Raw genomic sequence first — 115,343 nt, forward strand, 5'->3', positions numbered from 1 at the left:
CGACTGGCTCGGCTCCGCGCGAGGCGCCTCCGACGAGGACGGTACCCGCGGGGTCGGCACCCTCGAGAAGCCGGCCGCCGCGGGCGAGGCCTTCTCCTTCGACTCCTCGTACAACGGCGAGGACGCGACCGTCTGGGAGGTGACCGTGGCGGGCTACGTGGACATCCCCGGCCTGGACACGCTCGAGGACGGACGATGCGTCGCGGTCGTGGGCAGCATCGTCCCGACGCACGTGGTCGAGGGCGAGGACACCTCCTGGTGGATGGACACCCCCGACGTGACCGTGATGATCGACGGCGAGGCCCAGTACGGCTACGGCGACTGCGACGTCTCCGGCGTCGAGGATGCCGGTTACCGGCACCTGTGGGAGGCCGAGGTCCCCGAGGGCGAGACGTTCGACTTCTACTACGAGCTGTGGATCCCCGAGGAGACGGACGGGGACATCCAGGCGATCGTCGTGGGCGACCCGGAGTCCGAGGGAGCCGCGTTCATCCGAGCGGTACAGGTAGGGGAGTGATATGAGCGAGGTCGAGGACGTCGAGGAGTCTCGGACCCACGTCGCGTGGAGGATCGCGGCGTCGGTCGTGGGTCTCGCGACCCTCGGCGCGACGGCGTGGCTCGTGCTGCGAGCCCTGTCGTTCGAGGACACCACCGCGACCGGCACCGACGCGTACATGAGCGGCGACCTCATCGGGCTGTCCGCCGGGGCCCTGCTGCTGCTCGGCACCGGGGCCGGGATCGCTACGGGGCTGTGGCGTGGACGCCTGTGGGCCAAGGTGGTGCTCATCGGCTCGCTCGTGCTCGCGGGCGTAGCCGCCTACTACCTCCACGGGCGCGGCTGACGCCTCGCCCCACTCGGCAGGGGAATCCGCGCCGCGGTCGAGGCGTTGGCCGTGCCCGAGCGAACGCGCGTCGCTGATGCGCAAATGGGGCCGAATCGGGTTACTGTGAAGGTCCGCTGCTCAAAGTTGAGAGCGTCGGCGACGCGGGAGGAGGTCCCTATGTGGTGGAGATTCGCGCAGGCCGTGCGGCGTGGGGAGCATCGGCTCTCGGTCACGACGTGGCTCACCGCCGTCACCGCGGTCCTGTACACGATCCTGCCCGTCGACCTGATCCCTGAGCTGTTCCTCGGGCCGTTCGGGTTCGTCGACGACCTCGGGCTGTGGGGCGTCCTGCTCATGCTCGCGACGCGTGAGAAGAACGAGTGGGAGCTGCGCTGGAAGGCCGACGAGCGCGTCGTCGACGCGGAGGCCGTCTGAGCGGACGATGCCGGATGGCGTCAGACGGCGCCAGATGGCGTCGGACGGCCCCGGACGGCTCAGCCGCGCGGCGGCAGCGTGAGGATCTCCGGACCTGAGGCGGTGATCGCCACGGTGTGCTCGGAGTGCGCCGTGCGGCAGCCCGTCGCGCTTCGCAGGGTCCACCCGTCGGGATCGATCGCGAGCTCGTCGGTGTCGACCATGACCCACGGCTCGATCGCGAGCAGCAGGCCGGGCTTCAGCCGATAGCCCTTCCCTCGGGGTCCGATGTTCGGCACGTGAGGGTCCTGATGCATCGTTGAGCCGATCCCGTGCCCGCCGAACTCGCCGTTGACCGAGTAGCCCGCGCGCGTGAGCACGCCGCCCACCGCGTGCGCGATGTCGCCGATCCGCGCGCGAGACGTCGCAGCGGCGATCCCTGCCGCGAGCGCGCGCTCGGTCGCCTCGATCAGCGCGACGGACTCGGCGGGGCGGGACTCGCCGACGATGAAGCTGACGGCCGCGTCGGCCGCGATGCCGTCGAGCGAGACCGCGAGGTCCAGGGTGACCAGGTCGCCGTCGGCGAGCTCGTAGTCGTGGGGGAGCCCGTGCAGCACGGCGTCGTTGACGGACGTGCAGATGTAGTGCCCGAACGGCCCGCTGCCGAACGACGGCGCGTAGTCGACGTAGCAGGACTCGGCGCCCGCTTCCTCGATCATGGCCTTGGTCCAGGCGTCGATCTCGAGCAGGTTGGTGCCGACCCGTGCGCGCCGCTTGGCGGTGTCCAGGATGGTTCCGACCAGGGCTCCCGTCCTTCTGGCGCGGGCGAGCTGGTCGGGCTTGAGGATCTCGATCACTCGGTGACCCTACAGGTCGGCGTCGTCCGCGTCCGAGGTGTCCGAGGCGTCGTCCGAGGTCACGATTTGGAGCGACTGTGTGGTCGTGGCGGCCTCGCGGCCCTGCGACGGCTCTGCCGCGGCGGCGACGGAGGCTCCTCCGACGGAGAGGCCTGCGGCCGCGCCGAGGGCGACGGCTCGCATGGTGGTGCGCTGAACGACGGACATGCGGCGGGGTACCGGCACGGAGACTCCTTCTTCGGCGCCGCGCTGGTCGCGACTCTCAGGGCGTCAACGGTTCGGGGTGCGCGGACCGTTCCCACGGGTCACGCCCGGGCGAGTCGCGCCGCGGTGCCTCATGGAGGACCCTCACGCCTGCTCGACCGCGCCGACCTCCCGTGTGAAGTAGCGCGAGTGAGGGTCCTCGGTGTAGTCCGCGAACGGGCCCGTGGGTGCGAAGCCGGCCCGCTCGTACAGACGATGCGCCGCGGCGAAGAACTCGTGCGTGCCGGTCTCGAGGCTCACGCGTGCGAGCCCTCTCTCGCGGGCCGCGTCGAGCAGCGCGGACAGGACGGCTCCGGCGACTCCGCGACCCCGCGCCGCCCCCGCAGTGCGCATCGACTTGATCTCGCCATGGGAGGGGTCGAGCTCGGCGAGCGCGCCGACTCCCAGGAGCACGCCCGCATCGTCCCTCGCGGCGAGGAAGGTGATGCCTGGCCTGCGCAGCCGTTCGACGTCGAGCGCGTGGACGGACTCGGCGGGCGACGTGTCGTGCATGTCGGATAGATGCTCCTCGAGCAGGGCGACGATGTCGGGTGTGGCCGGGTCCTCGGGGGCGATGCGCATGCCGAGCATCGTCCCATGCTGTTCAGTCCGCCTTCCCGCTTGCCAGCCCGTCCTTGATCGCGTCCATGACGCTCGAGTCGGCGAGCGTCGTCACGTCCCCGACCTCGCGGTTCTCCGCGACGTCTCGCAGCAGCCGGCGCATGATCTTGCCCGACCTTGTCTTCGGCACCTCGGAGACCACCAGGATGTCGCGCGGCTTCGCGAGCGGCCCGATCTCCTTGCGCACATGCGTGCGCAAGGCGTCGGCGATGGCCGCCCCGTCGTCCGGGACCCCCTCCGCGTCGCCCCGGACGATGACGAAGGCGACCACCGCCTGGCCCGTGATCTGATCGGTCGCTCCCACGACGGCCGCCTCGGCGACCCAGGGATGACCGACGAGCACATGCTCGATCTCCGTGGTCGTGAGCCGGTGGCCGGAGACGTTCATCACGTCGTCCACGCGGCCCAGGAGCCACAGGTCGCCATCGATGTCGCGCTTGGCGCCGTCGCCCGCGAAGTACATCCCGTCGAAGCGGTTCCAGTAGGTCCGCGCGAACCGGGCCCTGTCGCCCCAGATCCCGCGGAGCATCGACGGCCACGGCGACCGCACCACGAGGTAGCCGCCGTCCCCCGCGCGCACGGGCCGGCCCTCGTCGTCCACGACCTCCGCGTCGATCCCGGGCAGCGCCGCCATCGCGGAGCCGGGCTTCGTGGCGGTGACGCCGGGCAGCGGGGAGATGAGGATCGAGCCGGTCTCGGTCTGCCACCACGTGTCGACGATGGGGCAGCGCTCGCCGCCGATCACGCGGCGGTACCACATCCACGCCTCGGGGTTGATGGGCTCTCCCACGCTTCCGAGCAGCCTCAGCGAGCTGAGGTCGTAGCCGTCGGGGATCGCCTCGCCCCACTTCATGAACGTGCGGATCGCGGTGGGTGCCGTGTAGAAGATCGTGACGCCGTACTGCTGGATGATCTCCCACCATCGTCCCTGGTGAGGGGTGTCCGGGGTGCCCTCGTAGAGCACCTGGGTGGCGCCGTTGATCATGGGCCCGTAGACGATGTAGGTGTGCCCGGTGATCCAGCCGACGTCGGCCGAGCACCAGTACACGTCGGTCTCGGGCTTGAGGTCGAAGACGATCCGGTGGGTGTGGGCGGCCCCCGTGAGGTAGCCGCCGGTCGAGTGCCACAGGCCCTTGGGTGCGCCCGTGGTGCCCGACGTGTAGAGGATGAACAGCGGATGCTCGGCGTCGACCCACTCGGGCTCGTGCGCCGCGGGCTGCGGGTCGACGACGTCGTGCCACCAGACGTCGCGCTCGTCGGTCCACTCGGTCGACTGGCCGGTGCGCTTCACGACCAGGACGTGCTCGACGGACGATGCGAAACCCGGGTGCGCGATCGACGGTGCGAGGGCCTCGTCGACCAGGGGCTTCAGGGCCAGGTGGGACCCACGCCGGTTGCCGCCGTCGGCGGTGATGACCAGCTTGGCCTCCGCATCGTCGATGCGCTGGCGCAGGCTTGCGGCGCTGAACCCTCCGAAGACCACGGAGTGGATCGCGCCGATCCGCGCGCAGGCCAGCATCGCGACCACGGCCTCGGGGATCTGGGGCAGGTAGATCGCGACGCGGTCGCCCTTGCCGACGCCGAGGCTCAGCAGCCCGTTCGCCGCCTTCTGCACGCGCTCGTGCATGTCGGAGTAGGTCAGGGTCTGCGTATCGCCGGGTTCTCCGAGGAAGTGGAAGGCGACGCGTGACCCGCGGCCCTCGCGCACATGCCGGTCCACCGCGTTGTCGCATGCGTTGAGGACGCCGTCGTGGAACCAGCGGGCGACGGGCGCATCCGACCAGTCGAGGATCTCGGTGAACGGCTCCTTCCACGCGAGCCGGCGCGCGGCCTCCTTCCAGTACTCGAGCCGATCGACCTCGGCCTTCTTGTACTCATAGGCGGTCGCGTTGCTGTGCGCGGCGAAGGTGGCGAGCGGGGCGAAGCTGCGCCGCTCGGTGTGCAGGTTCTCGAGCGTCACGTGGTGGCGCGGGTCATGGGGCCGTTCGGGCGACTGCGGTGCGCGATCGGCGGAGCCGGTAGCGCCGGCGTTCGAGCTCGGGGACTCGGGGAGGAGGGACAGCGGGGACTTATGGACGTCGTTGGCCATGCCCGCCAGGCTAGGTGATGCGTCAAGGCTTCGCCAGGGTTTGTTAAGGCACCTGCTAGATCAGGTCAGGATGCGTGTCGGCCCGCCTCTGCGCGGGAGAAGGTGCGCAGAGGCGGGCCGAGGTTCGCTGCGGTCGTTCGGCTAGGCCTTGGCGACCTGCGCGGGCGTGGCGTGAGCCTTGATGTAGTCCCCGTACCAGTGCGCGCTGGGCTTCACCGTGCGCTCGAAGGTCACCGGGTCCGAGCTGATGAGGCCGAAGGTCGGCGCGTAGCCGAGCGCCCACTCGAAGTTGTCGATCGCGGACCAGTGCAGGTATCCGCGCACATCGACTCCGTCCGCCATGGCATCGGCAAGCGAGGGGAGGGCGCGCTCGAGGTACTCGACGCGCTCCTCGTCGTTCGCCGTGGGGATGCCGTTCTCCGTGACGAAGACAGGCACCTCGCCGACGATGCTCTTCGCGTGACGGACCGCCTCGCCCAGAGCCTCCGGGTAGAACTCCCACAGCTGCGTCATCCGGATGTCGTCGGTGGGCTTGAGCGCCCCGCCTTCGCCGAAGCGCGACCGGGTGTACGTCTGCACTCCCACGAAGTCGTCCTCGCGCGATGCGCGCAGGTAGACGTCCTCGTGGATCTCCGAGTAGCGGGCCGCTGCCTCGGCGCCGGCCTCGTTCGTGTGGACGGGATTGATCGCCACGGACCAGCCCGCCTTCGCGGAGGTCGTCGAGCGGATGGTGCTCACCGCCGCCCGGTGGGCGGCGATGAGCTCAGCCACCTCGGCGTCCGTCGCCTCCGGCATCGCGCCTCCGTTCCACGCATTGAGCACCTGGGGGTCCTCGGCGTGCAGGCGCGTCATCAGGGGCTGGAGGTTCGGCTCATTGATGGTGACGACCCAGTCCACGCCCTCGTTGAGCGCGGGTGCGAGGAACGACGTGTACTCGGCGAACAGCGCCGCCGCGTCGGGGTGGCTCCAGCCGCCCATCTCGCGCAGCCACTGGGGGAGCGTGACGTGCTGGAGGGTGATGACCGGGGACAGGCCGCGCGAGAGGCAGCCGACGATCATCCGGCGGTAGTGGTCGAGATAGGCGTGCGACTTGAAGCCCTTCTCGGGCTCGATGCGGCTCCACTCGATGGAGAATCGATAGGCCGTGAGGCCGAGGCCCGACAGGATGTCGAGGTCCTCCGGCCAGCGGTGCAGGTGGTCCGCAGCGTCGAGGCTCGGCTCCTTGATGACCGAGTTGCCGTTGTGCTCGGAGGCCCACCAGTCGCTGGTGGTGTTGTTGCCCTCGACCTGGTGCGCCGCAGTCGCGGCACCCCACAGGAAGGGCGAGGTGGGAGTGGTCATGATGTCGATCGCTCTCGTTCAATGAGTGAGGATCGATCCGCCCTGAGCCCGCACCGAAGCGGGCCACGCGCCACACGTGTGAGACGACACTATATAGTCACGACGTCATGAGCGAAAGCACCTCAGTCGCGAAGAGCGCCGCACGCAAGCCCGGCAAGGCCGGAGCCCCGGTGCGCCGACGCTCGCCTCGAGGCGAGGAGGCGAGGGCAAGGATCCTGCAGATCGCGATCGAGGCCTTCGCCGAGCGGGGCTACCACGGCACCTCGATCAACGAGATCGCGAAGCTGGCCGGCATCACCATGCCGGGTCTGCTCCACCACTTCCCGAGCAAGATCGAGCTGTTCGCCGCCATGCTGCGAGAGCAGGAGAGGCGCGACAACGCGCTCTTCTCGACCTTCTTCCCCGTCGATGCAGGGGTCTTCGAGGTGCTCGACGCCTACGTCGCGATGGCAAAGGTGAATGTCGGGCGCCCGGGCGTGCTCCAGCTCTTCCACCTCATGACGGCCGAGTCCGCGGCCGGAGAGCATCCATACAGGGCGACGGCCGTGGATCACTTCCGTGCGGCCCGCTCGTACGTCGCCGAGGGTGTGCGTCATAGCATCGAGCGAGGCGAGATCGTCGCCGAAGCCGATCCCGAGCGCATCGCCGCGCAGGTGGTGGGCATGATCCAGGGTCTCGAGAACCAGTGGTTGCATGAACACGACGGGGTGCAGCTGGTCGAGGTGTTCCGTGACTTCGTCGATGCGCTCGCTGCGAGGATCCGCGCCTGACGTCGAGTGTTCGCTCGCGCGTCGGCCCCTTTGGTTCCCGGCGCTCCACTGAGATGCCTGCTACGGAACGAATTCGTGGCGGCATCACAGATCTTCCCTTTGTTTCCGCCTTGTAAATCCGATGTAAATAGTGCCGCCATGGGTACCTCGCCGACCTACTAGTAAGTAGGTTTAAGGAGCCACACGACATCTGGTGTCGCCCGACACCCGATCCGCCCCTCCACCACAGTCCCTACCTCGAGGGAGAGAACCATGAACATCCGACACCTCCGCACCGCGGCCATGGTGGCCGGAATCGGCATCGCGATCGCCGGCTGCTCGGCCGCCGACCCAAGCACCGATTCGTCGAGCAGCGGCGACACCGGATCCGGCGAGAGCCTGACCCTGACGCTCGGCTCGCAGGTCGACGTCACCACCTGGAGCCCCGCCGACATCGGCAGCGGCCACTACCTCCAGTACCTCGACCCGACCTACGACGGTCTCCTCGCGATGGACGCCGAGGGCAACATCGTCGCCAACCTCGCGACCGAGTGGAGCTGGGACGACACCAACACCGTGCTGACGATGTCGCTGCGCGACGACGTCACGTTCACCGACGGCGAGCCCTTCGACGCAGACGCGGTCGTCGCCAACATCGAGGCGGACCTCGCTGGAACCGGAACCTCGGCGAGCGACTTGGCGAAGGTCGAGTCCGTCACCGCGATCGACTCCACGACCGTCGAGTTCACCCTCAGCGAGGTCGACCCGGCCTTCGAGTACAACCTCACGCTGAGCGGCGGCAAGATGGCCAGCCCCGCGTCGATCGAGGCTGGCACGCTCGACACCGACCCCGTCGGCTCGGGTCCTTACGTCTACGACGCGGCGAGCAGCACCGTCGGCAGCGAGTACCACTTCACGCGCAACGAGGACTACTGGAACTCCGACGCCTACCCCTACGACGAGCTCGTCATCATGCCGCTCACGGATGACACCGCGCGCGAGACCGCGGTCCTCGCCGGCACCGTCGACGCCGTGGTCGGAAGCTCGTCCTGGGTCGAGAAGACCGAGGCCGCGGGCCTCGAGACCCTCACCTACCCGCTCGACTGGATGGGTCTGTTCCTCGACGACCGCGCGGGCGACATCGTCCCGGCCCTCGGCGACGTCCGCGTCCGCCAGGCGATCAACTACGCCTTCGACAAGGAGGCGATCCTCGAGAGCCTCAACCTCGGTTACGGCACCGTGACATCGCAGATCTTCAGCCCGGACTCGGCCGCCTACGACGAGTCGCTCGACGACTACTACACGTACGACCCGGAGAAGGCGAAGGAGCTGCTGGCCGAGGCCGGCTACGCCGACGGCTTCACCCTGCCGATGCCGTCCTCCGACTGGTCGGCCACCTATGACGCCGTCGTGCAGCAGCAGCTCGCCGCGGTCGGCATCACCGTCGAGTACGAGTCCATCCCCACGACCAACGTGCTGTCGCGCCTGCCTGACTTCGCGGCTCACTGGTTCACCTGGAGCGAGCCCGCCAACGCGTGGGGCTCGGTCAGCAACCTCATCTCGTCCACCGGCGTCGGCAACTACCAGGCCTACGAGGACGACGATGTGACCGCGACCCTCGAGACGATCCTCGCCACGACCGGCGACGAGCAGGATGCCGCCTACCAGGAGCTCAACAACGAGATCGTCGAGCAGGCCTGGTTCGCCCCGTGGTTCCGCGTCGACACTGTGCTCATCCACTCCGCCGACGTCGATGTGGAGCCGCTGGCCGGCAACATCGTCCCGTCGCTGGCGTTCTACACGCCGGCTTCCTAATCCCCGCCACCCGGTGCGCCCCGTGCCCCCACGGGGCGCACCGGGTACAGGAACTCTCGGAGGTTCCCGTGCTCCGCTACACCCTCGTCAAGCTCGTCACGGCCGCGATCCTCGTCGCCGTCGTCTCGACCCTCACGTTCTTCATGCTCTACGGAGCGAACAGCGACCCCGTCACGACCATGCTCGGGGAGACCGCGACCGCCGAGCAGATCGCCGCGCGCGAGGCCGAGCTCGGCCTCGATCGCCCGGTCGGCGAGCAGTTCGCCAGCTGGGTCACCGCAGCGCTCCACGGTGACCTCGGCACCTCGTGGTCGAACCGCCAGCCCGTCGCCGAGACCCTCGCAGCCCGCGTCCCCGTGACCCTGGGCCTCGCGATCCTCGCGATCATCGTCTCCGCAGTGATCGGGATCGCGCTCGGCGTCGCCGCCGCCCGCTTCCGTGGCTGGGTGGACGTGCTCCTCCAGGTCGTCGTGATCGTGGGCTTCGCGCTCCCCGCCTTCTGGTTCGCGACTCTGCTGTCGACGACATTCGGGCTCCAGCTCGGATGGTTCCCCGCGCTCGGCTACATCAAGCCGTCCGAGTCGATCGGCGGCTGGCTCTCGACCGTGACCCTCCCGGTCCTCGCTCTCGCCGCGGGCGTCGCGGCGGCGATCGCCCAGCAGGTCCGCAACTCCGTCATCGACGTCGAGCGCCGCGATTTCGTCCGCGCGCTCACGAGCCGCGGGATCGGCTCGCGCCGCATCCTGCTCGCGCACACCCTGCGCAACGCCGCCCCCGCCGCGCTCACCGTCATCTCCGTGCAGTTCATCGGGCTGCTCGGTGGCGCGATCATCGTCGAGAACATCTTCGCGCTGCCGGGTCTCGGCGCGCTCGCGATCGACGCCACGACCCTCGGCGACGTGCCCGTCGTCATGGGAGTCATGCTCGTGACCGTCCTGATCGTCGTCGTCGTCAACCTCGCGCTGGACCTGATCCAGGGCGTCATCAACCCGAAGGCGCGTGTCCGATGAGCGCATCCCCCTCCTCCTCGTCCGGTGGCCTCGCCAAGGCCATCCTCCGCAAGCCGCTCGTCATCGGCTCCGGCCTCGTGCTGATCGCGATCATCGTGCTCGCGATCCTCGCGCCGCTCCTGAGCCCGTATGACCCCAACGTCTCCGATCTCGCCTCGGTGCTGGCGCCTCGCAGCCCGGAGCACCTGCTCGGCGGTGATGGCTCGGGTCGCGACGTCCTCTCGCGCCTGCTCTGGGGCGCCAGGCTCAGCCTTCTTGCCGGCCTCATCGCCACGGTGACCGCGATCGTTCTCGGGGTGCCGACCGGCCTGGTCGCCGGCTACCGTCAGGGCGCTGTCGACGCGGTCGGGTCATGGATCTCCGACGTGCTGATGTCGATCCCCGGCATCGTCGCGCTCCTCGTGGTCGTCGCCGCCTTCGGCACGTCGATGCCCCCGACCATGATCGCCCTCGGCGTGCTCATGGCTCCCGGATTCTTCCGCCTCACCCGCGCCACCGTGGTGTCGGTGCGGGGCGAGCTTTACATCGACGCCGCGAAGGTCGCGGGCCTCAGCGGATTCCGCATCACGTTCAAGCACATCCTCGCGGTGGTCATCACGCCGATCCTGATCCAGGCCTCCCTGACCGCGGGCGTCGCGATCATCGTCCAGTCGGGCCTGGGCTTCCTCGGCATCGGCGATCCGCTGGTCCCTTCCTGGGGCTCGATGGTCAACGACGCCTACCGGAACAACTCGATGGCGCCCCAGCTGGTCCTGTGGCCGGGCCTCGCGATCGGCATCACCGTCGCGGCGCTCGCGCTGCTCGGCTCGGGCATCTCCGACGTGCTCAACCGCACCGGTTCGGGCGCGTCCTCGAAGGCGGCGAAGGGCGCCCGCAAGGCAGTGCTCGTCAAGGACGCCCAGCGCCCCGCGAGCGAGGCGGTCGAGTCGAGGCTCGTCGTCGAGAACCTTCGAGTGGCGTACCCGGTCGCCGATGGCCTCAAGGAGGTCGTCCACGGGGTCTCGCTCGAGGTCAAGCGCGGCGAGTGCCTGGGGATCGTCGGCGAGTCCGGCTCGGGCAAGTCGCAGTCCGCGTTCGCGGTGCTGGGCCTGCTCCCGTCGGACGCCGTGCGCACCGCTGACCGCGTGCAGCTCGAGGAGGTCGACCTGCTCAAGGTCGGCCGCCGCGCGTTCGACAAGGTCCGGGCGACCCGCATCGCCTACATCCCTCAGGACCCCATGAGCAACCTGGACCCGGCCTACACCGTCGGCGCCCAGATCGTCGAGACGATCCGCGCGCACGAGAAGGTGAGCAGGGCCGACGCGAAGGCTCGCGCCCGCGACCTGCTGGAGCAGGTCGGCATCAACGACCCCGACCGCACGCTCGCGGCGTACCCGCACGAGATCTCGGGAGGCATGGCTCAGCGCGTCCTCATCGCGATCGCGGTGTCGTGCAACCCCGAGTACATCGTCGCCGACGAGCCCACCACGGCGCTCGACGTCACGGTCCAGGCCGAGGTGCTCGCCTTGCTCAGAAGGCTCCAGGAGGCCCGCGACCTCGGCGTGATCCTCGTGACCCACAACCTGGGCGTCGTCGCCGACATCTGCGATCGCGTCGCTGTGATGAAGGACGGGGAGATCATCGAGACGGCGGACGTCTTCGAGCTGTTCGCCGACCCGCAGCACCCGTACACGAAGGAGCTGCTCGGCTCGACGCTGTCGGGCAGCGAGCCGAGGTCGCGAGTCGGTGACCGCGCGCCCGCAGGGAGCGCAAGCGAGACTCCCGCCACGGAAGGAGAAGAGCGATGACCCGTCCCGAGATCCTCCTGCAGGTGACCGACCTGCGCGTCGAGTTCGGCTCGAGGCGTTGGGGCAAGAAGCCCTTCGTCGCGGTCGACGGCATGTCGATCGAGGTGCCTCAGGGCCGCACTCTCGGCGTGGTCGGAGAGTCGGGCTCGGGCAAGTCGACGCTGGGCCGCGCGATCCTCGGCCTCGCGCCGATCGCGGGGGGCACGATCACTTTCGACGGTCGCGACATCACCCGTCCGATGCCGCGCCAGCGCAGGGCGCTGAGCTCCGAGCTGCAGGTCGTCTTCCAGGACCCGTACTCGTCACTCAATCCGGCGCTGACGATCGAGTCGATCCTCGCGGAGCCGCTCGTGGCCGGCGGGATGTCCATGTCCGACGCCCGCACGCGCATCGCCGGTCTGCTCGACCTGGTCGCGCTGCCCAAGGACTCGCTGTCACGCCTGCCGCGCGAGTTCTCGGGCGGTCAGCGTCAGCGCATCGCGATCGCCCGCGCCATGGCGCGCGATCCGCGGCTCGTGGTGTGCGATGAGGCGACGAGCGCGCTCGACCTGTCCACGCAGGCGCGCGTGATCGATCTGCTGCTCGACATCCAGGAGCAGACGGGCGTCTCCTACCTCTTCATCACGCACGACCTCGATGTGGTGCGGCACATGAGCGACGAGATCGTCGTCGTCAACCGTGGCCGCATCGTCGAGCGAGGCGCTGCCGAGCGGGTCGTGACCGATCCGCAGGAGGAGTACACGAAGCGCCTCCTCGCAGCGTCACCCATCCCCGATCCGGTGGCCCAGCGCGCGCGCCGCGCCGCGGCCTGACCTGTAGCCGAAAGGACACGTATGTACACCCTCATGTTCCTCACCAAGCGCCTGCCTGAGCTTTCCGTCGAGGAGTTCCGGGAGCACTACCGCGACACGCACTACGCGCTCGCGTCCAAGATGCCCGGGCTGGTGTCGTACCAGCAGGCCGTCGTGCACGACGACAAGGACGGCTGGGGTGAGCCCGGAAGCTCGCTCGACTACGACGCGCTGTCGCTCTACACGTTCGAGACCGCAGCGGACGCCAAAGCCGGCTACGCCTCGGCCGAAGGCCTCGCGACCGACGCCGACACCCCCACGTTCATGTCGTGGGACGACGTGCTGTGGATGCCCGTCGAGTTCACGCAGCGCTTCGACCGCGCCGACGACTGACGAGACGATCAGGACCCGGGAGGTTCGCATGACTGACAGCTCCACCACGCTCCGACTCGTCTGGCCCCAGTGGCAGGGCGCCGCGGAGGCCAGCGTCCGCCCGCTCGCCGACGAGTTCCCCTACGAGGTCGCGCGTCGCGGCTACTCCGTCGGCTCGGCGATCCTCGAGGCCGTGCTGCCCGCACACGCCGGCCCGACCGCGAAGGCGCCGGTCTCGCTCGGCGACGAGGGTCTCGAGATGCGCGACGGCGTCGACGCCAAGACCGCCGTCGTCGGCCAGCTCGGCCAAGCGCTCGACGTCATCGCCGAGCACGACCCCGCGCGCGTGCTGACCCTCGGCGGCGAGTGCTCCGTCTCGGTCGCCCCGTTCGCGCACCTCGCGGCGAAGTACGGCGACGACGTCGCCCTTGTCTGGATCGACTCGCATCCCGACGTCGGAACCCCTGACAGCGAGTACCCCGGCTACCACGCCATGGCGGTCACCTCGCTGCTGGGCAAGGGCGACTCCGAGGTGACGGGCCAGCTTCCCGGCACCTTCGCATCGTCCAGGGTCGCGCTCGCGGGACTCCACGTGTGGGAGGAGGACGACATCCCTCACGTCTCCCAGTGGGGCTTGGCGTCGTTCTCCCCGGAGGACCTGCGCACCTCCTCGGAGGGGCTGCTCTCATGGCTCAAGGCCACGGGCTGCTCGAAGGTCGCGATCCACCTCGACGTCGACACCGTCGACGCGAACGAGGTCATCCTCGGCTTGGGCAAGGAGCCCGACGGTCTCACGGTCGCGCAGGTGCAGCGGGTGGTCGCGGACCTCGAAGGGGCGGCAGAGGTCGTCGGTCTGACGATCGCCGAGTTCTTCCCGCGCCAGGTGATGCATCTGCTCGGTCTGCTCGACGGCTTCCCGATGATCGGAGCGACCCGATGACGCTGGTCGACCTGAGCCACGCGCTCGAGGAGGGCGTGGAGACCTACCCGGGCTTCCCGACCCCCACGATGAACCACTTCATCTCCTTCGAGGATTCGAAGGAGATGGCCGCCGACGGCATCGTCTTCGCCATCGACGACATCCGCCTGATCGGCGGCTCGTCGACGTACATGGACGCCCCTCGTCACTTCCTGCCCGAGGGCGGCGACGTCGCGAGCATCCCGCTCGAGAAGACCTTCGATCTGCCGCTCGTCGTGGTCTCCGCGCCCGCCGACGGACGGCGCGAGCTGCTCCCCGAGGACTTCGCGGGGCTCGAGCTCGCGGGTGCCGCGGTCCTCATCAGGACCGGTTGGGACGCGCGCTGGGCGACGCCGGAGTATGTGGTCGGCTCGCCCTTCCTCGGGGGTGCCGCGGCAGCGATGCTGGTCGAGGCCGGGGTCACGCTCGTCGGCATCGATGCGGTGCTTATCGACGATGTCGAGGACGGCCCTCTGCCCACCCGTCCCGCGCACTCGACGCTCCTGGCAGCGGGTCTCCCGATCGTGGAGAACCTCCGCGGCCTCGCCGCGCTTCCGGAGACCGGCGCGCGCTTCTTCGCGGTGCCGGCGGCGGTCAAGGGTGTGGGCTCGTTCCCGGTGCGGGCCTTCGCAGCGGTTCAGAGCGGTCCTGGGGAGTGAGCGCGGGGACGATGCGCGCCTTCGTGATCACGGCGCCGGGCCGAGGCGAGGTGCAGGAGGTCGCCACGCCCGTCGCGGAGCCGGGGACGGTCGTCGTCCGGGTGGCCCGCGTAGGCGTGTGCGGCACCGACAGCGAGTTCTTCTCGGGGCACATGGCATACCTGGACTCCGGTCACGCAAGGTACCCGATCCGGATCGGCCACGAGTGGTGCGGCGAGGTGACTCAGATCGGTGCCGGGGTCGAGGAGACGTGGCTGGGTCGGCGCGTCACAGGTGACACCATGCTTGGCTGCCGCGAGTGCGCGCGGTGCCGCTCGGGGCGGCAGCACCTGTGCGAGCGACGCAGTGAGATCGGTATCCGCAACGGCTGGCCCGGCGCGCTCGCGGAGTACCTCATGGTTCCCGAGACGAGCCTGGTCCCGCTGTCGGATGCGGTCGACGACACTCTCGGCGCACTGGTGGAGCCGGGCGGCAACGCGCTCCGCTCCGTCCGGGGCGCGAACCTGAGCCCGGGCTCGAGACTGCTCGTCATCGGCGCGGGCGCGATCGGGCTTCTCGTCGGCCAGATGGCGCGCGCCGAGCTCGCCGAGGTGCACTTCCTCGCACGCTCCGAGCGATCGGCCGCCTTCGCACGAAGCCTGGGCTTCGCGCACGTGTTCCATGCGGACGCCCTCGCGGAGCAGCCTCTCTTCGACGCCGTGGTCGACGCGTCCAACGACGCAGGTGCGCCCGCATTGGCCGCAAGCCTCGTCGAGCCAGGAGGCAGGCTGGTGTTCGTGGGCCTGGCAGGCACACCGAGCGTGTTGGACACGCGCACCATCGCGCTCAACGACGTGACGGCTGTGGGGGTGCTGTCGGCTTCGGGAGGGCTCGAGGGCACTGCGGATCTCTACGCCTCCGGCGCGGTCGACCCGCGTCCGCTCGTGGCGGCCACGGTGGGACTTGACGACGTCGCGGCCGTGCTCCACGGGGAGCGGCCCGACGGCGCGGGCGCTGGACCGAAGATCCACGTCGACCCGCAACGGCTGTAGAAGCAGGGGCTCCGACGCGACCGGTGGCACGATGAACGTGTCCCCGCCTTCGCGTAGAAGCACGCAAGGAATTGGATGACGTATGACCACGCTACGAAGCGATGCCTGGTACTCGGGTGATGACAGGAACGCCTACATCCATCGTGCCTGGATGCGGCGTGGAGTGCCCTCCAGCGCGTTCGAGGGCCGCCCGCAGATCGCGATCGCGAACACCGCGTCCGACCTGACGCCGTGCAACATGCATCTCACCGAGGTCGCGAAGTCGGTGCGCGATGGCGTCTACGAGGCGGGCGGCATTCCGTTGGAGCTCCCCGTGGTCTCCCTGGGCGAGACGCAGGTCCGTCCTACCGCGATGCTGTGGCGCAACATGGCTGCGATGGCGACCGAGGAGATGCTGCGCGCCAATCCGATCGACGGTGTCGTGCTGCTCGGGGGCTGCGACAAGACGATCCCGTCGCTGCTCATGGCGGCCGCCTCCGTCGACATTCCTGCGGTCGTGATCCCCGGCGGCCCGATGCTCACAGGCACGTTCCGTGGGCGGCCGCTCGGCTGTGGCACTGATGTGTGGAGGCTCTCCGAAGAGGTCCGTGCTGGCACGCTGAGCCAGGAGGACTTCGTGACGAGCGAGTCCGCCACCATCCGCAGCAAGGGCCATTGCAACACGATGGGCACCGCCTCGACCATGGGCCTGCTCGCGGAGGCGCTCGGCATGGTGATCCCTGGCACGGCTGGGACCCCCGCGCCTGACGCTCGCCTCCTCGAGGCCTCCCATGCGGCGGGTGGGTTGGCTGTCGATCTCGTCGCGTCCGCGCGTCGGCCAAGCGAGGTCCTCACGAAGGCCTCGTTCCACAACGCGATCGTCGCGCTCGGCGCGATCGGCGGCTCGACGAACGCGGTCGTGCACCTGCTTGCGATCGCTGGGCGGCTCGGCATCGACCTCACGCTCGAAGACTTCGACCGCATCGGCTCGCGCGTCCCGCTGCTGGTGGACCTGGCGCCGGCGGGGCGGTTCCTGATGGACGACCTGTACCGCGCGGGCGGGCTGCTTGCGGTGCTCCGCGAGGTGCGCGACCTGCTCGATCCGTCGGCGATGACCGTGACGGGCCGACCGCTCGTCGACTACCTCGACGACGCGGCGATCTGGGACGAGGAGGTCATCCGCAGGCGTGAGGCGCCTCTCCTCGACGAGGGCGGCGTCGCGGTGCTGCGAGGCAATCTCGCACCCGCCGGCGCGGTGATCAAGCCCGCCGCAGCGTCTCCCCATCTACTCAAGCACCGTGGAAGAGCGGTCGTGTTCGAGTCCATCGAGGACTTTCACGCCAGGGTCGACGATCCCGATCTGGACATCGACGCCGAGTCTGTGATGGTGCTGAGGGGCTGCGGTCCGAAGGGCTACCCGGGTATGCCCGAGGTCTCCAACATGCCCCTGCCGAAGAAGCTTCTCGCCGCCGGAGTGCGCGATGTCGTGAGGGTCTGCGATGGGCGCATGAGCGGCACCGCGTACGGCACCGTGATCCTGCACGTCGCCCCCGAGGCGGCTGCCGGCGGGCCGCTGGCGCTCGTGCGCGATGGCGATTGGATCGAACTGGATGTCGAGGCGCGCACGCTGACACTCGACGTTCCGGAGGCTGAGCTCGAGGCGCGCCCGTCGAGCCCGGAGGCGGCGGCCGCGTATGCGGCGCCTCGGCGAGGCTGGGAACGTCTGTACGTGGACCACGTCCTGCAGGCCGACACCGGAGCGGATCTCGACTTCCTGGTCGGCTCGAGCGGATCGGAGGTCTCCCGTGAGTCCCACTGAGGGCGCGGTCGACGTGCAGATCCTCGCCGATGTCAGCTGCGCGCTCGGCGAGGGGCCGGTCTGGGACGCGCCGAACGGGCGGGTGCTGTGGGTGGACATCGACCGCGGTCATCTCTGGACGGCCGCATTCGAGGGGGGAGTCGCCGGGGCCCCGGTGCGTGCGGTCGAGGTCGCGGGGACTCTGGGCGCCGCCGCGCCTGCTGCTGACGGCGGGCTGCTGCTCGCCCGGGCGAAGCATCTCGAGCACCGCACCTCGGATGGCACGGTGAGGGGTGCTGTCGAGGTGATCCCCGCGCGTACACCGAGCCGCCTGAACGATGGCTGCTGCGATCCGGCGGGTCGGTTCGTGGTGGGAAGCCTCGCCCTCGACGGGGAGCCAGGGCAGGAGTGCTTCTGGCGGCTCGAGCCCGACGGCAGCCTCACGGTGCTCGACGACGACGTGTCCCTCGCCAACGGGATCGCCTGGAGCCCGGACGGCGGCACGATGTACACGGTCGACACCTTCAGGAACTGCGTCTACGCGCGAGACTACGACGCGGCGACGGGGCGAACCGGGGCCCGACACGTGGTCGTGTCCACGCCGGACGCGCTTCCTGACGGCCTCGCGGTCGACGTTGAGGGCCACTTCTGGGTGGCGTTCTGGGGGGCAGGCGAGCTGAGACGGTTCGATCCGACGGGCCGCCAGGTCGACACGCTCCGCACCGGGGCGCCCCTGACCACCAGCTGCGCCTTCGCCGGCGATGCGATGCAGACGCTTGTGGTGACGACAGCCGGCAAGCGGGTGTCGGGACACGAGCACTCGGAGCATGCGGGAGCAGTGCTCAGCGCCGCCGTCGACGTGCCCGGCGCGAGCGTCGCGCAGTGGGAGCCCGTCGCTCTCGACGGATGAGCGCGGCGCCGCGGACGGCCGTCGCGCGGCAGAGAAGGACGACGAGAGGAGACATCGATGGGACCGAATCACGGGATCGTCGCGCGCAACGCTGAGGCGCTGCGCGCAGCCTGGGATCTCGAGGCGGCGTACGGGATCTGGAGTTCCATTCCGGACCTGTCGGTCGCGGAGCTGGTCGCGGGACTGCCGTATGACTATGTGTGCATCGACCTGCAGCACGGGGTGGCTACCTTCTCGGAGCTGCCGGGCATGCTGCAGGCGATGCGGGCTGCGGGCCGTGCCCCCGTCGTCCGCGTGCCGTGGAACGAGCCGGCGTCGATCATGCGCGCGCTCGACACTGGTGCCGTCGGGGTGGTCGTGCCCATGGTCAACAGCGCGGAGGAGGCGGCCGCGGCCGTCTCTGCGTGCCGCTTCCCGTCGACAGGCAAGCGCAGCTGGGGCCCCATGTGGGGCTACGTGCGCTCGGATGGCGCGCTGCCCCCTGCGGAGCAGGACGCCCAGGCACTGTGCCTCGTGATGATCGAGACCGCGAACGGTGTCGACGCGCTCGAGGAGATCGTCGCGACGCCCGGACTCGACGGCGTCTACATCGGGCCCAACGACCTCGCGCTTGCGTGCGGCTACGGCCGCAGCACGTACCGCGAGGACCCCGATCTAGAGGCATTGATCCAGCGCATCGTGACCGCCTGCCGCGAAGCGGGAATCGCCGCTGGTCTTCACTGCTCAGATCCCGAGATGGCCCAGCATTGGGCCGAGCGTGGCGCGACGATGCTCACGATCGCGCAGGACACGGGCCTTCTCATGGACGCGGGCATCGAGGCGCTCCTGCAGGTGCGCGGCGGAGGCACCGACGCGGCGGAGCCGGCGCGACCCTACTGAGGTTGGTGAGGGAGCTCAGTCCTCGTCGGGCTCGACGGCGCGCCTGGCCGCGCGATACATCCACGCGCCGACGCACACGCTCGCCGCGACGACGACCAGGGTGAGGAGCACGGACTTCTGCGCCGCATCGTCCCTGAGGGCGACGGGCTTGTGGAAGCGCAGCATGCCCCAGCCGTTGTCGATCGCGGCGCGGCGCAGCGCGCGGTCGGGGTTGACCGCGAAGCCATGGCCGACCGCGGAGAGCATCGGAACGTCGGTGATCGAGTCCGAGTACGCGTAACTGCCGGGCAGGTGGTATCCGCGCCGATCCGCGAGCTCCTTGATCGCGTCCGCCTTCGCCTGCCCGTACATGTAGCTCGTGATGCCGCCCGTGTACTTGCCGTCGGCCACCTCGAGCGTCGAGGCGAGGATCCCGTCGGCGCCGAGCAGGTCGGCGATGGGCTGCACCACGTCCTCGACGGACGCGCTCACGATGATGACGTCGCGGCCGTTGAGCTGATGGCGGCGGATGAGGTCGAGCGCCTCGGCGTAGACCACCGGGTCGATGTGCGCGTGGACGGTCTCCTCGACGATGCTGCGGACCTTTGCGACCTCCCACCCGGCGATGAGCTCGCTCAGCGCGTCGCGCAGACGGCTGGTCTGACGCTCGTCGGCGCCGCCGATCTGGAACAGCAGCTGCGCGTAGGCGGCTCTCACGGCATCGGTCCTGGTGAGGAGGCCCTCGGACAGGAATGACCGGCCGAACGCTGACGACGAGCTTGTCGCGATGATCGTCTTGTCCAGGTCGAAGAACGCGGCCGTGCGCACGGGCGTCCGCGGTGCGTGCTTGGAGCGGTATCTACCGGCCATGGGAAGCCTCCTTCGATGCACACAGCGTATCCGGGACGGAGGCGAACGGGCCCGACCGGCGGGGTGTCCACATCCCTCCGGGCGGGCCCGCCCACGAATAAGCGTACGGGCAGGGTCCGATGGGTGGCGAGAGCCTTGGTCCCGGTGGCCTCGCAGGGGGCGCAGTCCCCGGGCGTCGTCCACCGGACGATGCCGAGGCCGGGTTCTCCACCGATCATTCCTGGACGATGCATTGCCCGGGCGTGGTCGGGAAGCCTTGCCTCGTGCCCGCCGTTCCCGATCCCTCGTTGCCGGACGACTCGCCCGGCTGGGCGGGCGCTCTTGGGCCGCTGCTCGCGCTTCCCGGGGTGACGGACGTGCTCGTCAACGGGCCCGCCGATGTGTGGGTGGATCGCGGCGAGGGCCTCGAGCGCGCGGACCTCGGGATACGGGCCGGCCTCGCGACGCCCCGGGCGGTCCGGGATCTCGCGGTGCGGCTCGCGTCGCTCGCGGGACGGCGCCTGGACGATGCGGCGCCGTGCGTGGACGGGCGGCTGCCGGACGGGTCGCGCCTCCACGCAGTGCTTCCTCCCGTCGCGGACGGCTGCGCGGCGCTGTCGATCCGGCGCCTGCGAGCGGGAGCGCTCGACCCCCGCGAGCTGATCGCGACCGGCATGGTCTCCGACTCCGGCATGGCAGAGTTGAGAGCCCTCGTGCGAGCGCGGGCGTCGCTGCTCATCTCAGGGGCCACGGGTTCGGGCAAGACGACCCTGCTGACCGCGCTGCTGTCGCTCGCGGCCCCGACCGAGCGCATCGTCGTGATCGAGGAGGCGGGCGAGGTCGCTCCGGACCATCCCCACGTGGTGCGGCTCGTCGAGAGGCGGGCCAACGTCGATGGTGCGGGAGCCGTGCCGCTGTCCGCCCTCGTGCGCGAGGCGCTCAGGATGCGACCCGATCGCGTGGTCCTCGGCGAGTGCCGCGGGGCCGAGCTGCGCGAGGTCCTGCTCGCCTTCAACACCGGGCATCGCGGCGGGCTCGTGACCATGCACGCCAACTCCGCCGCGGACGTGCCCGCGCGCCTCACCGCGCTGGGCGCGCTCGCGGGCATGGGGGCCGACGCCGTCGCCCTTCACGCCGCCGCGGCCTTCGATGCGGTGATCCACCTGGAGAGAGGCAAGGACGGGGTGCGGCGGGTGGTCGAGGTGACGCGGCTCGTGCTCGACGACGGGCGGCTCGTCGTGGGGACCGCCTCCGTGCGCGAGCCGGCGCGCGAGCGTGGTCCCGCCGCGACCCCCGGGGGCGGGGCGTGAGGCGGCGCGGCGCGCCTCCGCCGTGGAGCGTGGCGGCACCGGTCCAGGCGAGCGCGCCCGCGCTCGCGACCGCGGCCGGCCTGCTGCGGGCGGGTGCGCCCCCGGCGACCGCCTGGGCCGCGGCCGGGCTCGGCGCACCTGGACCCGACGGGGTGCCGGGAGGCGCAAGCCGCGAGCTCGCGGCCGCGGCGCTCCTGGCCCACACCGCCGGCTGCCCGCTCGCTCCCACGGTCGAGGCGCTCGCCGAGCGGCTCGCCGACTCCGAGGATGCGGTCGCCCGAGCGGAGGCCGGGGCCGCCGGGGCTCGGCTCTCGGCGCGGATCCTCGGGTTCCTGCCGGTCGTGGGTGTGGTGTTCGCAGCGATCATCGACCCCGGGGCCGTGGGGTGGCTCGTTGGCGGCCCCTTCGGGCTGTCATGCCTGGCCGGGGGGCTCTTGCTGACGCTCACCGGGCGGCGGTGGCTGACCGTGATGGTGCGGCGAGCGACCTCACCGCCCACGCCCGAGGACGCGGCGGTGCCGTTCGCCCTCATGCTCACGGAGGTCGCCGTCGGCGCTGGGGTGGACGTCCGCGGGGCGCTCGCGGGCGTGGGTGGCGCGCTCGAGTCCATGGCTCCCGAGGCGTCCGCGGCGTTGCTCGATGCCGCCGACCGGCTCGCCGACGGCGAGCGGTGGGATGACGCGTGGGAGGGCGCGCCCGAGCGGCTCGAACCGCTGCGCGAGGCCCTGCGCTGGTGCTGGGTCGCGGGCGGATCGCCCGGGCCCGCGCTGCGGTCGGCCCGGGTCGCGCTCGAGCGATCCGAGGCGTCGGCACGCGAGGGACGCGTGGCGGAGCTCGGCGTGAAGGTCGCGCTGCCGTTGTCGCTGTGCCTCCTGCCCGCCTTCGTGCTCGTCGGTGTCGTGCCGATGCTCGCGGCGGTCGCGTCCGGGGCGGGGCTCGGCTGATGAGAAGCGCGAGCCCGCGTGGTCCGCTCGCCAGTGCGTCGTGCGGTCTCCACAGGCCTCGCGCGACGCGTGCGCATCCACCGATTCTCATCTCGCCAGGGTTGGCCCCCGCGCGTCGGGCGAGTCTGGAGGCGCCAACAGAGAGGAGCCGACATGGCTGGCGACGAAGTGCAGGCGGGAGCCCCGGAACAGGCGTCCGAGGAGTCGACGGGAGGGCGGTGGAGAGACGACGGCATGGCCACCGTCGAGTACGCGATGGTGACGGTCGCCGCGGCGGCCTTCGCGGGCGTGCTCGCGGTGCTCGTGAGGTCCGACGAGGTGCGCGAACTGCTCGCCGGTGTCATCAGGGGAGCGTTCGGGGGGTGAGGGGTTCCCGTCGCGACGACGGGTCGGCGGCCGTCGAGCTGGCGGCCGCCATGCCCGCCGTCGTCATGCTGCTCGGCGCGGTCGCGTCCGCCGGGGTCTGGGGAGCCAGCCAGGTGGCGGCGCAGCAGGCCGCGGGAGCGGCCGCCCGCGCGGTGCTCGTGGGCGACGCGGGTCAGGCGGCGACCGAGGCGGCCGGTGCGGTCGGTGGTGGCGCATCGGTCTCGGTCTCCGACAGCGGCGGTCGCGTGGTCATCACGGTGACCGTCCCTGCGGGAGGCTGGCTGCCCGACGCTGTCGCGAGCGTGACCCTTACGGACGCGCCGTGAGCGGGAGGACGCCGCGCGATGAGGGCTCCGCGGTGCCGCTCGTCGTCGGGCTGGTCGCGGTGGGTGTCGCGCTCGCGCTCGCCGTCGCGGGCCTCGCGGGGGAGGCGGCGCGCGACGCTCGCGCGCAGTCCATCGCCGATGTCATCGCGCTCAAGGGTGCCTTCGCTGAACGCCGAGAGGGGAGCGGATGCGCGGTCGCTGGCGAGGCGGCGGCGGCGAACGGCGCGCACCTGATCGGGTGCAGCGCCGACGCGGACGGGGACGTGACCGTCACGGTTGAGCTCGACGCGGGGCTGCTCGGGGTGCGCGCGGTCTCGCGCGCGGGTCCCGCCTTCGCCCCCTGAAGCGCCTCGTGCCTCCCTCAGCGCGAGGCGAGCCGCGCCCGCCTGGGCGCATGAGCCCGAGCATCGTCCATCTCGCAGGCGACCAGGGCCGACGGCCCGGCACCCGGCGACGCGTTGCTCTAGGCTCGCGAGGGTGACCACCTCAGAGCATCCGAGCCCGCGTCAGCTCGCGGCCCTGTCCGGGCCCGCCCTCCTGGTGGGCGTGCTGTCCGGCCTGCTCCTCGCGGGTATCGACATCGTCGCCGAGGAGTTCGAGCATGTGTTCTGGGACCTCATCCCGTCCGCGCTCGGCGTCGCCGAGGACGCCCGTTGGTGGGCCCTCGTCGTGCTCACGGTCATCGGCGCGGCCGTCGGGCTCCTCATCTGGAAGATTCCCGGCAACGGAGGTCACGACTCCGCGACCGTCGAGCTGTTCGCCCCCGTCCTGCGGCTGAGCGCCCTGCCCGGCGTCGCGATCGTGCTGATCCTCGGGCTCGCCGGCGGCGTGAGCCTCGGCCCCGAGAGTCCGATCATCGCGATCGACGTCGCCCTGACGGTATGGCTGCTCGGCAAGATCGCGCCGAGGATCGGACCGCAGGGCGCGTTCATGCTCGCCGCCGCGGGCATGCTCGGCGCGATGTTCGGCACGCCCGTGGCCGCCGCATTGCTCATGACCGAGCTCGTCGCGGCAGCCAAGCGCGGGGGACTGCTGTGGGACCGCCTCTTCGGGCCGCTGATCGCGGCGGGCGCGGCGACGATCACAATGCAGCTGCTGCACGCGCAGTCCTTCCACCTCGGTCTGCCGCATTACACCGACCCGACGCTGATCGATCTCGTCACGGCCTCGGCGGTCGCGCTGATCGCCGCGTTCTTCGGGCTCGCGGCCTCGATCGCGATGCCCCCGCTTCACGCCCTGTTCCGCAGGCTCAAGCACCCCGTCGCGTACGCGACCGTCGGCGGCGTGGTCCTCGGGCTCCTCGGCTGGCTCGGCGGGCCGCTCACCCTGTTCAAGGGGGCGGCGGAGACCGGCGAGCTGATCACGCGGATCGACGAGTTCAGCGCCTGGCAGCTGCTCGGCCTCGCCCTGATCAAGACGGTCGCGCTCGTCGTCGCGGCCGCGGCCGGCTTCCGCGGCGGCCGCATCTTCCCGGCAGTGTTCATCGGCTCGGCGGCGGGACTCTTCGGCTACGCGCTCATGCCCGACATGCCCATCTCGCTCGCGGTCGCCGCGGGCGTGCTCGGCGCCGTGCTCGCGATCGGACGCAACGGCTGGCTCGCGCTGTTCATGGCCGCGATCTTCGCGGGCTCGATGGCGGTGGTCTCGGTCCTCACGATCGCCCTGCTGCCCGTATGGCTGCTCGTCGCGCGCGCGCCCGAGATGCTCGTCGGTCACGGCGAGCCCGAGTCGATGGACGAACGCGACGCGTCGTACATGAACCCCGAGGAGCAGGCCTCCGCTGAGGCGGATCCCGCACGCGGCTAGCCGCGCGAGCCTCAGACCTTCAGCGCGTCGTGACCTGGACCTCACCGAGCGAGGTCCACACCGTCAGCTCGAGCCAGTCGTAGTCGTACTCGCTGGCGTCGGGCCCGACCGCATCGGCGGAGCCGACGCTCACCCCCGCGTCGGAGTCCGAGCCGCCTCCCGAGCCGCTATCCGTGGAATCCTCGGACCACGTCTCCTCGACCATGTCTTCGACGGCGGGCTCGTCGTAGCCGTACGAAGTCCCGGAGTCCAGGTAGATCGAGCGCTGGTCGAGCACCGTGTAGGTGCCCGCGCGCAGCGCCGACGTGTAGTCGCAGGTGTCGACGTCGCGCCACAGGTAGTCGCCATCCACGGAAGCGCCCGCCTCCAGGTACTCGCTGGAGTACACGGGCATGATCTCGATGGACGATGCGGTGTCGCCCGACTCGGTCGCCACTGCCGCCTCCTCGGCGTCCGTCGCGGCCATCCACGTCTCGTCGTACCGGTTGACGTCCGCGGGGTAGGCCTGCGCGACGACGCGGCCGTCCTGCACGAGCAGCAGGTTCGGCTGCGCGTCCGACCAGTACGGCAGCGTCCAGTCGGAGACGTTCGTCACCTGAGCCGAGACCTCGGGGTTGCCCTCGACGACCCACCCGTAACTGACCTCGACGGGCGATGGCATCGAGACGCTCACGTCGAGCAGGTCGATCTCGGCCGACTTCGCGGGGAAGGTCGACTCCTCGCCGTCGTACGAGCAGCCGTACCAGGAGCGTTCCCACAAGGTGCTGTCGGAGTCCTCGCTGTCGCTGGTCAGGACGACGCGCTGGGTCCCGGCCGCCATGTCCCACGCCCCGGCGAGACCGTCCTCGTAGAGCGACCGCGCGGTGTCGGGGGTGAGCAGGTCGTCGTAGGCCACGCTCGGCTCGACGGTCGGGTCGCCGGTGCCGAGGTAGTCGGCGAAGGGCTCGGCGACCGCGTCGCCCGCGATCGTGAACGCCATCGCGTCGGACACGACGCGGAAGCCCTGGTCGGCGGCGATCCCGCTCGAGGCCGTGGCGTCGTCGGAGGTCGCCGCGTCGTCGGGCTCGAGCGTGGGCTCGACCGGGTCGGTCGAGGCGCCCTCCTCGGAGTCCTTCTCGTTAGGATCCGTCTCCCCAGGGACGATGCTCGTGTCGGGCGAGGTCGTCGCCGTCGCCTCGGGCGTCGCTGACCCGCTCGCCGAGAGGTCCGGCTCGGGAACGGGCCCGGTGGCCCAGTACTCCTGGGCGAGCACCACCTCGTAGTCGCCGGCCGGCAGCGGCTCGCCGTCCCAGCAGTTCACGAGCGCGACCGACGCCGAGTCGGTCGTCGACTCGCCCGCGGCGAGCTCGATGACCACCAGGTCGGAGGTGAACGCATCGTCGGGGCCGGGGTAGGTGCCGACGACGATCCCGTCCCACAGCACGTAGGCGTAGGTGAGCGGCCGCCCCGTCTGGAGCGACACGTCCTCGAGCGCGGTGGTGGTGGCCTCGAACCCGAGCGAGCCTCCCGACTCGCCCGCGTCGGATGCCAGGGAGCCGGACAGCGACACCGTCGGCGTCCCGTACTCGAGCCCGTCAAGCGTCGATCCGCACCCGCCCACGGCGAGCATCGTCCCGGAGGCGTCCGACTCCGCGAGCGACTCGTCGCCGGCGATCGCGGAATCTGCCGACGCGGCCGTGTCGGCCGCGCCCGAGGACGCCATCCCTCCCAGGTGAGGCGCGATCTGCACAGCACCCAACCCCAGCAGCCCGACGCCGAGGACGGCCGCGGCCGTGAAACCCGAGGTCCGCATCGTCCTGCGTCGCTGCACCCGTCGCGCGGCCTCGACCGCCGAGACGTGCAAGCCATCCACGGGGGCGTCGTCAGCCGCGCCGTGCAAGGAATCCGAAAGCCTCATGATCAGCTCCTTCCCGACCGGCCGGAGACCACGACGGTCTCGCTCGGCCGTTCCGCATCGTCGAGAGCCCCCAACGTTCCTTCCAGATGGTCCAGGCCATCGCTGAGGTACCGCTTCACGGTCCCCTCCGCGATCCCGAGCTCGGCCGCGATGGCCGGCACGGTGAGGTCGTCGAAGTACCTCAGGACCACGCACGCCCGCACCCGTGGTGGAAGGGAGCGGATCGCCACGTCCACCTCCGCCCCGACATCGATGGGGGCGAACTCGTCCTCCCCGACCTCGTCCGACTGGAAGAGGTGGCGGACCTTCTGCCACCGCTGGCCCCGTCGGTACTGGTCGATGAAGACCGTGGTGATGGCGCGTCGTACGTATCCCTCGGCCTTCTCGATCTCCAGGCCCGGCCGAGGCTTGGAGAACGTCTTGACCAAGGCGTCCTGCACGAGGTCCTGCGACTGCACGGGATCGCCGCAGACCAGGTAGGCGTAGCCCAACAGGGCGCGCTCGCGCTCGCGCACGAGCTGCTCCATCGTGCTCCGCCAGTCGGTCATCGTCGATCCCCTCGCATGGCTGTCGGAAGGTGCTCTCGCAATGGTGACGCGTCCCGGGCCGAAAACGTTGGGGGCGCGCGTCAACGCATGCGCCTAGGGGCATCCTCCCCTACAGTCGGGATACCGGCCCCGCGGTGACAACGGAGTTCCTGCGGGAAGTCCCCAGGAGAGCGTCATGCACCTCGCCGCCGCCGAAGCCGTCGAGCTCGGAACGTCAAGCCTTGTCATCGTGGTCGTGATCGGGGCGATCGCCGCCGCCGCCCTGCTGCTGTCGTGGACGCTGCGACAACAGGTGCTGAAGGCGCGCGAGGGCACGCCGAAGATGCAGGAGATCGCGGGCGCGGTCCAAGAGGGCGCGTCCGCGTACCTCAACCGGCAGCTGCGCACGCTCGCCGTGTTCGCCGCGGTCGTGTTCGCCCTGCTGTTCCTGCTGCCGGGGGACGCGGGCGTGCGCGTGGGACGCTCGCTGTTCTTCCTGCTCGGCGCGGGCTGCTCGGCGACGATCGGCTACATGGGCATGTGGCTCGCGGTGCGAGCGAACGTGCGCGTCGCGTCCGCGGCGACCGAGCCCGACGGGCGTTCGAAGGGTGCGAAGATCGCGTTCCGCACCGGCGGGGCCGTCGGCATGGGCGTCGTGGGTCAGGGGCTTGCTGGCGCCGCGGCCGTCGTGTTCCTGTTCCGCGAGGACGCGCCCGCGGTGCTCGAGGGCTTCGGCTTCGGCGCCGCGCTGCTCGCGATGTTCATGCGCGTGGGCGGCGGCATCTTCACCAAGGCGGCCGACGTCGGCGCCGACCTGGTGGGCAAGGTCGAGCAGCACATCCCCGAGGACGACCCCCGCAACGCCGCGACCATCGCCGACAACGTGGGCGACAACGTCGGCGACTGCGCCGGCATGGCGGCCGACCTCTTCGAGTCCTACGCCGTCACGCTCGTCGCCGCGCTCATCCTGGGCAAGGCGGCCTTCGGCGAGGACGGGCTCGTGTTCCCGCTGATCATCACGGCGGTCGGCGCGCTCGTCGCGACGGTCGGGATCTTCCTGACCCGGGTGCGCCAGGGTGAGTCGGGGCTCAAGGCGATCAACCGAGGCTTCTACCTCTCCGCCGTGGTCGGCGCGGTGCTGTCCGCGATCGCGGCGTACGTCTACCTGCCCGGTTCGTTCGGTGAGCTGACGGGGTCTCGGCTGAGCGACCTCGAGGGCGACCCCCGGCTCATGGCCACGACCGCGGTGTTCGTCGGCATCGGGCTCGCGGGCCTCATCCTGTGGCTCACCGGCTACTTCACCGACACCGCCGCGACCCCGACCAGGCGCGTGGCCCGCACGTCCCTGACCGGTGCCGCGACCGTGGTCCTGTCGGGCATCGGGCTGGGGCTCACATCGGCGGTCTACACCGCGACGGTGATCGCCGGCGCCGTCGTCATCCTGTTCTTCGTCGCGGGATCCTCGATCCCGCTCGCGCTGTTCCTCGTGTCCTTGGCCGGCTGTGGGCTGCTCACGACGGTCGGCGTGATCGTTGCCATGGACACCTTCGGCCCGGTCAGCGACAACGCGCAGGGCATCGCCGAGATGTCCGGCGAGGTCGACGAGGAGGCCGCGCAGACCCTGACCGACCTCGACGCCGTCGGCAACACCACCAAGGCCATCACCAAGGGCATCGCGATCGCGACCGCGGTGCTCGCCGCGACCGCGCTCTTCGGCTCGTACTCGGATGCGGTCGAGACGGCGCTGGCCTCGGCGGCGGCCGCGGCCGACTCCGTGGACTTCGCGATCATCAGCCCCATGACGCTCGTGGGCGTGATCATCGGCGGCGCGACGGTGTTCCTGTTCTCCGGCCTCGCGATCGACGCGGTGACCCGGGCGGCCTCCGCGATCGTCTTCGAGGTCCGCCGCCAGTTCCGCGAGATGCCGGGCATCATGACCGGCCAGCAGCGCCCCGAGTACGGGCGCGTCGTGGACATCTGCACGCGCGACTCGCTGCGCGAGCTCGCGACGCCGGGGTTGCTGGCAGCGATGGCGCCGATCTTCGTGGGCTTCGGGCTCGGCGTCGGCGCGCTCGCGGGCTTCCTGGCCGGCGCGATCGGCACGGGCGTGCTCATGGCCGTGTTCCTCGCGAACTCGGGCGGCGCGTGGGACAACGCGAAGAAGATCGTCGAGGACGGCCACCACGGCGGCAAGTACTCGCCCGCTCACGAGGCGACGGTCATCGGCGACACGATCGGCGACCCCTTCAAGGACACCGCGGGTCCCGCGATCAACCCGCTCATCAAGGTCATGAACCTCGTCGCGCTGCTCATCGCTCCCGCCGTCGTGATGCTCAGCTACGGTTCCGGCGAGAACCCCTGGATGCGGTGGGGGATCGCGCTCGTCGCGGCCGCGCTCGCGGTGGTCGCCGTGATGGCAGCCGGACGCCGCGCCCACGCGGGCGACGTGGAGCACGAGGCCGACAAGGCGGCCGTCGCGGCCGACTGAACCGCCGCATCGTCCTGACCCACGCATCGTCCTGACCCACGCATCGTCCCGCTCCGCACGGGTTCGCATCGACACTCTCTGACACAACGCGAGGCGGTACGCCGGCGTGTTGCGCGCGACACGCCTGAGGCACTCGCGGTCCTGTGTCAGAAAGTGTCGGAGCCCGGCGCTGCGGGAGCAGGGGAGTGCCTGGGTGGGGAACGACGATGCTGGGCCGGGACGATGCGGGAGACCGGTTCGCGCGTCCCGATCCTCCGACATTCCCAAAGTTTGGACACACGTCCGAAATGGTGCGGTGAGAGGATGCGCGCATGTCCCGCTCACGCGCACCCCTCGCAGGAGTCGTCGGCGCCCTCGTGGTGGTCGAGGCGACGTCCGGAGTCCTCCAGGGCTTCTACACGCCCCTGCTTCCCGACGTCGCCCGCAACCTCGGCATCCACGACGCCGACATCAACTGGTTCGAGGCGGCGCAGCTGCTGCTGAGCGCGATCGTCGTGCCCCTGCTCGCCCGCCTGGGCGACATGATCGGCCACCGCAAGATCCTCATCGGCTCGCTCATCGTCACCGCGCTCGCATCGTGGGGCATCGCGTTCTCCGGCAACTTCGTGCTGTTCACGATCATGTGGGCCTTCCAGGGCTTCTACGTGGTGTGGCTGCCCATGAACGTGTCGATCATCCATGCGCGCGCCCGCAAGCACCCCAACACCGCAGAGCTCACGGGCAAGGGCGCGGGTCTCATCGTGATGGCGCTCGAGGGCGGCGCGATCGCCGGTGCGCTCGTCGCGGGTCAGCTGGGCGGCGTGCTGCCGCTGCACGTGACCCTCGCCGTGCCCGCGGCGCTCGTCACCATCGCCCTGCTCGTGGTGATCTTCAAGGTCGAGGACCCGGGCGACCGCGCGGGCGGACGGATCGACTCGACCGGAACCGTCCTGCTGTCCCTGTCGCTGCTGTCGATCACGGGTGGGCTGTCGCTCGTGCGCGTCAACGGCTTCACGCTCTGGGTGTGGGCGATGATCGCGATCGGCCTCGCCCTCATGTGGTGGTTCGTGCGCGTCGAGAAGCGCAAGGACGATCCGGTCATCGACATGCACCTCATCTCGCGCCCGACCGTGTGGCCCGTGGTGCTCACCTCGGCGCTGTTCGGCGTCTCGATCCTCGGCGCGCAGGGACCCCTGTCGACGTTCGCGGGCACCGACCCCGCCGAGGTCGGCTACGGGCTCGGCCTGGACTCCGCGAGCCGCTCCTACCTGATCGGCGCCTACGTGTTCTCGCTGCTGATCGGCGCGGGCCTGTACTCGCGGATCTCGCGGGCGTTCGCTCCGCGCTTCGTGCTCATCGGCGCGTCGGTCATGGTCGCCACCGGGTATCTGGCGCTCGTCCCGTTCCATTCGGGCGCGGCGGTCGTGACGGCGCTCATGGTCTTCGCGGGCCTCGGCTCAGGAGGCCTCATGGCGGCGCTGCCGGCAACCGCGGCGGCTGCGGCGCCCCCGCACCAGACGGGCGTCGCGACCGGTCTCACGAACACCACGAAGACGCTCGGCGGAGCCTTCGCGTCGGCGATCTTCGCGATCGCGCTCGCCGCCGGGGCCGACGACTCGACCACCGCCGCACCGCTGTCCGGGTATCAGACCGTGTGGGCCATCTGCGGTGTCACCGCGCTCGTGGCGGTCGGCGCGCTGCTGACGGTGCCGAAGGTCGCGTTCACCGCCGCCGACCCCGAGGCGCAGGGGCTCGAGGGAACGTCGGACGCGCTCGCGCTCGAGGCCGTCGGCTCCGACGTCGTCGTCTCCCAGACGCGCGGCGGCGCCGGGACGTCCCCCGCCCCCGCATCGTCCCCGTCCCGTGCATCGTCTCCGGCCCCCGCATCGTCCCCGGCCACGCCCGCGTCCCCCTCGGATTCCCCGGAGGACCAGGCATGACGCCCGACGCCGAGGCCATCGCTCAGCGCCTGTCCGCGCTCGTGCAGATCCCGACCGTCACCCCGCAGGACGCCGGGCCGCACAGCCCCGAGCTCGCCGACATCTTCCTGAGGTTCCACGACACTCTCGAGGACTTCTACCCGCACGTGTGCGGGCACGAGGTCGAGGAGATCGGTCGCGCAGGCCTGCTCATCACCATCCCGGGCGCCGCCTCGGACCGCCCCGTCGTCCTCATGGCCCACCAGGACGTCGTCCCGATCCCTGAGGACTGGGAGGCCGAGGGCTGGGAGCACCCGCCGTTCGCGGGCGTCATCCATGACGGCTGGGTCTACGGCCGCGGCACGCTCGACGACAAGGGCGCGCTCGTGGTGCTGCTCGAGGCCGTCGAGTCGCTGCTCGCCGAGGGCTGGACGCCCGCGCAGGACCTCTACCTCATGATGGGCGCCGACGAGGAGTCGTACGGCAGCTGCGTGATCGAGGGGACCAAGGTGCTCGAGTCGCGCGGCATCGCGCCGTGGCTCGTGCTCGACGAGGGCGGCGCCGTGACGCTCGGCGCGTTCCCCGGGCTCGAGAGCGAGGCCGCGGTGATCGGCGTGTCCGAGAAGGGCATCACGTCGCTCAGACTCGTCGTCGAGTCCGGTGGCGGCCACGCCTCGACGCCGCCGAAGGAGTCCGCGCCCGGGCTCCTCGCGCGGGCGCTGCACCGCATCGAGACGCACCCGCATCCGTCGTCCATGAACGACGTGTCGGTCGAGATGTTCGAGACCGTCGGGCCCCTGGTGACCGGGCCGCTCGGTCGCGTGCTCGCCCGCGCGGGCGCGCTACGTCCGCTGCTCACCCGCCTGCTGCCGCGCGTGAGCCCCGAGATGGCCGCGATGGTCCGCACGACCGCCGCGATCACGATGCTTCAGGGCAGCCCCGGCCACAACGTCCTCGCGACGAGCGCCTCGGCGATGATCAACATGCGCGTCGCCGTCGGCTCCTCCGTGGACGAGGCGGTCGCGCATATCCGGCGCGTCATCAAGGACGAACGCGTGCGGCTCGAGATCGTCGAGGCGTACGAGCCCTCGCCCGTGTCCCCGTCGGGCACCGACGAGCGCTGGACGCTGCTGCGCGAGTCGGTCGCCGCGTCGTATCCGGACGCCGTGACGCTGCCCTACGTGATGCTCGCCGCGTCGGATGCCAGGCATGTCGCGCGGATCGCCCCGGCGACGTACCGCTTCGCGCCGCTCAGGATGGATGCGGCGCAGCGCAAGGCGGTGCACGGGCCCAACGAGAAGGTCGAGGTCGAGTCGCTCGGCCGCGGCGTCGCCTTCTACCGGGCGCTGCTCGGCGGGATCTGAGCGGTCTGGCTTCCGCTCGCGCCGACAGTTCGAACCAATCTGAGCGGCGACACCCCGTGGGGGCCGTGATCGGGGCCATTAGGGCGGCGTGTCGACCTGAGATTGGTTCACACTGTCAGGGAGCGGGAAGGAAAGACCCGCGGGTAGGCTCGCGCGGGTGAGCTCCAGCGACCGCAGCACCCCCGTCACCCTCGCCGCGGAGGATGTCGACGCCCTCCGCGCAGCGCTCGAGCCCTGGACGGTCGACGCGGTGAACGACGCCCTCGGCGATCGCGCCATCCGCGCCTTCGCGCGCGAGCAGATCGTGCCGGGCCTGCTCGCCTCGCGCGCCCTGGGGTCCGCGCCGATCGCCACGCTGACCAGGCTGTTCATGCTCGGCGACGCGGTGTCCCGCGCCGACGTGGACGATGCGTTGGGCGCCTTCGGCGTGGACCGCGCGGTCGCGTCGGGCCTGGTCGTCGCGGCCGGAGCGGGACGGGACGATGCGGTGCGCGCCTTGGTCGACCTGCGCCCCACGGCGGCGGCCGGCGCCGACGGCGAGACGACCGCGAACTGGTGGGTCGCGTCGGATCAGGGCGAGGTCGTGACCGGTGCTCGCCTCGCCGACGACCACGTGCTCGGCATCGGGGGCGCCTCGAACACGCTCGCGGGCGCGACGATGCGGACCCAGGTCGGCCGCGTGCTCGACCTCGGCACGGGCTGCGGCATCCAGGCGCTGCACGCGTCGACCCACGCGCGCGAGATCGTCGCGACCGACATCAGCCGCCGCGCGCTCGCGTTCGCCGCCTTCAACCGCGCGCTGAACGCGCCGCCCGCCGCGTGGGACCTGCGCCTGGGCTCGATGCTCGAGCCGGTCGAGGGCGAGGCGTTCGACCTGGTCGTGTCCAACCCGCCGTTCGTCATCACCCCGCCCGGCACCCCGAGCTTCGAGTACCGCGACGGCCATGTCGGCGGCGACGGGCTCGTCGGCGCGCTCATGCGCGAGGTCGGCTCGGTGCTCGCGCCCGGAGGTGTCGCGCAGCACCTGGGCAACTGGGAGATCCCGCGCGGCGCGTCGTGGGAGGACCGGGTCGGCGGCTGGCTCGACGCCTCCGAGATCCCTCTCGACGCGTGGATCATCCAGCGCGACATGCTCGACGCCGCCGAGTACGCGGAGACGTGGCTGCGCGACGCCGGGGTCACCCCCGAGCGCGATCCCGAGGGCTTCCGCGCCGCCTACGAGGCCTACCTCGCCGATTTCGACGCGCGCGGCGTCGAGGCGATCGGCTTCGGCGTCGTGACGCTGCGGCGGCCCGCGTCCGGGGTGCCGACCCTGCGCCGCCTCGAGGAGCACGAGGGCGCGGTGACCGGGCCGCTCGGCGCGACCCTCGCGTCGTCCCTGGCCGTCCACGACTGGGTCTCCGCGCGCACGGACGATGCGCTGCTCGCCGAGCGCTACCTCGTCGCCCCGGACGTCACGAAGGAGACGTACGGGCGGGCGACCGAGCATGAGCCCGAGCACATCCTCATCCGACAGGGAGGCGGGCTCGGACGGGCCGTGCGCGCGGACACCGCGCTCGCGGGCTTCGTGTCGACGTGCGACGGAGAGCTCGCGGCCGGTCAGATCTCCGCGGCCCTCGCGGCGCTGCTCGACGTGCCCACGGCGACCATGGCCTCGGGACTGACGGAGGCGGTCCGAGGGCTCGTCATCGACGGCTTCCTGACGCCCCTGGGGGATGGCTGAAGATAGGTCCGACTGCCCAGGTGGATGGCGCATCACCGACTGAGAATGGGGAGGCCGGGCGCCCTCGCGCCGGGTGTCCGACCGATCTCGCGGCGAGGTGTCGCGAGGCTGCCCGCTCCGCGTCCCCCGACGCCGTCGCCCAGGAGTCCCCCATGACGCTCGACGCTCAGCCCTCAGCCCCGTCCCGCTCCGACGTCCCGGAGGACACCGTCCGCGAGCGTCCGCTCCACCGCCCCGTGTTCACGTCGGGCTGGAGCGGTCCTGTCGCCACGGGCGATCTCACGATCGACGAGGTGTGCGCGAAGGCCCGCGAGGAGGCCGAGCCGGTGGCGGAGCCGGCTGGCGAAATGGCGGCCGAGCCCGTGACCGGGGGCGCCGAGCCCGCGGCCCCGACGCCCGTGGAGGCCACGCCCGCGCCGCTGCCCCCGACCCCTCAGGCCCGCGCGCGGGCCGGCAGGCTTCAGCTCAACTCGACCGATGCGGCGTTCCTCGGCGTCGAGGGCACCTTCGACCCGAAGTACCTGTCGATCGCCGCGCTCACCGCGCCGGGCACCGAGGACTGGCCCGGGCATGTGGCCGCGACCGTGCTGCTGCAGGGCTGCCCGTGGCGCTGCACCTACTGCTTCAGCCCCGAGCTTCAGGACGCGCGCGCGGGCGGGGTCATCCCGTGGTCCCGTGTCGAGGACGAGCTGCGCGCGCGGCGACCCGAGATGGACGCCGTCCTGTTCTCGGGCGGAGAGCCGACCCGCCAGGGCGCGCTGCCCGAGGCGATGAGGATCGTGCGCGACATGGGATACAAGGTCGGGCTTCAGACTGCGGGAGGGTTCCCCGGTCGCCTGGAGAAGGCGGTCGCGCAGGCCGACTGGGTGGCCTTCGACATCAAGGCGACGCCCGAGGGCTACGACGCGATCACCCGGACCGGCGGGGGAGGCCGGCGCGCCTACGCGTCGCTCGACATGCTCGTCGAGTCGGGCGTCGACTACGAGGTGCGGCTCACCGTCGACCCCGTCACCCACTCGCAGGAGGACGTGCTCGCGACCGTGGCGGAGATCGAGCGCCGCACGGGTCGGTCGCCCGTGCTCCAGCAGGTCCGAGCTGAGGGCGTGAAGCCGCTGTATGCCGAGGCGCTCGGATCGCTGTGCCTCGCGGACGTGCTGCCCGACGACGTCCGCCCGGACCTCGTCCGCCACTGAGGTTCGGTCTCCACTCCCGCGCCACCTCGCCACCTGGCCGCGCGCCTGCCCGCGCCTGCGTCGCCGCACGCCCGCGCGCACCGTGACCACATCGTGACCTGCGTCGGGACCTCTGTCCTGTGACGCATCGTCCCTGGTACCAAGGTCCTGTTGGACGCTCGTAAAGTTGGGCACTTGGTCCTTAGTAGACGTATCAACCAAGTGGAACTGTGGGGATCACAAGGCACTACACACCCCCCCGGAAGGAACCACTGATCATCATGGTCAAGAAGCTCAACATCCTCGGCGCGTTCCTCGCGCTGGTCGGCGCGGGATTCCTCGCAGCCGGCGTCTTCGCCTACTCGCAGGTCGCGGCCGGCCAGAACTCGCTCGACGCGTTCGCCACCGCCGAGAACGTCCAGCTCTCGTACGACGACGACGGCAACCTGCTCAACCACGGCGACACCACCGAGGGCCAGGACGTCCTCGACCTGCTCGAGAACGACTGGGGCTACGCGGTCGTCGCCTCCGACCTCGACCCCAACGACCCGATCGTCAACACCCCCACCGAGTACATGGTCCAGATGGCCGCGATCGCCTACGACGTGCTCAACATGACCATCACCGTCACGCCCAGCGCCGACACCGAGTACGACGGCCAGACCCTCACCGCCGGTGAGAGCTACGACATCCCGGTCGACGGCCGCTACTGGGCCGACTTCGACTACACCAACGAGATCGACCAGCAGGTCCGCGCCGGTGCCTGGAGCGGCACCGCTCACGCGTTGATCGCCGAGCTCGGCGTCGGCTCCGTGACCGCCTCGACCCTGCAGCTCGGCACGGGCGTCGCGGCCTTCATCGGCGGCCTCGGCCTGGTGTTCATCGTCCTCGGCGCCGCGGCCCTGTGGATCGCCTCGGGCCTCAAGAAGGAGTCGGTGGCGGAGGCTGTCGCCGCCGACGACAAGGAGCTGGTGGCCGCGTAAGCGCCAGCGCTCTCTCCCGGAGGGGTCCCGCTTCGGCGGGGCCCCTCCTTCTTCGTGTCAGAGGGACGGCGCAGGCCTCAATGGCCTAGAGGTGACAGTTGAGGGCGTGGAGCAGGCATGAGCGGCCCACAGGTGACATGCGGCCGAGACGTGGGGCTGGGCCGCGCAGGGACGATGCGGGGGCGGGAAAGAGGCGACCACCAGGTACCCGGTGGGCGTCAGCCAGGTACCCGCTTGGGGCGGGCGCTCAGCCGCGCAGCGCGGTCGCGACCCTGTCCCACACCGACGGGTGCGCCGTGAGGATGCCGGACTGCACGTCGCCGCCGGGGAGGTACTCCTCGCCGTTGGGGCGCGCCGCCTTGAGACCGGCCTCCTGGCAGATCAGCGCGCCGGGTGCGTGGTCCCACGGCAGGGTGCGCGTGAACTTGACGAAGTCCGTGACGCCCGTGACGACGTCCAGGTAGTCCCACGCCGCGCAGAAGCGGATGGGCTTCGCGGGCCCGAGGCGGCTCGCCCGCGCGAACAGCTCGTCCGGGCCGTCGGGGTGGTACTTGCCGCTCACGGCTCCCGCGAGCGCCGCGGGATCCTTCGGCGCCGACGCGGTGAGGCGCTCGCCGTCGAGGAACGCCCCGACGCCGCGCGCGGCATGCGCCTCGCGCCCCACGGCGGGATACGTGATCCACGAGGCGACCGTGCGGCCGTCGTCGATCAGCGCGACCATGCATCCGAACGCCTCGGTGCCGGCCACGAAGTTGCGCGTGCCGTCCACGGGGTCCACGACCCAGACCGCTCCTTGGCCGTCGACGAGGTCGAGCAGCGACTTGTCCTGCGCCGTCGCCTCCTCTCCGACCACGGGCACGTCGACGAGCTCGCGCAGCGCGACCGTGAGCATCCGCTCGGCCGCCTCGTCCGCGTCGGTCACGAGGTCCCACTCGGAGGACTTGGTGCGGATCTCGTGGTCCTCGAGAGCGCGCCAGCGAGGCATGACCTCGGTCGCGGTGGCGTCGTTCATCGCGGCCAGGACGGCCTCGGACAGCTGCTGCGAGATGGTGTCGGCGGGAAGGCTCACGTGTCCCATCGTGACACGAACCACCGACACGACCCCAGGACCTCCCGACCGTTCACGGGACGGCCGCCGGCGCATCGTCCATGAGGGCGCCCGCGGCGTCCTCCCCAGGCGCGTCGAGAATCTCGCCCCTACGGGGCGGGCCCTCCGGCTGGTCGCGCTGTCTGACTCCGTATGTATATTGAGTGCGAATCCGGCCGCTCAGGCCGCACCGCACATCTCATCTCCAAGGCAAGGCAGGTCCGATGCCCCGCAAGCTCGTCATCGTCGAGTCGCCGACCAAGTCGAAGACCATCGGCGGCTTCCTCGGCGCCGACTACGACGTCCTCTCCAGCATCGGGCACATCCGCGACCTCGCCGAGAAGTCCGAGCTGCCCGAGGAGATCAAGAAGTCGCCCGTCGGCGAGTTCTCGATCGACATCGACGGCGGCTTCGTGCCGTACTACCGCGTGGACCCGGGCAAGAAGAAGGTCGTCGCGGACATGAAGCGGCACCTCAAGGACGCCGACGAGCTCTACCTGGCAACTGATGAGGACCGCGAGGGGGAGGCCATCGCATGGCACCTGCTCGAGGTGCTCAAGCCGAAGATCCCGGTGAAGCGCCTCGCGTTCCACGAGATCACCAAGGAGGGCATCGCGCGTGCCCTCGAGGCGCCGCGGCAGGTCGACATGGAGCTGGTCGAGGCCCAGGAGGCCCGCCGCATCCTCGACCGCCTGTACGGCTACTCGGTCTCGCCCGTGATGTGGCGCAAGATCCAGTCCGGCACGTCGGCGGGCCGCGTGCAGTCCGTGACGCTGCGCCTCGTGGTGGACCGCGAGCGGGAGCGCATGGCGTTCAGCTCGGCCGAGTACTGGGACCTGCAGGCGACCTTCACGGCGAAGGAGGGCCCCGACGCGGGCCGCTCGTTCGTCGCGCGCCTCACCACCCTGGACGGCAAGCGCGTCGCGACGGGCAAGGACTTCGACGACCGCGGCTCGCTGTCCAACGCCAAGGCAGTGCACGTCACCGCCGCGACCGCGGGAGCGCTCGCCTCGGGCCTCGCGAACGCGACCTTCACCGTGGCGGGCGTCGACTCCAAGCCGTACAAGCGTCGTCCCGCGGCCCCGTTCATCACGTCGACCCTGATCCAGGAGTCGAGCCGCAAGCTCCGGCTGGGCGCGCGCCAGGCGATGAACGTCGCCCAGGCGCTCTACCAGAAGGGCTACATCACCTATATGCGCTCCGACTCGCCGGGCCTGTCCGGCGAGGCGACCCGCGCGGCCCGCTCGCAGGCGCTCGAGCTGTTCGGGGCGGACAACGTCTCGCCCACGGCCCGTGTCTACGCGTCGAAGGACTCGAACGCGCAGGAGGCGCACGAGGCGATCCGCCCCGCGGGCGACCGCTTCCGCACCCCGGACTCGCTGCGCACCGAGCTGTCGGGCGAAGAGTTCCGCATGTACGAGATGATCTGGAAGCGCACCATCGCGTCCCAGATGGCCGACGCTGTCGGCACCACCTCGACCGTCCGCCTCGCGGCGACCACCGCCGAGCACCACGCGGTCGAGTTCACCAAGTCCGGCACGATCATCACGCAGCCCGGCTTCATGGCGGTCTACGAGGAGACTCGAGAGAAGGCCCGCTACGCGGAGGACGATGAGTCGGTCGCCTCGGGCGCGAAGGGCGACGACGATCGCCTGCCCCAGCTGGCCCAGGGCCAGGGCGTCGACGTCGCCGACCTCGAGCCGCTCACGCACTCCACGACCCCGCCGCCGCGCTACACGCAGGGCGCGATGATCAAGGAGCTCGAGGACCGCAAGCTCGGGCGACCGTCGACGTACGCGCAGATGGTGGACGTCATCATCGACAAGGGCTACGTCAACGTGATCAAGCAGGCGCTCGTGCCCACGTGGCTCGCGTTCGCGATGATCCGCCTGCTCGAGGAGCACTTCGGCAGGCTCGTCGACTACGGCTTCACCGCCGACATGGAGGAGGGCCTCGACCGCATCGCCTCGGGCGAGATGGCGCGCGTCGACTGGCTGTCCGAGTTCTACTTCGGCTCCGGCGAGGGAAGCGATCTCGGGGCCGAGGGGCTCAAGAACCTCGTCGACAACCTCGGCGACATCGACGCCAGGGCGAACTCGACGTTCGAGATCGGCGACGGCATCGTCCTGCGCGTCGGCCGCTACGGCCCGTACATCCAGCGTCCCAAGGCCGGTGGCGAGGAGGGTGAGCTCGACACGGCGTCGATCCCCGAGGACCTCGCACCCGACGAGCTCACCGTGGCGAAGGCCAACGAGCTGTTCGAGAACCAGGGCGGCGACGAGCGCGAGCTCGGCACCCACCCGACGCTCGGCACGCCCATCGTCGCGAAGGCCGGCCGCTTCGGCCCGTACGTTACCGAGGTGCTGCCCGAGGGCTCCAAGGCCAAGCCGAAGACCGCGTCGCTGTTCAAGACGATGGACCTCGCGACGGTCACGCTCGAGGATGCCGTGAAGCTCATGGAGCTGCCGCGCGTCGTCGGAGTGGACCCCGGCACCAACGAGGAGATCACCGCGCAGAACGGCCGCTACGGCCCGTACCTCAAGAAGGGCACGGACTCGCGCACGATCGAGTCCGAGGACCAGCTGCTCTCGATCACGCTCGAGGAGGCGCTCGCGATCTACGCGCAGCCCAAGCGCGGACGCGGCCGCACCGCCAAGCCGCCGCTCAAGGAGCTCGGCACGGACCCCGTCTCCGAGAAGCCCATCGTGATCAAGGAGGGACGCTTCGGCGAGTACATCACCGACGGCGTCACCAACGTCACGATCCCGCGCGGCTCGACCGTGGAGGAGATGACGCACGAGCGTGCCGTCGAGCTGCTCCAGGAGAAGCGCGAGAAGGCTCCCGCCAAGAAGAAGGCGACCGCCCGCAAGCCCGCCGCGAAGAAGACCACCACTCGCAAGGCGGCGCCCAAGAAGAAGTAGGGGCCGCATCGTCCCTGCGCGTCGGGGCTACCACCGAGAAACCACCGCGCCGCCACGCCCCTGCACCGTCCTTGGCCACCCCTTCCCGCCGCACGTCCTGCACACGCTTCGTCCTGCGCACGGCGTGTCGTGCGGTTGTGGGCTCGGACACGCCGTCTGCAGAGCCAGGTGTGTGCAGGACGTGCGGCGGCGCCCCCGCTCCGGTGTCGCGCCGGTAGCATCCGGTGTCATGAAGAGCTGGATGCGGTGGGCGATGGGGGTCGCGGCCGTCGGGGGGATCGCGCTGGTCTGGATCCTCGACGCGGTGAACACCTGCTACCCCTACGACGACGAGGGCAACTACACGGATGCCTGCGACCCGAACGTTGTGACGGTGAGCCCGTGGGCGATAGTGGCGACCCTGGCGCTGACGCTCGTGCTCGCGATCGCGGTGTTCGGGGGCCGCCTGTCCGACCCGTCGCTCGAGGTCCGCACGCGCTCCTGAGCTGCCCCGGTGTGACCTAGGACTCGGCGCCTTCCGTCATGGTCCCGGTGATGCCATGATTCTCCACGTCGCCCGCGACGGTCGATCCCCGGCGACGACGCGCGCCGCGCCAGTTGAGGAGGCCCCCATGACCCGCTCCCTGTGCACCGTCGATGAGGCGGCCGCGCGGATCGAGGCGGGGGAGGCGCTGCTGATCGCCGGCGATGAGTCTCTGCTGAGCCGGCTCCCCGAGGGACGCTGGATCGGCGGCACGATCCCTTACTTCATGACGGACAGCGGCGGCCGCACGACTCGAGAGCTCCTGCACGTCGACGCGCTCCCGAGCGAGGTGGAGGACGTCGCGATCCGCCGCTACACCGCAGACGACCTGGACCTCATCGCGGGAGACGCGTTCGACAACGGCTTCTCCGTGATCATCGTCCCGAGCGGAAGCGTCGTGCAGACCTCGTTCGCGGTGGGGGCGGTCGACCGCCGCGATGCGTTCCCGGGACCGCTGATCGGGTGGGTCGCGGGCGTGCACCTGGACGACTACGGCCACGTGAGGCCGAAGACGTTCGCCGGCTCGGGCGCGTCGGCGAGCCCCGCGGTCGCCGTGGTGATGCATGCGCGGCTGGCTGATGGCGTCCACGCCACCGCCGAGACGGTGACGCTCTTCTCCCAGGGAGGCGGCCCGGCGCTGCGGTTCGAGCACACGGGCTTCGAGCAGGACACCGTGCTCGTCGACGGCGAGCCGCGGGACTTCGCGGCCTACCTGGCCGAGCTGGGTCACGACACCCGCCTGCCGCTCGTCGCCGACCTCGGCGGCGCGAGCGTCAACGTGTCGATCCAGAACAGCCCCGCCGCGAGCGGCATGGTCCAGCTCTACGCGCCTGTCTTCAGCGGCGTCGAGTACCGCCTGGCGTGCCCGCTCGGCGACTACCGGGAGGCGTTCGAGGCGGCGCTTCCCGTGGGGGCGGCGGACCCGGCCTTCGCGTTCAACTGCGTCCTCAACTACACGTACTCGAACCTCGAAGGGCGGAAGGTGGGAGACATCGTCGGCCCCGCGACCTTCGGCGAGATCGCCTACCAGCTGCACAACCAGACCCTCGTGTACCTCACGCTGCACGCGCGGGATCACGGCTGCTGACCCGACTCTCCCGCTCGCGGCGCGACTCGGTGACCCTGCCCACAGTCCCGACCCCACCTGGTGACGGGGTTGTACGTTCCTCCTGCAGAGGTGCCGCCGGCCGAGGGGCCGCGGCCGACTTTCCGGGGGATCGATGAGGGACTCAGAGGCGCTCGTGGAGCAGCTGTTCGCGGGCAGCCTGCCACGCCTGGGAGCGTACGGGTACGCGCTGACGGGCTCCTACTCGGCGTCCGAGGAGCTCGTGCAGGATGCGATGGTCAAGGTGTTCTCGCGCACGCGCACGATCCCGGACGTCGCCGCCGCCGAGGGCTACGTGCGGGCGACGATGCGCACCCTCCACCTCGACTCGCTGCGGCGACGCACGCGGTGGCTGTCCGTGGTCCCGCGCCTCGCGGCGGGCGGTGACGAGCATCCCGATCACGCTCCCGAGGTGGACCTGCGGGACGACGTCGCGCGGGCGATCGCGCAGCTGCCGCCGCGCGTGCGGACCGCGGTCGCGCTGCATTACCTCGACGACCTCGCGATCAGGCGGGTCGCGGACGCGATGGGCATCTCGGAGGGCACCGTGAAGGGCTACCTCAAGGACGGGCGCGCGGCCCTGGCCGACGCGCTCGGGGCCGACCTCTCCGAAGGCGACGTGACCGACGTGAAGGAGGTGCGGCGATGACCGACGCACGACGGAAGCTCTCCGAGAGCCTCGAGGCGGGAGCGGGAGCCCGCGTCGCATCGTCCCTGAGCAGGAAGGGCGCGGCGACGGTGAACACGCGGGTCGCGAAGGCCCGGCGCACGCGGACGGCGTGGCAGGCGGGGGTCGCCGCGGCCGCGGTGGTCGCGATCGGCGGCGCGGCGGCGGCGTGGGCGGGACCGTCCCGCGACTCGGGGCCCGCGGCCCCGTCGCCGACGTCGAGCGCGACGCGGGTCGTCTCCTCGATGGACGATGCGCCGGTTGAGGACGTCGCCGCGCTCGCCGACACCTCGTGGGTGTGCGGGGCGGCGTGGACGCTCGACGCGGGTGTCTCCGTCACCGCGGAGACGGCTCGCGATGCCGGCCAGGTCTCGGCGGAGCTCGTCGACGGCGGCGGGCAGGCAGGGGTGACCGCGATCGGCGACGGCGAGACCTCGGACGCGCTGTGGAGCGTCACGGTCGCGGGTCACGGCGCGGATCTGGTGTCGGTGACGACGCGCTCGATCGTGACGCTGGGCGACAGGATCGTCGGGGTGTCCGACATGGACGAGTCGCTGGTCGTCGGGGGGCCCGCGTCGGGCACCGGCACCTACGTGGATCTCGACACCGAGGGCGTCGAGTCGCTCGTGCCGTACCCGGGCGACTGCGGACGCAGCACCTACCTGTGGGACGACGGCGCGTACGACGTCCACCTGGTCGTGCAGCTGACCATGGCCGACGGGTCGGTCGCCCAGGTCGTCGACCCGGCGGGCTCGCCCTCGGTCGAGTTCTCGGGGATGCTCGACCGCCTCGAGCTGCTCGCGGAGCCGTCGGAGGCCGACCCGCTGACGCCGCCCGCGGAGTGGTCGGAGCCGGTCGAGACGGTCACGGTCGACGCCTCGACCACGGCGGCCGATGCGGTTCTGCGGGTGGAGGGCCAGCCAGGCTTCGTGTGCGGCGAGGAGTGGGACCTCGAGGCCGGCGCGTACCTCAACGACACGTCCTACGGCGGGGACGGCGCGAGCATCGTCGCGGCTCCCATCGTGATCCCTGAGGAGGAGTACCTCGCGGAGGAGGGCGACATCTCGACGCTGCTGAAGTGGCAGTTCACGGTGACGACGAGCGAGGACGACGGCACCGACACGTGGGCGCAGGCCGTGGCCGTGCGCGACGGCGTCGTGGTGGGGGCCAGCGACGTGTACCAGGCCGCGACGGGCGTCGGCGGCGACACCTCGGTCCGCTTGGGCGACGCGTATCTGCCCCGCTCCGGCTGGTGCAGGAGCGACACGGCCCAGAAGTGGGCGTCGGCCTCCGACGACGAGCTCGCGCGCACCGAGATCCACCTCATCGTGGTCCAGGTCGAGATGGGCGAGACCTACGCGACCTGGGTGGACCCGGGCGGCACCGTGACGGAGGCCGACGCCTTCGCGGACTGACCCGAGAATCGGCGACGACGAACGCCCAAGGAAGGCGGTGCATCGTCCCCGTGCGCGGGCTAGGGTGAGACCCATGAGTGCACCGCTGCCCATGTCCGCCCCCGCCTTCACCTGGGGCATCCTCGGCGCGGGCGGCATCGCCCACAAGCTGGCCGAGGCCGTCAACCAGTACACGCAGTCCGAGGTCGTCGCGGTCGCGGCCGCCTCGGGGCTGGATCGGGCGCAGGCCTTCGCCGACGAGATGGACGTCCCGAAGGCGTACGGCAGCTACGAGGAGCTCGTCGCCGACGACGCGATCGACATCGTCTATGTCGCGACGACGCACAACAACCACCACAACCCCGCGCTGCTCGCGATCGAGGCGGGCAAGAACGTCATGGTGGAGAAGGCGTTCACGCAGAACGAGATGCAGGCCAGGCAGGTCGTCGATGCGGCGCGCGCCAAGGGCGTGTTCGTGATGGAGGCCATGTGGGCCCGCCACCTGCCTCACATGTACGCGGTGCGCGAGCTGATCGAGCGCGGCGAGATCGGTCAGATCGTCTCGGTCCAGGCCGACCATGGGCAACCGATCGCGCACATCGAGCGCATGCGCAACCCCGCTCTAGCGGGCGGCGCGCTCCTGGACCTCGGCGTCTACCCGATCGCGTTCGCGCACGACATCCTGGGTGTTCCGGACTCGATCACGTCGGTCGGCCGCCTCACGGACACCGGGGTCGACGGCCAGGTGTCGATGGTCTTCGACTACGCGAGCCTCGGAGCGCAGGCCTCCCTCACGACGACGATGGAGGGCCGCACCCCGTGCATGGCGCTCATCGGCGGCACCGAGGGCTTCATCCAGATCGACCGCACGTTCTACAACCCCACGTCGTTCACCGTCACCCGGTACGACGGCACCTCCACGTTCTTCGACGGGGACGTTCCCAACGGCTTCCAGTACGAGGCCGCGGAGGTGGCCCGCTGCGTCGATCTCGGCCTCACCGAGTCGCCGATCCACACGCTCGACGAGTCGCTCGAGATCATGCGGATCATGGACGAGGTCCGCAACCAGATCGGCCTCATCTACCCGGGCGAGCACGGAGGTCCGGGGGAGCGGTAGCCGGCTCCCGCATCGTCCCTGGACGATGCTGCTCCTCCTGGGGCGCTTCGGCGTCCCCAGGGCGCGCGCTTCCTCGGGTTCTCCCTACCGCCTTGCCGCGCGCCCGTCGCGTCAGTCCCTCCGGGTAGGTTTGTCCCCATGAGTGCGGGCCTGTTCGTGGTGTTCGAGGGTGGTGACGGCGTCGGCAAGACGACGCAGCTGAAGCGGCTGTCCGACGCGCTGCAATCCGCGGGGCGCGAGGTCGTCGTGACGCGCGAGCCCGGCGGGACGGCCCTGGGTCATCAGCTGCGCCAGCTCATCCTCCACGGCGACCACGTCGCGCCGCGCGCCGAGGCGCTGCTGTACGCCGCCGACCGCGCGCACCACATCGAGACGCTCGTGAGGCCCGCGCTGGCTCGGGGCGCTGTCGTCCTTCAGGACCGCTACATCGACTCGTCGATCGTGTACCAGGGCGGCGCGCGGGGGCTCGGAGACCAGGTCGAGCGGATCTCGCGGTGGGCCACCGGCGACCTGCTGCCCGACGTCACGATCGTGCTCGACATGGAGCCCGACCCCAGCCGCATGGCGAGGGACCTGGACCGTGTCGAGGGCGAGACCTCCCGGCAGGCCGACAAGATCCGCCGCGGCTTCCTCATGCTCGCGCAGCGCGACCCGGCCCGCTACGCCGTGGTCGACGCGGCGCGTCCCGAGGGCGAGGTCTTCCACGACGTCTTCTCGGCGGTGCGCGACGCGATCCGTCGCGCACGCGAGGCCGGCGCGAGCCAGGGCGCGCCGACGTCGCCCACCCCGCCCTCCCCGGTGACGCCGTGAGCCCCGAGGCGAGAAGCGCCGACGCCTCGGAGGACCTGGGCACCGCGCTCGCCGACCCGAGCCACGCGCCCGCGGTGACGGGCGTGTGGACCGAGCTCGTCGGCCAGGAGGACGCGACCGCGCCGCTGCGCGCCGCCTCCGTCCACGCGTCCGCGATGACCCACGCCTGGCTCATCACGGGACCTCCGGGGTCGGGGCGCTCGCAGGCCGCACGCGCGTTCGCGGCGGCGCTCCAGTGCCCGAACGGTGGCTGCGGCCAGTGCCGCGAGTGCACGACGGCGCTCAGCGGCGCCCACGCGGACGTCACCGTCGTCGCGACGGAGAAGGTGACGATCGCGATCGACGAGGTGCGCTCGCTCGTCTCCGTCGCGCAGACCGCGCCCAGCCAGGGTCGATGGCGCGTGATCATCGTCGAGGACGCCGACCGCATGGTCGAGCGCACCTCCAACCTGCTGCTCAAGTCCATCGAGGAGCCGCCGCCGCGCACCGTGTGGCTGCTGTGCGCCCCATCGGCGGACGATGTGGTGGTCACCATCCGGTCCAGGTGCCGGGTCGTGGGGCTTCGGGTGCCGGACCCTCAGGTGGTCGCGGACCTGCTGGTGAGCCGCGACGGCATCGACCCCGATCTCGCGCTCGAGTGCGCGCACGCCGCGCAGAGCCACATCGGGATCGCGCGTCGCCTGGCGCGGGACCCGGGCGCGCGCGCCCGGCGCGACCAGGTGCTCGCCCTCGCCACGGACATCCGGGGGGTCGGGGACGCGGTGCTCGCAGCGGCGGACCTGGTCAAGGTGGCAGAGGACGATGCGAAGGCGGCCACCGAGGAGCGTGACGCCGACGAGCGCAACCAGCTGCTCCGCACCCTCGGCGCGGACGACGGGGGGCGGCTGCCCCCCGCGCTGCGCTCGCAGGTCAAGCAGCTCGAGGAGGACCAGAAGCGGCGCGCGACCCGGCACAAGCGCGACGTCCTGGACCGGGCGATCGTCGACCTCATGAGCCTGTACCGCGACGTCGCGGTCGTGCAGGTCGGATCGGGCGTGCCGCTCGTGAACGCGTCCCATCGGGGGCACATCGAGCAGCTCGCCGCGCGCGGGACGATGCAGGACACCGTGAGGGTGCTCGACGCGCTCGCGCTCACCCGCGAGCGGCTCGCGGGCAACGTCGCGCCGCTGCTCGCAGTCGAGGCGATGCTGCTCGCGCTGCGACCCATGCCTGTGGAGTGAGCCACTCCGTGTCAGGAACGGTGGCCTCGGTCGGTTAGTTTGAACGTCATGACCTCACGCCCGACCCGCTCCATCGCGCTCGCCGCCGTCTACGTCCTCGCGCTGTCGGCGTGCACGTCCGGGACGTCCGACGCGACCGACGAGGAGGGTGGCTCGTCAGGCGCCGACGCATCGTCCGCCCCCGTCGCGACGTCGGCCGAGGTGCCAACGGGCTTCGAGTCGTACTACGACCAGGAGCTGTCCTGGGAGGACTGCGGCGACTACGAGTGCGCGACGGTCGAGGTGCCGCTCGACTGGACCGATCCGTCGAGCGACGCGATCGAGATCGCGATCAACCGCGCCGCGGCCACGGACCAGGACAGCAAGGTCGGCTCGCTGCTGATCAACCCCGGCGGGCCGGGGGGCTCCGGGCTCGACTTCCTCGACTACTTCGTGTCGTACGCAGGCGACGCGGTCGCCGAGTCCTACGACGTCATCGGCTTCGACCCGCGCGGCGTGGGCGAGTCGACCGCGGTCGACTGCGGCGACGGCCAGACCCTCGACGACTTCTACATCCCCGACTACCCGTCCGCGACCCAGGCCGATCTGGATGAGGCGGATCAGCGCGTCGCCGACTTCGCGGCCGGCTGCGAGGAGATCTCGGGAGACCTCATGGCCAACGTCGACACGGTGTCCGCGGCGCGCGACATGGACGTGATCCGCGCGGCGCTCGGCGACGACGAGCTCAACTACCTCGGCTCGAGCTACGGCACCCAGCTCGGCGCGACCTACGCGCAGCTCTACCCCGACACCGTGGGGCACATGGTCCTCGACGGCGCGGTCGACTTCCTGCTGTCCGACGAGGAGCAGGGCGTGGGCCAGGCCGAGGGCTTCGAGCAGGCGCTCACCTCGTTCATCGAGTACTGCCAGGGCACCGGCACGTGCCCGCTGTCGTCGGACGTCGAGACCGCGCGTGAGCAGATCGGCGACCTGGCCACGAGCGCGCTCGAGAACCCCCTCCCGAGCGGCTACGACGACTACGACGTCAACGGCAACCTCATGGTCTACGGCATCGTCGTCACGCTGTACTCCGAGGACAGCTGGGACTACCTGATCCAGGCGATCGAGGAGGTCTACTCTCAGGGCACCGCGTCGATCTTCTATCAGCTCGCGGGCTTCTACCTGGACCGCGACGCGGACTCCGGCGAGTGGACGTCGAACTCGAGCGTCGCCTTCACCGCGATCGGCTGCACCGACGGCAGCGCGGGCGAGGACTGGACGATCGACGACCAGGAGGAACTGACCGCCGCGATGGAGGAGGCCTCGCCGACCTTCGGCTGGTGGTTCGCGACCGGAGCCGGATGCTCGGCCTGGCCGTGGCCCGCGCACCAGACGATCGACGAGCTCGACTACCCGGACGACGCGAACACCATCCTGGTGGTCGGCACGACCGGCGACCCGGCCACCCCGTACGAGTGGGCGGAGAACCTCACGGACGAGCTCGGCAACGCCGAGCTGCTCACCTACGACGGCGAGGGTCACACGGCGTACGGGCGCTCCAACTCGTGCATCAACGACGCCGTGGACGCCTTCCTGGTGGACGGCACGGTGCCGGATTCGGGAACTGTCTGCTGACACGCTATGATTGCTACCCGCACCCCTGTGGTGCACGCCGCCTTAGCTCAGTCGGCAGAGCGATTCACTCGTAATGAATAGGTCAAGGGTTCGATTCCCTTAGGCGGCTCCATCGAGAAGGCCCCGGTCCGTGAGGATCGGGGCCTTTCGCATGTCGGGGCGCATCCGCGCGACGTGGGTCGTGCGGTTCTATGCTTCCGGCGTGAGCAACGGCGAGAGTGGGACACGCGTCTGGCGCGTGCGATGGTGGATCAGGATCGGCCTCATCGCGTTCTGGGTGCTTCTGGCCTGGCAGTTGTATCTCAACTACGGCTTCGTGTCCGCCGGTGAGTTGGACCCGGTCGAGATTCGCAATGGGTGGATCTTTCAGGTCGGGTTCGCGCTAGTGATCTGGTCCGTGACGTTCCGTCCATACATCGCAGTCGGTGCGGATGAGGTGGTCGTGCAGGGGGTGACCCGGCGTCGGGTGTTCGCGAAGGACGCGCTGGTCGAGGTCGAGCCGACGGCGTGGGGCCTGCGTTTCGTGGACTCCGACGGCGGCCGTCTCACGAGCCTCGTTTGCCAGAACACCTGGGCACGCGAGGAGCCGCGGTGGTGCGATGTCGCGGAGGCGGCGCTCGGCGAGCGGTCCCGGCCCTGGCGAGGTCGCGACACGCCTCCGAGTCAGTTCGCCGATGTTGCGTTCCGGGCTCGGCTTCTCGACGCGTCTCCTGGCCTTGAGGAGATCGGTATCGATGCGGATGCTTCGGTCTGGCGCCTGCTGCGTGCGGCCACCGGGACGGAGCTCGAGCTTGAGGACTGGGCCGGTTCGGTCCTTGTGACGTTCGGCGAGGGCGACCACGTGACCGAGGTCATCGATGACGGATCGCTGGCACGGCTCTTGATGGTGTTCGGTCGTGGCGAGCTGATCGCGCGGCACTGGCGCTGGCGGTGGATGAGCGGCTGCTTCCTTGTGGACGCGGAGGGCGCGTCGCCCGACCGTCCACGCGTTGAGACGCGGTTTGACCGTTGGATCGTGCGTCGCGCCGCATACGAGGTTGAGTCGGTACCCGTCCTATGACGAGCTCGTTGCCTGAGTCGAACGTGAGCACGTTGGTGTCGAGGAGCCGGCCACGGGTGTCGATGTCGCGCCGGTAGCGCCGTCGTCGCCTGGCCACGGAGGTCGTCAGGCATGCCCCGACCGCAGCGACGACGCAGCCCCGCCCGAACGTCCGCTCGAGCGGGGCTGCGTCGTCCCTACGTGGGCCCTAGTGGATACGCACCGCCCGCGAGGTCTTGGTCGTCGACCAGTAGCCGGACTTCTTGCCGGTGACCTTCACGGTGATCTTGTCGCCCTTGTCGGACTTCTTGAGCCGGTAGTACTGGCCGGTGGCGCCCTTGATCTTGTGACCGTTGTTGTACCACTGGTACGTGATCTTCGTGCCCGAGGTCCACGTGCCCTTGGCGGCCTTGAGCCTCTTGCCGACCTTCGTCGTGCCCTTGATGACCGGCTTCGAGGCCGACAGCACGCGCTTGATGTACTTGCTCGCCGAGGTCTTGGTCACCGTCGTGTATCCCGACTTCTTGCCGGTGACCTTCACCGTGATCTTGTGACCACGGTCAGCCGTCGTGAGCTTGTACGTCCGCGCCGTGGCACCGGAAATCTTGCTGCCGTCCCGATACCACTGGTACTTCAGCGTCGCCCCGGACGTCCACGCGCCCGCCTTCGCCGTCAGCGTGTATCCCGACTTCAGCGTGCCCGAGAACGTCGGCGTTGCCGCCGTGAGCGCCGCCAGGGGCACCGTCACGGACGCGCTGCTCTTTGTCGCCGTCGTGTACCCCGACTTCGAGCCGGTGATCTTCACCGTGATCTTGTGGCCGCGGTCAGCGGCCGTCAGTGTGTACGTGCTCGACGTCGCACCGGAAATCTTGCTGCCGTCGCGGAGCCACTGGTAGGTGAGCGCCACCCCGTCCGTCCACACGCCCGGGTTCGCGGTGAGGGTGGACCCGGCCTTCAGCGTGCCCGAGATGGTCGGTGTTGACGCGGTGAGGTTCGCGCCGGGGACCGTCACGGCCGCGCTGGTGACCGTCTTGGTCTCCCAGCCTTGGAGCGTGCTCGTCATCGAGAAGGTGATCGTCGTGCCGATGTCCGCCGACGTGAGCTTGTAGGCCGCATACTCGGCACCGTCGATGGCCTCCCCGTCGCGATACCACTGGTACGTGAACGAGTACGTCGACGGCGTCCACGCGTTGATGGTCGCCACAAGGTAGGAGCCGACGGTCAGCGTCCCGTAGCTGACGGTCGGGGCCGGAGTGGACGAGTAGACGCCCGCTCCGAGCGTGACGTCGGCGCCGGTGACGACCTCGGGAACCTCGAGGGTCACCCTTGTCGCCTCCGACCAGCTCACCGTGTCGCCGTAGTATTCGGCGCCGAGGTCGCTGGTCGTCACCCCGGAGAGCCAATCGCCCGTGTAGAAGTAGAGGATGTAGGTGCCCGAGTCGAGACCCTCGATCGTGTACGTGCCGTCGGCGTTCACCTCGGTGGGCTGCTGATCGGACGAGCCTCCTGTGCCGTCCTCATCGAGCAGCCATGCGGTGACCAGGACGTCGTCGAGAAGGTCGGCGTCGGCGGCAGCCTCGACGGACACGGTGCCGGAGATCATCGACGCGACCTGAAGTGTCGCGTCGATGCCGGTGACATCCTCATCGTCGCCGACCGTGACGCGCTCCGCGTCGACGTACTCGGTCGCGTCGCCGTAGTACTGGTCGAGGACGTTCGCACCCCACAGGGGCCAGAAGTGGGCGGCGTAGTCGCCGGCCGGGAGCCCGTCGATGTACCAGTACCCGTCGGCACGGATGTCGTCGGTGTACGCGACGCACATGTTCTCACCGTCGGTCGATGCGGGGCACGTCTCGGAGTAGACCTGGATTCGCATCCCGCTACGCCACGCGCCGTCGATCTTCTCCGACGTCTCCAACGTGCCGGACATGCTCCCCAGGCTGTCGTCCGCGTCGAGTCCAACGTCGATGCCGCTTGTGGTGGCGCCCGCGGTCACGATTGCGACGCTCGCGTCGTCGGCGTCCTGCGTGTCACCGTAGAAGACGGTCGCCAGGCCGGACCCGGCACCGGCTCGGATCTGCACGAGGTAGGTGCCAGCGGGCAGCCCGGTGACCGTGTAGGTGCCGTCGGTGCTGATCGCGCCGAGCTTCCAGTAGTCGCCGTCCTCGACGTACACGGTCACGTCCTCGTACCAGGTGTCGGAGGCTCCGGCGGGCGGGTCGATCGTGCCGGTGATCGTTCCGGCGAGTTCGAGGTCCGCGCTGATGCCGGTGACGGCCTCGCCGGTGGCGACGGGCACCGTCTCGAAGGTGTCGTGGCCGGACCAGTAGAAGACGTCGTCGTAGTACTCGGACAGCAGGCCGGATGCGGTGGCCGCATAGAACACGACCGTGTAGTCGCCTTCGGGCAGTCCGGTGGCCGAGTAGGTGCCGTCCGCGTTGACGTTGACGCTGGTGTCGTAGTCGTCGCTGTAGAGCTCGACGGTCACGTAGCTGTACCAGTACGTCGTCGCGCCGCTGGGCACGGTGACTGTTCCGGAGATGGATCCTGTCTCAGTCGCGGAGGCTGGGACGGTGACGGCGGCGGTGAGGCCGAGCGAGAGCGCGAGTGCGGCGAGAAGCGCGGCGGCGCGAGATGCGATTGGTGTGGCGGTCATGATCCCCCTCGAACATGCGGTGGTTTCCCCTTCGCGAACCATTATGGCGGCATCGAGTGACACGCGATAGGACGTGTGTCATGCCCGTCTATAGACGCGCGTTGAGGTCGCGGGAATCGACGGTGCCATTCTTGCCACCGAGCTCGTAGAGAATTCCCGATCCGATCAGGGCCAGGTACTGCTGACCGAGGAGTCCCGCGAGAAGCTCCTCCCGCCTCCCGCCTCACGGATGAAGGGAGGAAGCCATGCGCACGGCGTGGGAGGCACCGCAAGGCGCATGGTCCGCGGTCTACGAGACTCGACACGTCGGCGGGGAGGCGGCGATCGCTGCAGCCTCCCTCACCATCGGCGAAGCTGCGGCCCTGATGCGCGTGGCCGTGGTGGACGTCGTGGCCCGAATCGACGTGCATGAGCTGCTCACAGCCCCTCTGTGGGGCGATGCATTCACGCTCGCTCCGCGCTATTCGCTGACGCGTGCCTTCCGTCCACCGAGCTCCACGATGTCGCCCACCTGGAGCTGCCGTCCACGGCGCTCGTCGACCTCGCCGTTGACGAGCACGTCGCCCTCGCGGATCGCTTCCTTCGCTTCGCCGCCGGAGTCGACGAGCCCCGCGAGCTGGAGGAATTGGCCCAGGCGGATGACCCCGCCGTGGGTGGGGACGTCGTCGATCGGAGCAGGTCGAGCCATACCCGCATGCTATCCGGGCGCGCCGCAGCCCACCCGCAGCCGCGATGCGCCCCAGTAGGTCCTGGGTGCTGAGATCGGCGCGCTTCTCGACACTGATGACCTACTGGGGCGCATGGCCGGGCGGCCCGGGAGGAGGATCCGGGCCGCCCGGGCTTGCGGCAGGGAGGGAGGCGGTTCAGGACGCCCGACGAGTCAGCAGATCGGCCGCGGACGATGCGGGAGCGGCCGAGCCGATCGCCGCGCCCAGATCCATCGGCCAGCCCGTGTAGGCCTCGGCCAGGTAGGCGCGGCCGTGCTCGGAGTCGACGACGGAGCGCAGCTCGCCGAGCTGGCGCAGGCGGTCGTACTCCGACGCGTCGGGGATCTGGTGCAGCATGCTCGTCATCCACCACGAGAAGTGCTGCGCCTTCCAGATGCGCTTGCGTGCCTCGTCGGCGAAGGAGTCGATCGGCCCGGAGTCCGAGCGGCCCAGCAGCGCCTCCAGGGCACGCGCCAGCACGACGACGTCCGCGACCGCGAGGTTCATGCCCTTCGCCCCGGTCGGGGGCACGGTGTGGGCGGCGTCGCCGACGATCGCGATCCGCCCGCGCTGCAGGTCCCGCGCGACGAAAGAGCGGAACGGCACCACGCCCTTCTGGAAGATCGGGCCCTTCTTCAGCTCGACCCCCGGCACGCGCCGGTCGAGCGTCTCCCAGATCTGCTGGTCGTTCATCGAGTCCGCGTCCATGTGCGGGTCGCACTGGAAGTACATGCGCTGGACGGTCTCGGACCGCTGGCTGATGAGCGCGAAGCCGTCGGGCGAGTTCGAGTAGATGAGCTCGTCGGCGCTCGGCGGGGCCTCGGTCAGGATGCCGAACCACCCGAACGGGTACTCGCGGAAGTAGCCCGCGTGCGACCCGGACAGGGCGGAGCGCACCACGGACCGCGACCCGTCGGCACCGACGACGAAATCCGCCTCGACGTCGAGCTCGGCCCCCGCATCGTCCCTGGCGACGATCCTGGGCCGCTCGGAGTCGATGTCCTCGACCGCGTGCGCGGTGGCGCGGAACCGGATGTCCTGCCCGGCGGCGAGGCGCGCGGCGAGCAGGTCCTTGAGGGCCTCGTGCTGCGGGTAGAGCCACACGGACCGGCTGACGAGCCCGGCGAAGTCGATGCGGTGGCCGACGCCGTCGAAGCGCAGCTCGATGCCGTCGTGGCGGCTGCCGACGGTGTGCGCCCGCGAGCCGGGGATCGAGGCGAGGAGGTCGACGGTGTCCTGCTCGAGGATGCCGGCACGGATCGTCGACTCGATCTCCTCGCGCGAGCGGCGGTCGAGGATGACCGACTCGATGCCGGACTGGGCGAGCAGGTGGGAGAGGATCAGGCCCGCGGGGCCGGCGCCGACGATGGCGACCTGGGTGCGAACTGTCGAGGTCACGGTGTCTCCTTTGACGCGGTGTCTCTGCTGGCGCCGCGTCCTCGTTGACACCGCGCTTCGCCATTGTGGGCATGCGCGTCGACGGAATGGTTGACAATTCCCGTTGAACGGGAAGCGGATTCGTCAACTATCTCCGGCGAGCGCGGCCTCCACCTCGCGGGCGGCGCGGTGGAGCTCTTCGAGCGCGAGGGCCGTGGGGGCCTCACGCGGCAGCACCACGGACAGCGCGGCGGTCGCCCCGCTGATGCGGTCGCGCACGGGAACCGCGACGCCGGTCGACACCTCCTCGATGTACCCCGGCGCGATCGCGTGCCCGAGGCTGCGCACCTCCGCGAGCTTGCGCCGCACGGTGGCGGGGTCCGTGGGGGTCGCGGAGGTGAGGCGCCGCAGCGGTCGCGCGAGGACGCGCTCCTGCACGTCGGAGTCGGCGAAGGCCAGCAGTACCAGGCCGGACGATGTGGCGTGCAGCGGGAGACGGCCCGCGATCCGCGTGATGTTCGCGCCGGCGTCGGGGTCGCTGAGGCGCTCGAGGAACAGCGCCTCGTCCTGCTCGAGGATCGCGAGCTGCGTGTGCTCGCGCACGCGCGCCTGCACCCTCTCCATCGCGGGCATCGCGGCCTGCCTCACCCTCAGGGCGTGCGACGAGCGCGTCGCGAGCTCCCACAGCCGCAGCCCGACGCTGAGCCGCCCCTCGCCGTCGCGGTCCAGCAGTCCTGCGGATACCAGGTCGCTCACCACGCGGTGCGCGGTCGAAGACGGCAGCCCTGCGCGCCGTCCGACCTCGGACGCGGTCTGCACCGTCCGCGTCGGGGTGAACGTCTCGAGCACCCGGACGATGCGGTCGGTCACCGAGTCGCCGGAGGGGGAGTTGGCCACGTCGGCAGGATGCCACACGACGATGCGGGGGTCGGGTGTCGCTGTCGGCGTTGGTGGCCCGAGCGGTAGCCTCGTGCCATGTCGACGACGACGCCGTCGCCCTCCCTGAGATGGGCGCCCCTCACCGCCGAGCAGGTCGCGGACCTCCTCGCTCCGAGCGATGCTCGCTGGTGGCTGTCGGGCGGAGCTGCCCTGGACCGCTGGCTCGGCTCGCCGATCCGCGAGCGCGAGAACGTCGACGTCAGCACGATCCCGAGCGACCTCGGCGCGCTCGTCGAGGCGCTCCCGCCGGCGTACAGCGCGTGGGTTCCGGACGGCGACGGGTACATGCCGATCGCCGACGCCGCGGAGGACGCCGACCTTCAGCCGGTCCTGATCAGGGACGATGCCGCCGAGGCATGGGTCCTGCGCGTGAACGTCGAGGACGGGGGCGCGAAGGCCTGGATGTACCGCCGCGACGCGCGGCTTCAGCTGCCGTGGGACCGCGTCGTGCTCGACATCGACGGGATCCCGACAGGGGCGCCCGAGGTGCAGCTGCTGTGGAAGTGCTTCAGTCCCCGGCCCGAGGACGACGCCGACAAGGAGGCGGTCGTGCCGAAGCTGTCTGACGAGGCGCGCCAGTGGTGGGAGCAGCAGCTGCTCCGGATCCACCCGCACTCGTCATGGACCATCCCCGTGCGGTCCCCGATGTTCCCGGCGCGCGCGAGCTGGAACAGGCCGCAGCGGTGAGGGATGTGGTGGGCAAGCCTGGCGTCGAGGGGTGCGGCGCGGCTAGCGCTGAGCGTCGTCGGTGAACTCGCCGCTGCTGACCGCGCGGAGCACGAGGCGCCGGAACCACCGCTGCGCGGGCGAGAGGTTCATCTCGCGGCGCGAGTAGAGGGCGACGGGTGAGCTCGTCCCCGGCCACGGCAGGTCCGTGACACGGAGGTCGGGGAACCAGCCGCAGAACACGTCGGCCACGTGACGCGGGAGCAGGGCCACGAGGTCGGTCGTGTCGAGCACCGCGGGGACGGTCGAGTACTCCTCGACGGTGAGTGCGACCTGCGGGGTCAGGCCGTGCTCGATGAGCGCCTGCCTGGGGAACACGTGGCCACCGCGAGCGGAGACCCTGATGAAGCGACGCCCCTGGAACATGTCGGGGCCGGTGGGCGGGAGCGGATGTGAGCGCGAGGAAAGGGCGACGTACTCGACGCCTCGCACGGGGGTCCGCCACAGTCGCGACGTGTCGAGCAGGGACACGGTGATGGCGGCGTCGATCGTGCCGCGCACGAGCTCCTCCTCCGCAGCCTGGGCGTCGAGGCGCTTCACGACGAGGTGGGGCGACGCGCCGAGGTCGGTGAGCGCGGCCATGATCGGCGGCAGGAAGGTCTGCTCGCCGATCGAGGTGAGCCCCAGGGCGAGCTCGCCGTCGAAGTCGCCTGGATCGAACTCGGCGCTGTCCGTCACGGTCGCGTCGATCTGGGCGAGCGCCTCGTGCAGCGGTCCGAACAGCTGCGTCGCGCGGGGCGTGGGAACCATGACGTTGCCCTCGCGGCGGAACAGGTCGTCACCGAAGCGCTTGCGAAGCCTTGCGAGGGTGTAGCTCACGGTCGGCTGGGTGACGTGGAGGCGGTCCGCGGTCGCGGTCAGGCTGCGCACCTCGTACAGCACGACGAAGGTGCGGAGCTGGTTGAGGTCGGCGAGTGACACTATCGATTCTCTCTATGAGGCGCCCTTGCAGAATCTATTGGACCACAGTCGTCGCCGGGAATAGAGTCGGAATCGAGAACCGCTAGTGACAAGGACGCCACTCGTGATCACCGATATCCCCGGTCGTGACACGCTCGCCCCGCAAGGCCGATGCGACTCGTGCGCTCTGCACGACGCGTGCCCCTCGGAGTCGAAGCGGGAAGCAGGCCCCACCGCGGACCAGGCGAGCGGCGCGCTCGCCGCCCGTCGCATCGTCCCCCTCCCTGAGCCCCGTCTCGCGGAGGCCTCCTGATGAGCGACACCGCGACCACGCGCCACGGCGAGACGACGGGCGGCTTCGAGAAGACCCCCGGCTGGCTCGACTGGTACGACGGCCCGACGAAGCCGACCTTCCAGCTCCCCGAGGGGGCGGTCGACGCGCACTGCCACGTCTTCGGCCCCGGCGAGCAGTTCCCGTTCGCCCCCGAGCGCAAGTACACGCCGTGCGACGCGAGCGCCGACCAGCTCTTCGCGTTGCGCGACCGCCTCGGCTTCGAGCGCAACGTGATCGTCCAGGCGACGTGCCACGGCGCCGACAACCGTGCGCTCGTCGACGCGCTGAAGCGGGCCGGGGGCCGCGCAAGAGGCGTCGCGACCGTCCGGCGCGACGTCACGGAGGCCCAGCTGAGAGAGCTCCACGAGGCCGGCGTGCGAGGCGTGCGCTTCAACTTCGTCAAGCGCCTCGTGGACCGGGTTCCCACGGACTCGCTCGAGGAGATCGTCGCCAAGATCAAGCCCTGGGGCTGGCATGTCGTCATCTACTTCGAGGCCGAGGACCTGCCGGACCTCTACGACTTCTTCTCCGCCATCCCCACTGACGTCGTCGTCGACCACATGGGCCGCCCCGACGTCACGAAGGATCCCGAGGGGGAGGAGTTCGGCCTCTTCCTGCGCTTCATGCGCGAGAACCCGAACGTGTGGACCAAGGTGTCGTGCCCCGAGCGGCTCAGCGTCACCGGCCCGCGCGCTCTCGACGGCGAGCAGCACGCCTACACCGACGTGGTGCCGTTCGCCCGACGCGTGGTCGAGGAGTTCCCCGACCGCGTGCTGTGGGGCACCGACTGGCCCCACCCCAACCTCAAGGACCACATGCCCGACGACGGGCTGCTGGTCGACTACCTCCCCCAGATCGCTACCACGCCCGAGCTGCAGAAGAAGCTGCTGGTCGACAACCCGGGCCGCCTCTACTGGCCGAAAGGATCATGACATGTCTCTCGACAAGCCGTACAAGGACATCCCCGGCACGATCATCTTCGACGCGGAGCAGGCCCGGAAGGGCTTCCACCTCAACCAGTTCTCGATGTCGCTCATGAAGCCTGAGAACCGCGAGCGCTACCTCGCCGACCGCGAGGCGTACCTGGATGAGTGGCCGCTCACCTCCGCCGCGCGTCAGGCCGTGCTCGACATGGATCTCAACGCGATGATGGCCGAGGGCGGCAACATCTACTTCCTGTCCAAGATCGGCGCGACCCACGGCCTGAGCTTCCAGCAGATGGCGGGCTCGATGACCGGCATGAGCGAGGCCGCGTACCGCGACATGATGGTCGGCGGCGGGCGCCGTCCCGAGGGGGTGCGCCTCAAGGACCTCGATGGCTGGACGCCGCCGTCCAACGAGAAGGCGACCGTGATGCGGGTCAACCCGCCCGCGCGCTACACGTCGGCGCTGTTCACCTCGCACGTGCCCGCGATCGGCGCCGCGATGGACCTCGGCAAGACCGAGGAGCCGTACTGGAAGAAGCTGTTCGCGGGCTACGAGTGGACCCACAAGTGGGTCGAGGAGAACACGCCCGACGTCATCATCCTGGTCTACAACGACCACGCGACGGCCTTCGACGCGACGATCGTGCCGACGTTCGTGCTCGGCACGGGCTCGCACTACCCGGTCGCTGACGAGGGCTACGGCCCGCGCCCCGTGCCGGACGTCTACGGGCACCCGGAGCTCGCGGCGCACATCGCGCAGTCGGTGATCCAGGACGACTTCGACCTCACGCTGGTCAACGAGATGGTCGTCGATCACGGCCTGACGGTGCCGCTCTCGCTCGTCTTCGGCGACGTCGAGGAGTGGCCGTGCAAGGTCATCCCGCTCCCGGTCAACGTGGTCCAGTATCCGGTCCCCTCGGGTCGTCGCTGCTACGAGCTCGGCAAGGCGATCAGGCGCGCGCTCGACAAGTGGGACGGCGAGCCCCTCAACGTGCAGATCTGGGGCACGGGCGGCATGAGCCACCAGCTCCAGGGACCGCGTGCGGGCCTCATCAACGAGGAGTGGGACAACGCGTTCCTCGACCACCTCATCGCGGACCCGCTGGGCCTCACCGAGTGGCCGCACATGGAGTACGTCGACGAGGCCGGTTCCGAGGGCATCGAGCTCGTCGACTGGCTGATCGCCCGCGGCGCGATGGATGATCAGTTCGAGGGAGGCTCCCCGAGCGTCGACCACCGCTTCTACCACGTGCCCGCTTCCAACACGGCGGTCGGTCACCTGGTGCTGAGCAACCCGGTCGGCCCCGCGCCGGCCCCGACGACGGAGGTCCAGGAGGAAGTGCACGCATGACATCAGGCAGGACCCGCGTCGCGGTCGTCGGCGCCGCCGGCGCCTTCGGCATGAAGCACCTTGACGGACTCGCGAACATCCCCGACGCCGAGGTGACGGTGGTCGTCGGCACCAGGGAAGGGCCGACGCAGGCGGTCGCCGACAGGTACGGCGTCCCCCACGTCGTCCTCAGCTATGAGGAGGTCCTGACCAGGGACGATGTGGATGCCGTCATCCTTGCGACGCCGACCGGTCTTCACGCGGGTCAGACGCGGGCCGCGCTCGCGGCCGGCAAGCACGTCCAGGTCGAGATCCCTCTCGCGGACTCGCTCGCTGACGCCGAGGCGGCGCTCGCCGCTGCCGAGGCCTCGGATCGCGTCGCGATGGTCGGGCACACGCGGCGGTTCAACCCGTCGCATCAGTGGGTCCACCAGCGGATCGCGGCGGGCGAGTTCGGGATCCAGCAGATGGACGTGCAGACGTACTTCTTCCGGCGCACCAACACGAACGCCAAGGGTGAGCCGCGCTCGTGGACCGACCACCTCCTGTGGCACCACGCCGCCCACACCGTGGACCTGTTCGCCTACCAGGCGGGACGCATCGTCCAGGCGAACGCACTCCAAGGCCCGATCCATCCGGACCTCGGCATCGCGATGGACATGTCGATCCAGCTGAAGGCCGAATCGGGCGCCATCTGCACGCTGTCGCTGTCGTTCAACAACGACGGGCCGTTCGGCACGTTCTTCCGCTACATCGGCGACACCGGCACCTACATCGCCCGGTACGACGACCTCGTGAACGGCAAGGAGGAGCCGATCGACGTGTCGCAGGTCGCCGTCAGTATGAATGGGATCGAGCTCCAGGACCGCGAGTTCATCGCGGCGATCCGCGAGGGCCGCGAGCCGAACTCGTCCCTCGCCCAGGTGATCGACTGCTACCGCGTGCTCGGCTCGCTGGAGGAGCAGCTGGCGTGACGGTGGTCGGGGAGGACGAGCCCAGGGACGATGCGGGGGCGGCGCCCGGTTTCACGGAGACGGCGCCGGTCCTCGCCCTTCCTCGCGTCGGCCTTGGGTGCATGTCGCTCAGCCACGCGTACGGCGTCGCGCCGCCGCCCGAGGAGGGCGAGCGGATGCTGCGCGCCGCGCTCGACGCGGGCGCGCGCCTCCTTGACACCGCAACGCTGTACGGAGGAGGCCGCAACGAGGAGCTCGTCGGCCGTGCCATCCGCGGGCGCCGCGACGAGGTTGTGCTCGCGAGCAAGGGCGGGATGGCGATGGTCGACGGCGTGCGCACGATCGACGGCCGCCCCGAGACGCTGCGCGCCCAGGTCGACGCCTCGCTGACGAGGCTCGGCGTCGACCGCATCGACCTGTACTACCTGCACCGATGGGACAGGAAGGTGCCCGTCGCGGAGAGCGTCGGCGCGCTCGCCGAGGCTGTCGCCGCCGGCAAGATCGGCGCGATCGGGCTGTCCGAGGTGGGCGTGGAACGCCTGAAGCAGGCGCTCGCGGAGGCGCCGATCGCGGCGGTCCAGAACGAGTACTCGCTGTGGAGCCGCAACCCCGAGCTCGGCATGCTCGAGGCGACCCGCGCGGCGGGCGTCGCGCTCGTCGCGTTCTCGCCTGTGGCCAGGGGCTTCCTCGCCGACGCGATCCACGACCCCGCGGCTCTCGCGGAGAAGGACATCCGCCGCCCGATGCCGCGCTTCCAGCCCGAGCACTGGCCCGCGAACGCCGCGCTGCTGCCGGCCTGGCGCGCGCTCGCCGCCGAGGCCGGCTGCACGCCCGCGCAGCTCGCGCTGGCCTGGGTGATCTCGCGCGGCCCGCACGTCACCGCGATCCCCGGCACCACGAGCATCGTCCATGTGCGCGAGAACCTGGCCGCCGAGAGACTGGCGGCCTCGGGGCTCGCCGTCGACGCGGTCCTCCTCGTGAGGGCCGGGGAGCTGATCGACACCGCCACGGTGTCGGGGCCGAGATATCCCGCGCAGCAGTCGGCGGAGGTCGACGCGGAGGCGTTCGAGCCCGTCGCGTGAGGGGTGATCCGACGCGTCAGTCGGTCACGGTGAGGCCCGCGCCGAACCAGACTTGCAGCGGCTCGCTGTAGGTGCATGCGATCGCGTAGAGGCCGGGTTCGAGCTTGCCGTCCCATTCGTAGACTGCGCCTGGAGCGGTCGGGTAGTAGGTGCCCTTCTCGAAGGTCCACTCCGGGTGGTGACTCCTGCCCGGCTCGGGTCCGATGTCGTCGATGACGTCCTGGATCGTGTAGCCCTCATCGAGGCCCACGAGGTTCGTCGCGCCATAGGCGTCGCCGTCGTTGTGGAACGTCAGGTGGGCCGGCCCGGCTGGGAGCTCCGCGGGGCCGTCGTACACGCAGTCCGCGCCGTCGAACGTGACGTCGAGCTGGACGACGCCGTCGATCGTGTAGTCCTCCGCCGAGATGCCGTCACCCGGCCCGCACCCCGCGAGTGCGGCTGCGACGAGGGCGACCAGCGGGAGCGGTCGCCATGGTCGAAATGTGACGTCCATGATCCATCTCCGTGCCGCTTCCATTCTAGAACTTGGAGCGCCGTGAAGCACGGAGTTGGGAGCGCTCACATATACACCAGGGAAGATGAATCTTCTAGGACCTTCGTGCTGGATGCTCGGCGTGTCGCATCACAATCGTGCACCGGGTGTGGCGAATCTCACATCACAGGGGTACCGTCCGAAGTGGGACGTACACACAAAGACGTGTGACGGAGTGCACTGCTGAGGGAGTGGTGATCATGGCCGCATGGGGACATCTGTCCGTATTCTCGTCCGGGGCTGAGGGGTCTCGACACGTCGCGATGAGGCGACAGCATCCAGGCGCGGCGGCGCTCGTCATCACCGCGCTCGTCGCGGCGATGGGGGTCGTGATGGTCGCGACGCCGGCGGCGGCGACCAACTCGCTTGTGCCTTGGACGAACTTCGAGATCGACGGCAACAAGACGGCGAGCACCGGCGTCGACTGGGACACGCTCGCCGCCTCCAACGGAGGCCCAGCCACCTACGGCTACGGCGATGCGACGGACGTGTGCAACGTCGCGAAGAAGGACAGGGACCCGGACCTGACCTACCCGGACGACGTCGTTGACGACATCGCCGACAGTGGGCCCCTCGCGAAGCTGGATGCCGGACCTACCTGGAAGACGATGGATGGCAAGGCCACGCCGTCCAAGAGCGACCTCTCCACCATGTACATCGCCGCCGAGAAGGTGCCGGTCGCGAATGGCGGAATCGATGACATCATCTACGTCGCCTACGAGCGATGCAACGACGACTCGGGGTCCATGATCGCGACTCTGTTCATCGACAACGGCGACGGCAAGGTCCCGAGCGGGCCCGGTAGCGACGGGGTGGGTGACTTCCTGCTCGAGTTCGAGTTCAACCCCGGCAACAACGGAGCGACGGCGCGAGTCATGAAGTACTCCGCGGGCCTCGCGTGGGTGGAGCAGGCTACGGCCATCGGCGGCATCTTCGACCTGTCATCGAGCCAGACCTTCGGCGAGGCTGCGGTGAACCTCACCAAGCTCCGCGCTCAGTACGACCCCTCATCCGTAGGCTCGTGCTTCAAGTCGGACATCGGCGGCCAGAGCGCGACAGTGGCCGGCTACAACGACAACTCCTCGCTCATCGACATCATCGCCGGGCCCAAGGTCACGGTCACGAACTGTGGCACGCTCGACGTGAAGAAGGAGTCGAATGTCGAGGACACGACGACGACGTTCGACTACAAGGTCAAGCGGCTGAACAACGGCTACGTCGGCGCCGGCCAGAAGGAGTTCACTGGCGACCTCAAGATCGAAGAGACGGACTCCTATCCGTCGACTCCGGCGACCGCAGAGTTCCCGGCGCCGATCCAGGGCACCGACTACCTGGTCAAGGAGGCCAAGGACGCGCTTGGCGAGGGATGGTCTCTCGAGACGGTCAAGTGCACCTACAACGACATCTTCACCTCGGGGCACCCTGAGACCACGGTGACGCTGTATGACCGCAGCAACGGCGGCGATCAGTACAACTACAAGGATGGCGTCAAGACGACGCTCAAGACGGCCTTGGTCGCGCCGGGCGCCAACACGTCGTGCGTGATCACCAACGCCTACACGGGCATACAGGTCATCAAGGACGGCAAGGGCGACAAGACCGACCTGTTCAAGTTCGACGTCAAGGAGGACTGCCCCGAGGGTCAACTGCCCAACGATCAGAAGCTGTCGCTCGGCGCGGGTGAGACCGCCGGCTTCAGCACGAAGCTCAAGCTCAAGGAGTCCTTCACGATCCCCGTGGAGCTCGGCAACAAGTACACGATCACCGAGTCCCTCACGACTGACGCCTTCGCCACGGGTGACCCTGACTGGATGTTCAAGGGGGTCGTGTGCGAGGGCCCTGACGGCGAGGGTGGAACGAAGACGGTGGGAACGGCCTTCGGTGACAACGGCATCATCGTCACCCCTGAGTACGCGGGCCTGATCGTCTGCACCTTCACGAACGAGCAGAAGGGCAAGCTGATCGTCGAGAAGAAGTCGGTCGGTGGCACGGGCGAGTTCGCCATCGGCGGCACGCTCAGCGGCACGATCGAGACGGCCGAGGACGGCGTGGTCGCGGACAAGAAGCTCTCCGGCGAGTTCGTCGCGGGCAGCGACTTCATGGTGACCGAGGATGTTCCGGACGGCTGGAGCAAGGTCACGGAGTGCGTCAGCGACGACAAGACTCGCGACCCGTTCTACCCGGACAACGACACGAAGTTCTCGATCGCTGAGGGCGAGACTGTCACCTGTACGGTGATCAACACCAAGCTGGGCGATCTCACGTTGACCAAGTCGGTTGACGGCGTCGCCGACGCCTATGCCTGGGAGTTCGGCTTCCAGTTGTGGCTCGACGGTGAGAAGGAAGGCGCCGCGCAGTACACGGGGAAGACTGGAGATGGCGCCGCCGCGGACCTGACGTGGGACGACCTCACGCCGGGCGAGACCTACGTGCTCACCGAGCTCGACGGCATGGACCCGGCCACCTCCACGGGCGACTTCACGACGACGTGGAAGTGCTACGACGCCGACGATCAGGAGAAGACCCCGTTCAAGGACGCCAACGGTGATGCCGCGGGCTTCGGCATCACGGTGACGCCCGGCCTCGAGATCGTGTGCGAGGTGATGAACACCGCGAAGCCGTCGGATCTCGACCTGACCAAGACGGTCGAGGGGCTCGGCCCGCTCTTCGGATGGGACTTCGCCTTCACGCTCACGCCGACCGGCGAGGACGCGATGCCGTGGACCGCGATGGGCGACCCCGGCGACACCATGGACAGCAAGCTCTGGGCGCTGACCCCCGGCATGGAGTACACGATCGCCGAGGCCTCGGACGAGGACTACTCCTCGACGCTCACCTGCTACTACGGTGACGACCCGGAGACCGATGCGGCGGTGGTCGACACGAAGCCGAACGACCCCGGCATCACCTTCACGGCCGGCTTCGACGAGCACATCTCGTGCTTCGCCGTGAACACCGCAAGCCCCTCGGAGCTCGAGCTGACCAAGAAGGTCGAGGGCCTCGGTCCCCTCTTCGGATGGGACTTCGACTTCACGCTCACCGCAGCCGGTGAGGACCCGATGGAGTGGAAGGCCATGGGCAACCCGGGTGACACCATGGACAGCAAGGTCTGGTCGCTGACCCCGGGCACGAAGTACACGATCGCCGAGGCCGATCACGACGACTACACCTCGACGCTCGCGTGCACCTACGACGGAAACCCGGAGACCCCGGTCGTCGACACCGATCCGGTGGCGGACGGCATCACCTTCGTCGCGGGCTTCAGCCAGAGCATCGAGTGCGAGGCGGCCAACACCGCCAAGCCCTCGGAGCTGGATCTCACCAAGACCGTGGTCGGCCTCGGCGACACTCTCGGTTGGGACTTCGACTTCACGCTCACGCCTACCGGCGAGGACGCGATGGAGTGGACCGCGACGGGTGAGCCCGGCGACACCATGGACAGCAAGGTGTGGGCCCTGACCCCCGGCACGGAGTACACGATCGCCGAGGAGACTGACGACGACTACGACCAGACCCTCGCGTGCTACTACGACGAGGAGAAGGAGGAGGCCGTCGAGGACGATGAGCCGGACGAGGACGGCATCACCTTCACCGCCGGCTTCGACGAGCACATCTACTGCTTCGCGGTGAACACCGTGAAGCCCGCGGGTGTGGACCTCACCAAGACGGTCACGGGAGTCGCGGACGACTTCCCGTGGGGTGGCTTCGACTTCTTCCTCGTGCCCGGCGACGGCACGGAGAAGACCGTTGCGATCAAGCGGACGATCGACGGTGAGGGCAACGACACCTCGACGGCCGTGAGCTGGGAAGGCCTGACGCCCGGCGACACCTACACCGTGGTCGAGCAGCCCAAGGAGGGCTACACGACGACGCTCGACTGCAAGGTCGACGGGCAGTCGCTCGACGACTGGCTGGACAACAAGGTGACCTTCGTCGCCGAGGCGAACACCCGCGTGACCTGCTCGGCGGTCAACACCGCCGACCAGGTGCCGTTCTCGCTCACCAAGGACGTCACCGGCGTCGCCGACGGCTTCGACTGGGGCTCGTTCGGCTTCACCCTGACGCCGGTGGACTCGGAGGGTGAGCCGCTCGAGCCCGCCGCCGACCCGATCCCGCTGACGGTCGAGTACGGCGAGGGAGCCGCGACCACGACGCTCGTCCCGGGCCAGTGGTACACGCTCGAGGAGCTGCCCAACGATGACTACGAGTTCATGGGCTTCGAGTGCGGCGTGCTCGGGACACCCGTGATCCAGGAGGGCCCGGCGCTGTTCGCGGCGGTGCCTGTGGAGCTGCCGACGGTGTTCACCTTCCAGGCGGGCCTGGCGACGAGCATCTCGTGCGAGGCGACCAATGCCGCCAAGCCGACCACGCTGAACCTGGACAAGACCGTGTCCGGCGTGGATCCGGAGTTCACGTGGAGCTTCGCCTTCACGCTCGATCCGCCTGCCGATCCGATGGCGGAGCAGATCGTCTCCGGCAAGGGTGCGGTGCAGGATGAGGGTCTCACCTGGACGGGCTTGATCCCCGGCCAGGAGTACACGATCACGGAGAGTCAGGTCGACGGCTACGAGTCGCTGGTGTCCTGCTACGGCGTCGACGAGGGCGAGGACGATGAGGACCCGACCTCGGTCACCTTCACCGCCGGCGTCAACGACACGATCGAGTGCGACGCGACCAACGCCGCTGAGGCGTCGGAGCTCAGCCTCACCAAGAGGGTCGAGGGCGTGGCCGACGGCTTCGGTCAGACCTTCACCTTCCTGCTGCAGGACAGCGCGGAGGACCCGGGCGTCGAGCGTGAGCTCTACGCCGAGGGTGGCTCCGAGTCCGGTTCCGTCAGCTGGGACGAGCTGGTCCCCGGTCACGAGTACACCGTGAGGGAGGTGCCCGCCGACGGCTACGAGACGGTGCTCACCTGCTACGTCGTCGACGACTCCGATGAGGGTGAGGGTGAGGGCATGGTCCTCGTGAAGGACTGGGACGGCGAGGACGACGGCTCGGTGACCTTCATCGCCGGCGTCGCCCAGAGCATCGAGTGCGAGGCGGTGAACACGGGCATCAAGTCCGACCTGACGCTGACCAAGTACGTCGATGGCGTCGCCGACGGGTTCGGAGGGGAGTTCTCCTTCCTGCTCATCAACGACCCGATGGAGACCGGAGTGAGGACGGTGTCCGCCGCGGGCGGCGCCCCCTCGGAGCCGATCCTCTGGGAGGGCCTGGTTCCCGGCGAGACCTACACGGTGGTCGAGCAGGCCGTGGAGGGCTACGACACGATGCTGACGTGCTGGATCGTGGAGGAGGGTGAGGACGACGTCCTCGTCGCCGACTACGACTCGGCGCCCGACGCCGTGGAGTTCATCGCCGGCCTCGACCAGCACATCGTCTGCGACGCGGTCAACACGGCGATCCCCGTGGACATCGACCTCACCAAGTCCGTCGAGGGGGTGGCCGACGGCTTCGAGTGGTCGTTCGACTTCACCCTCGAGGGCGTCGAGCCCGAGCCTGAGCCCGAGCAGAGCGACGGCCCCGTGGCCGCCGTGGCCCTCGCGGCCGAGCTGGTCGAGGAGGATCCCGAGCCGACGGTGGGCGACATGCAGACCGTCTCCGGCATGGGCAGCGGCTCGGCCGACCCGATCACCTGGGTCGGGCTGATCCCCGGCGAGACCTACAAGGTCAGCGAGACCCCGGTCGACGGCTACTCGACGGTGCTGACCTGCGCGGTCAGCAACGGCGAGGGCATGGACGCGGTCGAGGACCTCGACGAGGACGACACCTCGGTGACCTTCGTCGCCGGGCTGATCGACACCATCGTCTGCGACGCGGTCAACACGGCCGAGTCGGCGAGCCTCGAGCTCACCAAGGCGGTCGCCAATGTGGACGCCGGCCTCGAGTGGTCGTTCGACTTCGCTCTCGATCCCGAGGCGATGCCGACCGGCACCCAGACGGTGACGGGAACGGGCCCGGGCGTGGCCGATCCGATCTCGTGGACCGAGCTCGTCCCCGGTGAGACCTACACCGTGAGCGAGACCCCGGTCGACGGCTTCAACACGGCGATCGTGTGCACCGTCCCGACCGAGGAAGGGCTCGATGGGCGTGACGGAACGCCGCTCGAGGACATGGACGATGTCAAGACCTCGTTCACCTTCGTCGCAGAGGTCGGGGTCGCGGTGACCTGCTACGTCGCGAACGTGCAGGCGGAAGGCACCCTTCCCGAGACGGTGGAGACGGCGACCCTCAAGCTCACCAAGAGCGTCGAGGGCGTCGAGGACGACACCGACTGGTCGTTCGACTTCATCGTCGAGCCGGATCCGGATGACATCGGCACGGTGACCGTCGAGGGCACCGGCAACACGACGGCCGACACGGTCTCGTGGAAGGCGCTCGAGCCCGGCACGACCTACACGGTGACCGAGACCGCGGTCGACAACTACACCTCCGAGTTCGTCTGCACCGGTGCCGACGACGAGGACGATGCAGACAACACGTTCACCTTCACCGCCACCGATGGGCTCGTGGTGGAGTGCGACGTGACCAACACCTACGAGGCGCCGAAGACGCCGACGGGCGGCACGAAGGCCGAGAGCGAGGAGCTCGCCACGACGGGCGCCGACCCGTGGTGGGCGCTCGGGCTGCTCGCGCTGCTCACCGGCGGCGGCGCGACGCTCCTGCTGATCCGCAGGCGCTTCACGCACTGATCTGGACGGAACGTCCCTGACCGGACGCAACACGCCTGACCGGAGGCGGCGTCCCTGAGACGCGGCGGTCGCGGTTCCTCACCCCCCAGGGGAGCCGTGACCGCCGCGTCGTGTCCGGGGTGTGGGCGGGGTACGAGGGATCGCGCGCCCCCGCCTGGGCGGGTGCGTCGGGTTACCCTGAGCCATGGGCTCGAGGTCCCCGCTCGTAGCCGCGACGCAGTCGGTCAGGCGCGCCGTGCGCACCCTCGCGGCCACCCGCCGCCCCGCCGGCTATCACGGCTCCTACCAGGGTGATGTCGCGTTCTTCGAGGGCTGGTACGTCAAGCTCGTGTCCGCGGACAGTAGCGCGCGGCTCGCGCTGATCCCCGGGGTGTTCCGCGGCGGCACGGCGGAGGCCGACGAGGCCTTCGTCCAGGTGCTCGACGGCGTCACGGGCGAGTCCTGGTTCGAGGTCTTCCCGGTCGCGTCCTTCGACGCCGACGCCCGCGCGTTCGACGTGACCGTCGGCGGCAACCGCTTCGGCGACCGCGGCATCGTCCTGGATCTTCCCGGCCCCGGCCTCGCCGGCGAGGTGACGTTCGGCGCGCTCGATCCGTGGCCGGTCACGTGCGCCGCGCCCGGGGTCATGGGCCGGTACGCGTGGGTGCCGGTCATGGAGTGCTATCACGGGCTGCTGTCCTTCGACCATCGCCTCGAGGGTGCCCTCACGCTCGGTGGCCGCGAGCTGGACTTCACGGGCGGGCGCGGGTACCTCGAGAAGGACTGGGGCAGGTCGTTCCCGTCGGCGTACGTGTGGATGCAGTCGAACCACTTCGCGGCGCCCGGCGTGAGCCTGTCGGCCTCGATCGCGACGATCCCGTGGGGGCGTTCGAGCTTCCGCGGCTTCATCGTGGGGCTCCGGCTGCCGGGGGAGGGCGGCGCCTTGCACCGCTTCGCGACGTACACGGGCGCCGTGACGGAGGAGCTGCGCGTGGACGATGCGACCGTCACCTGGATCATGCGGGCACCGGATGGTGTGCGTCTCCACCTTCGGGCGACGCGTGGCAGGGGAGGGCTGCTCCACGCGCCTGCGCGGGCCGCGGCGCATCGGCGGGTCGAGGAGACGCTCGACGCGCGCATCGAGGTGCGGCTGATCGATCCCGCGGGCCGGGTGGTCTTCCATGACACGGGCGAGGTGGCGGGCCTCGAGGTGCATGGCGACGTCGCGGGCCTGGGCGCGCTGCACGATCGTTGACCGCCAAGCGAACGCCCGCCGCGCGTTCCCGTCCTGGCTGCGCCTTGCGCGGACATTTCCTGACACGGCGCGGTGAGCGCGACCCGCGTGTCGCGGCCGACACGCCGTGGTTTGCCGGCGGGCTGTGTCAGAAAGTGTCCGCGGGGGTGCGGGGGCGCTGGCGGGTGTGGGGCGAGATCACCTTCGCAAGATACTTGTACATACAACTAAACTCGTCTATGGTGAGGATCAGCAGGACGCACCGGCGTCCGGAAGGAGCCTCGCCATGAACGCCACCGTCAACGACCAGATCCTCAGCGCCGACACCTCCATGGGGGCCGTCACCCTCCGCGTGGGCGACCTCGCGACCATGTCGGACTACTACGCGCAGGCCTTCGCGATGGAGCCCCTCGAGGAGGTCGCTCGTGGCAACGAGGTCCACCGCGTCCTGGGCCGCGGCACCACGCCGCTCGTGCGGATGATCGCGACCCCCGACCTCCCGGGCGTCGACCCGCGTCAGGCCGGCCTGTTCCACACGGCCTTCCTCTTCGACTCGCAGGAGAGCCTCTCGGCCACCGTCTACCGGGCGGCCCGCGACAGCCGTGGCCACTTCTCGGGCTCGGCTGACCACCTCGTGAGCGAGGCCTTCTACTTCACCGACCCGGAGGGCAACGGCGTCGAGCTCTACATGGACCGCCCGCGCGACACGTGGGTGCGCCAGGGCAACTCGATCGCGATGGACACCCTGTTCCTGGATCCCAACGCCTACCTCCAGAGCCACCTCACCGAGGACGCCCTCAACGCCGGCCCGTCGCTCGCGGGCAAGGTCGGCCACGTCCACCTCCAGGTGGGCGACGTCGCTACGGCCAAGCAGTTCTACGTCGACGCGCTCGGCTTTGAGACCACGCAGGCCGACTACCCGGGCGCCCTGTTCGCCTCGGCGGGCGGCTACCACCATCACGTCGCGATGAACGTGTGGAACAGCCGCGGCGCCGGCCCGCGCGCGGCGAGCCTCGGCCTTGGCGACGTCTCCATCACTCTCCCGACGCGCGAGGACCTCGACGCGCTCGAGGTCCGCCTGCGTGACCGCCGGCTCGACTTCGATGCCGACGGCCGCTCGGTGAAGGTCAAGGACCCGTGGGGCACGCAGGTCACGCTCGCGCTGCCCGACGCCACGACCGAGGAGGTCCTCGCGCGATGACCCGCATCGTCCACGCCCTGCGCTCGGAGGTCGGCCCGTCGCACCTGGACGATGCGGGAGGCGCCTCTCCCGTCGTCCTCCTTCTCCACGGGTTCGGGTCCAATGAGCGCGACCTGCCCGGCATCGTCCCCCACCTGGGGGTCGCGACGCCGTGGGCGTCGCTGCGCGCCCCGCTGTCCGCGGGGCCGGGCGCCGCGTGGTTTGCGATCACGAAGCCGGGCAACCCCGACGCCGCGCCCGTGGAGGACGCGACCGACGCGATCTGGGCCTGGGTCGACGAGCACCTCGGCGCCGGCGCGCCGGTGGTGCCCGTGGGCTTCTCCCAGGGCGGGCTCATGGCGACCCAGCTGCTGCGCACGCGCCCCGAGCGCGTGACGGCGGCCGTCGTCCTCGGCGGCTTCACGCTCGGTCACCCCCAGAGCGCGGATGATGCGCTCGCCGCCCGGGCCGTCCCGGTGTTCTGGGGGCGTGGGGCCGAGGACCTGGTCATCGCGCCCGCCGCGGTGACCCGGACCGGCGAGTTCCTGCCCGCCCACGCGGCGCTGACCGAGCGGGTCTACCCGGGGCTCGCGCATGGCATCAACGCGGAGGAGCTCGCCGACGTGCGGGAGTTCCTCGCGGGAGTGCCCGCGCTCGCGGTCGCGGAGGGGGTGGCGCGATGAGCGTCCCGTTCGAGATCGGCATCTTCACGTTCGGCGAGCTCACGCGCGACGCGCACGGCCAGCCGATCGCGCCCGCGCAGCGGCTGAAGGACATCCTCGAGTGGGCGCGCGTCGCCGACCAGGCCGGGCTGGACGTCTTCGGAGTCGGCGAGCACCACCGCGAGGACTTCGCGGTCTCGTCGCCCCAGATGGTGCTGGCCGCCGCAGCGGCGCAGACCGAGCGCATCCGGCTCACCTCCACGGTGACCGTGCTGTCGAGCTCGGACCCCGTGAGGATCCACGAGGACTTCGCGACCCTCGACCAGCTGTCGGGCGGCCGCGCCGAGATCACCGCGGGCCGAGGCGCGTACATCGAGTCGTTCCCGCTGTTCGGTCAGGACCTCGAGCGCTACGACGAGTACTTCGAGGACCGGCTCGACCTGCTGCTCAAGATCCGCGCGGAGAACCCGGTGACCTGGTCCGGCACGACCCGCCCTGCCCTCGACGGCGCGGGCGTGTGGCCCCGACCGCTCCAGGACGAGCTTCCGGTGTGGCTCGCGGTGGGCGGCACCCCGTCCTCCGTGGTGCGCGGCGGCGTGCTCGGCCTCCCGCTGTACCTCGCGATCCTGGGCGAGCCCGCGCGCTTCGCGCCGCTCGCCGACCTCTACCGCCGCGCGGCGGCCGAGGCGGGGCGCGAGCCCGAGCGCCTCGGCGTCACGTCGCACTTCTATGTGGAGCCCACCTCGCAGGGCGCGCGCGACACGTTCTACCCGCACTACTCGCAGTACATCGCGCAGAACATGCCGCGCGCGGGACGGCTCGACCGCGACGGCTTCGAGGCGTGGGCCGGGCCGCAGGGCGCGCTGTTCGCGGGCAGCCCGGCCGAGGCCGTGGACAAGATCCTGTGGGAGCACGAGGTGCTCGGCCACACCCGGTTCCTCGCGCAGGTGGGCCTCGGCGGGATCGGCCAGCAGGAGACGCTCAGATCGATCGAGCTGCTCGCGACCGAGGTGCTGCCGCAGGTGCGCGAGGCGATCGGCACGCCCGCGGCCGCCTGAGCCCTACCGCTGCGCACCTCGCGAAACATCGAGGTGTCGCCTAGGGTCGGAACCCATGTTCTTCCCCGGGAACCCCTCTTCTGCTCATGCCCCCGCGCGCCGAGCGCGCGCGACGGCGCTCGCGATGGCGGCGATCCTCGTGCTCGCGGCCGCTCTGCTCGGGCTGTCCGCTCAGCCCGCGGCGGCCCACACCGGGCTCGATTCGTCGGACCCCGCAGATGGGTCGACGTCCACCCAGCCCGTCGAGGCGGTGACGCTGACCTTCACCCTTCCTGTGACCCCGCTGGGCGACGCCATCGTGATCACCGGGCCCGACGGCGCGGTGGCGGCCGAGGTCACTCAGGAGCAGGACGGGTTGCTGCTCGTCGCGACGCCGACCGCGCCGCTCGACAGCGGCGAGTACACGGTCGAGTGGACCGTCGCGGCCCAGGACGGCCACCCCTTGGATGGCACGTTCGCGTTCACTGTCGACCTCCCTGGGCCGTCGCCCTCCGCCTCCGTGTCCGCCACGTCCTCCGAGGCCGTCCCGTCGGCCACCGCATCGTCCTCGGCGTCCGGCACGCCGACGCCTTCCGCGTCGCCGTCACCCTCCGCCACCGCGATGGAGGCGATGGAGGACATGGACGATGCCGAGGTCGGCGACGCGCTCGCGACCGGTCTCGCTCGGGTCGGGGCGGCGATCGCGCTGTGGGCGCTGCTCGTGGGTGCCGGTGCGCTAGCGTTCGCGGGCTTCGCGATGCGCGGGTCCGATGCGGCGGACGTGCCGAAGGTGATCGCGGGCGTGCGGTGGTGCGGCGCGCTGCTGCTCGGCGGGCTCGCGCTGCGGCTCGTGGGTCGATCCGCGCTCATCGCGGGAGGCTCGTTCGCGGACGGGATGCAGCTCGACGCGCTCGGCGATGCGCTTGCCGGGAGCGTGGTGTGGGTCTTCGGCCTGCAGGCCGTCGGCGGCGCGCTCATGCTGCTTGGCGCGTGGCGGTCCGTGGCGGGTGTCGCGCTCGCCGCGCTCGGTGCTGCCCTCGCCGGCGCCGGGCACGTGATGGGTGGGCACAGCAACACGGCCGAGCCTCGCGCGCTCGTCCTCGTCGCCGACATCGCGCACCTGCTCGCCGCCGCGGTGTGGGTCGGGGGCGCGGTCGCTCTCCTCGCTGTGCTGCGGCGTCGGCGCCGCGAGGGAAGGGCTCTCGAGCCTGCACGCATGGCCGCGCGCTTCGGCGCCGTCGCGGCGGTCGCGTTCGTGGTCGTCGGCGTGGCCGGTGTCGCGCTCACGTGGGCGATCGTCGACGAGCCCTCCGATCTCTGGACGACGGCCTGGGGGCTGACACTGATCGCGAAGGTGGCGCTCGTCCTCGTCGTGGCGGCGATCGGCGCCTACACGCACTTCCGCATCGTCCCCAGGCTCACGGCGCGTGAAGCCGAAAGGTCGGCGTCGGCCGGCGCCGGCATCGTCCCTGGCGCGACTGATGAGCAGGAGCACCTGCGGCGCGCGGTCGCGTGGGAGAGCGCGCTGTTCGCGGCCGTCGTCCTGGCGACGGCGCTGCTCGTGTCCGCTTCGATCCACGTGTAGCGCGGCTCGCGGGCCCCGCGTCCGCATCGTCCTCGTCGCCACCCGGTGACTAGTTGCCTTGACCTCATTCCCACACTCGGGAAGGAGGCGACCTACCGTTGAAGCATGACTCGTCGGGCCGTCGCCGGCCTGGTCCTCGCAGTCCCGCTCGTGGTCGTGGCATGCGCCGCGGTCGACCACGAGCCCTCGCCGACCCCGCTGGGTGTGGCGTCGCCCGCCTTCGAGGTGAGCGCCGCCTTCGACTCCGGCCCGGTCGCGGGCCCTCCCCAGTCCGCCGAGCCGGTCGAGTGCCTGCTCGCCGGCTCCGAGCTTCTCGGCTGCCTCCATACCCACTGGGGTCGCGGCTTCTTGCGTCCCGGCCGAGTGTGAGCGACACTAGCGATATATCGTTCACAGTCGAAACGATAGTCACGAAGGAGCTCATCATGAGTGCTCAGTACCGTCCCCGTGGTTCCCGCTTCAGCGCCGACGACGCCGCCGAGGCGTTCCGCGACGCGATGAACCAGATCAAGTCCGAGTTCGACAAGAAGGTCGCGCCCCGCATGGGCCGCGGCGACGTCCGCGCCGCCGTGCTCGCCCTCCTCGCCGAGCAGCCGATGCACGGCTACCAGATCATCCGCGAGATCGAGGCGCGTACCGACGGCGCCTGGAAGCCCAGTCCCGGCTCGGTCTACCCGACCCTCCAGATGCTCGCCGACGAGGGCCTCGTCACGGTCGAGACCAAGGAGGATCGCAAGATCTACTCCCTCACCGAGGAGGGCTCCGAGGCCGCGGCCGACTCGGCCGGCACCCTGCCGTGGGAGTCGACCGGATCGTCGTGGAGCGAGGGCCTGCACCTGGGTCCCGTGCCCAAGGCGGGCGCCGAGCTCGCGCAGGCAGCGGCGCAGGCCGCGCGCGTCGGCACGGCCGAGCAGCAGCAGGACGTCGCCGACCTCCTCAACGAGGCGCGCCGCAAGATCTACACGATCCTCGCGAAGGACTGACGGAAGGGGAGGCGGCCCGAGCATCGTCCCCGGACCGCGCCCGCATCGTCCCCGCCCCCGCATCGTCCCTGGGCCTGGCGTTCTCCCCGTCCCCGCGTCGTAGGATCGAAGCGAGCCTTGCGCGCGACCGGCGGAACGCCGTCGGCGGCGTCGGGGACGAGGAGAGTCGATGCCCGACGCCGCATTTGACCGCGCCCGCTACCGTCGGATCCTGCGCTTCGCGGCGCGCCAGTTCGCGTCGATGTGGTGGTACGAGTTCGTGCTGCCGCACATCGGCCTGCGGAAGGTCGCGGACGCGTCGCGGGACCGGCGGCTGCACTCTCTCGCGCGCAGGTTCCGGCTGCTCGCGGTCGAGCTGGGCGGCCTGCACATCAAGCTCGGACAGTTCCTGTCGTCGCGCCTCGACGTGCTCCCGCCCGAGATCACGCGCGAGCTCGAGGGCCTCCAGGACGAGGTTCCGGCCGCGCCCTTCGACCAGATCCGCGCGCTCGCCGAGGAGGAGCTCGGGCTGCCGATGTCGCGCGTGTACGCCTGGGTGGACGAGGAGCCGGTCGCTGCAGCCTCGCTTGGCCAGGCGTACAGGGCGCGTCTTACCAGGGACGATGCGGAACGTGCCGGGTACGAGGACGTCATCATCAAGGTCCAGCGCCCGGGCATCGGGACCGTGGTGGCGGTCGACCTCGCGGCGCTGCGCCGGGTCGCGCGCTGGCTCGGGCGCCTCAGCGCCGTCAAGAACCGCGTGGACATGCCCGCGCTGGTCGAGGAGTTCGCCCGCTCGAGCCTCGAGGAGATCGACTACCTGCACGAGGCCGGCAACTGCGAGCATTTCCGCGACACCTTCGCGGGCGACGAGCGCGTGCGCGTGCCCGAGGTGGTGTGGGAGCGCACGTCGCGCCGCGTCCTGACGCTCCAGAACGTCGCCGCGATCAAGATCACCGACCTCGACGCCCTGCGCGCCGCCGGGATCCACCCGGGCAAGGTCTCGCAGGTCTTCGCGAACGTCATGCTCGACCAGCTGTTCGAGCACTCCTTCTTCCACGCCGACCCGCATCCCGGGAACCTGTTCGTCACCCCGACGCCGGGCGAGGGTCAGGGGTGGAAGCTGACGTTCGTCGACTTCGGGATGATGGGCACCGTCCCGCCCACGCTGCGCGCGGGGCTGCGCTCGCTCGTGCTCGCGGTCGTGTCGCGCGACGGCCACGGCATGGTCGCCGCGATGCGCGAGGCCGGGGTGCTCCTGCCCGGCGCGGACGATGCGGAGCTCGAGCGGGCCGTGTCCAAGGCGTTCTCGCGCTTCGGTGGCATGAGCCTCGCCGAGCTGCGCTCGATCGATGTGCGCGACCTGCGCGACTTCGGGCTCGAGTTCGGCGACGTCATGGTCGAGATGCCGTTCCAGATGCCCGAGGACTACCTGCTGCTGATCCGCGCGGGCTCGCTCACGAACGGCGTGTGCACCGCGCTCGACCCGAACTTCAACGTGTGGGACTCGGTGGATCCCTATGCACAGCGGCTGCTGCGCGGCGAGAGCGCCGAGTGGGTCAAGCACTTCGGCAACGAGGCCCTGGACGGGGTGGGTGCGATCTGGCGCATGCCGCGCAGGATCGACGCGGCGCTCGCCAAGGTCGAGGACGGCTCGCTCGCCGTGACGATGCCCCAGATGGAGAAGCTCATGAACCGCGCCGAGCACACCGCGCGGCGGCTCGTGTCGGGCATGATGTTCGCCGCGATGCTCGTGGCCGGCGCGATGGTGCGCGGCAACTGGGAGACGCTCAGCAACCTGCTCATGCTCGGATCGCTGGTGCCGTTCAGCCACTCGCTGTTCGGAAGGCGCGCGTCGCAGCGGTAGCGCGGGTCGTCGCGGTCGCTCGGCGAACGCGGCTCGCTCCGCGTGCCTGGTGGGACCCGCATCGTCCCGTGGCCGCCAGGCCTCAGAAGAGGTACGTCTGCACGGAGACGAACACGATCATGCCCAGCGCGAGCGCGCCGGTGTAACCCAGGCCGAGCCTGCCCGGGGCGCGATCGGCTTCGCTGATCCACGCCCATCCGGCGGTGGCCATGGCGACCGCCGCGGCGGCGAGGAAGGCCCACACGAACGCCGACCACGTCGCCTGCTGCGCGGCGGTGGATCCCGGGTGCGTGTAGAACGTCGTCATGCTGAGCGTCAGCGCGACGACGAGCAGCAGCGGCGCGATGCCCGCGGCTGCGAGTGTCGAGGCTCGAAGCTTCATGATCACCCCCTGGTCTGCTTGTGGCGGCCCCCCTGGTCGCCACGCGCGGCAGAACCTCAGTGTGACACGGATGTCCGAAATGTGAAGTACCCACTTCTGGGGGTGCACGGTGAGTGGGGCTCGGAACTGCGCCCGCGGGTCAGGACTGCGCAGGTCAGGAATGTGCAGGTCAGGAATGTGCAGGCGCCTCAGTCGTGCGCCGCGCGCGGGAAGATCGCCGCGGCGATCACGACGGCCAGCGCGGCGCCGATCAGCTGCGCGCCGATGAAAGGCAGCACCGACGCGGGGGCGATGCCGGCGAACGTGTCGGTGATGGCGCGACCGATCGTCACCGCGGGGTTGGCGAAAGACGTCGACGACGTGAACCAGTACGCCGCGCCGATGTATGCACCGACCGTCGGGGCGACGAGCGCCGCGCGGCCGGTGCGGACGAGCGCGAGGATCGTGAGCACGAGCCCCGCGGTCGCGACGACCTCGGCGAGCAGGTGCGGTCCGGTCGCGCGGTCGGTGGTGGACCAGGTGGTCGGGACGCCGAACATCGCGTTGGCGAGCGCCGCGCCCGCGAGGCCGCCGACGATTTGCGCGCCGATGTAGGCGGTCGCGTCGGTCCACGAGTCCATGCCGCCGACGACCCGCTCCACGAGCGTGACCGCCGGGTTGAAGTGCGAGCCGGAGACCTGCTGGAACAGGAGGATCAGCACGGTCAGGCCGAAGAACGTGGCGATCGAGTTCTCGAGCAGCTGCAGGCCGACGTCGTCGGAGAGCTGCTGCGCCATGATGCCCGAGCCGACGACCACGGCGACCAGCAGCATCGTCCCGAGGAGCTCGGCGAACGCGCGGCGCCACAGGGCGGGCGCGGCCGGCGACTCGGCGGCGACGTGTGCGTCGGGCGCGGCGGGGTCGGGGACGTGGCCCGCGTGTCCGGGGGCGTGCGCGGTGTTCTCAGCGGTGCTCACGTCGCACCATCCTCGCCTACGCAGTTATCTCAGTCAACCTTGAGGCATCTGGCGTTGGTGGGGGTGAGCGCACGCCGCGGCGCGGGCTCTGCCCGGGGTTCTCGAGGTCGGTGGACCGTTCCTGACACAAGTCGGCGTGCGCGCACGGCGTGTTGCGTGCGACACGCCGTGTTGGCCGCGCGCCCTGTGTCAGAGATGGTCGGTGCGCGCCCGCCGGAGACTTCGATGAGGTGCAGAGAGCGGTTCCGCGGTGTCGAGCAGACGAGGGCGCGGGTGTGCGAGGCGGCGCGGGAGCGCAACGCGGGGTGGGGTGCGGGGGTGCGCGGTGCGGCGAGGTTCGGCGCGCGCAGCGGTGCGGCGGCCTCAGCCCGCGAGGTAGTCGCGCGCCCAGGCGGCGGTCCCGACCGGCCCGCCGAACGCGAACAGGTGGATCCGCACGTCGCCGTGGCGGCCGGCCTCGAGCCGCTCGCCCAGGGCGGAGACGAACGCGTCGGGCCCGGCGGTCGTGAGGAGGTTCCCGAGCGAGAACCCGTACTTGCGGGCGACGCCGGCGCTCGTGCCGACCCCGCAGCGCCGCGCGAACGCGAGGAGTCTCTTCACGGATGTCGGCCCGGGCACGCCGACGCGCAGCGGGGCCTCGACGCCCAGGTCGCGCACGCGCTCGACCCAGCCGAGCACCGCGTCGACGTCGAACGAGAACTGGGTGACCACGGTCGCCTCGATGCCCTGCGACTCGAGCAGCGCGACCTTGTCGGTCAGCGCCTGTGCGAGCATCGCGCGGGGGATGTCGGGGTGGCCCTCGGGGTAGCCGGAGATGCCGACGTCGCGCACCCCGTGCTCGGCGAGCAGCCCGGTGCGCATCACGGAGAGCGCGGAGTCATAGGGTCCGACGGGCTTGCGCGGGTCGCCGCCGACGACGACCACGTGCGACGACGTGCCCTGGTCCTGGATCGCCTGGAGCTCGGAGCGCAGCTCCTGCTCGTCGGCGAGGCGGCGCGCGGCGAGGTGCAGAACCGGGGTCAGCCCCGCGCGGTGCGCGCTCGCGGCGAGCGCCAGGCGCGCGGTCGGGTCCTCGGTGCCGAGGGCGGTGATGTTCACCCTGGTGCCGGTGGGCAGGGACGACGCGGCCTCGGTGAGGCGGTCGCCGTCGCGGGCCGTGACCTCGATCGAGAAGTCATCGAGCAGCGCGGTGCGGTCGAAGGGCGTCGGCTGGTGGCTCACGGAGATATGAAATCACCCCGGGCCGCGGACGTGGACCGCACGGCCCGGGGTGAAGCGTGTGGGACGGTCGGGTCAGTCGGTCGCGACCGCGATGTCCGCGCGCGAGCCGACGGCGTCCTGGACCTTCTCGAAGCCGTCCGCCTGGGCGAGCTCGACGAGTCCCTCGGCGATCGTGCCGACGACGGCCGGGCCCTTGAACATGAGGCCCGAGACGAGCTCGACGAGGGTCGCGCCCGCGGTGATCTTGTCGTAGGCGTGCTCGGCGGTGAAGACGCCTCCGAGGCCCGCAAGCGTGAGCTTGTCGCCCGCGTGCAGGTAGGTGCGGCGCACGAAGTCGGTGCTCATCTCGCGCACCGGCTTGCCGGACAGGTTGCCCTTGATCGCGGGGTCCATCGTGACGGAGTCGCGGTCCTTGCGCAGGTTGGTGAGCGTGAGGCCCTGGACGTCGTGGTCGAGCGCGACGTCGACGAGCTCGCGGAACTGCTCCCACGACTTGTCGGAGGGCATCTTGAGCACGATCGGCTGCGACGGGGCGACCTTGTCGACCTCGGTGAGGAGCGTGTCGAGGTTCTCGGGTGACGTGAAGGCCTCGCCGACCATGGTGTTGGGGCACGAGATGTTGAGCTCGATCAGCTCGCTCAGGCCGTTGAGGGCGCGCACGGACTTCACGTAGTCCTCGACGCCCTCGTAGACGTCGCCCGTGTGGGTGTCGTTCGTGCGAGCGATCGACATCTTGAAGGGGAGCGCCGAGTAGTGGCGGTTGTTCTGGGCCTTGAGCTCGCGCAGGCGGGCGGCGACCTTCTCGACGCCGCCGTTGGCGAGGCCGACGTGGATGACGAGCGACTCCTGGTCCACGAGCCGGTGGAACCACGGGCGCGGGTTGCCGGGGCACACGCGCGAGGTGACGGAGCCGAAGGTGAGGAAGCCGAAGCCGGTCATCTGGAGGATGCCGGGGATCGCGACGTTCTTGTCGAGGCCGGCGCCGAGGCCGAGCGGGTTGCGCAGCGTGAGGCCGTACGCCTCGGTGACCAGGGCGGGGTCCTCGTACTTGATGAGGGACTCGATGGCGCCGATCGCGGGGGTGACCTTCTGGGCCCACGAGCCGTGAGTGATCATGTCGTCGTGCACCTTGTCGGGCGCCATCGAGAAGATCACGGGCTTGACGCCCTTGGTGTAGAAGGTGGTCATCGCGCTGCGTGCGAACGTGCCCATGTCGCCAGTCCCTAGTGGTCGCGGCGGCGCGACCCCGACGATGCGGGCGCGGGCTCGCATGACGCCGTCGCGTCGCTCGTCGGTGAGGTTCCCCTGAGGCTATGCCCGGCTCGGCGGACCGAGCCGGGACCTCGTGCCCTGGGCTCCTGGGGTCGCGCACCTCTGGGGAATGTGAGAGAAACCCCTGGTCAGATGGGTGTCGCGTCATCTTCAGCGCGAGGAGTTCGCGCTGAGCCAGGCAGCCTGGCGGGCCGGCCGCGCGGCGTCCCTGTCACCTGTAGGCGGCTCAGGCCTGCTCAACGACCTCGGATGTCGCCTGTAGGCGGCTTAGGCCTGCGCGGCCGCGCGGGCCGTCGGGCGCGCCGGAACTGACTCGCGCCCTCCGCCTCGCCGGGACTCCTGCCGGGTTTCTAGGCTGCGGTCAGGCGTGAGCGGCCTACAGGTGGCCGAACCTCTCAGAACGCAGGCGTGAGCGGCCTACAGGTGACGCTGCGCGCGAGCGCGCCGAAGGCCGGCGGGGAGGAGGCTGCCCCGCCGGCCTTCGGCGTGTGCTGACCGCGACCGGTTGTCGAACCCCAGGGGCCCGGCCGCGGTCAAGGGTGGTGCGGCCCGGGGGCGGAGTGACGCCCGGCCCCGGGCCGCGGCTCAGACCGCTGACCTGAGGGAGCGCAGCCGCTGGGCCAGCGCGGCTGCGAGCTCGGCGGGGACGCGGTCCCCGAATCCCTCGAGGTAGCGGGCCATGTCCTCGGACTCCTCGGCGAGGGCCTCGGGGTCGATCGCCATGAGGCGGCGCCACTGCGCGTCGGTCACGCCCGCAGCGGCGTAGTCGATCTCGCCCTCGCCCGGCAGCCAGCCGAACGGGGTGCGCTCCGCGTCAGCCGTGCCGGACAGCCGCCCGAGAGCCCACGCGAGCACGCGGATGTTCTCCCCGAACCCGGGCCACAGGAACGTGCCGTCGGGGCCCTTGCGGAACCAGTTGACGTGGAAGATGGCGGGTGCGTGGTGCGGGGTGCCGTGGACGCCGGCGACGGCTCCGGCCGCCTCGGCCTGCGCACCCACGCGCAGCCAGTCGGCCCAGTGGTCGGCCATGTGGATGCCGCAGAAGGGCAGCATCGCGAGCGGGTCGCGGCGCAGCTTCCCGACCGGTCCCTCGGCGGCGGCGGTCTGCTCGGACGCGAGCGAGGCGCCCATGAGGACGCCGTGCCGCCAGTCGAAGGCCTGCGCGACGAGCGGGATCTGCGTGGCCCTGCGCCCGCCGAACACGATCGCGTCGAGCACGACGCCGTCGGGCGCGTCCCAGTCCTCGGCGATCGTGGGGCAGTGGTGCGCGGCGACCGTGAAGCGCGCGTTGGGGTGCGCGGCCGGGGTCTCGGACTCGGGCGTCCAGTCGTTGCCGCGCCAGTCGATCAGGTGGGCCGGCGGCTCCTTGGTCATCCCCTCCCACCACACGTCGCCGTCGTCGGTGAGGGCGACGTTGGTGAAGATCGTGTCGGAGACGAGCGTCTCCATCGCGACCGGGTTGGTGTCGACGGACGTGCCTGGTGCGACGCCGAAGAAGCCCGCCTCGGGGTTGATCGCGCGCAGGCGACCGTCCTCGCCGGGGCCGATCCACGCGATGTCGTCGCCGAGCGTCTCGACCTTCCAGCCGTCGACGGCGGGCCGCATCATCGCGAAGTTCGTCTTGCCGCATGCGCTCGGGAACGCGGCCGCGACGTGCCGCGCGACCCCGGGAGTCCCGGACTCATCCGCGGGCGGAGTGACCTTGAGCAGCAGCATGTGCGCGGCGAGCCAGCCCTCGTCGTGGCCGAGCGCGGTCGCGATGCGCAGCGCGAACGCCTTCTTCGCGAGGATCGCGTTGCCCCCGTAGGCGCTTCCGTAGGACCAGATCTCGCGGGTGGCGGGGAACTGGACGATGTACTTGGTCTCGTTGCACGGCCACGGAACGTCCGCATCGTCCGGGTTGAGCGGTGCGCCGACCGTGTGCGCGGCGGGCACCCAGGCCGCCCCTGCGGCGATCTGCGCGAGCGGCGCCGCGCCCATGCGGGTCATGACGCCCATGCTCACCACGACGTACGGCGAGTCGGTGACCTGCACGCCGTAGCGGGTGAGCGCGCCGCCCACGGGACCCATCGCGAAGGGGACGACGTACATCGTCCTGCCCTTCATCGCCCCGGTGAACAGGCCGGTCAACGTCTCCCTCATGGAAGCCGGGTCGGCCCAGTTGTTGGTGGGGCCCGCATCGTCCTCGTCGTCGGTGCAGATGAAGGTGCGCGACTCGACGCGCGCGACGTCCGAGGGGTTGGAGCGCGCGAGGTAGGAGCGGGGGCGCTTCTCGGGGTTGAGCTTCACGAGCGTGCCCGCGTCGATCATGAGGTCGATCAGCCCCTGGCGCTCCTCGTCGGACCCGTCGCACCAGACGATGCTGTCCGGGCTGGTCAGGGAGGCCATCTCGTCGACCCAGCGCGCGAGGTCTGCGGGAGCGGTGGTCTGGGACGGCGTGGCGGAGGTGGTGCGGCTGACGCTCGTGGCGGTCATGGGGACTCCTCATCGAGATCCGGGGAAAAATCGACCTTGCATTGCCAGCCTATGCACACAGAGTTCTGCACTTCTGGGGAAAAGTCTGTGAATTTCACGAAATCTTTCGATATCGTGACGATGTGGCAGATCTCAACTACCTCGGCCGGCGCATCCGCCACGCGCGGACGCAGGCCGGGCTGACCCTCGCGCAGCTCGGCGCCGAGGTCGGGATCGCTCCCAGCCAGCTGTCGCTGATCGAGAACGGCCACCGCGAGCCGCGCCTCACCGCGCTCAACGCGATCGCCAGCCGGCTCGGCGTCACCGTGTCGGAGCTCATCGAGCCCACGCCTCCCAGTCGGCGGGACGCGCTCGAAGTTGAGCTCGAGGCCGCGCAGAGCACGCAGGCGTATCGCGAGCTCGGCCTGCCGGAGGTGCGCCCGCCGCGCACCGTCCCCGACGACGTCCTCACCGCGCTGGTCGGCCTGCACCGCGAGCTCGAGCGCCGCAACCGCCTCGCGATCGCGACCCCCGAGGAGGCCAGGCGCGCCAACACCCGCCAGCGCCTTCACATGCAGCAGCGGGACGACTACCTGCCCGAGATCGAGGAGCTCGCCGAGAAGGACGTCTCCGACGCGGGCCACGACACGGGCGCGCTCACGCACCGCACCGTCGGGCTGATGGCGGAACGGCTGGGGCTCGAGATCGTGCACGTCGACGACATCCCGCACTCCGCGCGCTGCGTCCTGGACCTCGAGAACGGCCGCATCTACACGCCGCTCGCGTCGATCCCGGGCGGCCACGGGCTGCGCTCGCTCGCGCTGCAGGCGATGGCGCACCTGCGGCTCGGGCACGGCGAGCCGAAGGACTACGGCGACTTCCTGCGCCAGCGCCAGGAGGCGAGCTACTACGCGGCGGCGTGCCTCCTGCCGCGCGCGGCGGCCACGGCGTTCCTCATCCGCGCGCGCGACGAGCACGACATCGCGATCGAGGACCTGCGCGACGCGTTCGGCGTCACCCACGAGGCGGCGGCGCTGCGTTTCTCCAACCTCGCGACCTCGCAGCTCGGGATCCCGCTCCACGTGCTGCGCGTCGCGGGCGACGGCGCGATCGTCAAGGCGTACGAGAACGACGGGCTGCCGCTGCCGGTCGACGCGACGGGCGCGACCGAGGGGCAGACCGTTTGCCGCGAGTGGAGCGCGCGCCAGGCCTTCGCGCGCCGCTTCCGCACCACGGAGTACTACCAGTACACGGACACGCCCGCGGGCACGTTCTTCGAGGCGACGCAGACGGGGACGACGGGCGCCGACGAGTTCGCGATCACCGTCGGCGTGCCCTACAAGGAGTCGCGCTGGTTCCGCGGCCGCGAGTCGACCATCAGGACGGTCTCACGTTGCCCCGACCTGTCGTGCTGTCGCAGGCCCGATGCGGAGGTCGCCGCGCGCTGGGGCGGCCGCGCGTGGGTGTCGCCGCGCGTGCACACGCACACGTTCTCGCCGCTTCCGCAGGGCACGTACCCGGGCGTGGATGACGGCGAGCTGTACGCGTTCCTCGAGGCGCACCGGGGCGACGCGCACCCGGAGGGCTGACGCCTCCTCCGACAGTCTGAACCAATCTCGCCTCCCACACACGAGCGTGTCGCGCAACCATGCGGTGCGTCGCCGGGGTTTCGCGGTTCAGATTGGTTCACAGTGTCGGGCACAGGGACGATGCGGCGGCCGGGGACCCGGGCGACTGCCAGGTACCCGGAGGGCCTAGTCCTCCAGGCGGAGCGGCGACGGGGTGACCGTCGGGAGGATCGTGACCTCGACGGGGGTCACCCCGACGCGCACGGAGATCGCGCGGTTGAGCTGGTCGACGAGCGCGGTCTGCAGGTCGGCGGGGTCGGGGGCCTCGTCGGGGCCGACGAGCATCACGGTGACCTCGCCGCCGTCGATCGAGATGGACTGCACGAGCAGGTCCGAGTCCTCGCCGAGCCAGTCGTCGACGATCAGCTCGACCTCGCGCGACTGCGCGGTCGCGTTGAGCGCGCCCTCCGAGGAGAACGCGAGGGGCACCAGGATCACGGCGCCGAGCGCGACGTAGGGCGCGACGGTCGCGGCGACGCCCCAGGGGTTGCGCTGCAGGATCTTGTGGCGCGCGAAACCGGTGAGCACGAAGACGAGCGCCGCGGCGATCGTGATCGCGACGAAGTTGGTGAGGAACAGCAGGAGGGCGCCGCCGGCATCGGCCCAGCGCTTGCTGGCGAGGGCGATGCCGACCACGGCGAGCGGGGGCACCAACGCGACGGCGATCGCGACGCCCGCGATGCCCGACGAGACGCGCGAGTTCACGGTCGCGAACGCTCCGGCCGCACCCGCCGCGATCGCGATGAGCATGTCGAGCGCGGTCGGGTTGACGCGGGAGATGATCTGCGTGTTCGTGTCGAAGCTGACCACGGCCGGGGCCCATGAGGCGAGCCCGTAGGCGAGCAGGATCGCGGCGCTCGCGCCGAGCGCGACGAGCAGCACCGAGTTGCCGGCGCGGTGCGACCAGCCGTTGACGAGCGCGCCGGCGAGCCCGAGGATCGGCACCATCAGCGGGGCGACGAGCATCGCGCCGATGACGACGGCGGTCGAGTCGGCGAGCACCGCGTAGGTGGCGATCGCGACCGACAGGAACAGCATCACCCACCACGCGCCGAGCTTCGACAGCCTGTCGTCGCCCTCGAAGTAGAGGCTGTCGCTGAGCTCGGCACGCTGCGACCTGCCGATGTCGGAGGTGCGGATCCAGTCCCACAGCACCTCGGCGACGGTCGTGGAGTACGGGTCGAGGGTGGTGCGCTCGGGGTGGTCGGAGTAGCGCAGCCCCCACGCGATCAGCAGGGCGCCGAGCACGAGCCCGCCGACGGCGAAGAAGACCAGCAGCCCCTCGATCGTGGCGAGGGGCGAGTTGATCGCCATCACGGACAGCGCGGCGGTGACGACGCCGGACGCCACGCGCAGCGCGCGGTGATGCACGCCAGCGCGGCGGCGCAGCGACTGCACGATCACGAGCACCGAACGCGCGAACACGTAGATGCCCGCGATCCAGATGGTGAGCGAGACCCCGGTGTGGCTGGGGAGGTTGAGGTCAGCGAAGCGGGAGGCGCTCTCGATCCAGGCGAGCAGGCCCACGACGCCGAGGAACGCGAGCGTGAGGATCGCGCGGATCAGCACGTAGACGCGGTTGCGGTCGCGGCCCCAGCGACGCTTGCCCGAGAACACGTAGCGGATGTCGAGCAGCGCGGAGCCGAGCAGGGCGATCGCGACGACGGCCTGCAGCGCGGTGAGGGCGAAGTCGTGCAGCAGCAGCACGGTCGCGCCGCCGAGCGCGGCGCCGACGCCGCGCAGCGCGACGGGGTTGAGCAGGCTGAGCAGGGTGACGCGGACCGTGGAGCCGACGGTGGGCGCGCCGCTGCTGAGCGACGGGATCGCGCCGGTGGGGGGCGTCGCTGGCGGGGTGGACGATGCGTCGGCAGGCGGCCTGGACGATGCGTCGGTGGGCGCGTCGGAGCGCCCGTCGTCCTTGGTGTCACCCGTCATGGTCCGCTCCCTCTCGGCAGGGCCCGTCGCGCGGCGTCGGCCTCGGAGGGTCGCGCGCACGGGGCCGATGCCCTCATCCTAGATCCGTGCTCCCTTCCTGGTAAGCGCCGCGAACCGTGCATAGAATCGCGAGGTAGGGATACGTGCGAGGAGCAGCCATGAGGACGTCCACCGTTGTGCGTCGAGCGCTCGCGCTCGCGGCCGTCCTGGCGCTCTCGGCCTGCTACTCGGCTCCGTCGCAGGAGGCGATCAGCGCCTCGCATTCGTCGTTCCTTGAGTCGAAGTCGGCGTCCGAGGCGGCGAGCGCCGCGGCGTCGGCGGCCGACATCGTCACGTACTCGCTGTCGCAGGAGGACCAGGACAACCACGTCAGCTACATCGTCACGTCGCAGGAGCAGACGATCGACGTGTACGACTCCGCGAACGGCGAGGTCTCGCAGACCATCGACGCCGCCGACGTCCTCACCGTGCCGGACTCGACGCCGCTCACGTTCCTCGTGAAGACGCGGGCGTCGGGCTGGTACGAGGTCTACCTCCCGGTGCGCCCCAACGGGACGACGGGCTGGGTCAAGGCGGACGACGTCAAGGTCGCCACCACCCAGTACTGGGTCGAGGTCGATGTCGCGAACTTCGAGCTCACCGTGTGGGACGGCACGGAGGAGCAGTTCTCCACCGAGATCGGTGTGGGCCGCGACGACCGGCCGACCCCCGGCGGCGTCTACTACATCCGCGAGCTGCTCGCGGTGCCCGACTCGACCGGCGTCTACGGCCCGTACGCGTACGGGTTGTCGGGCTTCCAGCCGGTGCTCGACAGCTTCAACGGCGGCGACGCCGTGATCGGCATCCACGGCACGAACGAACCCGACAAGCTCGGGTCGTTCGTCTCGAGCGGCTGCATCCGGATGAGCAACGACGCGATCACCCAGATCGTCGAGGAGATCGGGCTGCCGCTCGGCACCCCGGTCTACATCGACGAGGAGGAGTAGGCCGCATCGTCCCTGTCCGGGGATTCCCCGGACGATGCGTCGGCCAGGCGAGCACCGCATCGTCCCTTCTCCTGGGTCCGGACATGCGAAGCCGACACCGACCCGCGAAAATCTGGGCGGGCGGATCGGCGCCGGCTTCGGGGGGCTCCTCGTCTCGCGACCCCGCCCGCTGGCGAGTGCATGGGGGCGTACCCAGCGGGGTCCGGTGATGGGGTGCGGTAGGCGGTTCTCCCCGGGATCGACGGCCGGGCCGGGTGGTGTGGCCCGGACCGACCGTCTGCTAGTGCTTCAGTGGCGTCATCCCGTGTAGGACGGGGTGGCGGTGACCGCGGTCGCGGCCGTCGCGGACTTGACCGTGACGGTCTTCACCGTGGTCTTCGTGGTGGTCGTGGTCTTCGTCTCGCCCGCGGCTTCCTCGCCGCTCTGGGGCTCGACGCAGGTGGCCTGCGATCCGGTGAGGACATCCTCGACGGTCTCGCCGCCGTAGGTGATGTCGATCGCCCAGTCGTAGCCGGTCGTCGGCAGCTCGCTTGCGGCGATGCTGTCGCTGAAGGACATGTCCCCGTCGTCATCGACGAGGGTCGTCTTGAGACCGTTGTCGATGTAGATGAGGTACTGGATGTCGCCGTCGGGCTCGTTGCCGTACTCGGCGTCCAGGGTCATGCCGTCATCGCACGAGGTGACCACGTCGAGCGTGGGCTTGGCGAATCCGGTCTCACCCGTGCCGAGGCACGCGGTCGTGAACTCGACTCCCGACCACTCCCATGTGCCCTCATCGAGCGCATAGCCGTCGGTCGCGGAGCCCATGAGGGTCCACGTGCCGGTCAGCGGGTCGAAGGTGACCGTGTACATCACGCCGTCGATCACGTCGCCGTCGTTGATGTACATGGGCTCGCCCTCCACCGCCATGACGAACATGTCGTTGGCGAAGACGCCGTCAGGGTTGCACTTGGGCAGCAGCCCCACGGTCGGTTCCTCGACCACGCACGGTGTGGTGTCCTCGGCGACGCGCACTCTCAGTGAGGTGCCGCCGTAGGGGAACACGTAGCCGTCGTCGGTCGTGGCGATCGACACCCACATGCCGTTGTCCGCGTTGTACACGGGCTCGGTGTAGGTGATGTGGTCTGTCTCGGGAGCGGTGACGATGTCGCCGCCCGGGATGCCGCAGACGGGCTCGGTGATCAGATCATCGGGCTCGACCACGCATGGCGATTCGTCCTCGGTGTACGTGAGGATGGTCATCGTCTTGTGGTTCGGGAACACCGTCCCAGGAGGCGCGAAGGCGACGACCGCGTAGACGGGGCCGTCCTCATCGAGCCAGAGGTAGCCGACGCCCGGAGTCTTGTCGATCGACACGTCGTCGTTCGGCGGGATGCCGCAGACGGCCACTCCCACCAGCTCACCTGGGGAGATGACGCACGGGCTCCTGTCTTCGTAGAACGTCCAGACGCTCTGGGTGTTCTTCGGGATGAAGTCGGCGTCGGGGTTGACGGGCTTCGCCGTCACGACCCACTTCTTGTGGCCGTCGACCCACGTGTAGTCGAGGTAGTACGTGGCGTCCCCGACGGGGGTCCACTCGTCCTCGACGAGCATCGTGTCGCCGACCATGAAGTCGTCGTTCGGCGGGAGTCCGCACACAGGCACGTGAGTCGGCGCGGTCGGGATGAGCTTGCACTTGTCCCAGTCCTCGCTGAAGTACTTGTGAGTGTCCGTGCCCTCCTTGAACTTGTAGCCCTCGGCAGGCTTGAACTCCACCTTCCACTTGTTCGCCTGGGGGCTCCAGACGACCTTGTACATGACGTTGCCGACGGTCTTCCACTCGGCGGTCAGCATGGTGTCCCCGACGTAGAACTGGTCGTTGGGGCCGGCGCCGCAGACCTCCTTGTGCATGACTCTCGCGGGCTCGGTGTACTGCAGGCATCTCTCGCCCGAGTCGGTGTACTCGGCGACCTTCATGGCCTTGGATCCGTCGGCGAACTTGTAGCCCTCCTTGGCGTAGGCCCAGACCTCGACCGTGGCTCCGTCCTTCTTGGTGTCGTAGGAGACTCCCTCGCTCTTGAAGAACTTGACCTCGACGTTGTTCACGACGTCAGGCCCGTTGCACGGGTCGTTGAAGGCAGGGTCCTTCGGGTAGGCGACCTCGAGCTCCGGGGCAGCCTTGCAGTGGTTGTTCCAGAGCACCTGGTTCTCGGCCGTCCAGTTCAGGCCGGCGTAGTGCACGTCACCCTGGTCGAACGGCGGGATGATGTCGGTTCCGTGCACCTCGTGGTGGCTCTGGAGCTCGACCTTGCCATTGATGGCCTTCCAGCTCACGGAGTTCTCGGTGAACCCCGGTGCGCCGTAGTCACGGTGACAGATCGTCACCTTGTTCTGTGATTCGACGACGACCGGAGTTTCCTCTCCTGGTCCCTCGTCGCCGCCTGTGGTGGCGTATGCCGCGCCGCCCCAGGCGAGTGTTGATATCGCGGCGACCGTCAAGGCCGCGGCGACCTTCCTCCAGCGCTTCATCGCGCTCACCCACCTCAGCAGAGGTCCGGAGGATCCCTCTTCCCCCTGGATGGCCTCTTCGGTCACAGTAGGCACGTGGCTGTGAAATCTGCAACAGATACTTGCATTTCTGCCCCGTTGTTGATATATGGCGAATCGTTGACTCTTTCGCGTGGTTCGGGGTCGTCTGAGGGGGAGAGATGCGCGGTTCGTGGGCTGGGCGCTCGGCCGGCGCGGCTCGGCGCTCGGCCGGCGCGCGGCGCGCGCCGCGGCGGGGCGCCGTGCCGCTCATCGGCGTCGTCGCCGCGCTCGCGGGGCTGGGTCTGGGGGCGGCCTGGGGCGGGGGTCATGGGGTGTCCGGGGGCGATGCGGCGGTCTCCTCGTCCTCCACCCCCTCCTCACCGGGCGCCGCGGATGTCGTGCCCGCGGTGGTCGCGACCGCTGGCATCGACGGCTCCGCGGGCGCCGAGCCGGGCGTGCGCGTCGACGACCGCGAGAGCACGATCCTGACCGCGCACGAGCCCGACATCGACGTCTACGACGAGCCGGGCGGGGAGGTCTCGCTGGTGCTGCGCTCCGCGGACGTGCTCACGGCGCCGGACCAGACGCCGCTCGTGATGCTCGTGACCGAGTCCGGGGAGGGTGCTGGGGCTGCGGGCGATGCGGGCTGGTACGAGGTGTATCTGCCGGTGCGGCCCAACGGGTCGACCGGGTGGGTGCGCGCGAGCGACGTCGAGGTCGACACGACCCGCTTCTGGATCTCGGTGGACCTGTCCGAGTTCACGCTCACCGTGCACGAGGGGACCGACGTCGTGCTGACGACGCAGATCGGCGTGGGGCGCGACGACCGGCCGACGCCCGGCGGCGTCTACTACCTCAAGGAGCTGCTCAAGGTGCCGAACCCGGCGGGGGCGTACGGGCCGTACGCGTACGGGCTGTCCGGGTTCCAGTCCACGCTCGAGACCTTCAACGGCGGGGACGCGGTGATCGGTATCCACGGCACGAACGATGACACCTCGTTCGGGAGGGTCGTCTCGAGCGGCTGCATGCGGCTGCCGAACGCGGTCATCACTGAGCTGGCCGAGGAGATCGGCCCGCCGCTCGGCACGCCCGTGTACATCTCGGAGTAGTCGAGCCGGGCGGTCGCGTCGGCGCTCGCGTGCTTCGCTCCCGGTCGATCCCACTCCGTCGCGCCTGCGCGGGCAGATCGTGGACCTTGACCGCCGTGCTCAGCGAACTCCCACCCGTCCTTGCGCCCGGGACGGGCACTTTCTGACACGGGACGGATGCGCCGCGCGGCGTGTCTCGCGAGGCGCGCCGTGGAGCTGGCGCGCGCTGTGTCAGAAAATGTCCGCGCGCACGCGGAGCGCCGGGCGCGCGAGGGCTCGCCGGGGGCGCCGGGGGCGCCGGGCGCCGGGAGGCCGGCCCGCCGCGGGTCCACCGGCTGAAGGCGCGACGCGCGAAGGCGCTCCCGCCCAAGCCTCCTGATGGAGGAGTGGGTGGAAGCGCCTGGCGTCGTTCGGAGTGTCGGGCCTCAGCCGGTGTAGCTGGGCTCGGCGGTGGCCGCGGTGGCGGCGGTGCCGGAGGATGGCGTCGCGGTGGCCTCCGGCGTGGTGGTCTCGGCTGCGGCGGCCGTCGTGGCCTCCGCCTCGACCGCGAGCTCGGTGCCCTCCGGGGAGGCGGACGTCGTGCTCGGCGTCGACTTCTCGACGGTCTCGCTCAGGACCTCCGGCTCGGCCGGGGTGGTGGTCTCGGCGGGCGTCGTCGTCTCAGCCGGTGAGGTCGTCTCGGCAGGCGAGGTGGTCTCCGCGGGGGAGGTGGTCCCCGCGGGCGAGGTCTCGCCGCCGCTCGTGGTGGTCGTGGTCTGAGCCGGCGTTGTCGTCTCGGCCGGCGTCTTCGTCTCGCCGCCCTGGGCCCCGACGCACACCGGGCTCTCCTCATTGGCGGGCGCGCCGAAGTGGTAGTCGTACGGGTGGATCTGCACCCACGTCACGCAGAACGTGCCGGAGAGTCCGAACGCCGACCAGGGCACGAAGCTCTCGCCGATGTACTGGGCCATGTCGTGCAGTGTGATCCCCGTCGTCGGGAAGGGCTGGATGCACTCGGCGGAGGTGCTGTCCTTGCATTTGCCTTCGAACTGGAAGTTCGTCCAGGTCGCTCCGCCGGTCGCCGTGAGGTTGATGTGCCCGCCGTCCGGGAATGTGCCGCTCGTCAGCGTGATGCCGGCCGCGCTCACGGTGTACGGCAGCGGGTCGCTCGCGAGGGCCGGGATCGCGAAGCCTGCGATGGCCAGTGCGGCGGCTCCGATGGCTGCCGCGATCTTCTCGTACCACTTGATCATGTTGTTCCCCCCAGCACAGGGCGGCCGCCGGGATAGGGCCGTCTACCTGCGTGTACTGCGAGTTCAGGCTAGCGGGGGAGTGTGAGATTCGCCACAGCAGGTTTCGCTACGACCTCAACGATGGTAATGAAACCGATTCGCTGCCCGGAATGTCCCATTTTCCAGGGGGCTTGGCGTGTGGAGCCGAGCCCGGAGGTGGGTCAGCCGGTGTAGCTGGGCTCGGCGTCGGCGGCGGTGGCGGCCGCGGCGGTCTCGGTGGAGGTGGAGGCCGACTCGTCGTCGGTCGAATCGACCTCCTCGCCGGTGGCGAGGACCTCGCCCGTGGGCTCGGTGCCGACCGCGCCGCTCTTCGAGACGCAGCGGGAGTCCGTGGTGCCGGTCTCGATCGCGCCCGCGTACTGCGACAGGTTCACCCAGGTGATGCAGAAGTCGCCGGTGATGCCCAGCGCCGACCACGGGAGGAAGCTCTCGCCGATGTACTGCGCGAGCGTGTGTGTGACGCCCTCGCAGGTGTCGGCGTCGGAGTCGACGCATGCGGAGTCGAACGTGTAGCCGAAGGTGCCCTGGGATCCGGAGACGCTGATGGTCTTGCCGTCCAGGAAGGTGTCACCTGCGGGGAGGGTGATGCCGGAGTCGTCGACGGTCACGCCGGAACTCTCGGCGCCGAGGGCCGGGACCGCGAATGCTCCCGCGATCATCGCCGCCGCTCCAACCGCCGCTGCGGTGACTCCTGCCCACTTCATGTATGGCCCCTCAGCCTTTCGCTCCGGTGAAACGACGCTCCGCGCCCCCCGGAATATCGTCCCTCGAGGGTAAGCGACACGGTGTGACGTACGCAACATTCGAGGGGGTCGATGCGGCCCAATTGTGACCTTCGCTGACCGTATGTCCGAATGATTCTCGGGGTGCGGCGCGGGTCCCGGCGCTGCTCGCTCGCGGCCTTGCCCGCGCTAGCGACACTTGCTGACACCGCCCGAGGTCGCGCGGCGGCGTGTTGCCCGCGACGCGCCGCGTCCAGTCGTCGCGATGTGTCGGGGACTGTCCACAGACCCCTCGGGCCAGACGGCTCTCCACGGTTCTCGTGGGCGGTTGCGCCCGCGCGCGGCCGGCTCGTCATGGTGTCGGCATGAGAACGCAGCGGAACGGGGTCGCGATGAACGTGGTGAGAGTGGTGGAGTCTCTCGGCGGTGCGGCGCGTGCGCGCGATCTGCTCAAGGCGGGCGCGAGCCGGCATGCGCTGTGCAAGGCGGTGGTGGCAGGGGATCTGGTGCGACGAGACGGCACCTACGCGCTGCCGGGGGCGTCCCGCGCCGCGGTGCTGTCCGCCTCATTCCAGGCCGAACCGACCTGCATCACCGCGCTCGAGAGCTGGGGTGTGCCTCTGATCCCGGCCCCGACGGGCGGCGTGCACCTCGCGGTGGCCCGGAACCGGGGCATCACGAAGAGCGATCCCCGTCTGCGCCGCGGTGTGGTGATCCACCGCACGGGCGAGCTCACGGGAGTGCCCGAGGTCGACGCGGCGCAGGCGCTGTGCGACGCCTCGCGGTGCGTCTCGCCGACGACCCTGGTGGTCGCGGCTGACGACCTTCTCGGCCGGGGGCTGATCCAGCGCGATGACCTGCGGGCCGTGACGCCGCGCCTCACGCGGTGGCTTCGGTCCGTGGCGGATCCGAAGGCGGGGTCGCCGGCGGAGTCGCTGGCGCGCCTCGCCCTCCTGCGCGCGGGCTACCGCCTGCGCAGTCAGGTGCATTTCGATGGCGTGGGAGATGTCGACCTCGTGGTGGAGGACGCCGTCGTGGTCGAGGCGGACGGTCAGACGTATCACTCGGACCCGAAGTCCTTCATCGTCGATCGGCAGCGGGACCGGACTCTGAACGGGCTGGGCTATCGCGTCCTGCGGTTCGCGGCCGCGGAGATCTTCGCCGATCCGGAGGTCGTGACGCGCGATGTGGCGAGGCTCGTGGGCCGCGGCGATGTGCATAGGGCCGCCGCGGCGAGCACTTTCTGACACCTGCCGGCGGCGGGCGACGGCGTGTCGCACGGGACGCGCCGTGCGTGCGGACCGAGATGTGGCAGGAATCGTCGGCGGAGGTGAGCGAAGGGTGGGGTGGCACGCGGGCGGTGCATGCGCGACCCCGCCTGCGCGCCCCGGGCCCTTCTCCCTGGGACTTCGCCTCGCACCCGGTGCAAGAATGGCCAGCGTGACCGCTACGACGCCCGCGCCTGACCTGACCGACTCGGCCGAGCAGGCCCGTGCTCTCGCCGCGGAGCTGCATGCGGCGGGCGTGGATCACATCGAGACGGGCACGCGCCGTCGCGCGGAGTACTCGACGGACGCGTCCAACTACCGGGTGGTCCCGCAGCTGGTGGCGTTCCCGCGTGATGTGGACGAGCTCCTCGCCATCCACTCGGTCTCGCGCGCCACGCTCACGCCGCTGACGATGCGCGGCGCGGGCACGTCGGTCGCGGGCAACTCGATCGGCACGGGCATCGTGGTGGACACGAGCCGCCACCTCAACCAGATCCTCGACGTGGATGTGGAGGCCCGCACGGCCCGCGTCCAGCCGGGCGTGATCATGGGCGACCTGCAGCGCCTGGTCGCGCCGCATGGCCTGCGCTTCGGCCCGGACCCGTCGACGTGGACGCGCGCGACGCTCGGCGGCATGATCGGCAACAACGCGTGCGGCCCGCATGCGCTCGCGTTCGGCCGCACGTCGGACAACGTCCTCTCGCTCGACGTCATCGACGGCCTCGGCCGTCGCTTCAACGCGCGCGCCAAGGCGGACGATGCGGGGGCCGCCGGAGCGGTCGGCCGCGCCGGGGGACCGGAGGCGGTGCCGGGGCTTAAGGAGCTGGTCGAGGCGAACCTCGCGCTGATCCGCACGGAGTTCGGGCGCTTCACGCGTCAGGTCTCGGGCTACTCGCTCGAGCATCTGCTGCCGGAGAACGGCGGCGACCTGGGTCGCTTCCTCGTGGGCTCGGAGGGCACGCTGGGCACGGCGCTCGAGGCGAAGCTTCGCCTTGTCGAAGTTCCCCGAGCAAGGCTCACGGGCGTCTTCGCGTACGACGACATGCCCGCCGCGGCCGACGCGGTGGTTCCGATGCTGCCCCTGAAGACGCAGGCGATCGAGGGCCTCGACGCCCGCCTGGTCGCGCGCGTCAGGGCGGCCAAGGGCGCTGCCGGCGTCCCCGACCTCCCCCAGGGAGCGGGCTGGCTGCTCGTCGAGGTGGGCGCGGCGACGCAGGACGATGCTGAGGCTCAGATGGCGGCGGTCGTCGCCGCCTCGGGCACGTCGAGCTTCCGGGTCGTGCGCGACGAGGCCGAGTCGGCGAAGCTGTGGGCGATCCGCGCGGACGGCGCGGGCCTCGCGGGCCGCACCGCGGATAATAAGGAGTGCTGGCCGGGCTGGGAGGACGCGGCAGTCCCGCCGGAGCGGCTCGGCGCGTACCTGCGCGACTTCGACGCCCTCATGGATCGCCACGGCGTGGAGGGTCAGCCGTTCGGGCACTTCGGCGACGGCTGCATCCACGTGCGTCTCGCGATCCCGATGCAGGAGGACGGGCGACCCCTCAGGGCCTTCATGGAGGACTCCGCGGCCCTGGTCGCGCAGCACGGCGGCTCGCTGTCCGGCGAGCACGGTGACGGCCGCGCCCGCTCGGAGCTCCTCGGCACCATGTACTCCCAGGAGGCGATCGCCCTCTTCAAGGACGTCAAGGCGCTGTTCGACCCGAACAACCTGCTGAACCCGGGCATCATCGTGGACCCGGCGCCGCTCGACGCGGACCTGCGACGTCCCGCGGCGAAGAAGACTGAGCGAAGCAGCGGCGGCCTCGCCTTCGAGCACGACCACGGCGACCTTACGGAGGCCGTCCACCGCTGCACGGGCGTCGGCAAGTGCCGCGCGGACCTGCCGGGGACGGGCACGGGCTTCATGTGCCCGTCGTACGCGGCGACGAAGGACGAGAAGGACGTCACCCGCGGCCGCGCGCGCGTGCTGCAGGACGCGATCAACGGCTCGCTCATCGGCGGCCTCACCGCGCCCGAGGTCCGCCAGAGCCTCGACGCATGCCTGTCGTGCAAGGCGTGCTCGTCGGACTGCCCGAGTGGCATCGACATGGCGGCCTACAAGTCCGAGGTCCTCCACCGCTCCTACCAGGGCAAGCTCCGCCCGATGCCGCACTACAGCATCGGCTGGCTGCCCCGGTGGATGAACATCATCGGCTGGGTGCCGTGGCTCGTGAACGGCGTCATGGCGGTCGGCCCTCTGCGCCGCCTGATCCTGCCGATCGCGGGTCTCGACAAGCGCCGCAGCTTGCCGAAGTTCGCGTCCAAGCCGTTCCGCCGCACCGAGGTGGCGAAGTCTCGCCGCGCGACCGCCGTCCCGACGGAGCCGGTGGCAGGAACGTCCGGAACCAGGGACGATGCGACAGGCAGGGACGATGCGACAGGCAGGGACGATGCGACAGGCCAGGACGATGCGTCGCGCACCGACCGTCGCGTGGTCCTGTGGGCGGACTCGTTCACGGACGGGCTCGACCCGGAGATCCCGACGGCGATCGTCCAGGTCCTCGAGGAGGCGGGCTTCGAGGTCATCGTCTCGGCGGGCGACGCGTGCTGCGGCGTGACGTGGATCTCGACGGGTCAGCTGGACGGGGCGCGCAAGCACCTGGAGCACCTGCTGACGGTCCTGGGTCCGTACGCGGTCAATGGCATCCCGATCATCGGGGTCGAGCCGTCGTGCACGGCGGTGCTGACGAGCGACATCACGGAGATCCTGCCCGACGACCCGCGCGCGCGGTCGGTCGCGCTCGGCACGTACACGCTCGCCGAGGTGCTGACCGGACGGGCGCCCATCAAGCCCAACCCCGAGTGGCAGGTGCCGAGCCTCGAGGGCGTGGACGTGGTCGTCCAGCCGCACTGCCACCAGTACTCGACGGTGGGCTACACGGCGGACCGCGACATCCTCGCGCGCGCCGGCGCGAACGTCACGGAGGCGTCGGGCTGCTGCGGGCTCGCGGGCAACTGGGGGTACGAGAACGGCCACTACGACCTGTCGGTCGACATCGCGCACAACTCGCTCGTCCCGGCGCTCGAGAAGGCCGGGCTCACGAAGGATGGCAAGGCCGTCGCGGGCACGGGTGGCGGCCTGGGTGGCGAGGATGGCACCGTGCAGAGCGGCGACGTGGTCTACATGGCCGACGGCGTGAGCTGCCGCACGCAGGCGGAGCAGGTGGCGGGCGTCGACGGCCTGCACCTCGCGGAGCTGCTGACCCGGGCGGCGCGCGGCAAGTAGGCGACGCCGGGCGGCAGGGCCGTGCCAGCATCGTCCCTGGAAAGATTCCTCGTAGGCCCCAGGTCCCGGCCGGAGGCCATGCAACGTGGCAAGCCGTGCGTGGACTGTGATCCCCGCCACGTCGAACTTCACAGATGTCGCTCAGCGTTATATAGTGAACACAGCGTCCCGCTACTGACACCGTCGCCACAGCAACGATCAGGAGCGGGACTTTTGCATTGTCCCAACGTGGGGCCACCGGGAATCCCGGACTCCACGTCCAGGCTCCCCGGTTCTCACCGAACTGAAGGAGAGCAGCAATGTTCAACACCCTCACCGCCGCGATCGCCGGCCGCAAGGCTCGTACCGCCGACTACAGCCACCTTCCGGCTTCCGTTCGTGACGAGGTCATCGACGCCATGTCGGCCACCTCGGTCTACGACATCCGCTGATCATGCTCGGCACCGCTCGCAACGGCTCCTGCAGGGGCTTCGACCTCGCCGGGTCGGTCCTGCCGGCTCCCGGCGGCGCCCGTCAGGGCTGCACCGCCACCTCGCGCCGCTGACCCGGCGCTCATCCAGCACGACTCACACAAGGAGATCCTCATGGCCCTCAGCAACAGCGTCTTCAACTTCCTCGCTCACCGTTCGACCGCCGGCGACTTCGGCTACCTGCCCTCGCCGATCCTCATGGAGATCGAGGACGCGATGAACGCGACCTCGAAGACCGACATCCGCTGATCTGATCGCAGCATCCGGCCGCCGCGAGCGGTGAGGCCGGTGATACGCAAGCCCCGTCGAGGGATTCTCGGCGGGGCTTTCTGCTGCCGAGGGGGTGAAGAGGAACAGGGACGATGCGGGGGCTGGGCGTGTGGGGCTTCGTCCGGGCGCTTATCGGGGGGCGTCGTGCCAGCGGTAGTAGAAGCCTCGACCTCGCCCTGCCGCGCTCGACGGGTCGAGCACTCCTTCCTGCGCGAGTTGCTTGAGTGTGGCGCCGACGTTTGACGGGCTCGCTCCCACGAGTGATCCGAGTTCCGTGCTGCTGATGCGGCCTCGTCCCTGTGCGTACGACGACGCGACCCTCCTGCGTGACGGCAGTGGGCGCGGATGGCCCATCTCTCGATCGCGATCGGTGAGCTCCGCGAGCGCTTCGGTGGACAGCCGCCACGCGGTTGCTGTGCCTTCGGGAGTGCCTTCGACGGTGTGAAGAAGAGGGGTCTTGCCGATCGCGGCGTGGCTGAGCTTGAGCACGGCGCCGCGGGCCTCCTCGACGGGAAGTTGGATGAGGGGTGCGGCTGAAGCCTCGTCGATCCATCCCTCGGTCAGGAGTCGTTGCAGAAGCAGGAGCGAAGAGACGTCCTGAGCCTCGCGTGGTGGTTCCATCGAGGCGAGCCACGCGATCCACGGCAGGTCGACGGCGTCGCCGACGAGCGACGCCCTGACGAATGGCCCGTCGATCTCGTTGATGCCGGGTGCTGGGTAGCCGATACGGACCATCTCGCGCACCATGCGGTCGACGCCGATTCCTTCTCGTTCCGCTACGCGGAGATCCGCGAGGAGCTGCGCGAGCGATCCGTTCCGCGATTGTGACGGGTGCGTGATGATGTTCGTCGCGTTGACGCCGCCGTAGAAGCCGCCTGGGCTGGTGACGCGAAGTGTGTGGCCGATGTGTTCGACCACGGTGGGCGTGGGCACGTTCCAGTCGCGGTGGGCGACCCCGTTGACTATTGCCTCGCGGGCTGCGAGCGGCGGAATGTCTTTGATCTGGCGGACCACGAGCCCGGTCTCGATGTGGCGTGTGGAGTTGCGTGTCTCGACAGTCCTGAAGACCTCGTCGAGCTCTTCGAGCAACGACCTGCCCGAGCGCCTCACTCGAGCGGTGCTGTCTGCGCCTGCGCGCTCCCTGTGAATGTAGTCCAGGGATGGCTCTCCGCGACCGATGAAGGCCAGCCGACCGGCGTTGGTCAACGTTCCTCTTCCGGTGACGGCGTTCAGCCGGCGGAGCAGTTGGTGGTCGGGTGCGTCGGAGAGTTCCTCGGTCTGTGCGTCGCCGCTCGCTCTGAGGAAGTCTCGGGCGACTGCGATTGCCTGCTGTCGTACCTCGGATGCGGGCGCCCCGGAGTCATCTGCGGACCAGTCGTAGTGAAGCGTCTGCATGCGGCGTGCGTGCCACGTGGTGGCGTCGACCTCGACGCACCTGTCGCCAACGCGCCAGTGGATGCGGCCGCGGTGGCGAATCGGCTCGACGGCGGTCGGTGAGACAAGGACGAGCAGCCTTGTGCCCGCGACGACGGCCTCGGTGACGTCGACCGTCAGCATGCGCTGCGTGAGCTCGTAGATGCGTTGCCGGAGCCATTCTGCGTCGAGCTGGGTGCCGATCACGGTACCGTCGTCCGCGACTCCTACGATGAGCGCCCCGCCGCCTGGGGTGTTCGCCATGCACGTGGCTTCGCCGGCAAGCTTCTCGGCGGCCGTTTCGTTGCGTGTCGAGCCGATGGTCACGTTGCCTTGCTTGTCGCGGCGGCCGGCCTCTTCCTTGAGGTCCACGTGTTTGCGCTCGGAGCTGCCGTCGACGACTTGGCCCTTGTCGATGAGCGTGAGCAGAGCCTGTACCTCTGCTCGCACGGGGTCTGAGCCGAATGCGATGGTCATGGGTGCATTCTGACACGCAGTCATAATTAACGCCATGGAAAATTATGCCTTGGCGTGCGGACTCTGCGTCTGCCATAACTTTTCACCTCAGTAAGGGACGCTCGCGCTGGCGGCGTCCCTGGCGATCGAGTGCCCCTTACTTCGATGTTTGCTTCCATGGCTGCGCACGGACGATGCGCCCTTCAGTCGCCCGTCGCGGTCGCGTCGGGCGCGGGGATGAGGCGGACGACGAGGTTGTTGACCGCGTGCTGGTTCCCGTCGGAGGCGACGTAGGTGCCGTCGGAGGGGTCGCACGTGGTGAGGACCACGGAGCCGGGGACGTAGAAGGAGCTCATGAACAGGCCGTCGTCGGCGGCGAGCTCGTCCTTCGCGACCTGCTCCCACGCGTCGACGACGTAGTCGAGCTCGCCGCACGAGGACTCGAGCAGGACCTCGTCGCCCGCGGAGATCGCGTCGGGCTCGAGCGAGTTGAACACGGCCTCCCGGGCCTGCGAGTGGTGGCCGAACAGGTAGGTGGCGGCGGGCGACACCGGTCCGGGCGCGGAGCCGATCGAGGAGTCCCACATCACCTGGTCCAGGCGTTGCGGCGCGATGGTGCCGTCCTCCCAGTAGTCGTTCTCGTCGGCCTCGTAGACGGGCCAGTCGAGGTCCAGAGCGGCGGAGACGATGCGCGTCGGCACGCAGGCGATCGCGACGGCCGAGGCGCTCACGGAGGGCGAGGACTGCGCGTGGGACGACGATGCGGCGGTCGCGGATGCCGTGGACGCCAAAGTCGAGGCCACGTCCGAGGGCGCGGCGGCGCCCTGGTCCCCCGCCCCGGGGGTGCTCGCGCACCCGCTGAGGAGGAGGATCAGGGCCGCTGCTGCGAACGGTGCCTTACTGCTCACGCAGGCGCCGGCGCGCGATGAGGACGATCGCCGCGATGGCGAGCCCTCCCCAACCCAGCCCGGCGAGGACGGGCGATAGGGCGCCCGAGGCGGCGGTCGCATCGTCCGTCTGAACTGTTGTTGTCGAGGCGGGCTTGGTGGCCGAGGTGGCGAGGGTGCCGGAGGTGGTGTCCTCGTCCTCGGGGATCTCGGCGGCGAGAGCGGTCGCGGTGATGTCGGGGGTGGGGGTGGGCGTGGCGTCCTCTGTCTCGCCGAGCTCGCCCGATTCGGGGGAGGGCTCGACGCAGTCGGGCCAGTCGATGCCGCCCTCGATGAAGGTGTAGTTGTCGTAGCCCTCGGCGGCGACGACGAGGCCGCCGAGATCCTCGCTGTAGAACAGCTGGGATTCGCCGCCCGCGAGGATGACCGTGGCAAGCGCGGTGCCTTCGGCGGGGTAGGTGGTCACCCAGAGGCTCATGTCGAGGGTGTTCTCCACGAGGATCCCCTGGCAGGTGAGGGTGATGGGTGGGGGCCAGGTGGTGTCGGTCGGGACGTCGCCGCAGTCGGGCGCGCCGATCTGATCGACCACGATCTGCGGGCGGCCCTCGTCGTAGGCGAAGTAGTACAGGTAGTACTCGGTGGCGCCGGGGGCCACGATGAAGGAATCGTGGGGGCCGTCGGTCCTGCCGACGTACTCGGACTCGTCGAGGTCGGTGTCGATGTAGAACGTCGGGTCGTCGTAGCTCCACGCGTCGTCCACCGTGATGCGGTCGTAGCCTTCGACGCAGTCGACGGAGAGCGTGCCGGTGTACGGAGCCGTGGTGGCGAGCGCTGGTGTCGCGCTGAGTGCGACGGCGGTGGTGATGCCTGCTGCGATCAGCAGGCGCTTGAGGTGGTTCATGGGATCCCTTTTTCCTGTGTTCACGCACCTGGGTGGTGCGGCGCGCGTGATGCGGCGGCAGGGATCACGGGGAGTGGCGGTCGCGAGGCCTGGGCGCGCGGGACCGGTGCCGATGACGGCTGGTCGGCGTGTGCGCACATGCGGCCCCCTCAGACCCGACCGACGGTGGTCGTTCCCCATGCGAAGCGCCCACCCCTCGGGCGCGATGGGGTGAACGTAACTCTTCGGAGAATTCGTGCGCAACAGGTGAAGGATGATGCGTCACCGATCGGGGGTGGCGCGCGCTTTCGACACGCGATCCAGGGCCTCTGTACCAGGGACGATGCGGCTGCTCAGGAGGCGAGGACGTCGCGGATGAGCTCGGCCAGGTAGGCGTGGCCGGCGTCGGTGGGGTGGAGGGTGTCCTCGCCGATGAGGTCCTCGTGGCCCTCGAACCAGCCCGCGTCGATCGCGTCGAAGAACTCGACGTCCATGGCCGCGGCCGCCAAACCGACGGCGGTGTTGGCGTTCGCGTAGCCGTCGGGCACGGGCCAGGTGGGGGAGATGGGCCCGATCACGACGATGCGCGCGCCCTGCGCCGCGGCTTGAGCGAGGCCGATCGCCTCCTCGGCGGCGGCCTCGATCTCGACGGGGTCGGCCAGGTAGTCGTTGACGGAGCCGATCATGAGGACGATGTCGGAGTCCGGGTCCACCTCGCGCGCGTGGGTGACGAAGTTGGTGTCCTCGCCGGGCGGATCGTCGTCGCGCGTGCGCACGTAGCCGGTGCCGCCGAAGGCGAACAGCTCGACGGTGTACTCGTCGGAGATCAGCGCGGGCCAGCGGGCGTCGGCACCGCTGTCCATCGTGGACCCGGTGGTGTAGGAATCGCCGACTACCGAGAGGCGGGGCTTGGTCGAGGCAGCGGTGGTGGCAGGAGTGGTGGCCGATGCGGAAACCGCAGTCGATGTGGTCGTCGTGTCCGACGAGGTCGCCGCGTCGGTGGCCCCGGACCACGCGCAGGCCGCGAGAAGCCAGAGCCCGAGGACTGTGACGAACGCGCGGGCCAGCGCGCGTGAGGGCGAATCGCGTGGAGCCACGGTTCCCAGGTTAGGTCGCGGAGCAGTACGGCGGAGGTGTCCCTTTCTACGACAATGCAGACGGCAGCACCAACATCTTCCTGTCGGGCAAGGGTTCTCCGCCAACGATCCCTCAAGGGGCGGCTGCGACGCTCCAGCGGCTTGACGCCTACTGGACCTGGGTACTCACCGCGACCGCCGCATAGTGATACGCCTTCCGAAGTCGATGGACGGGCGCTCAACAAGGACGTGAGCCGCCCAGGCAGCACCCAGTGACGTCACGACCGACACGGCGACGAAGACGGGCGCAGGCAGTCCGATTGGGGCGACCGCAATCATCACGATTGTGTGCACGAGGTAGAGCGAATAGCTGATCTTGCCGAGCCAGAGCACGGGAGTCGCAACCTCCGCGTTGCGCAACGCGTAGAACGCCCAGAAGATCACCAGCCCGATGAGGTATGACGAGTCAAACCCCATCGGCGTCCACGAACTTGTCGTGCCCTGCCCGTCGTACTCGAGAAGCCATCCGAGGGCCGGGACAACAAGGATCGCGCTCGGCAGCAACACCAGCAGTGAACGCGATCGCTGCGACTCCCAGAGGTACAACGAGAAGCCGAGTGACGCAGTGAACATCATCAGCGGCACTACGGCCGTGAATCCCGTGAGCCGGAAGTAGTTGGACCACGCGAGGGCTCCGAAAGCTGCGAGCCAGCACAGGCCAAGCCACACGGAAAGGTCAAGTCGTCTTGCAAGCTTGCTGACCACTGACTGAATGTAGAAGACGACCTCAATCCCGAGAGTCCACGCGACGCCAAGGATGGTCGTCGCGCCAATGAATCCTTGAAGCATCGTGATGTTGATTGCGATCACGGCGAGCGTGAAGCCGCCCTGTGCGTCGCCTGTCATGAGCGCAACTAGGGCGTATGCAAGCGTGGCGAGCCAGTAGATCGGATACAGCCGCCAGAAGCGTCGAATCGTGAATGTAGCTGCGCTCTGGTTTGACAGTGTCAGACCCACCACGTACCCGCTCACGAGAAAGAACGCGACGATTCCGATGCGCCCGAGGTTGACCCATTCGGCAGACCAGGCCGCGTAGCCAGGAAACGCAAACTCAAGCGGGTGCTGGAGTGCGACCATTAGAGACGCTACGCCGCGGATGCCGTCGATGTACTCAATCCGACCGTGACTAACTGAAGCCCGTGCAACAGCCTCAGTGTCAGACCTCATGTCCCCCACCATGCGCGCGAGTCTAGCGGCACACACACGAAGCGCCCCACTGCGCCTCAGCAAGCTCTAGCTGTAGTTCCCCTGCAGGTTGTGAACGGTTGAGGTAGGCGAAGTGAATCGGCCTGAGTTTCGTTCCGTCCTATCGACAAGGATGGAACCCATGACTCGTTACACCCCGGAGATGCGTGAGCGCGCGTTGAGGATGCTCGCGGAGGCGATCCCGGAACACCCGAACCTGTGGAGCGCAGTGCGGCACGTCGCCGGGCTGCTGGGGATGAGCCCCGAGACGCTGCGCGTGTGGCATCGCCGCCTCGAGGTCGACGCTGGCGTCAAGCCCGGAGTCCCGTCCGACGCGGCCGAGGAGATCAAGCGTCTCAAGCGTGAGAACGCCGAGTTGCGCAAGGCCAACGAGATATTGAAGGCTGCGAGCGTGTTTTTCGCCAAGGAGCTCGACCGCCCCTGACCGAGATGGTCCGGTTCATCGACGAACATCGTGATCAGTTCGGGGTCGAGCTCATCTGCCGGGTGCTGCGCCCGGCAGTCCAGGGATTCCTTACGTCGCGCGGGTACCGCGCGGCGAAGACGCGCACGCCGTCCGCGCGGCAGCTACGTGACGACCTGCTCATCCCTGAGGTCGCTCGCCTGCACGCGGAGAACTACGGCGTGTACGGGCGGCGAAAGATGCACGCGCTGATGTGTCGGCAAGGGTGGGACATCGGCCGCGACCAGACCGAACGCCTCATGCGGGCCGCTGACGTGCGGGGCGTGAAGAAGTCCAAGCGCGTCTTCACGACGAAGAGCGATCCGAAGGCGGCGCTGCCGCGGGACCTCGTCAACCGCCACTTCGCGGCCGACGCACCACGACGGCTGTGGGTCGCTGACATCACCTACGTCGCGACGTGGTCCGGCTTCGCCTACGTCGCGTTCGTCACCGACGTCTTCTCACGCAGGATCGTGGGCTGGAACGTCGCGTCGACCCTCAAGGCCGAGATCCTGCCGCTGCAGGCGCTCGACATGGCTGCGTGGGACGCCGGCGGCGACCTCAGCGGGCTGACGCACCACTCGGATCACGGGTCGAACTACATGGCGATGGTCTACACCGACCGCGTCGTCGAACTCGGCGCGAAACCATCGACGGGAACCGTGGGCGACTCCTATGACAATGCCCTCGCCGAGGCGATCAACAACCTCTACAAGACCGAGCTAATTCGCCAACGCGGCCCCTGGCGAACCGTCGAGCAGGTCGAGCTCGCGACCCTCGAGTACGTCTGGTGGTGGAACAACCAGCGCCTGCACGGCGAGCTCGGCATGCGAACACCACTCGAGGTCGAGGAGGCCTACTACGCTGACCTCGAATCACCCCGGCCGGTACCTGCCGGACAGGGAAACTGAGCGGAACGAAACTCAGGCCAATTCAGTGACCATCGGCGCTGGAGTTTGTCGGAGACGTAGTCACGCAGCGGACCCTCAAGGGTGAGCTTCGCGGGCCTGGGCCGTTCACGGCGCTTCACCGAGGCGCGATGAGCGGTGTGAGGAAGATAGCAGTCCCGGGCGACGGTGTTGCGGCCTAACTCACGGCTGATCGTCGATGGGGATCGCCCCATGGTGCGCGCGATCGCGCGCATCGACATGCCCTGCGTCAACAGGTCCTTGAGCCGTTCTCGCTCGAGCAAACTCAGGTAGCGGGTATCGATGACTTGCTCCACGCGGTGCAGGGGCACCCGCTCGCCCTGCACCCAGGCCGTTCTCGGTTTCTTCACGTGCGCCAGGACCTCCTGAGGACGATAGAGGACGACTCTTCCGTCGGGGTAGACGCGGCCCTTCGAGAACACACGAATGCCCTTGTCCCAGTCCAATGCCTGATGCGCCTCGACGTTCAGTCGGCGCGCCGCTTCACGCCGAGCAACGCCTTGCGCGCGCAAGCGCAGGAACTCCTGGCGCTTGGCATCGGCATAGGTTCCCGTGAAGATCCCCGCGCGATGCGCCCACGCGTAGCAGGTCACACGGTTGAAGCCCAACTCCCGTGCGACCGCGGAGACGTTCCCGACCTCGCTCAAGCGGGCGAAGAACGCCGCCTTGTCCTCATCCGAATAGGCGCGCTGCGTGCTCCGCGGCGTTGACAGCCCCGCCTGCTTCATCCACCTGTAGCCGCGATCCGGACTCACGCCAGCGGCCAGAGCAGCCGCCCGCACCGATCCGCCCCGATCGATCAACGCCAGAAACGCCAACCTCTGCTGCTCCGTGAACTTCCTCGCCGGCATCTCCACTCCTCGCCGCTGGTGTTGCGACGATCGCTGGAATCCAAGCGGTCCAATGCTCCGTGATGTCCGTCAGCCACACCCGGTCAGGCGCATCGGCGGTGAAGTCACGTTGGACGTGGTCGTCGTGCACCGGCGGGCCGGCCTTCTTGCCCGAACCGCGCCGGCGGTGCACGGCGGCGACGATGCCTGCGTCGCGGCAGATCGAGTGCACGGTGTTGCGTGAGACGGCGTAGCCCTGGTCCTCGAGCTCGTCGGCGATGAAGCGGTAGCCGAACTCGGGGTCGTCGGCGTGGATGTCGAGCGCGGCGTTGGTGAGATAGGCGCGCTCCAGATCCGCGTGAGTGACGGGGTCGGCCTTCCACTTGTAGAACGCCTGCTTGCTGAAGCCCAGCACCCGGCAGGTCACCGCGACGGGAATCCCCTCAGCGGCAAGGTCAAGGACCAGCGGGTAGGTCATTTTGGGGAGATGTCCTTGGCGAAGTACGCGGCCGCGCGGCGCAGGATCTCGACCTCTTGCTCGAGCTGACGGTTGCGTCGCTTGAGCTCGCGCACCTCGGCAGCCTCGGCGCTGGTGAAGCCGGGACGGACGCCGTCCTCGACGTCGGCCTTCTTCAGCCAGTTGCGCAGACACGACTCCGTGATGCCGAAGTCCTTAGCGATTGCAGCGATCGAGCCGCCCTGGCGGGCGACCGCGACGACATCGCGTCGGAACTCGGCGGGATAGGGCTTGGGCATGGGTGACATCCTTCCAGCACGGACGAAGTCCGCACAGAACAGAAGTCAACCGATGCTGGGGCAGACCCGAAGCACGACCATCGACCCCGCAGCCATCCTCGCCGTCATCAGCGAACAGGCCGCGCGCATCGCCGCACGCGAAGCGGAGAATACGGACCTCAGAGCCGGGCGTGAGGAAACGCCGTAGACGTGGCCGCAACGCGGCGCGAACTGTCGTCCGAGGCAGCGAGAGCCACGCCTGCGTAGGCTAAGAACAACGCGCTCGTGGCAAACCAAGCGAGATAGTCGAAGGCGAACCCCATCGCGAGAATCCCCACCCAGCCAGCGAAATAGCGCCTTCGAGCGGGCGCTGTAGCGATGAGCCAAGTCATGCCAACGAAGGCGCAACAGGCGAGAACCGCACCGGCCACACCGCCTTGGATCAGCAAGGCCACATACTGGTTATCCAGTGCGTAGAAGCCATCATCGACAAGAACTCCAGAGCGGTACAGCCGCTCCACGCTGCCGAATCCGTCGCCGAAAATGGCGGACGGAACGCTGCGAAGAGTCACGAGGTTGGAGGTCGACGCAATCGAGTTCATCCTATGAGCAGTATTCGTCGCGCTGAATTCGTCCTCAAGGACTGCACCTGAGAGACCCGATCCGATCAAGACTAGCGATGCCACGCCTACGCCGAGAACGGCAAATGTTGCCCCTGGCGCCGTTCGTCGATTCAGGATCCAAAGGATCACGATCACTGCTGCGATGACCGTGGCCGACGCACTGCCTGTCGCGAATGCCCCAACTAGGAGAAGCCCTAGCAGAGGCATCCGCAAACCTGGTCGAGACCGCTGCGCACAGGCGAATGCAACGCCGGCAAGAATCACGAAGCTCATAACGATCGGGTGGCTGAGTGTTCCCTGGGCGCGGGTCGCGCCAGCAATGAACGGGTGAGCCGGGCTGACGAGGAACGGATCGCCCAGAATGGGGCCGGTATCGAACGCAATCTCGGCTATTCCCAGCAGTGACTCAATCGCCGCTAGGGTCATGACGGCCCACGAGATAAGGCTTCGCTCCCGCGGCGTTGAGCTATAAGTCGCCCAGTAGACCGGGATTGCTAGGGGTGCAATTAGCAGCGCAAATCCACTAGACGCGTGTGCGAAGAGCGTACTTAGGCTTGCCAAAGCGTAGAACGCGAGAAGCACCCGAATGAACGGCGGGCGGCGCAGCCGTCCGCGAGCCACAAAGATCCCGAACCAGACGAATCCGAGCCCGACTATGACTGGGTAGAAACTGCCAAGTGGGAGTGCTGAGGTCGCGGATGACGGGATGAGAATCACAACCGACGTCGCACCGATGACTGACCAAGCGAGTGCGCGTGAGTCTGCCCCAGCAGCTGCTTGCGGCGACGTCGCGCGACTGTGCAGATAGATCCCCAGTGTCCCCATTGGCAGAACAATACCGCTCGGGCCGCCCCCACTGTTTGGTCCGGTCTGTGTGTGAGTCGTCGGTTTCCATTTCGTGGGTGCAGTGGCGAGCATAGTCGGCGGGGGCCTGGTAGCCCAGGGCCGAGTGGCGTCGCACGGTATTGTACTCGGTCTTCCAGTCGCTGATGACGACGCGGGCGTGCAGTAGCGAGTAGAAGCTGTTGATGTTCAGGCACTCGTCGCGGATGCGGGAGTTGAACGACTCGACGTAGCCGTTGAGCCACGGCGAGCCCGGCGGGATGTAGAACAGGCCGGTGCGGGTGCCGGCCCAGTCGGCCATAGCCTGGCTGATGAACTCCGGCCCGTTGTCGGAGCGCAGGACCGCGGGAGCGCCACTGACCGCGACGAGGTCGTCGAGGTGGTCGCTGAGCCGGTCGGCGGTGATGGAGCGTTCCACGAGCACGCCGATGCACTCCCGGGTGTGCTCGTCGACGATGGAGACGATCTTGATCGCCCGGCCTGCCTCGTCGACGTCGAACTGGAAGTCCACGGCCCACACCACGTTCGGCGCGTACGCCTTCGGCGCGTCAGCGGTCGAGGACCCGATTCTCTTGCGTCGGCGTTGCTGGGGGGACCTTCAGGCCCTCTTCACGCCACAGGCGTTGGATTTTCTTGTGGTTCACGTGTCAGCCCTCGCCGCGCGCGTCGTGGTAGGCGCGCCGGTAGCCCCAGCGGGGATGCTTCTTCGCGTAGGCGCGCAACCACTCGCGCAGCGCAGCGTCGGGGTCGGCGCCGGTGTCGGACTTGAGGGTGCGCCGGTAGGCGGACCTGGATAGCTCGGCCAGACGGCACGCCATCCGCTCGCTGACCCGCATCTTCGTGATGAGGTGAGCGACGGCGGCGCGCCTTCTGCCCGGGCCTAGAAGTTTCCCTCCGCAAGCTCCTTGAGCGCCGCCTTCTCCAGCTCCGCTTCCGCGAGCAGGCGCTTCAATGTGGCGTTCTGCTTCTCGAGCTCCTTGAGCCGTTTCGCGTCGTCGGCCTTCAGGCCGCCGTACTGGTTGCGCCACCGGTAGTACGTCTGCTCCGACACTCCCAGCTCGCGGCGCACCGCGGCGACATCCGCGCCATCGGCCAGCATCCGGTCAGCCTGGCCGAGCTTGCGCACGACCTGCTCAGGCGTGTGCCGCTTCCTTGTGTTCGTCATGATCAGACCAGTCTTCCTGCCCGCGACCGCGAGCATCAAGACGACTCGCACAACGACTGGACCTATCCCACGGGGTCAGCCCACGCTCTCGCGAACGATAAGTGAGAACGTCTCAGAACGTCCCAGTAGGTGACGCTCCCTCATCTCCCGGAAACCTGACCCCGCTACTCTGGCCCACGTGAAGGAGCGGGGGATGTGGGCTCTGGTCGTGCTCGGGCTTGTGGCGGTGGTGGTCGTCGCGGGGTTGCCATTCCTGGTGTTCCCGGCGCACGACGAGCCGGGACAGGTCGACGTGGTGCTGGTCCTGGGCGGCCCGACTGACGCGCGCGTGGACCTCGCGATGCAGATGGTGGACGACGGGCTCACGGAGAATGTCCTCATCTCGCTGGATCCCGAGCAGTCCGAGAACTACCGGGCCGCAGCCGACGCCTGTGCCTCGAGGCCAGAGGTGGTCCAGTGCCTGAAGCCCGACCCGTTCACGACGCGCGGCGAGGTGATGTGGCTGAGCCGCGAGTCGGAGGCGAACGGCTGGGAGAGCGCGGCCGTGATCACGTTCGGCCCGCATATCTCCCGGGCGCGCCTGATCGTGAACCAGTGCTTCGGCGGCGACGTGCTCATGCTGAACTCGGAGGAGAAGGTGTCGCTGCCGTACTACGCGTACATGTACGCCTACCAGTCGGCGGCGACGGTCAAGGCGCTCATCCAGGGACGATGCGAGTAGCGCCTACCCCTTGACCCAAGCGGCAATGTCCCGACAGGCCGCGACGATCATCTCCGCGGCGGCGTCGTAGACGTCCTGCGTCAGGCCGTAGGGGTCGGGCACCTCGGCGATCGTCTGACCGGCCAGGTAGGGACGATGCGCCTGTACGGCCTCGGCGATGTGCGCCACCCGCTCATCAGGCGTGGAGCCAGTGAGCGGCGCCCCGTCTCGCGCGGTCATCGCGATCTCCTCGAGCAGGAACGTCCGTTTGAGCGCGATCGGGTTCTCGGACACGATCCGCCTGCGGTGTTCGGCGGTCATGGCGATGATGAGGTTGGATTCCTTCACGATGGCGGGGGCGAGCTGCCGCCCGGCGTGCAAACCAGCGGAGAAGCCGGCGGGCATCGCGAGAGACATCTCCATCGGCATCTTCCCGCCGACCACAGCCATGACACCCGCGCTGCTCACCGTTGCGAGCTCCCCTAGGTACCCTTGGAGCGCGATGGCCGCGGCAGGTGATCGGCAGATGTTGCCGGTGCAGACGGTCAGGATGGAAATCACGGCTGGTACCCCCGGGTTGAACTCGGGGACAGTGTAGAGGGGCACACATGCGGCAACCGCCAATCCACGCGGCGAAGGGGACGCGACGGTGGGGCTGGTTCGTGGCCGCATTCGTGGTCCTCGCGGTGATCGGCTGGGGCGGTTGGCTCGCGTGGGACGCCTATCAGGCGCAGGCCGAGGCGGACACCCTGCAGTCGTCGGCGGCCCGCGCCCAGGACGCGGTGAGCGCACGCGATGTCGAGACGCTCCGCACCGAGGTCGACACCCTCTCGGAAGCGGCGAACTCCTTCTACGAGCATACGCAGGGCCTCAACTGGACGCTCGCGACGTACATCCCGTGGGTCAAGGACCAGGCACGCCCGCTGCAGGCGGCCGGCGTCGCGGTGAAGGCGCTCGCGGACGACGCCCTGGAGCCCCTGTCAGAGCTCGACGATCTCGACGCGCTCGCGAACCCCGAGTTCGTCGACGGTCGGATCGACCCGTACTTCATGGAGCCCTACCGCCCGACTCTCGAGCAGGTGCAGGAGGTCCTGACGGACCAGGCGGAAGCGCTCGCGGAGGTCGACACGTCGAATTCAGTGGTCCTCGTCGCGGACGCCTTCGACAGCCTCACGGGGCAGCTGAACGAGCTAGCGACGATGGTCGACGACGCCACCACCCTCGCGCAGCTGCTACCGACCATGCTGGGCGGTGAGGAGCCCCGCACCTATGCGGTCATGCTCCAGAACAACGCCGAGCCGCGCGCCTCGGGCGGCATTCCCGGCGCGGTGATCATGGTGACGATCGACGACGGCCGCCCCGAGATTGGCGACTACTACTCGGCGGGCGAGCTCAACACTGGCGAGTCCGTCGATGGCGCGACGGACGAGGAGCTCGCCATCTTCGGCGCTCAGCTCACCGAGTACGCCCAGACCGTCAACGCGACCCCGCAGTTCCCGCGCGCCGCGCTGTTCATGAGCGAGTTCATCGAGCGGGCGTCTGGCGAGGCTCCCGACGGCGTCATCAGCCTGGACCCGGTAGCGCTCGGCTACATGATGGGCGACGCCGAGCCGCAGACAATCGAGGGCATCGAGGTCAGTGGCGCGAACCTGGCCGAGGTCATGCTGAACCAGGTCTACTTCGAGTTCGAGGACCCGCTCGACCAGGACGCCTTCTTCGAGCAGGTTGCCAAGTCGCTCTTCGGTGAGGTCCTCGGAGGCGGTTCGTCCGCAGTCGACGGCCTGGAGCGCGCGCTCCAGGAGAACCGCTTCTCGGTGTGGTCGGCGACGGCCTCGGAGGAGGAGATCCTCGAGGGCACTCCCGCTGGCGGGGACATGCTCAGGGACGATGTCTGGGCCGGCGCGTTCTTGAACGATGGCTCGGTCACCAAGATCGGCTACTACGTCGACATGGAGGTCGCCCCGAGTGCCGGCTACTGCGCTTCCGACGGACGGGTTGCGAGCGGTCAGATCGACGTCACGCTCACCCACACCTTCGAGGGCGACGTGGCAGAACTCCCAGACTACGTCGCGAAGTCCGTTTCCGGCATTGGACGGGGAGAATTCCTGGGCGCGTTCTATATTGCAGTCCCCGAGGGATATCGCGTCTTGAGCGTGATGGCAGATTCTGAGCCCGCCGGCTATACGTCGATCGATCTCGCGGGACGCAGCCTCGTCGAGCTTCAGATCCGCCTGGCTCCGGGCGAGTCAACCCAGGTATCTGTGGTGGTTGAGCCAGAATCATCCTACTTTGGGATAGGTGAAGTACTGGCATCGCCGGGCTCGAAACCTAGTCTTAACGTGCTTGACGTCGACACATTCGAATCAGACTGCTAGCCTCTCCCGTGGAGACAGGTGTGCTGTTTATCACAGCGCACGCAGAGATAAGCGCCGGTCGGTTCGGCGTCAACTGGGGGGTATCACCTGATGCGTAAGATTCTTGCTTCTGCCGTGACCGCGGCGGCACTCGTTCTCGCATCCGCGGGCATGGCCGCCGCGGACGAGTTCGACTACGCGGGCAGCTACACGCCGGGCGTCTATGGCGTCATCGGCTCGAAGGGCAAGGATTACACCGTGCCCGTCAACACGGTCCTGCCGTTCACGTTCAAGAACGTGCCCGCGGGCACCTACACCTTCACGGTGAAGAACCCGGACAGCAGCCTGTTCGGCAAGAGCTTCACCGTGACCGTGGGCGCGGACGGCACCTGGTCGACCAGCGTCACCGCGCCCTCGACGCCGATCGCCGGCCTCAAGGTGTCTGTCACGTTCGACGACGCCGAGAGCGAGGAAGTCGAGTCGACTACCGTCTTCAGTGGCACGATCAACGTCACCGACTCGGGCACCGGCGCCGCCGGTGACGAGGTCACCGACGACAGCACCTCGGACTCCGCCACTGGTGACGAGGAGGCTACCGACGAGGAGACAAGCGACGCAGTCGAGGCCACCGATGAGGAGACCTCGGCCGAGCTCGCCGCGGGCGACACCGCCTCCGACGAGTCGCTCGCCAGCACCGGTGCGGGCAACATGGGCCTCGTGGCCGGTGCTGCAGGCCTCCTGGTCGCCGGTGCGGGCGCGGTGGTCGTCGCCGCTCGCCGTCGCCAGAACTAAGCGGAGTCTCCACCTCTCAAGCTCTGAAAGACCCCGCCGCTCCTTCCGGAGCGGCGGGGTCTTTGCTTGTTACGCGGCGGTGAATTCTTGTCAGCACCCCTTCTAGGAGGCGGGAATGCTGTGCCAGACTGCACCCGACGCACCGCGATATGGGGTCGTGGTGCGCGAGCGGTGTTTCCGCAGTCTTGAGCAGCCGAGGGGGCTCGCCGATGGCGACATACACGTCACAGTCGTACAAGCCGTGGTATCTCCGCGTATACGGCGGCATGCCCCTGTGGGCAGCGATCCTTGCCGCAGTCGCTCTGGTGGGCTTGGTCGCGTACGCGCTCCTTGGAGGCTG

General features: G+C 69.8%; 96 protein-coding genes, 1 tRNA gene and 2 pseudogenes (1 of these 99 cut by a window edge). 65 read left to right on the plus strand and 34 right to left on the minus strand.

What is annotated here, in order from left to right; translation table 11 throughout:
- The 3 genes from AOP78_RS13570 to AOP78_RS13580 all read left to right on the plus strand — a co-directional run.
- Positions 1–517, plus strand: partial view of a hypothetical protein gene (locus AOP78_RS13570; RefSeq protein WP_062205867.1) — the 3' portion only. It extends 455 nt beyond the left edge of the window; the window shows 517 of its 972 coding nt (coding positions 456–972); the start codon falls outside the window, past its left edge; its stop codon occupies positions 515–517.
- A gap of 1 nt (position 518) precedes the next feature.
- Positions 519–842, plus strand: coding sequence for a hypothetical protein (locus AOP78_RS13575; protein WP_062205870.1), 324 nt, complete (start codon positions 519–521; stop codon positions 840–842).
- A 159-nt stretch (positions 843–1,001) separates the two neighbouring features.
- Entirely contained in the window at positions 1,002–1,259 is a 258-nt protein-coding gene (locus AOP78_RS13580; protein WP_062205873.1) for a YkvA family protein, read from the plus strand.
- 59 nt (positions 1,260–1,318) lie between these two features.
- Here AOP78_RS13580 and map read toward each other — a convergent pair whose 3' ends face one another.
- The 5 genes from map to AOP78_RS13605 all read right to left on the minus strand — a co-directional run bounded on the left by map (position 1,319) and on the right by AOP78_RS13605 (position 6,389).
- Complete coding sequence (map, locus tag AOP78_RS13585) at positions 1,319–2,095, minus strand: type I methionyl aminopeptidase (RefSeq protein WP_062205876.1); 777 nt, start codon at positions 2,093–2,095, stop codon at positions 1,319–1,321.
- A 9-nt stretch (positions 2,096–2,104) separates the two neighbouring features.
- Entirely contained in the window at positions 2,105–2,320 is a 216-nt protein-coding gene (locus AOP78_RS13590; RefSeq protein WP_152659563.1) for a hypothetical protein, read from the minus strand.
- 123 nt (positions 2,321–2,443) lie between these two features.
- Complete coding sequence (locus tag AOP78_RS13595; protein ID WP_062206137.1) at positions 2,444–2,920, minus strand: GNAT family N-acetyltransferase; 477 nt, start codon at positions 2,918–2,920, stop codon at positions 2,444–2,446.
- Positions 2,921–2,942: 22 nt separating this feature from the next.
- Entirely contained in the window at positions 2,943–5,048 is a 2,106-nt protein-coding gene (gene acs, locus AOP78_RS13600) for an acetate--CoA ligase (protein ID WP_083980204.1), read from the minus strand.
- Positions 5,049–5,189: 141 nt separating this feature from the next.
- Entirely contained in the window at positions 5,190–6,389 is a 1,200-nt protein-coding gene (locus AOP78_RS13605; protein ID WP_062205884.1) for a glycoside hydrolase family 1 protein, read from the minus strand.
- Between the two features lie 107 nt (positions 6,390–6,496).
- On the opposite strand from AOP78_RS13605, the gene AOP78_RS13610 reads away from it, so the two are divergent.
- From AOP78_RS13610 to AOP78_RS13665, 12 genes are all read left to right on the plus strand, one after another.
- On the plus strand, positions 6,497–7,159 hold the full coding sequence (locus AOP78_RS13610; RefSeq protein ID WP_062205886.1) for a TetR/AcrR family transcriptional regulator: 663 nt from the start codon (positions 6,497–6,499) through the stop codon (positions 7,157–7,159).
- A gap of 252 nt (positions 7,160–7,411) precedes the next feature.
- Positions 7,412–8,953 carry an ABC transporter substrate-binding protein gene (locus tag AOP78_RS13615; RefSeq protein ID WP_062205888.1) on the plus strand — a complete coding sequence of 514 codons (1,542 nt, stop codon included), beginning with the start codon at positions 7,412–7,414 and terminating at the stop codon, positions 8,951–8,953.
- Positions 8,954–9,021: 68 nt separating this feature from the next.
- Entirely contained in the window at positions 9,022–9,963 is a 942-nt protein-coding gene (locus tag AOP78_RS13620; RefSeq protein WP_062205891.1) for an ABC transporter permease, read from the plus strand.
- Entirely contained in the window at positions 9,960–11,750 is a 1,791-nt protein-coding gene (locus AOP78_RS13625; RefSeq protein WP_062205894.1) for a dipeptide/oligopeptide/nickel ABC transporter permease/ATP-binding protein, read from the plus strand. The genes AOP78_RS13620 and AOP78_RS13625 overlap by 4 nt, the downstream gene beginning before the upstream one ends.
- Positions 11,747–12,562, plus strand: a complete 816-nt coding sequence (locus AOP78_RS13630) for an ABC transporter ATP-binding protein (RefSeq protein ID WP_062205896.1) — start codon at positions 11,747–11,749, stop codon at positions 12,560–12,562. Before AOP78_RS13625 ends, AOP78_RS13630 begins: the two co-directional genes overlap by 4 nt.
- A gap of 21 nt (positions 12,563–12,583) precedes the next feature.
- On the plus strand, positions 12,584–12,934 hold the full coding sequence (locus tag AOP78_RS13635) for an EthD family reductase (RefSeq protein WP_062205899.1): 351 nt from the start codon (positions 12,584–12,586) through the stop codon (positions 12,932–12,934).
- Positions 12,935–12,962: 28 nt separating this feature from the next.
- On the plus strand, positions 12,963–13,853 hold the full coding sequence (locus AOP78_RS13640) for an arginase family protein (protein ID WP_062205902.1): 891 nt from the start codon (positions 12,963–12,965) through the stop codon (positions 13,851–13,853).
- Complete coding sequence (locus AOP78_RS13645; protein WP_062205905.1) at positions 13,850–14,530, plus strand: cyclase family protein; 681 nt, start codon at positions 13,850–13,852, stop codon at positions 14,528–14,530. Before AOP78_RS13640 ends, AOP78_RS13645 begins: the two co-directional genes overlap by 4 nt.
- A gap of 11 nt (positions 14,531–14,541) precedes the next feature.
- Positions 14,542–15,561, plus strand: a complete 1,020-nt coding sequence (locus AOP78_RS13650) for a zinc-dependent alcohol dehydrogenase (RefSeq protein ID WP_062205908.1) — start codon at positions 14,542–14,544, stop codon at positions 15,559–15,561.
- An 82-nt stretch (positions 15,562–15,643) separates the two neighbouring features.
- Positions 15,644–17,359, plus strand: a complete 1,716-nt coding sequence (locus AOP78_RS13655) for an IlvD/Edd family dehydratase (RefSeq protein WP_062205910.1) — start codon at positions 15,644–15,646, stop codon at positions 17,357–17,359.
- Complete coding sequence (locus AOP78_RS13660; RefSeq protein ID WP_062205913.1) at positions 17,346–18,248, plus strand: SMP-30/gluconolactonase/LRE family protein; 903 nt, start codon at positions 17,346–17,348, stop codon at positions 18,246–18,248. The genes AOP78_RS13655 and AOP78_RS13660 overlap by 14 nt, the downstream gene beginning before the upstream one ends.
- A gap of 57 nt (positions 18,249–18,305) precedes the next feature.
- Positions 18,306–19,127 (plus strand): HpcH/HpaI aldolase family protein, encoded by an 822-nt coding sequence (locus AOP78_RS13665; RefSeq protein WP_062205916.1) that lies wholly within the window; start codon positions 18,306–18,308, stop codon positions 19,125–19,127.
- Positions 19,128–19,142: 15 nt separating this feature from the next.
- Here AOP78_RS13665 and AOP78_RS13670 read toward each other — a convergent pair whose 3' ends face one another.
- Positions 19,143–19,976 carry an HAD family hydrolase gene (locus AOP78_RS13670; protein ID WP_062205919.1) on the minus strand — a complete coding sequence of 278 codons (834 nt, stop codon included), beginning with the start codon at positions 19,974–19,976 and terminating at the stop codon, positions 19,143–19,145.
- A 263-nt stretch (positions 19,977–20,239) separates the two neighbouring features.
- Between AOP78_RS13670 and AOP78_RS13675 the strand changes: the two genes are divergently transcribed.
- From AOP78_RS13675 to AOP78_RS13700, 6 genes are all read left to right on the plus strand, one after another.
- Positions 20,240–21,265 carry a TadA family conjugal transfer-associated ATPase gene (locus AOP78_RS13675; RefSeq protein ID WP_062205923.1) on the plus strand — a complete coding sequence of 342 codons (1,026 nt, stop codon included), beginning with the start codon at positions 20,240–20,242 and terminating at the stop codon, positions 21,263–21,265.
- A gap of 29 nt (positions 21,266–21,294) precedes the next feature.
- Positions 21,295–22,209: a type II secretion system F family protein gene (locus AOP78_RS13680; protein ID WP_062205926.1), complete on the plus strand. Its 915-nt coding sequence runs from the start codon at positions 21,295–21,297 to the stop codon at positions 22,207–22,209.
- 153 nt (positions 22,210–22,362) lie between these two features.
- Complete coding sequence (locus tag AOP78_RS13685; RefSeq protein ID WP_062205929.1) at positions 22,363–22,575, plus strand: DUF4244 domain-containing protein; 213 nt, start codon at positions 22,363–22,365, stop codon at positions 22,573–22,575.
- On the plus strand, positions 22,572–22,901 hold the full coding sequence (locus tag AOP78_RS13690; RefSeq protein ID WP_062205933.1) for a TadE/TadG family type IV pilus assembly protein: 330 nt from the start codon (positions 22,572–22,574) through the stop codon (positions 22,899–22,901). The genes AOP78_RS13685 and AOP78_RS13690 overlap by 4 nt, the downstream gene beginning before the upstream one ends.
- A complete protein-coding gene (locus AOP78_RS13695; protein WP_062205936.1) occupies positions 22,898–23,245 on the plus strand; it encodes an Rv3654c family TadE-like protein in 348 nt (115 codons plus the stop codon). Before AOP78_RS13690 ends, AOP78_RS13695 begins: the two co-directional genes overlap by 4 nt.
- A 133-nt stretch (positions 23,246–23,378) precedes the next feature.
- Positions 23,379–24,707: an ion channel protein gene (locus AOP78_RS13700; protein ID WP_083980208.1), complete on the plus strand. Its 1,329-nt coding sequence runs from the start codon at positions 23,379–23,381 to the stop codon at positions 24,705–24,707.
- A 19-nt stretch (positions 24,708–24,726) separates the two neighbouring features.
- Here AOP78_RS13700 and AOP78_RS13705 read toward each other — a convergent pair whose 3' ends face one another.
- Both AOP78_RS13705 and AOP78_RS13710 read right to left on the minus strand, forming a co-directional pair.
- The gene (locus tag AOP78_RS13705) at positions 24,727–26,604 is read right to left on the minus strand and encodes a hypothetical protein (protein WP_062205939.1); all 1,878 of its coding nucleotides are present in this window, start codon (positions 26,602–26,604) and stop codon (positions 24,727–24,729) included.
- Between the two features lie 2 nt (positions 26,605–26,606).
- On the minus strand, positions 26,607–27,152 hold the full coding sequence (locus tag AOP78_RS13710; RefSeq protein ID WP_062205942.1) for an RNA polymerase sigma factor: 546 nt from the start codon (positions 27,150–27,152) through the stop codon (positions 26,607–26,609).
- 175 nt (positions 27,153–27,327) lie between these two features.
- On the opposite strand from AOP78_RS13710, the gene AOP78_RS13715 reads away from it, so the two are divergent.
- The 6 genes from AOP78_RS13715 (at position 27,328) to AOP78_RS13740 (ending at position 36,759) form a co-directional block, all read left to right on the plus strand.
- Positions 27,328–29,619, plus strand: coding sequence for a sodium-translocating pyrophosphatase (locus AOP78_RS13715; RefSeq protein WP_062205945.1), 2,292 nt, complete (start codon positions 27,328–27,330; stop codon positions 29,617–29,619).
- A 311-nt stretch (positions 29,620–29,930) separates the two neighbouring features.
- Positions 29,931–31,538: an MFS transporter gene (locus tag AOP78_RS13720; RefSeq protein ID WP_083980210.1), complete on the plus strand. Its 1,608-nt coding sequence runs from the start codon at positions 29,931–29,933 to the stop codon at positions 31,536–31,538.
- On the plus strand, positions 31,535–32,881 hold the full coding sequence (locus tag AOP78_RS13725) for a M20/M25/M40 family metallo-hydrolase (RefSeq protein WP_062205948.1): 1,347 nt from the start codon (positions 31,535–31,537) through the stop codon (positions 32,879–32,881). Before AOP78_RS13720 ends, AOP78_RS13725 begins: the two co-directional genes overlap by 4 nt.
- Positions 32,882–33,038: 157 nt before the next feature.
- A complete protein-coding gene (locus AOP78_RS13730) occupies positions 33,039–34,604 on the plus strand; it encodes a DUF7059 domain-containing protein (protein ID WP_062205951.1) in 1,566 nt (521 codons plus the stop codon).
- Between the two features lie 152 nt (positions 34,605–34,756).
- Positions 34,757–35,797: an anaerobic ribonucleoside-triphosphate reductase activating protein gene (locus AOP78_RS13735; RefSeq protein WP_152659565.1), complete on the plus strand. Its 1,041-nt coding sequence runs from the start codon at positions 34,757–34,759 to the stop codon at positions 35,795–35,797.
- A gap of 260 nt (positions 35,798–36,057) precedes the next feature.
- Positions 36,058–36,759, plus strand: a complete 702-nt coding sequence (locus AOP78_RS13740) for a hypothetical protein (protein ID WP_062205955.1) — start codon at positions 36,058–36,060, stop codon at positions 36,757–36,759.
- Positions 36,760–37,006: 247 nt separating this feature from the next.
- On the opposite strand, the gene AOP78_RS13745 is transcribed toward AOP78_RS13740, so the two are convergent.
- Positions 37,007–37,828: an inositol monophosphatase family protein gene (locus AOP78_RS13745; protein ID WP_160297647.1), complete on the minus strand. Its 822-nt coding sequence runs from the start codon at positions 37,826–37,828 to the stop codon at positions 37,007–37,009.
- A 242-nt stretch (positions 37,829–38,070) separates the two neighbouring features.
- Between AOP78_RS13745 and topA the strand changes: the two genes are divergently transcribed.
- The 11 genes from topA (at position 38,071) to AOP78_RS15300 (ending at position 50,277) form a co-directional block, all read left to right on the plus strand.
- Positions 38,071–40,767, plus strand: a complete 2,697-nt coding sequence (gene topA / locus AOP78_RS13750; RefSeq protein WP_062205961.1) for a type I DNA topoisomerase — start codon at positions 38,071–38,073, stop codon at positions 40,765–40,767.
- A 229-nt stretch (positions 40,768–40,996) separates the two neighbouring features.
- Entirely contained in the window at positions 40,997–41,251 is a 255-nt protein-coding gene (locus AOP78_RS13755; RefSeq protein ID WP_152659566.1) for a hypothetical protein, read from the plus strand.
- A gap of 127 nt (positions 41,252–41,378) precedes the next feature.
- Positions 41,379–42,377, plus strand: coding sequence for a DUF6976 family protein (locus AOP78_RS13760; protein ID WP_062205965.1), 999 nt, complete (start codon positions 41,379–41,381; stop codon positions 42,375–42,377).
- Between the two features lie 133 nt (positions 42,378–42,510).
- Positions 42,511–43,044 (plus strand): RNA polymerase sigma factor, encoded by a 534-nt coding sequence (locus tag AOP78_RS13765; protein ID WP_083980214.1) that lies wholly within the window; start codon positions 42,511–42,513, stop codon positions 43,042–43,044.
- Positions 43,041–44,477, plus strand: a complete 1,437-nt coding sequence (locus tag AOP78_RS13770; protein WP_062205970.1) for a hypothetical protein — start codon at positions 43,041–43,043, stop codon at positions 44,475–44,477. The genes AOP78_RS13765 and AOP78_RS13770 overlap by 4 nt, the downstream gene beginning before the upstream one ends.
- 73 nt (positions 44,478–44,550) lie before the next feature.
- The gene (locus tag AOP78_RS13775) at positions 44,551–45,573 is read left to right on the plus strand and encodes a Gfo/Idh/MocA family protein (RefSeq protein ID WP_062205973.1); all 1,023 of its coding nucleotides are present in this window, start codon (positions 44,551–44,553) and stop codon (positions 45,571–45,573) included.
- 138 nt (positions 45,574–45,711) lie between these two features.
- Positions 45,712–46,383 carry a dTMP kinase gene (gene tmk, locus AOP78_RS13780; RefSeq protein ID WP_062205976.1) on the plus strand — a complete coding sequence of 224 codons (672 nt, stop codon included), beginning with the start codon at positions 45,712–45,714 and terminating at the stop codon, positions 46,381–46,383.
- A 74-nt stretch (positions 46,384–46,457) separates the two neighbouring features.
- Positions 46,458–47,603: a DNA polymerase III subunit delta' gene (locus tag AOP78_RS13785; protein WP_062206140.1), complete on the plus strand. Its 1,146-nt coding sequence runs from the start codon at positions 46,458–46,460 to the stop codon at positions 47,601–47,603.
- A gap of 48 nt (positions 47,604–47,651) precedes the next feature.
- Entirely contained in the window at positions 47,652–49,217 is a 1,566-nt protein-coding gene (locus AOP78_RS13790; RefSeq protein ID WP_083980218.1) for an alpha/beta hydrolase, read from the plus strand.
- Between the two features lie 36 nt (positions 49,218–49,253).
- Positions 49,254–49,329, plus strand: a tRNA-Thr gene (locus tag AOP78_RS13795).
- 165 nt (positions 49,330–49,494) lie between these two features.
- On the plus strand, positions 49,495–50,277 hold the full coding sequence (locus tag AOP78_RS15300; protein WP_160297648.1) for a hypothetical protein: 783 nt from the start codon (positions 49,495–49,497) through the stop codon (positions 50,275–50,277).
- Positions 50,278–50,464: 187 nt separating this feature from the next.
- Here AOP78_RS15300 and AOP78_RS15305 read toward each other — a convergent pair whose 3' ends face one another.
- The 4 genes from AOP78_RS15305 to AOP78_RS13820 all read right to left on the minus strand — a co-directional run bounded on the left by AOP78_RS15305 (position 50,465) and on the right by AOP78_RS13820 (position 55,893).
- Positions 50,465–52,912, minus strand: a complete 2,448-nt coding sequence (locus AOP78_RS15305) for a carboxypeptidase-like regulatory domain-containing protein (protein ID WP_062205982.1) — start codon at positions 52,910–52,912, stop codon at positions 50,465–50,467.
- A gap of 460 nt (positions 52,913–53,372) precedes the next feature.
- The gene (locus AOP78_RS13810; RefSeq protein ID WP_062205986.1) at positions 53,373–53,600 is read right to left on the minus strand and encodes an RNA-binding S4 domain-containing protein; all 228 of its coding nucleotides are present in this window, start codon (positions 53,598–53,600) and stop codon (positions 53,373–53,375) included.
- A 175-nt stretch (positions 53,601–53,775) separates the two neighbouring features.
- Positions 53,776–55,017 carry a 4-hydroxybenzoate 3-monooxygenase gene (locus tag AOP78_RS13815; RefSeq protein ID WP_083980222.1) on the minus strand — a complete coding sequence of 414 codons (1,242 nt, stop codon included), beginning with the start codon at positions 55,015–55,017 and terminating at the stop codon, positions 53,776–53,778.
- Between the two features lie 123 nt (positions 55,018–55,140).
- Entirely contained in the window at positions 55,141–55,893 is a 753-nt protein-coding gene (locus AOP78_RS13820) for an IclR family transcriptional regulator (protein WP_062206146.1), read from the minus strand.
- 78 nt (positions 55,894–55,971) lie between these two features.
- Between AOP78_RS13820 and AOP78_RS13825 the strand changes: the two genes are divergently transcribed.
- Complete coding sequence (locus AOP78_RS13825; protein ID WP_062205988.1) at positions 55,972–56,622, plus strand: hypothetical protein; 651 nt, start codon at positions 55,972–55,974, stop codon at positions 56,620–56,622.
- A gap of 42 nt (positions 56,623–56,664) precedes the next feature.
- Here the strand turns inward: AOP78_RS13825 and AOP78_RS13830 are convergent, their stop codons facing one another.
- On the minus strand, positions 56,665–57,582 hold the full coding sequence (locus AOP78_RS13830; RefSeq protein ID WP_062205991.1) for a LysR family transcriptional regulator: 918 nt from the start codon (positions 57,580–57,582) through the stop codon (positions 56,665–56,667).
- 103 nt (positions 57,583–57,685) lie between these two features.
- On the opposite strand from AOP78_RS13830, the gene AOP78_RS13835 reads away from it, so the two are divergent.
- The 5 genes from AOP78_RS13835 to AOP78_RS13855 are packed head-to-tail and all read left to right on the plus strand — an operon-like array spanning position 57,686 to position 62,186.
- Positions 57,686–57,874, plus strand: a complete 189-nt coding sequence (locus tag AOP78_RS13835) for a hypothetical protein (RefSeq protein ID WP_062205994.1) — start codon at positions 57,686–57,688, stop codon at positions 57,872–57,874.
- Positions 57,874–58,827 (plus strand): amidohydrolase family protein, encoded by a 954-nt coding sequence (locus AOP78_RS13840; protein ID WP_062205997.1) that lies wholly within the window; start codon positions 57,874–57,876, stop codon positions 58,825–58,827. The genes AOP78_RS13835 and AOP78_RS13840 overlap by 1 nt, the downstream gene beginning before the upstream one ends.
- Before the next feature lies 1 nt (position 58,828).
- Positions 58,829–60,172 (plus strand): protocatechuate 4,5-dioxygenase subunit alpha/beta, encoded by a 1,344-nt coding sequence (locus AOP78_RS13845; RefSeq protein ID WP_083980224.1) that lies wholly within the window; start codon positions 58,829–58,831, stop codon positions 60,170–60,172.
- The gene (locus AOP78_RS13850) at positions 60,169–61,125 is read left to right on the plus strand and encodes a Gfo/Idh/MocA family oxidoreductase (RefSeq protein WP_062206000.1); all 957 of its coding nucleotides are present in this window, start codon (positions 60,169–60,171) and stop codon (positions 61,123–61,125) included. Before AOP78_RS13845 ends, AOP78_RS13850 begins: the two co-directional genes overlap by 4 nt.
- Positions 61,122–62,186, plus strand: a complete 1,065-nt coding sequence (locus AOP78_RS13855) for an aldo/keto reductase (RefSeq protein ID WP_236685391.1) — start codon at positions 61,122–61,124, stop codon at positions 62,184–62,186. The genes AOP78_RS13850 and AOP78_RS13855 overlap by 4 nt, the downstream gene beginning before the upstream one ends.
- 16 nt (positions 62,187–62,202) lie before the next feature.
- On the opposite strand, the gene AOP78_RS13860 is transcribed toward AOP78_RS13855, so the two are convergent.
- The gene (locus tag AOP78_RS13860; protein ID WP_062206003.1) at positions 62,203–62,679 is read right to left on the minus strand and encodes a hypothetical protein; all 477 of its coding nucleotides are present in this window, start codon (positions 62,677–62,679) and stop codon (positions 62,203–62,205) included.
- Between the two features lie 302 nt (positions 62,680–62,981).
- Here AOP78_RS13860 and AOP78_RS13865 point away from each other — a divergent pair, with 302 nt between their 5' ends.
- From AOP78_RS13865 to AOP78_RS13905, 9 genes are all read left to right on the plus strand, one after another.
- A complete protein-coding gene (locus AOP78_RS13865; RefSeq protein ID WP_062206006.1) occupies positions 62,982–69,410 on the plus strand; it encodes a prealbumin-like fold domain-containing protein in 6,429 nt (2,142 codons plus the stop codon).
- A 184-nt stretch (positions 69,411–69,594) separates the two neighbouring features.
- The gene (locus tag AOP78_RS13870) at positions 69,595–70,644 is read left to right on the plus strand and encodes a tocopherol cyclase family protein (protein WP_083980226.1); all 1,050 of its coding nucleotides are present in this window, start codon (positions 69,595–69,597) and stop codon (positions 70,642–70,644) included.
- A 265-nt stretch (positions 70,645–70,909) separates the two neighbouring features.
- Entirely contained in the window at positions 70,910–71,824 is a 915-nt protein-coding gene (locus AOP78_RS13875) for a VOC family protein (protein WP_062206009.1), read from the plus strand.
- Positions 71,821–72,486, plus strand: coding sequence for an alpha/beta hydrolase (locus tag AOP78_RS13880; protein WP_062206012.1), 666 nt, complete (start codon positions 71,821–71,823; stop codon positions 72,484–72,486). Before AOP78_RS13875 ends, AOP78_RS13880 begins: the two co-directional genes overlap by 4 nt.
- Positions 72,483–73,523 (plus strand): LLM class flavin-dependent oxidoreductase, encoded by a 1,041-nt coding sequence (locus AOP78_RS13885; protein WP_062206016.1) that lies wholly within the window; start codon positions 72,483–72,485, stop codon positions 73,521–73,523. The genes AOP78_RS13880 and AOP78_RS13885 overlap by 4 nt, the downstream gene beginning before the upstream one ends.
- 55 nt (positions 73,524–73,578) lie before the next feature.
- Positions 73,579–75,087, plus strand: coding sequence for a copper resistance CopC/CopD family protein (locus tag AOP78_RS13890; protein ID WP_083980228.1), 1,509 nt, complete (start codon positions 73,579–73,581; stop codon positions 75,085–75,087).
- Positions 75,088–75,192: 105 nt separating this feature from the next.
- Entirely contained in the window at positions 75,193–75,456 is a 264-nt protein-coding gene (locus tag AOP78_RS13895; protein WP_062206030.1) for a hypothetical protein, read from the plus strand.
- A gap of 56 nt (positions 75,457–75,512) precedes the next feature.
- The gene (locus AOP78_RS13900) at positions 75,513–76,070 is read left to right on the plus strand and encodes a PadR family transcriptional regulator (protein ID WP_062206033.1); all 558 of its coding nucleotides are present in this window, start codon (positions 75,513–75,515) and stop codon (positions 76,068–76,070) included.
- A gap of 169 nt (positions 76,071–76,239) precedes the next feature.
- Positions 76,240–77,916, plus strand: coding sequence for an ABC1 kinase family protein (locus AOP78_RS13905; RefSeq protein WP_062206036.1), 1,677 nt, complete (start codon positions 76,240–76,242; stop codon positions 77,914–77,916).
- An 82-nt stretch (positions 77,917–77,998) separates the two neighbouring features.
- Here the strand turns inward: AOP78_RS13905 and AOP78_RS13910 are convergent, their stop codons facing one another.
- The 5 genes from AOP78_RS13910 to AOP78_RS13930 form a co-directional block, all read right to left on the minus strand.
- Entirely contained in the window at positions 77,999–78,298 is a 300-nt protein-coding gene (locus tag AOP78_RS13910) for a hypothetical protein (RefSeq protein ID WP_062206039.1), read from the minus strand.
- 188 nt (positions 78,299–78,486) lie between these two features.
- Positions 78,487–79,146, minus strand: coding sequence for an aquaporin (locus tag AOP78_RS13915; RefSeq protein WP_062206157.1), 660 nt, complete (start codon positions 79,144–79,146; stop codon positions 78,487–78,489).
- Positions 79,147–79,617: 471 nt separating this feature from the next.
- Positions 79,618–80,475, minus strand: a complete 858-nt coding sequence (locus AOP78_RS13920; protein ID WP_062206042.1) for a methylenetetrahydrofolate reductase — start codon at positions 80,473–80,475, stop codon at positions 79,618–79,620.
- A gap of 72 nt (positions 80,476–80,547) precedes the next feature.
- Positions 80,548–81,687, minus strand: coding sequence for a quinone-dependent dihydroorotate dehydrogenase (locus AOP78_RS13925; RefSeq protein WP_062206046.1), 1,140 nt, complete (start codon positions 81,685–81,687; stop codon positions 80,548–80,550).
- Positions 81,688–82,332: 645 nt separating this feature from the next.
- A complete protein-coding gene (locus AOP78_RS13930; RefSeq protein WP_062206049.1) occupies positions 82,333–84,222 on the minus strand; it encodes a phosphoenolpyruvate carboxykinase (GTP) in 1,890 nt (629 codons plus the stop codon).
- A 122-nt stretch (positions 84,223–84,344) separates the two neighbouring features.
- Between AOP78_RS13930 and AOP78_RS13935 the strand changes: the two genes are divergently transcribed.
- Complete coding sequence (locus AOP78_RS13935) at positions 84,345–85,790, plus strand: helix-turn-helix domain-containing protein (RefSeq protein ID WP_062206052.1); 1,446 nt, start codon at positions 84,345–84,347, stop codon at positions 85,788–85,790.
- Between the two features lie 165 nt (positions 85,791–85,955).
- On the opposite strand, the gene AOP78_RS13940 is transcribed toward AOP78_RS13935, so the two are convergent.
- Positions 85,956–87,764 (minus strand): DUF389 domain-containing protein, encoded by a 1,809-nt coding sequence (locus AOP78_RS13940; protein ID WP_062206055.1) that lies wholly within the window; start codon positions 87,762–87,764, stop codon positions 85,956–85,958.
- Positions 87,765–87,922: 158 nt separating this feature from the next.
- On the opposite strand from AOP78_RS13940, the gene AOP78_RS13945 reads away from it, so the two are divergent.
- A complete protein-coding gene (locus AOP78_RS13945; RefSeq protein WP_062206058.1) occupies positions 87,923–88,750 on the plus strand; it encodes a L,D-transpeptidase in 828 nt (275 codons plus the stop codon).
- A 297-nt stretch (positions 88,751–89,047) separates the two neighbouring features.
- Here the strand turns inward: AOP78_RS13945 and AOP78_RS13950 are convergent, their stop codons facing one another.
- A complete protein-coding gene (locus AOP78_RS13950) occupies positions 89,048–91,258 on the minus strand; it encodes a hypothetical protein (RefSeq protein ID WP_152659568.1) in 2,211 nt (736 codons plus the stop codon).
- Positions 91,259–91,437: 179 nt separating this feature from the next.
- On the opposite strand from AOP78_RS13950, the gene AOP78_RS13955 reads away from it, so the two are divergent.
- The gene (locus tag AOP78_RS13955; RefSeq protein WP_062206063.1) at positions 91,438–92,367 is read left to right on the plus strand and encodes a L,D-transpeptidase; all 930 of its coding nucleotides are present in this window, start codon (positions 91,438–91,440) and stop codon (positions 92,365–92,367) included.
- Between the two features lie 404 nt (positions 92,368–92,771).
- On the opposite strand, the gene AOP78_RS15310 is transcribed toward AOP78_RS13955, so the two are convergent.
- Both AOP78_RS15310 and AOP78_RS15315 read right to left on the minus strand, forming a co-directional pair.
- A complete protein-coding gene (locus tag AOP78_RS15310) occupies positions 92,772–93,578 on the minus strand; it encodes a hypothetical protein (RefSeq protein WP_062206066.1) in 807 nt (268 codons plus the stop codon).
- Positions 93,579–93,778: 200 nt separating this feature from the next.
- Positions 93,779–94,321, minus strand: coding sequence for a hypothetical protein (locus AOP78_RS15315; protein ID WP_160297649.1), 543 nt, complete (start codon positions 94,319–94,321; stop codon positions 93,779–93,781).
- Positions 94,322–94,704: 383 nt separating this feature from the next.
- On the opposite strand from AOP78_RS15315, the gene AOP78_RS13970 reads away from it, so the two are divergent.
- From AOP78_RS13970 to AOP78_RS15570, 4 genes are all read left to right on the plus strand, one after another.
- A complete protein-coding gene (locus AOP78_RS13970) occupies positions 94,705–95,586 on the plus strand; it encodes a PDDEXK-like endonuclease domain-containing protein (protein ID WP_083980236.1) in 882 nt (293 codons plus the stop codon).
- Between the two features lie 184 nt (positions 95,587–95,770).
- The gene (locus AOP78_RS13975) at positions 95,771–98,872 is read left to right on the plus strand and encodes an FAD-binding and (Fe-S)-binding domain-containing protein (protein WP_062206075.1); all 3,102 of its coding nucleotides are present in this window, start codon (positions 95,771–95,773) and stop codon (positions 98,870–98,872) included.
- Positions 98,873–99,171: 299 nt separating this feature from the next.
- Positions 99,172–99,303, plus strand: a complete 132-nt coding sequence (locus tag AOP78_RS15565; protein WP_269082111.1) for a hypothetical protein — start codon at positions 99,172–99,174, stop codon at positions 99,301–99,303.
- A gap of 153 nt (positions 99,304–99,456) precedes the next feature.
- Entirely contained in the window at positions 99,457–99,591 is a 135-nt protein-coding gene (locus tag AOP78_RS15570; protein ID WP_269082112.1) for a hypothetical protein, read from the plus strand.
- A 150-nt stretch (positions 99,592–99,741) separates the two neighbouring features.
- Here AOP78_RS15570 and AOP78_RS13980 read toward each other — a convergent pair whose 3' ends face one another.
- The 5 genes from AOP78_RS13980 to AOP78_RS14000 form a co-directional block, all read right to left on the minus strand.
- Positions 99,742–101,502: an RNA/DNA-binding domain-containing protein gene (locus tag AOP78_RS13980; RefSeq protein ID WP_062206078.1), complete on the minus strand. Its 1,761-nt coding sequence runs from the start codon at positions 101,500–101,502 to the stop codon at positions 99,742–99,744.
- Between the two features lie 182 nt (positions 101,503–101,684).
- Positions 101,685–102,389, minus strand: a complete 705-nt coding sequence (locus AOP78_RS13985; protein ID WP_152659569.1) for a class F sortase — start codon at positions 102,387–102,389, stop codon at positions 101,685–101,687.
- Positions 102,379–103,269, minus strand: coding sequence for a hypothetical protein (locus AOP78_RS13990; RefSeq protein WP_062206083.1), 891 nt, complete (start codon positions 103,267–103,269; stop codon positions 102,379–102,381). The genes AOP78_RS13985 and AOP78_RS13990 overlap by 11 nt, the downstream gene beginning before the upstream one ends.
- A 332-nt stretch (positions 103,270–103,601) precedes the next feature.
- Positions 103,602–104,345, minus strand: coding sequence for an SGNH/GDSL hydrolase family protein (locus AOP78_RS13995; protein WP_062206086.1), 744 nt, complete (start codon positions 104,343–104,345; stop codon positions 103,602–103,604).
- 165 nt (positions 104,346–104,510) lie between these two features.
- Positions 104,511–105,563 (minus strand): acyltransferase family protein, encoded by a 1,053-nt coding sequence (locus AOP78_RS14000; protein ID WP_083980242.1) that lies wholly within the window; start codon positions 105,561–105,563, stop codon positions 104,511–104,513.
- A 139-nt stretch (positions 105,564–105,702) separates the two neighbouring features.
- Between AOP78_RS14000 and AOP78_RS14010 the strand changes: the two genes are divergently transcribed.
- Positions 105,703–106,943, plus strand: a protein-coding gene (locus tag AOP78_RS14010; protein WP_439645045.1) for an IS3 family transposase whose coding sequence is annotated in 2 segments (ribosomal slippage) — positions 105,703–105,988 and positions 105,988–106,943 — 1,242 coding nt in all. Because the reading frame shifts where the segments join, the coding sequence is not laid out codon by codon here.
- Here the strand turns inward: AOP78_RS14010 and AOP78_RS15540 are convergent.
- Both AOP78_RS15540 and AOP78_RS15545 read right to left on the minus strand, forming a co-directional pair.
- Entirely contained in the window at positions 106,892–107,689 is a 798-nt protein-coding gene (locus AOP78_RS15540) for a helix-turn-helix domain-containing protein (protein WP_160297650.1), read from the minus strand. The two genes, AOP78_RS14010 and AOP78_RS15540, sit on opposite strands and share 52 nt — an antisense overlap.
- Before the next feature lie 169 nt (positions 107,690–107,858).
- A pseudogene (locus tag AOP78_RS15545) lies at positions 107,859–108,547 on the minus strand (transposase); the annotation flags it as partial.
- Here AOP78_RS15545 and AOP78_RS15320 point away from each other — a divergent pair.
- On the plus strand, positions 108,546–108,734 hold the full coding sequence (locus tag AOP78_RS15320) for a hypothetical protein (protein ID WP_160297651.1): 189 nt from the start codon (positions 108,546–108,548) through the stop codon (positions 108,732–108,734). The pseudogene AOP78_RS15545 and the gene AOP78_RS15320 sit on opposite strands and share 2 nt — an antisense overlap.
- On the opposite strand, the gene AOP78_RS15120 is transcribed toward AOP78_RS15320, so the two are convergent.
- Together AOP78_RS15120 and AOP78_RS15125 are read right to left on the minus strand one after the other, a co-directional pair.
- On the minus strand, positions 108,706–109,575 hold the full coding sequence (locus tag AOP78_RS15120) for a hypothetical protein (protein ID WP_152659571.1): 870 nt from the start codon (positions 109,573–109,575) through the stop codon (positions 108,706–108,708). The genes AOP78_RS15320 and AOP78_RS15120 overlap by 29 nt on opposite strands.
- A gap of 433 nt (positions 109,576–110,008) precedes the next feature.
- Positions 110,009–111,157 (minus strand): annotated as a pseudogene (locus AOP78_RS15125) (IS3 family transposase); the annotation flags it as partial.
- A gap of 193 nt (positions 111,158–111,350) precedes the next feature.
- Here AOP78_RS15125 and AOP78_RS14040 point away from each other — a divergent pair.
- On the plus strand, positions 111,351–111,878 hold the full coding sequence (locus AOP78_RS14040) for a YdcF family protein (protein ID WP_062206101.1): 528 nt from the start codon (positions 111,351–111,353) through the stop codon (positions 111,876–111,878).
- A gap of 3 nt (positions 111,879–111,881) precedes the next feature.
- Here the strand turns inward: AOP78_RS14040 and AOP78_RS14045 are convergent, their stop codons facing one another.
- Entirely contained in the window at positions 111,882–112,418 is a 537-nt protein-coding gene (locus tag AOP78_RS14045) for an arsenate reductase/protein-tyrosine-phosphatase family protein (protein WP_160297652.1), read from the minus strand.
- Positions 112,419–112,465: 47 nt separating this feature from the next.
- On the opposite strand from AOP78_RS14045, the gene AOP78_RS14050 reads away from it, so the two are divergent.
- Together AOP78_RS14050 and AOP78_RS14055 are read left to right on the plus strand one after the other, a co-directional pair.
- A complete protein-coding gene (locus AOP78_RS14050) occupies positions 112,466–114,232 on the plus strand; it encodes a DUF4012 domain-containing protein (protein WP_160297653.1) in 1,767 nt (588 codons plus the stop codon).
- A gap of 114 nt (positions 114,233–114,346) precedes the next feature.
- The gene (locus AOP78_RS14055) at positions 114,347–115,003 is read left to right on the plus strand and encodes an LPXTG cell wall anchor domain-containing protein (RefSeq protein WP_160297654.1); all 657 of its coding nucleotides are present in this window, start codon (positions 114,347–114,349) and stop codon (positions 115,001–115,003) included.
- The last annotated feature ends 340 nt before the right edge of the window (positions 115,004–115,343 follow it).

Source organism: Demequina salsinemoris, from assembly GCF_000974805.1.
Classification (GTDB): domain Bacteria; phylum Actinomycetota; class Actinomycetes; order Actinomycetales; family Demequinaceae; genus Demequina; species Demequina salsinemoris.

Coding starts and splice junctions, on each gene's coding strand:
- AOP78_RS13575 (WP_062205870.1), top strand. CDS start 519: ATGAGCGAGGTCGAGGACGTCGAGGAGTCTCGGACCCACGTCGCGTGG.
- AOP78_RS13580 (WP_062205873.1), top strand. CDS start 1,002: ATGTGGTGGAGATTCGCGCAGGCCGTGCGGCGTGGGGAGCATCGGCTC.
- AOP78_RS13595 (WP_062206137.1), bottom strand. CDS start 2,920: ATGCGCATCGCCCCCGAGGACCCGGCCACACCCGACATCGTCGCCCTG.
- acs (WP_083980204.1), bottom strand. CDS start 5,048: ATGGCCAACGACGTCCATAAGTCCCCGCTGTCCCTCCTCCCCGAGTCC.
- AOP78_RS13605 (WP_062205884.1), bottom strand. CDS start 6,389: ATGACCACTCCCACCTCGCCCTTCCTGTGGGGTGCCGCGACTGCGGCG.
- AOP78_RS13610 (WP_062205886.1), top strand. CDS start 6,497: ATGAGCGAAAGCACCTCAGTCGCGAAGAGCGCCGCACGCAAGCCCGGC.
- AOP78_RS13615 (WP_062205888.1), top strand. CDS start 7,412: ATGAACATCCGACACCTCCGCACCGCGGCCATGGTGGCCGGAATCGGC.
- AOP78_RS13625 (WP_062205894.1), top strand. CDS start 9,960: ATGAGCGCATCCCCCTCCTCCTCGTCCGGTGGCCTCGCCAAGGCCATC.
- AOP78_RS13630 (WP_062205896.1), top strand. CDS start 11,747: ATGACCCGTCCCGAGATCCTCCTGCAGGTGACCGACCTGCGCGTCGAG.
- AOP78_RS13635 (WP_062205899.1), top strand. CDS start 12,584: ATGTACACCCTCATGTTCCTCACCAAGCGCCTGCCTGAGCTTTCCGTC.
- AOP78_RS13640 (WP_062205902.1), top strand. CDS start 12,963: ATGACTGACAGCTCCACCACGCTCCGACTCGTCTGGCCCCAGTGGCAG.
- AOP78_RS13645 (WP_062205905.1), top strand. CDS start 13,850: ATGACGCTGGTCGACCTGAGCCACGCGCTCGAGGAGGGCGTGGAGACC.
- AOP78_RS13650 (WP_062205908.1), top strand. CDS start 14,542: ATGCGCGCCTTCGTGATCACGGCGCCGGGCCGAGGCGAGGTGCAGGAG.
- AOP78_RS13655 (WP_062205910.1), top strand. CDS start 15,644: ATGACCACGCTACGAAGCGATGCCTGGTACTCGGGTGATGACAGGAAC.
- AOP78_RS13665 (WP_062205916.1), top strand. CDS start 18,306: ATGGGACCGAATCACGGGATCGTCGCGCGCAACGCTGAGGCGCTGCGC.
- AOP78_RS13670 (WP_062205919.1), bottom strand. CDS start 19,976: ATGGCCGGTAGATACCGCTCCAAGCACGCACCGCGGACGCCCGTGCGC.
- AOP78_RS13685 (WP_062205929.1), top strand. CDS start 22,363: ATGGCTGGCGACGAAGTGCAGGCGGGAGCCCCGGAACAGGCGTCCGAG.
- AOP78_RS13705 (WP_062205939.1), bottom strand. CDS start 26,604: ATGAGGCTTTCGGATTCCTTGCACGGCGCGGCTGACGACGCCCCCGTG.
- AOP78_RS13710 (WP_062205942.1), bottom strand. CDS start 27,152: ATGACCGACTGGCGGAGCACGATGGAGCAGCTCGTGCGCGAGCGCGAG.
- AOP78_RS13715 (WP_062205945.1), top strand. CDS start 27,328: ATGCACCTCGCCGCCGCCGAAGCCGTCGAGCTCGGAACGTCAAGCCTT.
- AOP78_RS13720 (WP_083980210.1), top strand. CDS start 29,931: ATGTCCCGCTCACGCGCACCCCTCGCAGGAGTCGTCGGCGCCCTCGTG.
- AOP78_RS13725 (WP_062205948.1), top strand. CDS start 31,535: ATGACGCCCGACGCCGAGGCCATCGCTCAGCGCCTGTCCGCGCTCGTG.
- AOP78_RS13735 (WP_152659565.1), top strand. CDS start 34,757: ATGACGCTCGACGCTCAGCCCTCAGCCCCGTCCCGCTCCGACGTCCCG.
- AOP78_RS13740 (WP_062205955.1), top strand. CDS start 36,058: ATGGTCAAGAAGCTCAACATCCTCGGCGCGTTCCTCGCGCTGGTCGGC.
- topA (WP_062205961.1), top strand. CDS start 38,071: ATGCCCCGCAAGCTCGTCATCGTCGAGTCGCCGACCAAGTCGAAGACC.
- AOP78_RS13755 (WP_152659566.1), top strand. CDS start 40,997: ATGAAGAGCTGGATGCGGTGGGCGATGGGGGTCGCGGCCGTCGGGGGG.
- AOP78_RS13760 (WP_062205965.1), top strand. CDS start 41,379: ATGACCCGCTCCCTGTGCACCGTCGATGAGGCGGCCGCGCGGATCGAG.
- AOP78_RS13765 (WP_083980214.1), top strand. CDS start 42,511: ATGAGGGACTCAGAGGCGCTCGTGGAGCAGCTGTTCGCGGGCAGCCTG.
- AOP78_RS13770 (WP_062205970.1), top strand. CDS start 43,041: ATGACCGACGCACGACGGAAGCTCTCCGAGAGCCTCGAGGCGGGAGCG.
- AOP78_RS13775 (WP_062205973.1), top strand. CDS start 44,551: ATGAGTGCACCGCTGCCCATGTCCGCCCCCGCCTTCACCTGGGGCATC.
- tmk (WP_062205976.1), top strand. CDS start 45,712: ATGAGTGCGGGCCTGTTCGTGGTGTTCGAGGGTGGTGACGGCGTCGGC.
- AOP78_RS13790 (WP_083980218.1), top strand. CDS start 47,652: ATGACCTCACGCCCGACCCGCTCCATCGCGCTCGCCGCCGTCTACGTC.
- AOP78_RS15305 (WP_062205982.1), bottom strand. CDS start 52,912: ATGACCGCCACACCAATCGCATCTCGCGCCGCCGCGCTTCTCGCCGCA.
- AOP78_RS13810 (WP_062205986.1), bottom strand. CDS start 53,600: ATGGCTCGACCTGCTCCGATCGACGACGTCCCCACCCACGGCGGGGTC.
- AOP78_RS13825 (WP_062205988.1), top strand. CDS start 55,972: ATGTCGACGACGACGCCGTCGCCCTCCCTGAGATGGGCGCCCCTCACC.
- AOP78_RS13840 (WP_062205997.1), top strand. CDS start 57,874: ATGAGCGACACCGCGACCACGCGCCACGGCGAGACGACGGGCGGCTTC.
- AOP78_RS13845 (WP_083980224.1), top strand. CDS start 58,829: ATGTCTCTCGACAAGCCGTACAAGGACATCCCCGGCACGATCATCTTC.
- AOP78_RS13850 (WP_062206000.1), top strand. CDS start 60,169: ATGACATCAGGCAGGACCCGCGTCGCGGTCGTCGGCGCCGCCGGCGCC.
- AOP78_RS13860 (WP_062206003.1), bottom strand. CDS start 62,679: ATGGACGTCACATTTCGACCATGGCGACCGCTCCCGCTGGTCGCCCTC.
- AOP78_RS13865 (WP_062206006.1), top strand. CDS start 62,982: ATGAGGCGACAGCATCCAGGCGCGGCGGCGCTCGTCATCACCGCGCTC.
- AOP78_RS13870 (WP_083980226.1), top strand. CDS start 69,595: ATGGGCTCGAGGTCCCCGCTCGTAGCCGCGACGCAGTCGGTCAGGCGC.
- AOP78_RS13875 (WP_062206009.1), top strand. CDS start 70,910: ATGAACGCCACCGTCAACGACCAGATCCTCAGCGCCGACACCTCCATG.
- AOP78_RS13880 (WP_062206012.1), top strand. CDS start 71,821: ATGACCCGCATCGTCCACGCCCTGCGCTCGGAGGTCGGCCCGTCGCAC.
- AOP78_RS13885 (WP_062206016.1), top strand. CDS start 72,483: ATGAGCGTCCCGTTCGAGATCGGCATCTTCACGTTCGGCGAGCTCACG.
- AOP78_RS13890 (WP_083980228.1), top strand. CDS start 73,579: ATGTTCTTCCCCGGGAACCCCTCTTCTGCTCATGCCCCCGCGCGCCGA.
- AOP78_RS13895 (WP_062206030.1), top strand. CDS start 75,193: ATGACTCGTCGGGCCGTCGCCGGCCTGGTCCTCGCAGTCCCGCTCGTG.
- AOP78_RS13900 (WP_062206033.1), top strand. CDS start 75,513: ATGAGTGCTCAGTACCGTCCCCGTGGTTCCCGCTTCAGCGCCGACGAC.
- AOP78_RS13905 (WP_062206036.1), top strand. CDS start 76,240: ATGCCCGACGCCGCATTTGACCGCGCCCGCTACCGTCGGATCCTGCGC.
- AOP78_RS13910 (WP_062206039.1), bottom strand. CDS start 78,298: ATGAAGCTTCGAGCCTCGACACTCGCAGCCGCGGGCATCGCGCCGCTG.
- AOP78_RS13925 (WP_062206046.1), bottom strand. CDS start 81,687: ATGGGCACGTTCGCACGCAGCGCGATGACCACCTTCTACACCAAGGGC.
- AOP78_RS13930 (WP_062206049.1), bottom strand. CDS start 84,222: ATGACCGCCACGAGCGTCAGCCGCACCACCTCCGCCACGCCGTCCCAG.
- AOP78_RS13940 (WP_062206055.1), bottom strand. CDS start 87,764: ATGACGGGTGACACCAAGGACGACGGGCGCTCCGACGCGCCCACCGAC.
- AOP78_RS13945 (WP_062206058.1), top strand. CDS start 87,923: ATGAGGACGTCCACCGTTGTGCGTCGAGCGCTCGCGCTCGCGGCCGTC.
- AOP78_RS13950 (WP_152659568.1), bottom strand. CDS start 91,258: ATGAAGCGCTGGAGGAAGGTCGCCGCGGCCTTGACGGTCGCCGCGATA.
- AOP78_RS13955 (WP_062206063.1), top strand. CDS start 91,438: ATGCGCGGTTCGTGGGCTGGGCGCTCGGCCGGCGCGGCTCGGCGCTCG.
- AOP78_RS15310 (WP_062206066.1), bottom strand. CDS start 93,578: ATGATCAAGTGGTACGAGAAGATCGCGGCAGCCATCGGAGCCGCCGCA.
- AOP78_RS15315 (WP_160297649.1), bottom strand. CDS start 94,321: ATGAAGTGGGCAGGAGTCACCGCAGCGGCGGTTGGAGCGGCGGCGATG.
- AOP78_RS13970 (WP_083980236.1), top strand. CDS start 94,705: ATGAGAACGCAGCGGAACGGGGTCGCGATGAACGTGGTGAGAGTGGTG.
- AOP78_RS13975 (WP_062206075.1), top strand. CDS start 95,771: ATGGCCAGCGTGACCGCTACGACGCCCGCGCCTGACCTGACCGACTCG.
- AOP78_RS15565 (WP_269082111.1), top strand. CDS start 99,172: ATGTTCAACACCCTCACCGCCGCGATCGCCGGCCGCAAGGCTCGTACC.
- AOP78_RS15570 (WP_269082112.1), top strand. CDS start 99,457: ATGGCCCTCAGCAACAGCGTCTTCAACTTCCTCGCTCACCGTTCGACC.
- AOP78_RS13980 (WP_062206078.1), bottom strand. CDS start 101,502: ATGACCATCGCATTCGGCTCAGACCCCGTGCGAGCAGAGGTACAGGCT.
- AOP78_RS13990 (WP_062206083.1), bottom strand. CDS start 103,269: ATGAACCACCTCAAGCGCCTGCTGATCGCAGCAGGCATCACCACCGCC.
- AOP78_RS14000 (WP_083980242.1), bottom strand. CDS start 105,563: ATGGTGGGGGACATGAGGTCTGACACTGAGGCTGTTGCACGGGCTTCA.
- AOP78_RS15540 (WP_160297650.1), bottom strand. CDS start 107,689: ATGAAGCAGGCGGGGCTGTCAACGCCGCGGAGCACGCAGCGCGCCTAT.
- AOP78_RS15320 (WP_160297651.1), top strand. CDS start 108,546: ATGGGTGACATCCTTCCAGCACGGACGAAGTCCGCACAGAACAGAAGT.
- AOP78_RS15120 (WP_152659571.1), bottom strand. CDS start 109,575: ATGACCCTAGCGGCGATTGAGTCACTGCTGGGAATAGCCGAGATTGCG.
- AOP78_RS14040 (WP_062206101.1), top strand. CDS start 111,351: ATGTGGGCTCTGGTCGTGCTCGGGCTTGTGGCGGTGGTGGTCGTCGCG.
- AOP78_RS14050 (WP_160297653.1), top strand. CDS start 112,466: ATGCGGCAACCGCCAATCCACGCGGCGAAGGGGACGCGACGGTGGGGC.